Below are 115,343 nucleotides of genomic sequence, written 5' to 3'. Positions count from 1 at the left end.
ATACAGCGAAGAGCCAATCGGTGTCGTCTGTACCGGACAGTTCTTCCCCGTAAATCAGTCCGATACTGGCTAACATAGCCACCGCAGTTAATACATACCCCTTCATCTTGTTCCTTCTTTCTCTCTAACTTCTCTTCAAGCATTTAGCCTGCTGCGATTTTCGGTCACCTGTTAATTATTCTGCAGCACCGGCGAACAATCCTTTAAGTTGTTTAGGTGACTCGCAGCGGCGGAAGACACGCAAACAATTAATCATCGATCAGCCACCACGATATGCACCGCTTCAATCGGTCCATGCACACCAATGACGATATTCATCTCAATATCCGCACTATTGCTTGGTCCTGAAATGAAATTGATGCATGTCGAAAGTTCTTTCCCTTCGCTAATCGATTTATGGATTGTCTGGGAAACCTGCGTCATGCGAGGCACAATCGTCGATTTCGGGACAATGGCAACATAAGCCAAGGGCAGCAAGCTGACCGAACGGGCAATATCCTTATCATTGAATTGCACAACCGTACCCGACTCGGCTAAACTGACATCACTGAAAAACACTCCGATGGCAGCTTGTTTTGCTATTTCGATATTCTCTTCTCCCAATTCCGAATTCCAGACATGGGCGCCGCTGTCAGCCAATACGACATCCAGTCCGTAGTCGCTGAATCGTCCATCTTTTGTGGCCACAATCCGCCCACCTTCATACTTCCTGAAAGTTTCCAGCAGGACTTCCCCAAGCTGCGCGCTATCTGTTTGAATCACATTGGTTGTTTTTTCGATACTGTTCTTAGTGAACACAGCGGCCAATTCTTCAGAAGATGTCTTTTTCAAAATTTCCAGCTGAGGACGATGCTTCCAATCGGGTCTAGTCACCTGTTTGCTTTGCTCTCGTCCAAGCTTGGTTGAAATTGTCGCCAAAAAATCCGTTTTATTGTGAATCATCCCTTCAGCCATCTGTTCCTCCCCCTCTCTTGTGATTGTCGAACCATTTCCGGAAGTTGCTGTTTGCAGGTGCTGGGAAATCCCGTACAGCTGTCCAAAGCTTAATCGGCCCCGGACCACCCGAGATGCTATCGTCTTTGACAAAAGGTTTCATCATGGCCGGCATCCCTTTTACTGCCAGGCGGAATAGCGAAGGGGAACTTGCACCGATGCCGAATGTTTTCATTGCCAATTTTTCACTGGTCTTCGCTTTTTCCTTCACATAAATCTCCCGGTGCCGGATCAATTGCTCGTGAAGGGGAATTTTCACCGGACAAGCTTCACTGCAGGCTGCACAAAGGCTGGAAGCGAAAGGAAGTTCACCATACTCTTCATAACCGCCGAGAATAGGGGACAATACAGCTCCGATCGGCCCTTGATAAATGGAGCCATACGCATGGCCACCTATATGGCGGTAAACCGGACATACATTGACACAAGCCGCACATCGAATACAATGGAGCGCTGATTGAAACTCAGTGCCCAGCGCCTTCGAACGCCCTGCATCCAAAATCACCAAATGAAATTCCTTGGGTGCATCCACACTGTCTTCCTCCAATTGGGGAGTCAGGTTGGTGACATACGTCGTTATTTTTTGCCCGACTGCACTTCTGCTCAGCAGATTGGTCATGACATCGAGTTCTTCCCAGGTCGGCACCAGCCGCTCCATTCCCATAATGCTGATTTGTGTCTCTGGGAACGTCGTGACCATATTGGCGTTTCCTTCATTGGTCACGAGAGAAATCGTTCCTGATTCTGCTACCGCAAAGTTGCAGCCTGTAACTCCAATGTCCGCTTGCATAAAGGTTTCACGCAATTGGCTCCGTGCAAAGGCAGCCAACTGCTTGGGTTCTTCAGTACCCGTATAGTTGGCTTTATCCCGAAATGTATCCCGGATTTGTTCCTTGTTTTTATGCAGAGAAGGAACCACAATATGGGATGGCCGATCATGGTCGTCGATCTGCAGGATGTATTCTGCCAAGTCTGTTTCATACACTTCACAGCCGACTTCTTCCAACGCTTCGTTGAGCCCGATTTCTTCTGTCACCATGGATTTTGCTTTCGTCACTTTTTTGGCGTTTTTCTGTTTGGCAACTTCCTGGATATAGCGGGTGGCGTCTTCCGCTGTCGCGGCAAAATACACATGGCCGCCCCTTTTCGAAAAGTTTTCACTCAATTGGTCCAAATAGAAATCCAAATTATCCAGCGTATGGCGGCGGATCTCTTCACCGGCGCTTCGCCACTCTTCCCAATCCCCCACTAGTTCATCTTCCACAGTCGCCAGCATTTTCTTTCCCCGCAGCCGATCTTGTGCAGAACTCATGGCCTTTCTCATAAACTCGTCTTGCAGGGCTTCATCAACTCGACCAAAAAATGGTTTGCTTCCAATTTTCATCGCCATTGTTAGACACTCCCTTCTACACGCGAATTAAGGATTTGTGCAATATGCTTCACTTCAATCGCTTTGCCTTTTCGATCAATCCGGCCTTTGATATTCATCATGCAGCCATTATCCGCTGCGATCAAAAGAGTTGCTGTTGTTTCCTCTACATGCCGGACTTTTTCATCCACCATCTGCTCTGAAATCGGCGCCATCTTAACGGCGAACGTTCCCCCGAATCCACAGCAATCGTAATTATTCGCGAGCGGCAGCATTTCAAGTCCTTTGACATTCGCCAACAGCTTAAATGGTGCTTCTGTTTCTTTCAGTAATCGCATCATATGGCAGGAGGTATGGTACGTTGCCCTTGCCGGATATACTGCTCCTACATCTTCAATCTTCAACACATTGACGATGAATTGGGTGAACTCATACGTTTTATCCGCCACGGTCTGTGCCCGTTCATGCCACGTTTCGTCATCTTTGAGCAGGTCCGGATATTCTTTGAACATCGCAGCACAAGAACCGGATGGAGTCACGATAAACTCCGAGTTTTCGAAACTGGCGATCATCTGCTTTGCCGCTTTTTGTGCATCTTCCCGGTATCCGCTATTGTAGGCCGGCTGCCCGCAACAGATCTGCCCTTTGGGAAAATCGATATCGCACCCGAGCCGCTCCAAAACTTCCACAACATCTTTTGCGACATTTTGATAAAACATCTCTGAGAGGCAAGTGACAAATAAGGATACTTTCATGTTCATCCACTCTTTCCATAGTTTTTTCATTCTAAGAGGAGAATATGATCCCTGCCCATAAATAGAACAGGTCATCATATGACTAGAGCGCAGAAGTGCGTCCTTTGGAAAATGAAGTGCGTTACTCGATATAGTGCGAAAGAACTTTTTCTACTCCAATTAAATGATTGAGCATGTTTTTTTGAGCTTCTTCTATATTTCGAGCTTTTATCGCTCGATAGATCAATTGATGCTCTTCGACTAAAGAAGCCATCATTTCTTCTGAATACAAAAGAAGCTGCCGTGTTTCCCGCATCGATTCAACCATAATTTCAGACACACTGGACATTAAATTGATCAACATCTTATTGTGTGTTGCATGAGCGATGGCCAAATGGAAATCCAAGTCTGCCTTCTCGCCTATTTCCCCTTGCCCTTTGGCTTCTTTCATCGCGTTTAAAGCTTCTTCCATCAGCAATAGATCTTCATCGTCATGGTTGACTGAAGCAGACGCTACCGCTCCGACCTCCAAAATTTTACGGACTTCTGAAAGTTCTTTAATATCTTCCCGCTTTATGAGAAGTGCAGAAGACAAAGGGAGGGAAAACTTTGAAGCATCGAATGAGGTAATATACGTTCCTTCGCCTTGGCGCATTTCGACTAACCCCATAGCACGCAAACCACTCAAAGCTTCTCGTATCGCCGAGCGTCCAACATTGAAGTTTTTTGCTAATTGCTCAACAGAATCCAGTTTGTCACCTGTCTTAAATTGGCCGCTCTTGATCATTTCCAAAATGGAATCTGTGACTTCTTCGTATATCTTTCTTGTGCGAATTGGTTTAATCTCCATAAACTTTCTCTCCTGACTGATATATTCCTGGCTCCCCTTTAAAAAGAAACAGAGAGAATATAGTGGAACGCTTCAAAGATGCTGACTACCAATACAACAGGTCATCAGATGATTAAAATTAAACTTATCCAATATTCTGAATTTAATCAAGTTTTTAAAATTCTCATTTTAACTATTCACAGATAGTAAGTTTCTCTCTACTTACAAAACTTTATCTCAAAATAATTCATAATGGGTATTCATTATTTGTTCCTCCGTATCCCAGCAAACTTTTTCACTCCAGGAAACGTAATGGAATGGTCTTTTATTCAATTTTATTCATGGCGTTAGCCAAAGGATTCTACTGATTATTCCTCCCTTTAGACCTTTTACTCCACATCCCTCGAAACCTTAGAGGAAATAGCGTTTTAGTTTATTCAGTTTTATTCCATTCACGATTTGAATAGATTGAAGCTGATTTTACAATATGGAAAATCTATGTAGTAAGCAGCCATCCACTATCCATTTCTTTATACAACAATACAATTGATGTGACTGACTGGCGGTCAAGACGGAATCGCCGTACCTGTCTAGATGGACATCGATTCAATTGCAGATCTTAAGCGAAAAGAGTAGAAAAATAGAAAAACCGGACCACTTGTTTCCAAGTGGTCCAGTTTTTACATTATGCGGGTGCCAGGCACGCATACAATTTCAATCGTTTCTTCTTGCGTCTCCTGTCCGTTTATCCGATACATCCTTAGAATATTCTTTCGCATCCTGCATTTCGTCTTTACCATCTTCATAATCAGTGGCTTCGTTATCTTTGTCGAAAGCTTCTTTAGTTTTCTTGACGGCTTTGTCGATTCCCGAATCCGGAGCACCGCTTGCTTGTTCTCCTGGTGATCGTCCTGCTGTACCTTTTCTTGTCATTGCTGATTCCTCCTGTTTGTACATTTTAATGATAGTTTACCCTCCTGTTTCGATCCTAATCCTCTCTTGAAATCTTTATCGCCTGACTTCCCATTCCCCCTTAATATTCGGCTAAGGCTTTTCATCATTGTTCAAACCTCTGCCACCCAAAATTGATATTCAATTTATATTCGCCCCTTATGATGGGTCAGAAATGTTTTTTTGATAGAGAGGAGAAATAACGTAATGAACAAATTCCTGAACCCGATCACGGATTGGGTATCAACAAAAAAAGGCATGTGGATTACCCTCATTGTCTGGCTTGTCCTGATGATTGCACTCAGCATGGGGCCGAGGCTCAACGACTACAAAGTCGCTAATTTCCAGTCGCTGCCCGATGATGCACAATCGATCATTGCGGACCAGAAACTGAAGGAATATTTCCCGAACGACCAAGGGACACCTGGCATTCTCGTTTTCCATAACAGCGAAGGCGATGTCAATCCCGTAACTGTACAAGAAATTCTGACAGGCATTACAGAGGCAAACATTGAAGGCATCGACTCGATTGTCGACATCAGCCAATTGCCTCCTCCTGCTTTAGAAGGTTTTTATTCTGAAGACAATACGACAATGATTATTCCGATGTCACTTGAGGCAGGGCTCGGCAGTGCCGATTTTGCGGAAATCAATGACGAAGCTTCTGAAATCGGCAGCGGCATCGCAGCTGATTCCGGATCGATGGAATTTTACGTCACCGGCCCTGCCGGTATTGCGGGCGATACCGTAAAATTGTTTGAAGAAGCGGATTTTGTCTTATTGATTGCGACTGTACTGATCATCCTCGTACTGTTGATTGTCATTTACCGCTCGCCACTTTTAGCATTTATCCCGCTTTTGGCGACAGTGATCGTCTATCAAGTGGTCAACCAGACACTTGCCTTTATGGGTTCCGGCGGATTGGAACTGACCAGCCAAACGACTTCGATCATGAGCATCTTGCTGTTTGCGGCTGTAATCGATTACTCGCTGTTCGTGTTCTCACGCTTCCGCGAAGAATTGAACCATTATGAAAGCAAACACGAAGCCATGAAATACGCGATGCGGGCAACGGGAGAACCCGTGTTCTTCGCCGGCGGTACTGTTCTGGCAGCCATGCTGGTGCTGTTCTTTGCAGACTTCCGTGACTACGCAAACTTTGCGCCGATTTTTGGTACGGCTGTTTTCGTCATCATGATTGCTTCAATCACGCTGATTCCGGCTTTATTCACGTTATTCGGCCGTAAAGCATTTTGGCCGAAAGTGCCGAAATATGGTCAATCGTCAGAAGTGAAGCATGGCATTTGGGGACCCGTTGCGAAATTCGTCGTCAACAAACCGTTGATTTCCGGCGGACTTGTCGCCGCTCTGATGATCATTTCGGCATTGAATATCGTGAACCTGGAGTTTGAATTCGATACAGTCAAATCATTCCCGGAAGATATGCCCTCCCGTGTTGGCTATGAGATTGTTGAACAGAAATTCGACAAAGGCGAAATCGCGCCTTCCACCCTTTTGGTTGTTGGGGAGGAGCCGATTACAGAAGAAGCCGCAGCTCTTCTTTCTGAAGAACTGACGGCTTATGAGGAAATCGCCTCTGCTCGTTTATCCGGTCAAACGGACGACGGCGAAGCAGTGAAATACAATATTGCCTTATCAATGAATCCGTATTCAACAGAAGCACTGGAATTTATGGAACGGCTGCGGAACGACGGCAGCACTTTGCTGGACCGTACTTCCATTGATGGCGAAACGCATTTCGGTGGCATTACGCCGAAACTTGTCGATGAGCGGGACGTCAACAATAGCGATATCTACAAAATTGTCATACTTGAAACCTTGTTGATCCTGGTGTTGCTGTTCGTATTGACACGGTCATGGAAAATGCCGATCTATATGATGGCAACGATTTTACTTTCTTATCTGTCGGCGCTGGGACTGGGGATTTTCCTTGTTGACGTGCTGTTCGGCTATGAAGCCATCAGTACCCGCGTACCGGTGTATGCGTTCATCTTCCTGGTAGCGCTTGGAATCGACTATAACATCATCCTGGTTTCACGCTTTATCGAAGAACGGAAAGCACGGAAAGTCAAAGACGCGCTTGAAGTCGCGATCAGCCATACAGGCGGTGTCATTTCTTCTGCGGGCATCATTCTGGCAGCGACATTTGCGGCATTGACGACGATGCCGATTGCTGATTTATTCGTCTTCGGCTTTATGGTTTCGATCGGCATTCTGATCGATACCTTCCTTGTGCGTGGCCTGCTGCTCCCGGCTTTGATACTGTTTTTTGAAAAAGACAAGTAAACCCTGCATAATATAGAGAGTTGAAAGCCCGGTCTTCCTTATGCCGGGCTTTCTGAGTGAATGGGAGGAATCCACATGAAAATACTCGTCGTGGACGATGATATCTATATTCAGCAACTCGTGGCAATCCATCTCGGTAAGGAAGGCTATACCGTGTTCAAAGCAAACGATGCGGAACAGGCGTTGCTGCTGCTCGAGGACCAGCTCGTTGATTTGGCCATCGTGGATGTCATGATGCCCGGCATGGATGGTTTTCAACTGACCCGCATCTTGACGCAGGACTTGGACATTCCGGTGATTCTGCTGACGGCGAAAGGCCAGCTGGAGGACAAGGAGAAAGGCTTTCTTTCCGGTACCGAAGATTACATGGTCAAACCTTTTGAGCCGAAGGAATTGCTGTTTCGTGTTGCGGTGGTGCTCCGCCGATCCGAACGCTCTGTCCAGGAAAATTTGCAGGCCGGCAACCTGGCGATCAACCGGCGGAACTTCGAAGTGACCATCGGCAATGAAACCGTCATCTTGCCGCTGAAAGAATTCGAACTGTTGTCGCTGCTGGTATCGCGTGTCAATCTGGCCACTCCCCGCGGACTGCTGATGGACTACGTCTGGGGCGAAGAACATGAAGGCAATGAAATGACCTTGAACACCCACATCAACCGGATTCGCGACCGCCTGAAACGCTATGGCGCTGATGTTGAAATCCATACTTTGCGCGGCATCGGTTATAAGCTTGAGGCACCAAAATGAAAACCTTGTACCGGCAATTCACTGTGGCAACGCTGTTCATTCTGGCCATCAGCATCCTGATTGGTTTCACCATCGCCAATATCTTCTATGTGTCCATCACAAAAGAAGAAACCATCAGGCAGAACGTAGCCATCGCAGAAGAAATCGTCAGTACTGTGGAAAGCATCCCGTATTCCGAGGAAAGTTTCAACAGCTATATGCAGGCCGTCGCGAAGCTCGGCTATCAGATTGCACTCGCCGACAGTTCGGGAAATATGCAATTTTTCGGCGAACCGTTTGATGACATCACATTTCCGGAACCCGCCAACCGGGTCCTGACGGAAAATGAAACCTATACCGGAGTGGACAATCTTACAGACAAAATCTTCATGATCGGCCACTTCACCAATGAACTGCATAACACAGTCGGCGTTCCGTTTGAACGGGACGGCGAACGGTATGGTCTGTTCATCCGTCCCGATACCAAGCTCGTGTCGACCGATATCCATTCTGTGCTGATCGGCTTTGTGGCAGCGATTGCGCTTGTCAGCATCATCGGCATGATTTTTATGGCGCGGCAATTGACGCGGCCGATTGTCCAGTTGACGGAAGCGACCAAACACATTGCGCGCGAAAACTACAGCTATCCGCTTGATATTCGGCGCAATGATGAAATCGGCCAGCTGTCCGAAAGCTTCAACTTGATGCAGAAACAGCTCCAGCATAACGACCTGGCGCGCAAATCCTTCATCAGCAATGTGTCGCATGATTTCCAGTCGCCGCTGATGAACATCCAAGGCTATGCCGACTTGTTGAAGTCGCCGAACCTTGCCGAGCAAGACCGCTTGGCATATACGGCCATCATTGATGAGGAAGCGAAGCGGCTGTCCAGCCTGACACGCCAATTGCTGCTGTTGACATCGCTCGACCAAGGCGCTTATCCGATGAAAGTGAAAGAATTCCAGTTGGATGAGCAATTGAGAAGCGCTGTCCGGAAATACCGCTGGCGCCTCGAGGAAGAGGACATCAATTTGTCTTATCAACTCGCACCCACCCGGTTCCATGGCGATCCCGAGCTGCTCGACAATGTATGGGATAACCTGCTGACCAATGCCATCAAGTACAATAAATCCCGCGGCAGCATTGAAATCACCTTACAGTCGGACGAAACCGGCACCATCGTGGCATTCAAAGACAGCGGCCTGGGCATTCCGAAAGACGCCTTGCCGCAATTGTTCGACCGTTTCTACCGCGTCGATGCAGCACGCAAAAAAGACAGCACCGGGCTCGGGCTGTCCATCGTCCACCAAATCGTCAGCTTGCATCACGGCACCATCCGAGTCAATAGCAAAGAAGATGAGGGCAGTGAATTTATCCTGCACTTCCCTCATCCCTAAACAATAATAAGTTGGAGGTCTACTCATGGAAAAAACTTGGAGTCTTCGTTTAATACGCTTTTCAGCCATTTTCGGCTTATTCGGTACATTTCTTGGTTCACAGATGGCCGGAGAAATGGATTACAGCCTGCGTCCGATCCACGCCCATATCCTGCTCGTCGGCTGGCTATCGGTCTTTGCCTGGGGAATTTTCTACCGGGTCTATACGATCAAATACAAAAAGCTTGTGGCTATCCACAGTGTACTTGGAATGGTCGGTGCCTTTACACTGACCGGCGGCATGTGGCTGTATAACTTGAACCCGTTCAATTGGAACGAAACCTTGGTCATGATCTTGTTCATCGTGGGCGGCAGCTTATTGCTGCTGGCATTCCTGCTGTTTTTGATCATTACATTCTTGACCGAAAAAGAATAGCAACAGAAAATCCACTGGAGCAACGCGTTGCTCCAGTGGATTTTTTTGGTTCATCTGGTTCTTACGTGATTGCGGACTAAGACTTTACTTCATTAGTCAAAAATCGCCTTGCCATCCTCCATGCCGATCGGCAGTGAAGAATGTTCGTGGGTAATACGCCAAGAACCTTCTGTTTTTTCCAGCACAAACGTGAAGCGGTTGCTCATCTTCCGAAGTTCCTTGCCCGTTTCATCAAAAGCTGCGAAACTCATGGAACCATGGACATATGCAAGTTCCCCATTTTCTTTTGTCACTTCATCGTGCAGCTCCGCACGAAGCCGTTCCCCCTCTGCCAATCCCCCAAACCAGTCTTCCACTAAAGTCTTCCATTGCTCAATCCCGTTGTATTGCCATTCTTGCCAGCAGTCGAAAACATGGATGTCCTGCGCATAGCCCGAAAGAAACTGGTCTACATCTTTTTCGTAAACGGCGGCGCTGTAGTTTCTAAACACCTCTTGTACATTCGTGAACATATGACTCCTCCTTTGGGATCGGTTTCTATTGGGTATCTTTCGCCGTGGCTCATCAGGACTCCTTTAACAGCATAAAAAAACCGCCAATCTATGAGAATGGCAGTTTTTCGTTTTCTGTACATGCATGAGTGGTTGTTAAATCCCTAAAAAGTTCTATTTGTTTTATACATCAAGTACCCCTAGAATTCTCCAATCACCTTCAATGCCTTCAAAGCCAGCAGCAGATCAAATTGCTTTTGGGAATCCCGGAGATCTACATTTGCGATGTCGCTGATCCGGTTGATGCGGTATCGCAGGCCGCTGACCGACAGCAGCAGATTGGCGGAAGTCAGCTCCAGGTTTCCGCCATTCATCAGGAATTCGTAGAGGGTCAGCATATAGTCTTTTTGCTGTTCTGAATCTCCGTACAGCCTACCTAACTGCAGTTCAGCGATTTTACGAATGGCTTGTTCTTCTTGCGAATGGATAAGGATTCCAAGAATGCCCAATTCATTGAAAGACATCGTCGGCTGATGTGCCGTGGTAAACCGCGCCGCTGTCATCGCTTCCTTCATTTGATCGACTACAGAACCAAGATCATTACATGTAGAACTAACACCTACATGACAATGTATTTTTGGGTAAGAGCGCTTAATGCGTTCATAGAAAATAGTTGGACCATCTTGCATCAAGGCATGTTCAGCAGCTTCTGGGATAAAGCACAGAATTCCATTTGCCCGCTGGACTTGTAAAACTTCATAGTTGCGTTCCTGAAAAAATTGCACCACTTCTTCATAAATATTTGTGAACGTCGATAGATTATCTTCTTCATTGAAGTCACTGTAGCCAAGCGCCAGATAAGCGACATGATAATCACCGGAAGCATCAATATTCAACAGGTTCAACTCACGGATGATCTGCTCCTTCGATTCGAAACCATCTGTCAGCATCTTCTCGAATAGGATTCCTTTTGTTCGGGCATTCGCTTCCATGATGTTTTTATTGTTCAAGTAAACTAAAGTGCTGATGGACGTCAGCCTGCCAAGTATCATCCGATCAATTTCCTCCGGTGGCTGGTCGTCTTGTTTATAAATGAATGAACAATAGCCGGCAATCTGGTTTTGTATATAAATCGGAGCCGTTAAACGGCTGGTATGTTCAAATTGAAATAAATCCGTTTTTTGAATGGGCCATTCCTTCAGCCGTTTGTGGAAAGAGGCCTGCAGTTTGGCTGCCTCTTCAAGAGTAATGTTCTCACTATCTGTAATTTGGCCTTTCTGGTTTTCAATAATGATCGGGTTTGAAATATACCTCTTTAAAATACCTAAAATATTCTTCAGGCTATTCGAGCGGATAAGCTCTTCAGTCAATTCATTGTGGATATCAATGACCATCTGCAGTCGGTTGCGTTCTTCTTCAAGCTGCAAAAAGCGACTTGCATCTTCTTCCGGATCTGTTCCCATAAAACTGTCATACTCGTCTCGATGCCAATCTTTGAGCAGTTTGCCTTCCCACTGGCAGGCGACATCTCCGCTTGCTTCACAGGCGTGTTCCTTGAAAAAAACATCCTTGCCGATCAAGGTGGAGATATAGCCGCTGGCAAACCCGCAAAGCATGTAGCAAACGGGTTTTACAGCGGCAGTATCTTCTTTAATATAATGTTCCGCTTCAAAAGAATTGGTCCAGCTTCCTTTGAATAGCACAGAGATGACTTCGTTCCCGACAATTTCAACCTTCTTGGCGTCGATGCGGACATGCGCCTGCCCCAATGCTTCATGCATTTCTGCACCTTGAAGCATTTGAGAGATCAAATCCAAATCTTCTCGTCCGCTGACAATTTGCGCCATTTCTGCTCCCTGCGACCAACCAAACTGGAAAAAGTTCTTTTTGACTTTTGCTGGGCCAAGCATCTTGACCAATTGTTTCTGCCAGGCTGAAAAAGCTGCCAATGGCATTGCGACTGAGCCACGTTTTCGAAGTTTTTGAGATGGTTCATTCCCCTCGGTTCCCCACGGTTGCTGTCTAGAAGTCATTTCCTGTCCCATTCACTTTCCCCCTTCAGTTCAAGGCAATGCAGATGTTTTTCGCTTCCGTAAAAAATTCCAGACTGTGGTGTCCGCCCTCACGACCGATTCCACTCTTTTTGAATCCACCGAACGGTGCGCGCAGATCCCGGACAAACCAGCAGTTGACCCAGATTGTGCCAGCTCTCACTCCGTGTGAAATGCGGTGGGCCCGTTTCAGGTTCTCTGTCCAGACAACCCCATTCAATCCATAATCTGTATCATTGGCAATACGCAACGCTTCTTCTTCTGTATCAAAAGGAATGATTGTTACGATCGGCCCAAAAATTTCTTCCTGGCAAATCCGCGCTTTCGGATCCTCGTGCAGATAGACCGTCGGCTGAAGGTAATAGCCCTCTTTAAGATGAGCTGCCAGTTCTGGCGTACCGCCTCCGGTAATCAAAGTCGCCCCCTCTTCTTTGGCAATCTCCAAATAGGACTTTACTTTATTGAAATGCTCTTCACTGACAAGCGGGCCCATTTTGGTTTCCGCTGCCTGTGGATCGCCTACCACTAATGCTTCTGCTGCAGCTTTGTATTTCCCGATGAATGTATCCAATATTGAACGCTGAACCAGAATCCGTGAACCTGCCAGGCATACTTGTCCTGAATTCAGGAAAGCCGCTTGAATCGAGACCGGAATCGCTTTATCCAAATCTGCGTCTTCGAAGATAATATTAGCTGCTTTACCGCCAAGTTCAAACGCAAACTTCTTCAGCGTATCAGCACCATTGCGCATAATCGCTTTCCCGGTCGCTGTTGATCCGGTAAATGAAATCAAATCCACATCAGTATTTTTTGTAATAGCTGTTCCAACAACACTGCCTTTACCGTGGACAATATTGACGACACCATCTGGAATACCTGCTTGTTTCGCAATTTCACCCAGCAAAGAGACCGACAGCGGCGTCATTTCAGCAGGCTTGATGATGGCTGTATTTCCAGCTGCCAGACATGGACCGAGTTTCCACGTAGTAAGCATAAACGGAGCGTTCCATGGGGTGATCAATCCTGCAACCCCTACCGGCTCATGGCGCGTGTAGTTGATGTAGGCATCTTCCATCGGGTAGGTTTCTCCGCCCTGCTGTTCGACAAAATCAGCGAAGAACTTCAAGTTATGCGCTGCACGTGGAACTTCCGCTGCAAATGCGTGGCTATAGGGTTTTCCGACATCCAATGCCTCCAGACGCGCAATTTCTTCTTTACGCTCTAAGATAATATCTGCCATGCGACGGATTTTCGCACAGCGTTCCGCAACTGTCATCGTACGCCAAGGGCCATTTTCAAACGCTTCCCGTGCAGCCGCACAGACTTTTTCCACGTCCTGCTCGGTCGCTTCCGCTACAACGGCGATCACTTCCTGTGTCGCCGGATTTTTAACTTCAAATGTCTGCTGGTCCGAAGAAGCTTCATAATTTCCATTGATGAAGTGCTGAACTTCCCTTACTGTAGTTTCGACTGTAGTCATTGCAATTCCTCTTTTCTTTTTGAAATGGATTGGCCTGCAATTCCCCAATGTGTTTTGGGCACTTCTGTAATCAAGACCCGGACATTTTCTTTTGGAGCATCCAAGACCTCTGATACGGTTGTCGTAATCTCAGAAATCAACTGCTCTACTTTCTCGGGTTCCCGTCCTTCAGCAATCGTGACTTGGATAAACGGCATAGCTTTCACTCTCCTGTCTTAAAACTAGCATTTATGGTTCCGAAGCCGTCAAATGCGGCTGAGAAATGATCACCCGGTTCGATATGAACAGCTTGTGTGATGGCCCCACTCAAGACGACTTGGCCTTTTCGGATGAATTGGCCACGCTTGGCGATTTTATTGGCCATCCAGGCGATGGCGCTTGCCGGGTTGCCCATAACTGCAGCCAGTGTACTGGTTGCCATCACTTCCCCGTTTTTCCGGAAGACGATTCCAGTAAGGCTCATATCTACAGCATCCGGTGGCAGCATCTGATTGCCGAGAATATAGCGGCAGGAAGACGAGTTATCCGCCACTGCATCAAGAAGGGTGAATTTAAATGCTTCAAAACGGCTATCGATCACTTCAAATGCCGGCAGCACATAGGCCGTCGATTGAATGATTTGTGCTGCGGTTATATGAGGGCCTTGAACATCTTCTTTAAAGACGAAAGCCAGTTCTGGTTCCAGCTTGCCGTGGATAAAGCGGTCGATCGAATGCATCTGTCCCTCATCCAAGCTCATGTTTTTCAATAGCACGCCGTAGGAAGGCTCATGGACACCCATCATCTGCTGCTTTGCTTTGCTGGTCAGCCCCAGTTTCCATCCCGAAACTGTTGTCTCTTCTTCGCGGCATTTCTTGTCGATCAAGAGTTCCTGGACGCCATAAGCCTTGTCTTCGTCAAAACCCGGAAATTCCGTCGCAAATTGCGGCAAGGTGCGGACATTCTTTTCCGCCTGGAACAAATCCTCTACTGCTTTTTCCAATGATGCTGTTTTCATTTCATATTCCCTCCATTTGAAAAACTTGCAGATACTGAACCCAAATGAGCAAATTCAGCGGTAAATGTATCTCCATCCCGTATCGCAAGGGCCGCTGTAAAAGCACCCGTCAAAATGACTTCACCGGCAAACAGCGACACATCGTAATCCGATAAGGCATTTGCCAGCCAAGCGATGGCATAGATTGGATTGCCAAGAACTGCGGCACCGGTAGCCGATTCGAGGTATTTTCCATTCTGGTAGAGATTCATTCCCAAACAGCTGAGGTCCAACCCTTCCAGTTTCGTCGGTTTTGTCCCCATCACCACCAAAGCGGAAGAGCCGTTGTCTGAAACCGTGTCTTCAAAACGGATTTTCCAGTCCTCGATGCGGCTGTCGATGATTTCAATCGCAGGCACTATGTAATCCGTCGCTCTAATGACATCAAGTGCTGTAATATTTGGGCCTATTAAGTCTTCTTTCAGGACAAAAGCGATTTCACATTCCACTTTCGGCTGCAGCAGCTTCTCAAGCGGCACCGTATCCCCATCCGCATACATCATTGTGTCGAATAAGTGGCCGTAATCCGGCTGATCGACACCGAACATGGATTGGATTGCCTTGCTCGTTGCGCCTATTTTCTTGCCGACAACCCGCGCACCTTGCGCTTTTTTCTGTTCCACGTAATTCAATTGAATCTGGTAAGCATCCGACAAAGAAATCGCCGAAAAGCGTTCCGTGAAGGGGGCAATCGGTTTTTTCGATTGCTCGGCTTCAATTAATTCATTTGCAAGCTGTTCAACAGCAACCATATCCGCACTCCTTTCTTCTAGGAGAAAAAGCCGTCAACAAAGCTCATCAACGGCATTTTTCTTCATTTAATTAATTCTTTTTGCTGCAATTCAAGCGCTACATCCAAAATCCAGTCTTCCTGTCCGGCAACTGCACCGCGGCGACCTAATTCTTCAATGATCGCTACCGGATTAATATCGAATCTGACAGCTGCTTCTCTGACATGAAGCAGGAAGCTGTTATAGACACCGGCATAGCCGGAAGCCAGATTGTCCCGGTCGATGATGTTCGGATATTTGAATACGGGCGCAACCAGCTCTTCTGCTGTATCCATCAGAATCGTCAAGTTGATGCCTGTATCTAATTTCATTTTATTCAATACAGCAATCAGCACTTCAGTCGGTGCATTGCCTACACCAGCGCCAAGTCCGCGCAGCGTGCCGTCGATTTGATCGGCTCCTGCTTCCAAGGCAGCAACCGTATTGCCGATCGCTAACCCTAAATTATTATGGGCATGAAAGCCGACATTGATGGATAGTGCATCCTTCAATGCTGATACTCGTTCGCGGACGCTTTCCGGAACCAAAGCACCTGCGGAATCCACGACGTAGACGCAGTCTGCACCATAGCTTTCCATCAGTTTTGCCTGCTTAGCCAACACTTCAGCCGGTTGGGTATGGCTCATCATCAGAAATCCAACTGTGCCAAGCCCGCTCTTTTTCGCTTGTTCGAAATATTGCTGAGAGACATCCGCTTCTGTACAATGGACCGCGACACGCAAGACATCGACCCCGTATTCAGCTGCTTTAAGGATTTCCGGGCGCGTACCGATTCCCGGGACAAAAAGTGACGCAATTTTGGAATCTTTTTTATTGGCGACTGCCTGTTCAATCAATAGCCATTCGTCATGAGTCGAGAATCCTTGCTGGATGGTCGAACCGCCAAGACCTGAACCGTGACTGACTTCAATGACAGGCATCTTGGCTTCTGCCAGACGGTTGACGATTTGTCCGACAAACTCCGGAGTAAAGGAATGGCTGACTGCATGGGAGCCATCCCGTAATGTGGTGTCGGTTACGATTGGTGTCTTCATGCAATCACGCCTCCTTTCTTCAATAAATGGCTGGCAAATTGTTCGCCGACCTGTTGGGCAGCTGCGGTCATGATATCCAGGTTCCCCGCATAGTTCGGGAAGAAATCGCCGGCGCCTTCTACTTCATTCATGATAATGACAGTCGGCAGCTCGCCCCACGGTGTATGGCGGACGTCGATATAAGGTTTACCTTTCAACCGGTAGCCCGGCACATAACGCTGAACTTCTGCAACCACTTCATCAATTGAAGCGACTACTGCCGCTTCATCTGTCTCTTCATGAAGTACCGCATAGACCGTATTGTTCATCATGATCGGCGGTTCCGCAGAGTTGATGACCGGAATCGCACGCGCCGTTTCCGCTCCGCCGATTTTCTGGCAGGCATTGGCGGTGGTCATCGTAAATTCATCGAGGTTCTGGCGTGTTCCGGGGCCAACTGAAACACTCGAAATCGTTGCGATGATTTCGCTGTATTTCACAGGCGCTATTCGGTTTACCGCATAGACGAGCGGCGTCGTCGCCTGGCCGCTGCAGGAAATCATGTTGACATTATCCAGCTCCAAATGGTCACCGAGATTGATTGCCGGAACCACGTACGGCCCGACTGCTGCCGGTGTAAGATCGACCGCAATGATGCCTGCATTCTTCAGTAGAGGTGCATGGGCCATATGGGCTTTTGCGCTGGTCGCATCAAAGACGATGCGAATGCCTTCAGTACCCAGAACGCCTTCTATACCTTCAGCAGTTGTCGGGATGTTCAGCTCTTTCGCCCGTTTTAAGCCTTCCGATTCCGGATCGATGCCTGCCATCAAAGCCAGCTCCATGGCACCGTCCGTCTTCAGAATTTTATACATCAAATCTGTTCCGATATTCCCTGATCCCAATATGGCTACTTTGATTTTTTCCATAAGTACCTCCTATTATTCAGCGGCTATTTTTAACGGGACTGTTGCTGGAGCAGGTGTGCCGTATGTCCAGAACGAATCTGGGAACGCCGCTCCAATCCAAGCGTCTCCGTTGCCGGGAACGTCCTGCATCTGCCATGTAAGAGTTTTCCAATCCGGATCGAAAATCAAATACCCGGCATCTCCGAACAATTCGACGCGATTTCCGCTTGGCTCATATACATACATGCAGAAAGCCTGGCTGACCCCGTGTTTATTGGGCGGGATTTCAATGAAATAATCATGATCCTTCAACAGATCCGCTGCATCGTACAGATTCTGGGGAACACCATACCAGTAACAGATATGGTGCAGTTTCCCTTTGACGCCATTCGGTTCCTGCATAAAAGCGATTTCGTGGACCAGATTGGAAACGCTGTTCCACGTGCCGACCACGTAATCATTATCGACAATCTGTTCACGGATTTTAAAGCCCAGTGTTTCCACCAGGAAATTGGTGTCCACAGACGGGTTGCTCGACATCAAATTGATATGGTCCAAACGCCGGACAGGCACACCGTGCTTCGGCCGTTTCTGGCTTCTCGACATTAATTTCGAATGTTTATCTTCATGGCAATCGTAATATTCGACTTCCCAGAACACTTCCATCTTATGGCCATCCGGCGTCGTAAACTGATAGGCCGGACCGTGACCGTATTCTTCGTTTGCCCAGCCGGTGCCTCGGCCGCTTTCTTCCAATGCTTTGACACGGCGATCCAGTGCCTGGGGTGAAGTCGTGCGCCAAGCCACGTGGCCAAGGCCAGCTTCTTCCGCTTCCGTCACAATCAAGGAGTATTTATAGTTGTCTTCATAAGCTCTTAAGTACGTTTTGTGCTCCACTTGATCGACTATTTCCATCCCGAGCATGTCTGTATAAAATGTGATGGTTTCTTTTGGTGTCGGCGACAAGACCTCTACATGGGCAATCTGGGCAACATCAAAAATGGGTTCTTTAAACTGGTTCGTCAATTCACTTGTCATCTTTATTTCCTCCCTTTTTTAAAGGACCGCGTATTGCGGATCCAATTCTGCATATTTGCCGCATGTAAACAGTAATGGTTCGCCATCTTGAGTCACCATTTTCTCGACTTTGCCGATAAAGATGGTATGGTCACCTGCTAAAATTTCCTGTTCTACTTTGCAGACTATCTGGACGAGCGCATCCTTGATCATGGGAAAGCCAGTAGCTACATCAAACCGGAAGGCTTCATCACTTGGAATTTGTCCTGCAAACTGTTTTGAAACATCCAACTGTTCTTTTGACAAGACATTGACGCCGAAGCGTCCGCTCGCTTTGATCAATTGGAGCGTCTGCGCTTTTTCCCCGATGGAGATGGCAACCAGTGCCGGAGCAAGAGAAATCGACATAAAGCCATTGGCTGTCATCCCGTGGAAGACACCTTCCACATCTGTTGATATCACGGTTACCCCGGTAGCGAATTTACCCATTGCGTTACGGAATTCACGACTATCCATTTAGACCCCTCCTCAAGTTGTAGGAACTTTTTCTTTCCAGACAGCATTTGTCCAACCGTTCAAGTCATAATCGCTCATCGCTTCATCGACCAATGTCTTGAACGATTCCGCATTGCCTGAACCAATTGAGTGATACATGGCTTCCACACGGATATTCTCATGGTTTCCAGCATAGTTCACTTCATACAGTTCATGGCGGCCGCCGAATTCCGTACCAATCGAGTCCCAAACCATTTTCAGCAATTTGACGCGATCTTCGGCCGTAGTGTTTGTTCCTTTATAATATTGATCCAAATAAGGGCGGATTTCCGGATTCAGGAAATCTGCAGCACTTGATGGCAACTGAATCAAACCACCTGCAACCACCTGTTCAAATATCTTTTTGACTTTGGTCCATACTTCCGGCGCAAGTACACGATAAGCGTTTGCGGCCACGCCGTTTGGAATGGCCACACCGTTGCGTCCGATATCCGGATTCATCGCCATGGAATCCGACAAACTCCAGATCATATTGCGCATCGCGACAACTTCACCGATATTCGCCTGAACGCCTCGGAATTGATGAGTTCCGGATGCTTCCGTCGCTTTCATCAACAGACCCGTCATGAAATCCAGCTTGACTCCCAAGCGGGCACAGCCATGGAAACTGAAGCGGTTGACGAAATGTGTTTCAGCGACAAAGTTATTGGATACTTCCACATTGTTATAAGCCAGAATGTTTTCCCATGGGATAAAGACATTGTCCAATACGATGACTGCATCGTTTTCGTCAAACCGGCTGGATAGTGGGTAGTCGAACGGTGTGCCGTTTGTCTTGGCCTGCAGTTCATAGGATTGCCGGCTGATCATCTTTAAGCCCGGCGCATTCATCGGTACCAGGAAAATCAATGCATGGCTGATGTCCCCGCCTCCGAGTTCTTTCGGCCCGTAGTTCGCCACAAAGTTATAGTTTGTCAAAGCCGCTGCCGTACCCACCATCTTGGCACCGCTTACAACAATACCGTCTTCACGTTCTTCAACTGCCCTAACGAACACTTCCTTGTTTTCATGCAATGATTTGGAGCGGTCCATCTGGGGATTGATAACCGTGTGATTGACGAAAGGCAGATCTCTCGAAGCTTTTTTATACCAAGCTTTAGCGTTTTCTTCATACCCTACATAATAATCCGAATAGGCTTCAAGATGCCCTAAAAAAGAGGCTTTGTAATCCGGTGTTCTTCCCATAAAGCCAAAATTCAATTTCGACCATTCAACGATTGCATCCCGAGCGCCGACCAGATCTTCTGCTGTATGTGGAGTCTTAAAGAATTTATGTGTGCGGTCGCCATGTTCATTGATCGTTGTCAGCACATCCTGTTTTTCAGGATCGTGCAACGCATCGTACATCCGTGCATATGACAAAGCTGAATTCCGATAAGCCGGGTGAGTTGTTACATCCTCGATCTTTTCTCCATTGAGGTAAACCACTCGCCCATCCCGCAAACTTTCAAGATATTGTTCTCCCGTTAACATCCAATCACTCCATTTCGTTGTTTTCGTAATGTAGGCCATACATTTGTTCAAACTATACAACCCAATGTAAACGCTAACAATGACATGAGTTGCTGATAAAACTTCAGCAGACTAACATTAATTGTCTGAAAAATTAATCTTCTTTAATTATGGACAATATGGAAAAGCAGCCGATTGATTAACCGGCTGCTCTTGCTATTATTTCAGTGTATTGAAAGTGGCTTCTTCAAATTCATAGATAACCTTGCCAATCTCTCCCGTGTAGAAAAATCCCTCCAGTTCTGCATAAGCGGGACTGACTGGGTAAAACAAGTCTTTTCCTATATCCAATCCTTCAAAGGAAGTTTTAAAAGGCAGAGTTTTCATGTCTGCTGCTCCAGCTATTTCACCATTGATCAACAGATTTGCGGTCCCTTGATGATCTCCTGTTTTTTCATAAACAAATTGCACCTTTATTTCTCCGTCAGGCAGTTCTGTTTCAGAGGTAATCTGATAACGCACAACTCCTGTATGATGCTCATACACCAATTTATTGCCTTTAATATAAAACGTATATCCGCTCTTATCATTGCCGAGAGCAAGCAGAACCCCTTCATCGCCTGGAGTATGGTCAATCGGAATGCTTATATCGTATGAACGATTGATGATGAGCGGAGCTGCGGACTCACTTAGGTGGCTCATTTCCGGATGAAATTCAAAGGTTTTTCGCGCCCTTAAATTGTCAGCCGGCAAATTCGCTAAAGCATTCAAAAAGTGATCCGTTAATGGATACACATTATTCGCTTTCGCCTCTTTTTCCCACAGTTTAACAAGTTCCTTTACTTTCTTTGGATGCTTCTCCGCTACATTCGTTAACTCTGTAAAATCATTCTCCATTTCATACAATTCCCAAACATCATCCTCAAACGGCTTGCCTTTCGTATGCACAGCTACCGCTTTCCAACCATCCTGATAAATCATCCGGTTGCCGCTCATCTCAAAATACTGCGTTTTCTTTTTGGTAACTGCTTCAGCATCATTAAATGTATCTGCAAAACTTATTCCTGTTATCGGCAATTGTTTGACTCCTTTTATTGTTTTCGGAGGCGTTATTCTCAACACATCATAAACAGATGCTGTGATATCGCTTATATGAACAAACTGTTCCCGGATCTCACCTTTTGCTGTTATTTCATTCGGCCAATGGACAATCATAGGCGTCCGGATTCCACCGGCATAGGTGCTGTTCTTATACTTTGCAAACGGTGTATTACTGACTTGAGCCCACCCTGCTGGATAGTCACTGCTGGTCGCTTCTCCACCCAACAAGCCTGCTCTTTTTTCAACATCTTCAAAGCTTTCAGACATGGCATTGTAAGCGATCGATTGGTTGGTCGATCCATTTTCTCCACCAATTGAACTGGCTCCATTATCAGAAATCAATACAATCATGGTATTGTCCAATTCATCAGTTCTTTCCAATGTATCCAATAGTTTGCCGATTTGCTCGTCAGTATGAGTCAAAAATCCGGCATATGTTTCCTGGAAGCGTGTGTATACCGCTTTCTTCTCTTCACTCAATTCATCCCATGGAATAATCCCAGGGTTGGAAGGAGCCAGTTTTGCCTCTACCGGAATGATGCCAAGTTCTTTCTGTTTTTCAAAACGCTGTTGCCGGATAACATCCCATCCTTCGTCATAAGCTCCGTCATAATCATCGATATATTCCTGCGGAACTTGATGCGGCATATGCTGCGCGCCAAAAGCCAAGTTCAGGAAAAATGGCTGATCGGGTCTGATTGACACTTGATCCACCACGTATTGCTGGGCTTTTTCTACAATGTCTTCAGAGTAATGATAATCTTCTTCTTCGATCCATGGAAGAAACGTATTGTCCTCTGTCATCTCCGGTCTGTATTGATCTGAAGAATCTTCCAAATTTCCATAATAGCGATGAAAACCTTTTCCAAGAGGCCAGTTTTCGAATGGTCCGGCTGGAGTCAGTTCCGAAGTAGGGGCCAGATGCCATTTCCCAAGCCCGTAATTGATATACTCGTTCTCTCCAAGGACTTCTGCAATCGTTCCCGCTTCGGGTACAATGGCACCTCTTCGGTTTGGATACTCTTCCCCGAAATCAAAATTTGCTACTTGCCCCATTCCCACTGCATGATTATTTCGTCCTGTCAGCATCGATGCTCGCGAAGGTGAACATACAGGTGTTGCATGAAAGTTGTTGTACCTTAACCCATTTGCAGCCAAACGATCGATATTCGGCGTATTTATTTCCGAACCATAGCTTCCAAAATCCGAATAACCTGTATCGTCCATTACAATATAAATTACATTCGTATCCGTATTACTTGCCGAAACAGGCTGCACCTTTTGTCCAGCCGAAGCTGATTGAACTTTGGCTTCCGGAGAACAGCCGGCAAGAGTGAACGCAGAAGCCATTACAGCAACCGTACCAAATATAGAAAGCTTACTGAGATGACTGGAAAAGTTCTTTTTTTCTCCCATTGTATTCCTCCTCAAATCTGTAATTTGCTTCTTTGTACTAGTTATTCCTCTGTTACACATCTGAATCCAATATTTCCAGTCGAACTATCCGGCGTATTCGATGTACGTGCAGCGACCCGGTAGCGGTTGCAGTAAGATTCATGACATAGATAGGAGCCTCCGCGCATCACTTTCTCTGTGCCTCTATCCGGTCCAGTCGGATTGTAGCGCCCTCCTCGCTTGTTGACGTTTTTAACGAACCAATCCGAACACCATTCCCATACGTTTCCTGACATATTAAAAAGCCCGTAGCCATTTGGATAATAAGAGGCGACGGGTGCAGTCCCCGCATAACCATCTTCTTCAGTATTGGATTTCGGAAAATCACCTTGCCAAATATTGCAATGATGCCTGCCTTCGGGTGTCAATTCATCTCCCCAGGCATACTTCTTCTGTTCCATGCCACCCCGGGCAGCAAACTCCCATTCCGCTTCAGACGGGAGGCGTTTGTTCGCCCACTTGCAATAAGCTTTTGCATCATTCCATGAAATATGGATAACAGGATGATCTAATCGATCATCGATGCTTGTCCCAGGTCCTTCTGGACACTTCCAGCTTGCACCTTCAACGACAATCCACCACGGTGTCTGTTGAACTTTTTGTGTTGCTTTTTTCATTGCAGCTTCTGTCAAAAAAAGATGAAAGACGAATGACCAGCCGTACTCTTCTGCTTCGGTAGCATATCCAGTCTCTTCAACAAAGGTCCGGAAGTCTTGGTTGCTGACAGCATACTTATCCATATAGAACGGCTTTACTGATACTTTATGGACCGGCCCTTCACCATCAGCTGGAAAGCCATCCTTGTCTTCAGTGCCCATCAGAAAATGACCTCCCGGTATGTAGACCATATTTTCCTTTGATTCATCCTCTCTTCTAAGTGAATTTATCTCGCCGTTTGTACTCTTTTGACTGGAAGCTACGGATACTGCAGTTCTTTTGCCCGCACAACAGCTTTTTTCCTTTTCTGAATGCATTGGCTCCCCCCCTAATTGATAACGCTTTCATTTATTCGTTTTAAGGCGTTAACTTTCTTCCTCCTCCTCGGCTTCTATAAATTCTGTCGAGTTATTACTAACCATCTTAGTTTTTCATCCTCAAAAAAACACCAACTATATCCGTTAAAAATAATGAAAATTCAGACGACTTAAGCTCTTTAAATTTCCTTGTAAATATGTTTCAGGACTTACTTCTCATTCATTTTTAATTCTAAATGACTAACTGACATCCAAAAAATGAGACAATAAAATCGAACCTACTCAACACTCGCTCACCGTTTATTCATCCCCTTCTTAATTTCAACTGCTTAAACCCATCTCACCCGGGTATACAATCAGTGAAACCATCCACAACAAAAAAGGAGAGATTATTCATGATCAGCTACACAGACAAAGTGGTCATCATTACAGGCGGCGGCTCGGGGCTAGGACGCGCTGCTGCACTATCCATCGCCGAACTGGGTGGTAAATTGGTGCTTGTCGATATGAATAAAGACTCGCTCGAGGAAACAAAAAAACAGATTCTAGAAGCCGCTCCGGAAGCTGAAATAGAGCTTATTGAAGCCAACGTGACGAATGAAGAAGACGTAAGAAATTATGTCCAGATCACGATGGACACCTTCGGTCGAATCGACGGTTTCTTCAATAACGCCGGAATTGAAGGCAAACAGAACCTGACAGAAGAATACGGTTCTGACGAATTCGAAAAAGTGATCAGCGTCAACTTGAACGGTGTTTTCTACGGCATGAAGTATGTACTGAAAGTCATGAAACAACAAGGGTACGGTTCAATCGTCAACACTGCATCCGTCGGCGGTATCCGTGGTGTCGGCAACCAGTCCGGCTACGCAGCCAGCAAACACGGCGTCGTCGGCCTGACACGCAATTCCGGCATCGAATACGGCGAATTCGGTGTCAGCATCAATGCCATTGCACCGGGTGCCATCATGACGCCGATGGTCGAAGGTTCTTTAAAACAAATGGCAGGCGATGACTGGGAAGCAGCCGGCAAAGAATTCGTCAGCGTCAATCCGATGAAACGCTTCGGCAAGCCGGAAGAAGTCGGCAACCTTGTTGCGTTCCTGCTGTCGGATGCAGCTAAATTCATCAACGCTTCCGTGATTCCGATCGACGGTGGACAATCCTATAAATATTGATCGTCAGACTTTGAACTGCAGCACTGTTTTTCCAACACAGCGCTGCAGTTTTTCTATGCCTGAATCCGCAACAAAAAAGCTGTTAAAAGTGGCGAACCCCTTTTAACAGCTTCATCAATTTTCCTGTGATCTGGTTTTTGCCATTGATCAATAGATTAAACTGGCGGTTTCACAAGCAACGAAAGATAGACGGCCATCGCATTGTGGAATTTCCGGATATCGATTCCTGTATTTTCTGCAAAACGATCTAATCGATACTGAAGGCTATTGCGATGAAGGTGGAGCGCTTTCGCTGTCTCCGAGATGTTCAAATTGCATTGCGTAAACACTTCTATCATTCTCAAGGTTTCCTTGTCATCAGCATAATCCTGGAGGATCATTTCACGAATCCCCTGGTACTGGTCTTTTCCGGTTTGGTCGATCAGCAAGTATGGCACTGCATCGCTGAAATTCGCCACGGTCTTATTGGAATAGGCAAAAACCGATTTTGCCGCGGCTATCATAAATGAATGATAACGCGCGGCATGTCCCATCTCTTTTCTGAAAGGCCCTACAAGAAAATGGATCTTTATGTAAAGATCACTCATCAGGATATCGATAATTTCTTCATACCGAATAACGTCTTTCTCTAAAGCCGTATATTCTATCAAAACACCTTCATGTCCATTTTCCCACAGAATCGGAACTTCCCCCGGAAATAATTCATGTATCGCGTCTTTGAATAAGCCGGGACTGATTTGATTTTTTTTAATAGAAAAGTAGACAAACCGAAAAGGACTGATTGCTTCCATACTTTCCATTTCGGCAGGACCATCTGCGTCAATCGCCCTTCTCCATTTCTGTTCTTCTCTGGTCAAAACAGGAAATTCGATATGATAGGGAGTCATGAAAGCAGTCAATACAGACTCCTCTTTCTGTTTCAATTGGCTTTTATGGATGCCGATGATTTCATTGTTCGGTGTCATGAACCATTTATAGCTGAAGTCCAGGTCATGGACACCCTCCTCATAAATGATCAATGAAGAATATATTTTTTTCAGATGATCGATCATAAAAACACTTCTTTCTCCAAAAAGATTCACTGCCCGATGTTCCCTAAATAATTGATCGAATCGCCTTTACACTAGAGCAAAAATATATGTCGTTTGAGACTTGAATTCCTCGCCGGCTTTCAAGATGGAGGACGGCAAATGTGGATGGCGCACGGAATCCGGTGGGCTCTGTGTTTCAAGGCAAAGCCCCAAGTAGTTTTGCGCTTCTACCCCTCTAATGGAATAAGGACCGCCTACTCCGTTTCCTGTGTATAATACCACTGCAGGTTCCGTTGTTTCGACACGCAGCTTCCGCCCACTTTCCTCATCCGTTAATTCGATGCTTGGCTGTTCACTTGTATTCAACAAAAACGGATGATCGTAGCCATTGCCGGCAAGCTTTACCTGTGGATGTTCAGCAGTTGAAGCTTCTCTTATGCTTCTACCGTCGCGAAAATCGAAAAGCGGATCCTCTTCAACTGAAACCAGCTTCCCGGTCGGCAGCAATTCCTCATCCAACTCCAAGTATTGATCGCTTTTCATCGTCAATCCGTGATCCAATATTGTCCGTTTGAAACTTCCGCTTAAATTGAAATACGAATGGTTGGTCATATTCAGTAAAGTGGTCTGATCCGATTTGCCGGAATAGGTAATGACAAGTTGGTTGCTGTCATTCTTGAGAATGTAGCGGACAGTCATGGATAGATTCCCTGGGAAGCCTTCCTCCCCATCAGGGCTTGCATACGTAAATTCGACTATTGCTTCATCTTCGCTTTCGATCACTTTCGAATCCCAAAGTACCGAGTGAAAACCTTTGGGACCTCCATGCAGGTTATGGCCATTGGAGTTTTTAGCCAGTTGATAGTCGGTTCCTTCAATTGTAAATGCACCTTCTTTTATCCGTCCGGCAAAACGTCCGACCACTGCCCCCAAAAAATGCGGATTGTTTTCATATTCTTCAAACGTATCAAAACCGAGGACAATATTCTCCATTTCCCCGTTGCGGTCCGGGGCAATCATTTCGGTGATGATGCAGCCATAATTGATGCAGGATAGTTGAAAACCTTGGTCATTCTCCAATGTATACAATTTGACTGGCTGATTATTTTTATATCCGAATACCTTTTCAGTGACATTCATTTTTCTTCATCCTTTCAGTCTCTAACTTTATTTCAGTTCATATCAAAACCGTTAAGCTCTTTTCTTTATTCAAAAACATCCACCAGCAAAAGTGTGACGGCACCGATCAGCGTTGCGTCGTCTCCCAGCTTGGAGACTTCCACCTTCGTCCGGCTTGCTGCAGGGGTCAGCGCGGAGGCTTCGATTGTTTCACGGATGGCGGGCAAAATGAACCTTTCCGCTTTCGAAACACCGCCTCCGAGGATGATTTTTTCCGGATTTACAATGTGGATCAGGTTTGTCAGACCGACGCCCATCGCTCTTCCAGCCTCTATTAATATCGCTGCAAATTCATCATTACCGCCTATGGCCCCTTCGAATATCTTTTCTGCCGTCAGTGGAGTTTCCGTGGAGCTGTCAGCCACTTTTCTTGCAATGGCTGGACCCGTGACAAATGTCTGCAGGCACCCCCGGTTCCCGCATTCGCATATCTCCCCATGCAAGTCGATTGTCATGTGGCCGATTTCCCCCGCGATGTCAGAAGAACCGTGATAGAGTTTTCCGTCGATGATAAGACCAGCGCCTACACCACTCCCTACATTCACCGCCAGCATGCTTTCCAATTCTCCGTGGTTGCCGAACCAGTATTCGCCCAATGCCATCGCCCGTGCATCGTTCTCCACTTTCACCTCCAGACCAAATGCCTTCTCCAGCTCTTCTTTGATCGGGATATTGCTGAGGCCAAGATTAGGTGCATACAAAGAAGTACCGGCAGCAACATCCACCACACCATGCATGGCAACCCCGATGCCGATGACCGGATCTTTTGTTTCAAGAACTTCTTCAATACAATCCTTTAGTACGTCAATAAATTCCTGGCCAGCAATTGGCAGCTGCAATTTGGTTTCCGACCTTTTCAGCACCTTTCCGGCAAGGTCCGCTACAATGCATTCGATGCTTTCGGGTCCCGCATCCACGCCAATAATGGAGAACGCCTGATTGTTGATGACCAGCATCGTCGGTTTCCGGCCGCCCTGCGACTGTCCGAAATCACTTTCTTCGACTATTTTCTGTTCGATCAATTCTTTGACGCTGCTGCTGACAGTCGGCGGCGTCAAACTTGTCTCCCGTGCAATCTGCGCTCTCGATATCGGTCCTTCTTTTCTTATTTTATTGAGGATAGTCGATTTATTCACCGATTTCATCCATTGAAAGCTGCCTTGACGCATATGAACTCCTCCATTTTTATACTCCTGCTGCTTAATAAACTATTCACTCTATTATTGAATAGTTTAACAAAAACCTCTATACTTATGTTAATTAAATTAATTTACAAAGTATCGGAGGAATAAGATGAACCAGACCGAAATATCCCAAGCTTTCAAGGATTTCTTTCAGAACGATGAAAACCCGCGGTTCTTTTTTGCCCCTGGACGCATTAACCTGATTGGCGAACATACGGATTATAATGGCGGCCATGTGTTTCCTGCCGCTATTTCCTTTGGCACGTATGCTGCGGCCCGTAAGCGTCCGGATCAGAAACTGCGCTTCCACTCCATGAACTTTCAGGAAAAAGGGATAATTGAATGCGACCTTGCCGACTTGTCCTTTAACCCGGACCATGACTGGGCGAACTTTCCAAAAGGCATGATCCATTATTTTGTCAAAAACGGATTTTCAATCTCTCATGGAATGGATATCCTGTTCTACGGAAATATTCCGAACGGAGCCGGCCTCTCTTCTTCTGCTTCCATCGAAATGGTTACAGGCGTCGTTCTTGAAAACCTGTTCGATTTGGAAATCGATCGCCTGCGTATGATTCAGCTGGGACAAAACGTTGAAAATCAATACATCGGCGTCAATAGCGGCATCATGGATCAATTTGCTATCGGCAAAGGCAAAAAAGATTTTGCGATTTTACTTGATTGCCAAACCTTGGCGTATAGCTACGCGCCTGTCGAATTAGTGGATCATGAAATCGTCATCATCAACTCGAACAAACAGCGGACATTGGCGGGTTCAAAATACAATGAGCGCCGCGCTCAATGTGAAGAAGCACTTTCGGACTTACGGAACGAGCTGCATGTCAACAGCCTTGGCGAACTGACAGCTGAAAATTTCGAGCAGTTTAAACACTTGATCAAAAATGACACAAATCGCAAACGGGCCAAGCATGCCGTCTATGAAAACGAAAGGACATTGCTTGCGCTCAAAGAACTCGAACAAGGCAATATTGAAGCGTTTGGCCAATTGATGAATGCGTCCCATGTTTCTCTCCGTGACGATTACGCAGTGACTGGCGCAGAGCTCGACCACATTGCGGCAATGGCTTGGAGGCATCCAGGTGTCGTCGGCGCCCGGATGACCGGTGCCGGGTTCGGCGGATGCGCCATCGCGATTGTCCACCGGGCGCAAATTGAAAGTTTCAAAGAAAACCTGATCGACAGCTATACCAAAGAATTTGGTTTCTCCCCTTCTTTTTATGAAGCCAAAATTTCGGATGGCGCCAAAGAACTAACAGAGGAGTTTTGACCATGAGTGTCTTAGTGTTGGGTGGAGCTGGCTATATTGGATCACATGCTGTTCATCAATTGATTGATCAGGGAGCAGACGTCTTTGTTGTCGATAATTTGGAGACTGGGCACAGGAAAGCCGTGCACCCCCAAGCTGTTTTTTATGAAGGCGATATTCGGGATGCGGATTTTCTGAACTCGGTATTCGAAAAGGAATCGATTGACGAAGTGCTTCATTTTGCGGCCAACTCACTGGTTGGGGAATCGATGGAAAATCCTCTTAAATATTTCGATAATAATGTATACGGCACCCAAGTCTTGCTGAAGGCCATGGTTGATCATGATGTAAAAAAAATTGTCTTTTCTTCTACCGCCGCCACGTATGGCGAACCGGAATCCGTTCCGATTACCGAAACGATGCCAACCAACCCGGCGAGCACTTACGGTGAAACTAAGCTGACCATGGAAAAGCTGATGAAGTGGACAGGATTGGCCCATGGCTTAAAATTCGTTTCCTTGCGCTATTTTAATGTAGCCGGGGCAAGGGAAACGGCAGAGATCGGCGAAGATCACCAACCCGAATCCCATCTCGTGCCGCTCATCCTGCAGACAGCACTTGGACAGCGGAAGGAAATCACCGTGTTCGGCGATGATTACGACACACCCGATGGAACGTGCATCCGCGACTATGTCCATGTCGAAGACCTGATCCGTGCCCATCTCCTGGCACTGGATTATTTGAGAAAAGACGGCGAAAGCGACGTCTTCAACCTCGGAAGCAGCCAAGGATTTTCCGTGACTGAAATGATTTCTGCTGCCCGCTCTGTATCCGGAAAAAGAATACCGGTAAAAGTGGGCCCACGCAGAGCAGGTGATTCGAGTACTTTAATCGCCAGTTCGGATAAAGCAAGACAAGTACTGGGCTGGGTCCCCACCCATACTTCTATTGAAAAAATTATCGAAGATGCATGGAACTGGCATTCTTCGCATCCAAACGGCTACGAAAAGGACGTGTGAAAATGGTCTATGAAACTCTTGAAGGACTACTTGACAAGGCGCTTGAATCGGACTTGATAGAAGCGGCAGATACAGATTACGTCCGCAACCAGGTGCTGAATCTGTTAAGCCTGGAATCCTTCCCTGAAGAACGGATTGAACCCGCCGATGACACCATTCCAAACTTGCTGGAAAACCTGATTGCCTATGCGGTGGAACGAGGGGTCATCATGGATACCTTTGATGACAAGGAAATATTATCGGCCTCTATCATGAATTGCTTTGTCGCCCGCCCTTCTGCCATCAATGCCGCATTCAATGAAAAATATGCCCAGTCGCCGATTGCCGCAACCGATTTTTTTTATGAATTAAGCAAAAACAGCAACTATATCCAAATGAACCGGATTCAAAAAAATATTTCCTATAAAGCGGATACTCCCTATGGTCAGATGGACATTACCATCAATCTGTCAAAACCGGAAAAAGATCCCGAACAAATCAGAAGAGAACGCGAGATGAAGCAAACTTTCAGCTATCCGAAATGCCTGTTATGCAAAGAAAACGAAGGCTATACTGGACGGATTGGCTATCCGGCACGGGCAAACCACCGTGTCGTCAATATTCCACTGACCGGAGAAAACTGGTATTTGCAGTATTCCCCCTATGTCTATTACAACGAGCATAGCATTTTGCTTTCTGAAGAACATCGTGACATGAAGATTGACCGCCATTCTTTTGAGCGGCTGCTCGCTTTTACAGACTTGTTCCCCCACTACTTTATCGGGTCCAATGCCGATTTGCCGATTGTGGGTGGATCGATTTTAAGCCATGACCATTATCAGGCGGGACGTTATGAATTTGCGATGACCAAAGCGGAAGATGCGTATGGATTCAGCTTGAAGACCTATCCTGATATTGTTGCATCCGTCGTCAAATGGCCGATGTCCGTAATCCGGTTGAAAGGGAAAGAAGTCCACAGCCTGGTGAACGCAGCGGATGACATTTTGCAGACGTGGCGAAATTACTCCGATGAATCGGCAGATGTGTTGGCCTTCACTGGCGATACACCGCATAACACCGTCACCCCGATTGCGAGAAAGCGAAATGGGCTCTTTGAAATCGACTTGGTGTTGCGGAACAACCGGACAACGGAGGAACATCCGTCCGGAATTTTTCATCCGCACGCCGACGTTCACCACATCAAAAAAGAAAATATCGGCTTGATTGAAGTGATGGGGCTTGCAGTTTTACCGCCGCGCTTGAAAGAAGAACTTGCTGAAATCCAGGAGTTTCTGCTCGGAAATGCACATAAGGTAGCCCCCTTCCACCTCCAATGGGCTGAACAATTGAGAGCTCAGTACGGAAAGATTTCGTTGCCGGAAGATGCGGAAGCGCTCCTGCAAAAAGAACTCGGAAAAAAATTCGTAAGAGTTCTTGAAGATGCAGGTGTCTTGAAAGAACAAGAAGCATTTAAACGATTTATAGATACCTTGAATAGATGAGGGCAAGTAATTTTTCAGTGTAAATTGAGAATTGGCAATATGCACGAAGACTTCCATTAATTTTGTGCATACTTGCCATTTCTAAATTTTCCACTAAACGGTATGCTTTTATCAGTCAATGAAAGCACTTACATAAACTGGAGGGATTCAAATGGCAGGCTTGAACTTAGTGAATATCAGAAAAGAGTACGATAAAGGTGTTGTATCGGTACAGGATTTCAATCTGGAAATCCGCGACAAAGAGTTTCTCGTATTGGTCGGACCTTCGGGTTGCGGGAAATCTACAACTTTACGGATGATCGCAGGTCTGGAAGATATCACAGAAGGCGACCTGTACATCGGAGACCGCCGAGTAAATGATGTCTCACCGAAAGACCGCGATATTGCCATGGTGTTCCAAAACTATGCGCTTTATCCTCACATGAGTGTCTATGACAATATGGCTTTCAGTTTGAAATTGCGCAAGATGAAAAAAGAAGACATCAAGGTACGTGTAGCGAATGCTTCTAAAATCCTCGGACTTGATGAATATTTGAACCGCAAACCGAAAGCGCTATCCGGTGGTCAACGCCAGCGTGTCGCGTTGGGCCGTGCCATCGTCCGTGATGCTGAAGTATTCTTGATGGATGAGCCTTTGTCCAACTTGGATGCCAAACTGCGTGTACAGATGCGTACAGAAATCCAAAAGTTGCACCGTCGCCTACAGACAACCACTGTCTATGTAACACATGACCAAACTGAAGCGATGACGATGGCGACACGCCTGGTTGTCATGAAGGATGGCTTTATCCAGCAGGTCGGTTCGCCGAAAGAAGTGTACGACCAGCCGGATAATATGTTCGTTGGTGGATTTATCGGTTCGCCTTCCATGAACTTCCTGCGAGGAAAAATTGTCGGAGATTCATTCGTAATGGAAGAATTCAAAGTTCTCGTGCCTGACAGTAAGCTCAAGATGCTGCGTGATCAAGGATATGAAGGCAAGGAAATTATGCTTGGCATCCGTCCGGAAGACATCCACGATGAGCCGTTGTTCCTTGAGCATTCCCCGCATACGAAGCTGAAAGCCTATGTAGAAGTAGCGGAGCTGATGGGATCAGAAATCGTGCTGTATTCAAAAGTGAACGAGCAGGATTTTGTTGCCCGTGTGGATGCCCGCTTTAATGTAGAAGCCGGACAAACCATCGATATGGCTTTTGATATGAATAAAGCCCATTTCTTCGATATCGACTCGGAGCTGCGCATCAAGTAAGGAATTATCGAATATTTTCTTCAACTGATTCGAAAAACCGGACGAGCCATCGTCCGGTTTTTTTCTTGTTTACTCATAATTCCACCTGTTCCTTATAGGAATTTTGGCTGAACGATTGCAAATCTCTCTGAACGATTGCAAATCCAGCTGAGCGAACGCAAATTGGATTGAACGACCATAAATCTAGTTGAACGCCCATAAATCCCGTTGAGCGCCCATAAATTCAGTTAAACGCCCATAAATCTACCGGGTATGCGCCACTGAAGACAGATAAAAGCCTCTGTCTGTAGCAAAATGAAGACTTGAAGACTATTGAACAGCTAAGGGATCGTATTCACTCCGTTTTTTTACTATACTTAAGCCATAACAAGTAACATTCATTTCAAAAAGGAGGAAATCGCATGAGCCCGAAAAACAAGCTGACAGCTGATCAGCGTGAAGAATTACTTGGCACCTTGAAAGCCCGGTTCGAGGAACATATCGACCGACACGAATGGATGAACTGGGATAAAATCCAGGAAAAGCTGGAGGCGAATCCCGACAAGCTGTGGTCCCTCCATGAAATGGAACGGACCGGAGGCGAGCCGGATGTCCTTGAGTTCGACGAAGCGAAAAACGAGTACGTCTTCTACGATTGCGCAGCGGAAAGCCCGAGTGGCCGCAGAAGCGTTTGCTTTGACCAGAAGGCGCTTGATTCACGGAAGAAAAACAAACCTGAAAACAGCGCGATGACGATGGCGAATGACATGGGCATTGAACTATTGTCGGAAGATCATTACCGCGTCTTGCAGCAGCACGGCACATTCGACGTCAAAACATCCAGCTGGGTTCAGACGCCCGAAGACATCAGAGATCGCGGCGGCGCCCTGTTCTGCGATTCCCGCTATGGACACGTCTTCCTTTACCACAACGGCGCAGATTCCTATTACGCAGCAAGAGGATTCCGTGGATTGTTGAGGGTTTAAGCACCGTAATCCGTTTGGCCGTCTATATTATTCAAAAAGAAAAGCATTGTCGATGCCCTTCAAAGGGTTTCGGCAATGCTTTTGTCATCACGCACTTAAATATAGATTTTTTGATAGAGCATCCTATAGCCGATCCTCCATCCACTCAATCACTTCATCGTAGATTTTGTATTTGGATGGTTCATTGAAGATTTCATGCATTAACCCAGCATATATCTTTAAGGTTTTATCTTTCGAGCCAATCTCCCCATAAAAATCCCGCGAGTCTTGTTCGGCAACCAAGCCATCTTCATTGCCATGGAGCACCAGCACCGGGTCGATGAAGCTTTCTGCGTTTTCTTTCAGCCAAGCGATTCCTGGAGCAAATTCATTGATGAGGCCTACAGAAATCTTTTTTTCCACAAGGGGATCTTCCGCATAGGCTTTGACAACTTCCGGATCACTGCAGACTCCTTCTCCCAGCTCATTGTCCAAATACGTGTCTGCCGGCAAATCCATTGGCAGCGGACCGAAAAGTTCATTAGTGTAGCGGGTCAACGCACCCGATAACACGATGCCAGCCGCTTCTTCCGGGTATTTTGTGCCGAATGCTGCAGCCGTAAAGCCGCCCATACTATGGCCGATCAAAAAGACCCGTTGCTCCCTATTCTCTTCTTTCGCCAAATCCATAATCGCTTTCAGGTCATCCGGCATTTCGTTGAAATCCTTGAAGAAAGTCCGCTCTCCTTCCGAACGGGCATGGCCGCGCTGTTCGTAGCGATACACGGTAAAGTTGTGGCGCAGCAGGGTTTCTGCCAAAGCATCGTAACGCCCTAAGTGTTCTGCTAAACCGTGGGCAATCACTACTGCCGCTTTCTGCTCTTCAGCCGTATCTTTGCGGGTGAACAGCTGGGTTCCATCGAAAGACCGAATCATCTTCTCTTCGCTCATCAAACATCCTCCATTCGAGTAGCTCTATTTCCTACTGGTAGTATTCTCCATCAATCAAAAACCACCTTCTTTCCGATAGATATTTTTCTGGCATCTCCTTCGAAGACTTTCGTTTTATAAATAAAATATTTAAAAAAAAGCTATCCTGTGAGAAGGCAGAACCGCCTCTCAGGATAACTTTTGCTTTTATCGCTTATTCAGCTGCTTCATCCAAAATTCCCTGATAGCTGTAATCCGCTGGATCGATAGGGGTAAATCCGCTTGGTGTATAGAATCTCAACAAATCTCCGTTGACCAGCTGATCGGAAAGCTGCAATTCGTAGCTTCCGTGCTGTTGGAACTTCTCCGCTTGCTCCATCAGGCTTTCATCTATCGGCAATCCGGTTTCTGGATCATAGAAAGATTCGCCGATCGAGTAGATTTCTGGACTGACATAATTCCCGTTTCGGAAAGTGACCAGTTCCTCGTGTTCTTCAGACAATAGATCGGTACCGAACTGAATATTATTCTGCGTTTCAACGCCCAGCAAATGCATCACCGTCGGCAACAGATCAATCTGGCCTCCGTAAGTATGATTGGTGCCGCCTTCTACACCCGGTACATGGATGAACAATGGCACACGCTGCAGTTTGGCATTTTCAACCGGTGTGATTTCTTTTGAAAGCACTTGTTCCATTGCCTGGTTGTGGTTGTCGGAAATTCCATAATGATCGCCGTACATGACGATCATGGTGTTGTCGGCTAAACCGGACTCTTCCAGTTGCGTAAAGAACTGCTCGATCGCTTCATCCGCATAGCGGGCAGTTTGGAAATAGTTATCGACACTGGCATCGCCCGTCGTACCTTTTTCAATCGTCGTCAGACTCTGATCGATGTTATAAGGGAAATGATGTGAAACCGTGATGAACTTCGTATAGAAAGGTTCCGGCAGCGACTCCAGGAGAGGAGCTGACTGCTCGAAGAACGGCTTATCCATAACGCCATATTCGGCCATATCCTCTTCTGTCAGATCCGTGTACGATTCAATATCGAAGAAATGATCAAAACCAAAGGATTTATAGATTTCAGAGCGGTTCCAGAACGTTCCGTTATTGCCGTGGAACACGGCAGACGTATAGCCCTTATCCTTCAAAATGGCAGGCGCAGCCTGATAAGTGTTCTGTCCTTTGGTGATGAATGCAGAACCTTTCGGCAAGCCGAACAAGGAATTCTCCAGCATGAACTCTGCATCGGAGGTTTTTCCTTGAGCCGTTTGATGGAAGAAATTATCGAAATACAAGGTGTCCTGATCATCGATCAATGAATTCAGGAACGGCGTAACTTCTTCTCCATTCAATTCGTAATCCATCAGGAATGTCTGGAACGATTCCAGATGCAGGTAAACAACATTCATGCCTTCTGCTGCGCCGAAATAGGCTTCATTGGGACTCGCATAGTTGGACTTGGTGTAGTTCAACACCTCTGTACCGTCATCGCTGTCAGCGAGCACTCGCTGAGAAGAAGATTTCACGGTCTCAACTGTGTCATAAAGCGCGTAATTGTACATACCTAAATATTTGACGATGTAATTCCGGTCAAATCCGCGGGTCAGCAGTTCCGGACGATCCGCTTCCGCTAATGCCAGGTTAAAGAAAGATATGGCCAAGGCAATCGTCACTACCGGAATCGCAGCTTTGGTCTTGAAATTCCGCTGATCTTTTTTGAAGCGTTTTGAAACCACCAAAGCTATCAGCAACAGCACATCCACAAAGAAAAGGGCATCTGTCGGCTGGATCAAAGTTGCTACACTCCCGCCTAAATCACCGAAATTCTGCGTTTGAAACAGGGTCGGCAACGTGATGAAATCACTGAAAAAGCGGTAGTACACCACGTTCGCATACAACAGGACAGACATCCCGACATAGATCAGCAAAAGTGATATGTATTTCCGGGTTCCTTTAAAGAACAGTGACAGGCTTAACAGCAACAATGCGGAACCAAGGGGATTAAGCAACAGCAGGAATTCCTGCAATGGTCCTTCGACATCCAATTTAAACTGCGTTTTTTGGGATACATAGGTCTTCATCCACAGCATAAAAACTGCCAGCAGGAAAATCGGGATAAATTTATTCAACTTTTCATTAGTCATCAAATTTTTCATTTTTATAGTGCACCTTCTCATAATGGGTATTCACGAGGATTTGGGAACATTGAATTTTAAAGACTTGAAACTGTTAAGCTCAAGTAAATTTTACGTAAATAATAGCACAACAAAGTCTATTCTACTCCAATAACCTAGAAAATGACAGTTTAAGGTATTTTCAGAATATTGGCTGGGTTGATTTCAGCGAACAAGAGCAGGCCCATACAGCATAGAAAAAAGCCACACTCCACTTAGGGTTGCGGCAATGCAGGGTCCATATCGTATAGGACGACATGAGTACCCCTTTAAGTTCCCTGGTTAATCCCTTAAAAAGTCATCCATCGCTTCAATAGCCAATTCCATCGACTTAATCCGCCTCTCCAGAAGTGTCCGCTGAGGACTGCCAGGCTCAGCTTTGGTGTGCATGCTTTCTATAGAAGGCAATAATCCTGCCAGCACATCCCGGGCTTCCGTCATTTCTTCCTTGCTATAGGAATTAGGCTTTTCATGCCAAACCGTTTCCAAAACGGCCAATCCGATGTCAAATGCTTGGAGCCGTTTTTCGATTAGTCTTGTACTAGCGCCTTTTTCCTTCATCTGTGCCAATGCTTTTTCGGATTTCCGGATGGTCGATTGGAAAGATTTTATTGATTCCAGTTGAACGGCAGCGGGTACGGACTCCATCGTATTTCTCCTCCTTTCATCCTTAATTTCGTATGCCGGTTTTAAGAGCACAAAATTTTTTTCTTCTATCATAATAAAAAACGAAGCACGGTAATTTCGACTATCACTAAAAATCCTCCTGCTTATGGGCAGGAGGATTCATGGAAGGAATTTTAAAACAGGACTGTGGCCATTAGAGTTGAATTATACCGAAGTACAAAAAAGGTTTCCTTCCATTACCGAATAGCGTAGCAGTCCACCTAGTTTTTCACAATAAAACATGAAAGAACTATACGATTCTTCCCTTATTTAAATTCACGATCCACAGGTCCTCCCCATTTCAGCTCGATGTTCTCGCTTTCCATCTTATATAAATGCGTTAATAACTCATCCATATTCCCAGAACGGATTTGATGGTAGAATTCCTTTTTCATTTCTTTAATGTATTCATTTCTGCTGAGCTTGTCGCTGTCATCGTGCGGTGCAAGATCTTTCTCGTATTTGCTCAGTTTCACCAAATCCTCTTCATCGAAGTGGTAGCTGTCTTTACCAACTTTTTTAATAACAAACGGGAAATCCTTTATAATCTCCTTCTTTTTATTCTTAAACGAAAAATGGTTGTGTTTAATCGAAGATATCTCATGTACGAAAATAGTCTTCTTCACCACATTCACCCTTTCTTTTATCCCTCTCTTTTAATGATAGAATGCATAAAATAAATGTCAATTCTAAATTTTCTGTTCATTAAACGGTTTTTTATCACGTTTCTGCTTTTGAGCACTAGTTCAATATCGATAAAACACAAAAGGAACCCTCCGGCCCTTAAGCCAGTCGGATTCCTTAAACATTCCTTCATGATCAAATCAAAGCCGCTTCCCGCTCTTCCATCACCTTCCGCCATTTCACAACTTCGCGCGCTTCGATCTGTTTCTCCAGCGTTTCATCCCAGCAGCTGTTCAGCGTATTCCAAACACGGGCATAGAAAATGTCCTGCTTTTGGTCGTAGAGTTGAAATTCGATGCATGGAATATGGACCGTGTCCTGCTCGATGCATCCCGTAATGCCGGTGATGAGCGTTTGAAAGCTTTCTTCCCCGAGATTCGATCCTTCCTTGGAAAGAAGCTGATACATGCGGTCCTTGTTCAAGCTGCCTTTGACGGGATAGCGGTAAATCGGAAGCGTGTCTTCTGCCTCTGGAAACATGTCATCTGCCGCCAACCGGTAGTCGTCATGGACGGCGCTGTAAGCAATGACCGTTTCACTTCCCGGCATCTCTTCTTCGAAAATCCCTTTGCCTAGGTAGTCATAGCCTTTGGCTGTCAGCTTATAGCCCTGCTTTTCCAGCCCAATCAAACCCGTACGCTGCATCTTGCCGATCAAGTCACTGATGAACAGTTCCTCCACGAACAGCATATCGGATAGAGTGGCAGCGCGGCGGATATCGGCCTCCTGAAAAGCCAGCAGCAGCATCTTCATCAAAATATCCATCTTCAGCCGTTTGACCCGGTCAAAACTGACGTCGTATAAAACGGCCGGCAGCTTCCATCGTTCTTCGTTGATAATTGCCACATCCGGATCTCCCGCTACAGTCGCCCGCAGCTCTTCCATCTGCTTGTCCAACTCCTCACCCCCTGCTGTTCTCTAAGGTCTTCAACCCATTTTTCTTTTTCACGACTTCTAACACGTGCCGGTACATTTTTCTCGTTTCCGGCTGTTTGGCGCGTTCTGTGAACATCTTGGAACTGCCCACAAGCACCAGCAATTCCTTGGCACGCGACAACGCTACGTTCAACCGCCGGTAATCTTTCGCAAAGCCGATATCGCCATGCTTGTTTTGGTTATTGCGCACCATGCTGAGTACGATGATGTCTCGCTCACTTCCCTGGAAACGGTCGACCGTCCCAGTCCGGACAGTCAGATGCGGCAGGCGCAGTTCCTGGTCGATCATGCGCTGAAGACGCTTGACCTGTTCACCGTAAAAGCTGATGACCCCGATGCTCTTCTGCTGGTCCGGATGGATTCTTCCAGCTTGCTTCGCTTCTCCAGCCGCTTCATTCAAGTCCACCAATAACGAACGGATTTCCTGAAGTTCCCCTGCATTATACAAACTTTTCCCGCCGCTCATCCGCTCTTCAAAATAAGCGGATTCATTCGGCAGGTCCAGCCACATAAGGTGATTGCTGCGTTTCACAGCGCTGGACTCCAGCAGATGATCGCGCTCCCGGTCGGAATCCGCGATGCCGCATTGCAGCTGATCCTTTTCCATTCTATAGAATGGCGCAATGGTTTCCATGATGTCTTCGTGCATCCGGTATTGGATGGCAAGCATCGTCTTGTTGGCAGCCGGCAGGTTTTTGTAGAGCCGTTCAAACAACGACTCTTCCAACAGCTTCTCAAGCTCTTTCTTTTCTTCAAAACCATTGTCTTCATCGATCATTTCCTGCAGTGTTTCTTCCAATGTATCGTTGCCAAGAAGCGGCGGCAATTGATGATGGTCCCCGACCAAAATGATTTTCTTGCCCTTCAGCATCGGCAGCAACAGTTCCGGAGGCGTAGCTTTTGATACTTCATCGATGATGACCACATCAAATTCCGGGTAGTTGTCGATGAAATCCTTGCGTGCTGAAGCGACACAGGTTGTTCCAATGACATTGGCGTGTTTGATATAGAGTTTCCGGATCTCGTCCAAATCGTGTTCGTTCGCCCCTGCCAATAAATCCAGCCATTTTTTCTGTACCGACTGCAGCAACGGCAGGTTCTTCATTTCCTGTTTGAGCGATTCTTTGGTAAACGACAAACTGGCGAGTTCTTTCGCTGCCTGTTCAAATTGCCGTTCCACGTCGGAAGACAGGATGCCGCGTAAGGCAATCAGCTCTTGTTCGCGGTCCGCGACCGCCGCTTCCACTTTCATGATTTCATTGTCGATAGCAGCGATTCTCGCTTCCGTTTGTTCAAGATCTGCAGTCTTTTGGATGCGTTCAGCTTGATGTTCTGCTATCCGCTGTTGTGCCTCATCAAAAGAAGCTTTCTGTTTTTCCAGTTCGGCAAGCTCTGTTTTAAGCCCGCGGATCGCCGCTTCGATATCGTCCGGAAGCTCTGCCGCATCGGGCATTTCCCGGTAGCGCTGTTCAAGCGGAGCCATCTCTTCTTCGTGTTTCTCCTGCTTTTCGAGCCATTTCTCGTCCCACAACCGGTATTGCTTCTGCTGCTTGACGAGCTGTTCACACAAAACCCGCTTCAAATCCTGGAAAGCCCGCTTCGATTCTGCTGCATAGACATCCAAGGATTTAAGCTTGGCGCCTCTGCTCCACAGATTGTTTTGCCGTCTGTACAGACCAGCAAGCGCTTTTTTCAGCACTGCCGCATCCGTCCGCTGCGCGCTTTTCAACAGCGTGCGGAGCTTCTCCAAATACTCGTCGATTTCTGCAGAGGTATAGGCACCATTCTGTGTTAGCGCCTGCTGCTTGAAATCGGCGAAGGAAATGCCGGTGGGCGCCAATAATTTCTCAAGATAGGAAATCGCAGCCGTGACGAGTTCGTTGTATTGATTGAGCTTGCCCCATTCCTCCATGTTTTCGCGGTTCGCTTCCAGCCGGTTGATCAAATAAGTCAAAGAAGGAACTTCCTCGACCCGCTGCTCTTTGATCACTTGAAGCAAGCCGTCGATTTTCTTGATGCTGTCCATGTTTTGGACGGCCTTTTCTTTCTGTTCAATGATGTCCGCCATTTGATCGCGTCTTTCCGTAATCACAGCGAGTTCCTGTCTTTTTACCGACAGGTCCTGCTGAAGCCGGTTCAAACCGAGTGCGCGCTGAAGCATGTTGAGGCGCTGCTGGATAGGCTGCTGCTGTTGCTGGAACCAATCACCGGTTCCTTTGCTGTCAATAAAGGTGGAATCCTCGTCGATCAGATCCGCAAGTTTCTGCAGCTGCTGTTTCGTTTCCTGGCTTTCAGTTCTAGCCTTATCTTTCTCGAGTTCGCATGTCGCCAATTTCATCTGCTCTTTTTCAAGCAGCTTTTGAATGACTTGCTGCTTGCTCTGCGCTGCTTTTTTCTCTTCAACGGCTGTTTCTAAGCGTTCATAGACCGGCTGCAGTTTTAAAGTAGCCTGTTCATTGGCTAGGATTTCGTTCTTCAATTCCGGTTCTCGTTTTTCACGCATTTCGTATTGCTCGGTGATTTCTGCCAGCGTATGGTCTTTCCAGTACTGCCCGACATTTTCTTCGATGAATTTCTTGCCTTCTTCTTCGATGCTTTCGGTGCGGCCGACACGCAAAATCCGAATGTCTTTATTGGCAAGCAGACGGCCGAGTGCGTTATCGACTGCCAGATTCGATTGTGACGCAACCAGCGTCCGTAAGCCTTTCCGGGCATTCTGCAGGCAAATTTCGGAGATGACCGTGGTTTTCCCTGTTCCCGGCGGTCCCTGGATGACATACAGATCCTCAGCGGCCATTGCCCCTGAAACCGCTTTTTGCTGGAATTCGTTCAACCGGTTATGGAAGGATAATTTTTCTAAAGGCTGGAGCGGCTTGACCGGTGGTTTTTCCTCGAACAGGATCCGGTCCAGGTTCGGATTGACCGCAAGCCCTTTTTCCAGATTAGCGAAGCCCTTGCGCAGCCGCCTGATTTGGCTCAAGGCCGCAAAATTGCTGAAGACCACTTCTTTCTTATCAAGTGACAGCCCTTTTTCACGGAGCTGTTTGATGATATAACTTTGAAGTTCCACTTCCACCGTGCGGTTCGTGGCTTTGATGACTGTCCCGATGTCGCCCTGGATTCCAGTGAGCCGTACGGTCAGGTTTTTCAATGACTTCCATTCTGAGTCTTTCAGTTGGCATCCCTTCAACGTGATGCGGCTGAAATCATGGCTAAACGATAGATTGGAATAACCCGTCTTGATGTCCGGGATGTCCATACCGCGTTCCTGGATCTTCAAATAGCCTTCCCAGCTGCCGATCCGCTTTTTGACATAATCCGAACTGTCCTTGGCTGGCGTCATCCGGTTGACGAGGTTGATCAACGAAACCGGAGCGGGATCACGGGAGCGGTCAAATACCATGTATTCCTCGCGCTGCCAATTGGTTCCGAGCGCCTGATAGGATTTCCGGAGTGTCAGATTGGTGATCAGCAAATTGTGATTCGTGAAGACGCCGTGCAGGACAATCGCCCCTTGCAGGTCTTTTCCTGCCAGCCGGACGTTCTCCGCGCTGTCCAAGATCAACGCAACCGAAAGCTCGCCATCCGCGTTGGACGGATAGCGTTCGATAAATACCTTGAATGCTTTGTCCGCAACAAAAAACGAGCGTTCGCTGATTCCGAACCCTCCCATTTTTTCCATAGCCGTCTTGGTCAACCGTATTGAAGTTCTGATTGTTGCTGTTTGTGCTTTAACCATCTAATCACCTGTTCTTTTAAAGCTGAAGAAATTTCAAACCGGTTCATTCCACCTGATCTGTTTTCATCTAATCATATCATCTATTGATGGAAATTAGCTTTAAAAGTTGTGAATTTCTACGAATATATGTTCGTTTTTAATAAAGTGAATTGACGAGCATCGGTTTTAAGAAATCGTTGCAGATGGACGCTTGCTTATCAGTAGTCAAGAATCTTTTTCATCGACCTTTCGTGAGGACAGAAGAACCAATGGCTGCTTTCCGTTTCGGCGCTCGCTTTCCGCGGGCTCGGCTTCTGCCGCTTCCTTCGCGTTGCTATCACAGATATCCAAAAAGATTTTTCATGATTGATAATAACGAGATATATAATGATTTTGGGATACTTCCAGCAATGAAGTAAACTTCTCTTTATTATTTGTTAAAGTTCCGAAAGATTTCGTATGGACTCCTAATCACTAACTACTATAATTCGATGGAATCAACGGATTTCAGTGAAAGAAAAATCTTAATGGATGCTTGAGTGTATATAAGCCTACTGGTTTTGAAAGTATTCCATTAAATCTTCACTTGCTTCTCGGCTTTCTTCGGACAAGTGATGTTCAACTACTATCTTCCGATTAGCTCCCCAAATCATAAATCGGTGACTTCACAGAGCGTTTGTTGCGATTCGCGTTTTAACTCCATAAGATGAGAAGTCTGCGGAGGGGAAACAATGGATACTCGTAAAGTGGGAGAATTAATATATCATTTGCGGAAAGGAAAAGAACTGACGCAGAAACAAATAGTGGTTCAGCTGAATCTGCCGGATCGAACATTTTCAAAATGGGAACGCGGGCATAGCTGTTCGGACGTCGCCCTACTGTCCAGCTTATCTGCGGTATTCAAAGTCAATATCGAAATATTCTCGATGGTGAATTGCCATCGAATGAATTTATAGGAGGAAATATGAAAAAAACAAATTATTTCGTCTGTCCATCATGCACCAATATTGTCCTTACAACCGGAGATGTTACGCTGTCGTGCTGCAGCAGAAATCTGGAGGCGCTGGAAGCGAAGAAAGCAACAACCGAGGAAAACTGACCTTGACTGAAAGCGATCAGAAATGGTTCATCTCAAGCGACCATCCGATGACAAAAGACCATTACATCTGGTTCCTCTCTTTTGCGACGGGCTATCAGGTCCAGCTGTTCAAACCGTTTCCTGAATAGGGCATTCAAACCCGTATCCCGAAACGCAAACATGGGAAGTTGCTGTGGTATGACACGCAGTTCGGGTTATATTACCAGCTCGTGTGACCCAGCGAATAAATAGAACACTTATCCATAGTGAATGACAGGATTTTTTATAAGAATGCCCTTTTAGAAATTAACCGATTTCAAAGAGGGCATTCTACTATATTCTATTCAGGCGAAATTCACTAGTGGATATTGTTATTTTTACAGGGATAAATTAATCGAAAATATTTATTATGCCTAATGGAATATTACTATAAATTGGAATATAATAGCGGTATAAATTAGTTTTATCTTTTTAGTGCTCCAGATGAGCTCCCTACCATTCAATAGCTTCCCGATTCTTTTGTGCCCTGTCTTCATTTGTAAATAGACCATTTTCTTTCTGTTTCATTGATTGGACTCCAACACGTTTATGCTAATCAATTAACTATAAAGGAGGTTATACAAATGGCGTCACCACAAACCATCACCAATCCTCGAAGTGGCCAAAGGATAATTTTCCGAAAAACTGCAGAAGACACGAACGGAGCTTTTCTTGAAATTGAAGGCTTTAACCCACCGTCCGACGAAAAAGAACCGGAACACATTCATCCGAAACAAGAAAGTTCCGCAGAAGTACTTTCCGGATTCTTGCACTTTTCGATTGATGGCAAAATCCAGATCGTCGGTCCAGGTGAAAAAATAACAATTCCAGCAGGCGTGAGACATTTCTTTTGGAATGAAGGCCCCCTCGAAGCTCATTCCATTCAGTACTTTTACCCTGCAGGAACGATGGATCGTTTTTTGAAGTCCTATTTTGCATTAGCCAAAGCCGGAAAGCTGAACAAAAACGGATTACCCCCTCTGTTGGTGGTAGCCCGTCTCGGATTGAAGCATCAAAATGACATCCGTCTTGTCAAACCGCCATGGTTGATGCAAAAAATCCTATACTTGGCCTTGGCGCCCGCAGGAAAAATTCTAGGTGTTCCTACTGAATATGAGTAGCTGCTTTTAGACATCCAACCACTCAGTAATGTGCTCTGAGTGATTAGATGTTTTCATCTCATCATATTATCTATTGGTGGAAATAAGGTCAGAAGTTTTAAACTAAGTAGGAACATTCGTTGATTTTTCCCATTAGCGAATTACAGAAGAGAAGGATTTTTTTCTAAAGTTTTAGTGAAGAAATCCAATTTGAATATTTATTCAGATAATTAATGATAAACTGAAAGAAAACTACGAGGAGTATGCCAAATGGAGACAGATCAATTGATGCTCACCACGAAATGGCAAGGGGATTTTGTTTTCTCGGCAGTCGGGCAAGGCGGCCATACGCTGACGATGGATGCGCATAAAGGAGTCGGCAACGAACAAGGCCTTTTGCCGATGCAGGCGTTGCTTGGCTCACTTGCAGGATGTGTCGGTATGGACGTCGTCATGATTTTGCGGTCGAAGATGGAAGAGATTCGTTCTCTCGAGATCATCACCGAAGGAGAAAAACGGCGCAACCCACCTAAAGAGTTTCTGTCCATTGTAGTGACTTTCCATATTGAAGGCGATATTGCCGCAGAAAAAGTGCTGCATGCCATTGAAGTGAGTGGAGAAAAATATTGTCCCGTCGCCCACTCACTCAAAGCGGATGTCCGCTACCGGCTCATGCTGAATGGTGAAGAAGTCGCCGCTGACTAGCGGCGTTTTTTTATGGCATGGATCAGACTAATTAAGCCCAAGTATCCGGCATAATTTCTAACCCAGATTGGGTATACTATACCAAATGAAATTCAGGAGGTTGTTGAACATGGCGCATCCACCCAGCAACAGAATCGATTCTGCTTCAAGAGTGATTGCAGCAACACCGAAAGCCATCTATCAGGCATTTATGGATCCTGAAGCTTTGCGTTCCTGGCTCCCACCTAAAGGAATGTCCGCTCATCTCGATGTGTTCGATCCTCGTGAAGGCGGAGCTTATAAGCTGGCGCTGACGTACGAAACTGATCATTCAAATCCCGGCAAAACCTCGGACCATACCGACGTCTCCCAAGGGAGATTTCTGGAACTGGTTCCCGACGCGAAAATCGTGTTGGCCGGCCAGTTTGATTCTGAAGATCCAGCGTTTGCCGGCGAGATGATCCAAACCTGGTATTTGGAAGCTGTGTTGGAAGGAACAAAGGTCACCATCGTTTGTGAACATGTTCCTGAAGGAATCCGGAAAGAAGATCATGATGAGGGCCTTGGTTCCACCCTTGAAAATCTTGCTTTGTTTACTGAAAAACAGAAGGGAATTTCTTAAAAAACAGAAGGAAAATAACCGCTTCTCAAGAAATAAATAAATGACTTAAAATGAACGCAAGCAAACCCGGGGCATTTTGTTTTTAGATTCTATAGGAAAGGAGGCCACTCTCTCTTATTCAGCTTACAAATGTCCAGCAGCGACGTTCCTCCAAACGCAAGAAAGTTTACGCAAAAGCATTCAGTAAGTATGGAAGGAGCCTAAGTAAGATGGCTACAGCTTTTATTAAAATAGCGGCTGTCTATCTGTTAATCGGCATCAGTTTAGGGATCCATATGGGAGTAACTGAAAACTTCCAGTATACTCCAGTACACGCTCACGTCAATTTGCTGGGGTGGTCTACAACTGCTTTATTCGGGCTGATCTATCATGTGTTTTCTTGAGCAGGAAATGGGAAATTGGGAAAAGTTCATTTCTGGCTTCACAACATCGGAACCATCATGGTATTAACGGGAATGTACTTTTTTACAATCGGAGAGGAGGGATTCGCTTTTCCGTTCGCCTTAACAGGTGCGCTAATTGTACTTGGGGCGACGGTAGTATTTGTGGTTAATATGTTTATGAACATCAATTACGCAGAAACTTTCGAAAGAAACAAGTAGAAGAGGCGGCTACAATAAAGATCAGTTTACTATCAAAACCCTACCTCGAGTGATGTAAACAAGAAACACAAAAACACCTCCAAGATCGTTTGAAATAACAATCATCCAATGGGAGTGTTTTTGTGTAGAAAAGATTCTGATTAAGTGTATAAGTTCGACACTCGAGCTTCCCTATTTCATTGAAAATTACTGAGCAAGGTTCTTCAATTTTCAAGACTCAACGCAACCAGCTCCCCCTTAAATTTCCGACAACTCTTCCAGCAGTGCTTTGCGTTTCGGATACATGAACTTAATTTCTTTGATTGACCCTTTCGCCGCCTGAGTTCCCATGACGTCTCGGAAAGTTCGGGTCTTTCCACGACTTCTCCGCAAAATTACGCTTAAAATAATCCAAGCCGCAATTATACAAAATAGCCAGTACATAAACAGTCAGATTACTCAACTTCATGTCCATTCCTTCTTCAGTTGATGATAATTTGGGAGCAAGTGAGGTGAATGGCTGTAAATTTGTTTAGGGAGATTAATTTGGCTAATGAAAAACCACACCCGGATTGAGGGTGTGGAAATAGTTCGAGTCTAAATTCCGGTATATTCTAATAAACAATACCGTAAAACTTTTCTGCCCATACTCTAATTTTCAATTGCGGGTTTTCTATCCTTTAAATCTATACGATCTAAATTCACCCTAGATCATTCTGCATCTTCTTTGAATACTTCTTCCAATTGCTTTTCCATATGTGCATCAGAATTTTCAGGTCCATACTTCCGCATTGAAACTTGATAAAGAATGACACCTAATATAATCCATACGATGATAATAGCCCATTCATATGGCCAAATAAGAGCAGATGGCATACCGGGGAAATACAAAATACATATGCCAATCGACATTAGTACTGCAAACCATCCGATTATGCTACCACCACGAAGATAAAAAGGCCTTTTCATCTCTGGGTTTTTCTTTCGAAGTATCAAAAATGAAGCTGCCACCATTGACCAGGCCACCACTAATGACAGTCCACCTGCATCTACTAACCAGACAAGTGCAGGTCTACCAAAGAATGGCGCTATTGTTGAAAGAACTGCTATCAATAAGATCGCTTTATATGGCGTGCGGTATTTAGGATGTAATTCACCCAATGCCTTAGGTAGCATTCCCGCCTTGGCTAAAGCGTAAATTGCTCGACTGCCGCCGATATAGAAACCGATCCAGCTTGTTAAAATCCCACCTACTCCTCCGAGCACCAGTATGTTCCCCATCATTCGACTATCGCCAAAAGCCTTTGCCATTGCATCTGCTGTAACTAAATTCGATTCATTAATCTCTGTTGGAGAAAGCACACGTGAAACACCAAATATAATTGCTATATACCATATGACTGCAAGAAATACGGAAAAGATTAATAATTGACCGATTCTCTTCCTCGGCAGGTTAATCTCTTCCGCCGCTTGCGGAATAACATCGAATCCTACAAACATGAACGGTGTCATGATTAATACTGTTAAAATCCCAACGGTACCTTTTTCGAAAAACGGTTGCATATTCCCAACATTTCCGGCTATTGAGCTACCGGTGATCAGCAAGATTCCAGCTATGATAATCAGTAAAGTAAGAAGAAAAGTAACAAAACTTGCCAGCTTTATTCCACGGAAGTTAATCCAGGAAATTATAACAGAACCTAGTACACCGACTGCCACCCACGTGAAGTTGACATCCCATCCTGCAACAGTGTACATATATCCTGTGCTGTAATTTGGCACTAAAAATTCAAAAACAGTAGGTAGAGCTACCGCTTCAAAAGCTACTACCGAAATATAACCCAGTACGATTGCCCAAGTCGCTATAAATGAAGGAACCCTTCCCATCGCCTTGTAAGTATAAAAAAGTTCACCGCCTGCTATTGGGATAGCAGAGGCAAGTTCTGCATAAGTAAGGCCTACAAATACAACGAGCATTCCCCCTATCAGAAAAGCTATGATTGCCCCTGCGGATCCCGCTTCTGTTATCCAAATTCCAGCGGTTACAACCCACCCCCAGCCAATCATTGCACCGAAAGCTAGAGCTAAAACGTCCCGGTTCCCTAATACTTTTAAAAGCTTCTGATCTTCCATTTACCCTCCTCCTTTATATTGTGGATTCTGACAAGTCTTTTAACTCTTTAGCAACTGTCGAGATAGCGTCATGCAGTTTCTCCAGAAGCTCTTTAATTTGCTCACTAGTGATGATTAAAGGAGGTGAAAAGCAGATAATATTGGTTCCTTCATAAGTCACTGCACGGCAAATCACTCCACGCTCATGCAACGCTTCGATCACGCGTACTGCTACTTTTAAATCCGGAGAAAAACGTTTATTCGTTTCAGGATCTTCAACGAGTTCCACTGCCCCCAAAAGGCCGAGCGCCCGAACATCTCCTACTATGTTGATTTTAGATTTTATCTCCCTAAATCCCTCCAGCAAAAGTTCTCCCATCTCTCGCGCATTATTAACTAATTGTTCACGTTCAATTATTTCAATGTTCTTTAATGCTACTGCTGCTCCTGTCGGATGTCCGCTATAGGTGAACCCATGGAACAAGGTCCCTTCCGACTTTTCCTTTAACACATCATGAATTTCATCAGACACAATGACGCCTCCTAGAGGAAAATAACCGCTCGTCACTCCTTTCGCAAATGTCATCATATCCGGAACTACTCCTGAATGCTCCAATCCGAACATTGTTCCAGTCCGGCCAAATCCAGTGATTACTTCATCAGCGATAAAAATAATTCCGTATTCGGTACAAAGTTTCCGGATTTCTACAAAATAATCATTAGGCGGTATGAGCACTCCACCAGCACCTTGAATAGGTTCTGCTATAAATGCGGCAATCGACTCTGCTCCCTCCGCATCAATCACTTCCCGAATCGACTTGATCGAGCCTTCTGTCCCTTCCCAATAAGGAGTCGCTGCATGGAGGAACCCACCTTGCAATTGCCCCGCCATTTTCCAAAACTCAGGAATACCGGTTGCACTCGTTGCACCAGCTGCGACTCCGTGATATCCCCGTTTTAGAGATATAATTTTATTGCGATTAGGTTTGTTTTGTATTCTCCAATAATGGCGCACTAGTTTAAATGCAGAATCATTCGATTCCGAACCACCAGATGTGAAAAATGTCGCGTTCAGCCCGACCGGTGCTAATTCAGCGATTTTTTTGGCTAATCTAATAACTGGTTCATGGCTAAAAGTTGAGAAGGCTGAACTGTAAGCCAATTGATCCATCTGTAGTTTCGCAGCATCCCCTATCTCCTTTCTGCCATGTCCGATATTCACATTCCATAAAGAAGACATTGCATCGATATATCTTTTCCCATTCACATCTGTTAAATAAATACCTTCACCTTTTTCAAAAATTACTTTTGGTCCATTTTTCTGCTGCTCTTTAATCGATGATGTTGGATGAATAAAGTGATTTCTATCCCATTCGATTAAATTGTCCATGTGAATTCCTCCCAACTTTAGTTTCACTCTAAGTTTTAAGTTTTTTCTCTTTTCACCACTACTTCTTCTTTGTATCCGAACCCGAAAGTAAGCGCTTACTTCTCAAAGGAAGTAACCTATTCATAGGCTATTATCACCCGCTCTATCACCTCTATTTTTGACATTCCTGTTCATAAGGTTAATGTGTGCAAAAACATAAGATTGTAACACGCCCCTTTCGTGACATTTAAAAAGCCAGTTCAAATTGACTACAGCAAGCTGTTAGTCAAGAATGAACTGGCTTTTATCTGTGGCGAAAACCTCCGCAGAGATTATCGGCAGACTAGGCAGTTATGGATTATGCATTTTAAAATTCATCATGCTGATCGTGCGGGACGAACGTGATTACGTTTCGGCACGATTCTTACTTTCATCCTATACTATTAAACTTTAATTGTATACAAAAAAATATAATATTCAGAAAACTAAATGGTGAGTTTTGCAACTCTCCTATTGTTTGTACAAATCCTTTAATGCAGAAATCAGTGCCCCCCTGCTTTTCCTAAGTAGTGGTTTTTTAACTTCTCTACTGGCTCCTCTATTCCATCTAGAAGGCTATGCCCTTTGAGCAATTGATGAACAAATTCTCGGCCGTGTGCCTTAGCTAAAGTACAGCTAGCTATCACAATCAATCCGTATTTTTTATCCACTTCAGCAATCAAAAACCGAGCCGCCCCACCCAGATCATCCTGGATAGAGCGGCTCGGTTCCTGTTATTGATCGACTACTGCTTTTGCATCTTGTGACTTTTTCAAAATGATTTCAAGTTCTTCCAGTGACTTGCCTTTTGTTTCGGGAATGAACTTCCAGACAAACAAGGCGGAAAGGATGCTCATCACGCCGTAGATTCCGTAAGTCATCGCGCCGCTTACTTCCATCATCGCTGGGTAAGTTGATGAAACAAAATAATTGGCTGCCCATTGGAATGCAACGGCAATCGCCAATGCCTGCCCTCTGATTTTGTTCGGGAAGATTTCAGACAGCAAGACCCAGACGACCGGACCCCACGACATCATGAACGAAGCCGTGTAGATGATGATGAAGACCAAAGTGGCGGTGCCAATCTGCTCAAAGTATGCAAGACCTGCCACACCGAACATCCCGATGGTCATCCCGATGGAACCGATGATCAATAGCGGCTTGCGGCCGACTTTGTCTACAGTGACAATCGCGATGATCGTGAAGATGACATTGACCAAGCCCATGACGATGGTTTGGAAGAGTGAAGCATCGCGCCCAGCGCCCATGCTTTCAAAGATGCGCGGTGCATAATACAGCGCTACGTTGATGCCGACAAACTGCTGGAACACCGAAAGCAGGATGCCGATGACGATAATTCCTCTACCGTAGGCAAAGAGTTTTTCCTTCTTGTCGTCGAAGGAATTTTTTATTTCATATAAAGTGGCTTTTGCCATAGTGGTATCGTACGTTTTCAGTAAAACACCCATTGCTTTGTCGTCTTTGTGCTGAGACACGAGATATCTCGGTGTTTCCGGAACGAAAAACAACAACAGGAGAAACAGAAACGCGGGAATCGTTTCAGAAGCGAACATGTATCTCCAGCCGAGATCATTGATCCATTCCAAGGTCTGGCCTCGAGCGATTCCCCAGTTGACGAAGTAGACAACCAGCATGCCGAAAATGATGGCGAATTGGTTTAAAGAAACAAGGCGGCCCCTCAATTTCGGAGGAGCGATTTCCCCGATGTACATGGGAGCGACTGCCGAAGCCAGGCCGACGCCGATTCCACCGATGATCCGGTAAAAGTTGAACGTTGCCAGCAAAGCGATAGACGGCTCACCTGGTGTGAAGAACAAAAACTCAGGATACGCAGAGCCAAGCGCGGAAACCAAAAATAAAAATGCGGCCACAATCAATGTGTATTTCCGGCCAATGCCTGCAGAAAAATATCCTGATAAAACTCCCCCGATGATACAGCCAATCAATGCACTGGATACCGTCAACCCGTGGATAAAGGAACTGAGCCCCAGGCTATCGGTGAAATAGGCCTGCAGCGAGCTTTCTGCACCAGAGATAACGGCCGTGTCATAACCGAACAAAAGACCTCCCAGTGTTGCTACTAAGGTAATACCAATGATGTACAAAAGCTTAGAATTCTTCATTTGGCTAGCAAGAGCAGCATCACTTCCTGCTCTCTCCTCCTCTCAATCTGTAAGCGTTATCAGTATTGTAGCAATACTCCAATACTTAGTGCAATGATTAAACTAAGTTTTCTTTAAATTTTTATTATTTTGGAATAAATTTTTCTGAGATCTCGTTAGCCCGCTCAGTTTTTACAGCTTTTATGTCAGCGATGTAATATCCGCAACTGATCATGAAGCTCCTAGTTTAACGCGGATGCTTACAGGTAATAGGGAAACAAAGGCTGTTTCTGCGAAACAGGGCAGCCGGAAGCTGGGGGGCTTCGCATGCCGAAAACAAAATGGTTTTTGTTCCTGTACAGCGTTGTTCTTATTCTGATCATTCTGTATCTGGCTGCCCGTATGCCGTTTCTTCTTTATCCGTTCCGTGTCATTTTTTCGACTATCGCTCCAACTGTCATCGTTGGGGGCATCCTCTATTATATTTTCCGTCCGCTCGTCGGGTTGCTGGAAAAGCGGATGGGCCGTGTAACGGCTATCCTGTCGATTTTCTTTTTCTTCACCCTTGCCGTCTTCCTTCTTGGCAGTTGGCTTGGCCCTTTATTGTTAAGCCAAGTCATGACTTTAATCGATAATTTCCCCTTCATTGTCGGGCGTGTACAAAGCTGGATCAATTGGGCGCTGCAAAGTGACTGGTGGCAATATATTGAAGAACAAAGCGTCATGCCGGCGCTTCAGCCATCCACATTGACCGAGAATTTCTCTACTACCTTTTCTGATCTCGGATCTGGAATCCTTAGCTTTCTCGCCAGCTTTATCAGCATATTAGCCAAACTGGTCATCGTCCCCTTCATCTTGTTTTTCCTGTTGAAAGACGGTGAGCGTCTGCCAGACCGTTTCCTCAAGATCCTTCCTCAGGATTCACGTGACGAAGGGCGGAAAATTCTCCAGGATATGGACGAAAACTTAAGCGCCTATATTCAGGGACAAGCGATTGTCAGCTTGTTTGTCGGTGTGCTTAGTTTGATTGCTTATATGCTGCTCGGCTTGGAATATGCCGTCATCCTTGCCCTTGTTTCCATGTTCACTAACCTGATTCCGTTTCTCGGACCGTTCATCGGTGCGATACCGGTATTGATCGTGGCTTTTTTCCAGGAGCCGCTGCTCGCCTTCTGGACGGCCGTCGCCATCTTGGTCATCCAGCAATTGGAGAGCAATCTCATATCTCCGAATGTCATGGGTCATAAACTTGAAGTGCATCCCGTCACCATCATTTTCCTTCTCTATATCGGAGGAAGTTTTGCCGGAATCATCGGGATGATCCTCGTCATTCCTGTCTATGCGGTCGGCAAAGCCATCGTACAGAATCTATACCGCCTCATCCGGTTGAAGTACCCGGCGCTCCGTTGAAAACCAGACTGCTTGTTTATATGTGTTTGTTCAACACAAAAAAGCTCTCTTTGAAATCCATTGATTTCAAAGAGAGCCTTTTTTAGTTATCCTTTGCTCGCCTGATCGCGCTTCACGATCTTATCGCTCACCTGCTGGCCGCTGAGCGTCACCATCGGCATGCCGCCGCCAGGATTGACGGTCCCTCCGACGAAATAAAGATTGTCGTAGAGTTCGCTTTGTTTTTTATGCTTGAAGCCGCCGTTCCTCTTTTTATCGGAAACGGTTCCGTAGATGGCTCCGCGGTCCGAGCCATAGGTGCGTTCAATATCATGCGGTGTCCAGACGTCGCGTGTCACAATATTTTCGCGCAATCCGTGCAAGCCCATGCGTTCCAGCTTGTCGAGCACGACTTCTTCAAACTCCCGGTATTCTTCGGGTGTAAACGGCTTGTCCTGAATATAAGGAATATGCGGCAAGATCTTGATATTCTCATGCCCAGGTGGTGCCTGCGTCGGATCGGTTTTATTGACATTGACCAGATAAATCGTCGGATCGTCCGGCAGCTCGTGCTTTTCGAACACTTTGTCCATCTGTTCACGCAAGTTCTCCGAAAAGAAGAAGTTATGGTGATTCAGCAACGGATAGGTTTTCTTGACACCCAGATGAAGGACGAGACCCGAACTTGAAGGCTCATACTTCTCCACGAGTTTCGTGACAAACTTCTCATCCGCGTCCACCATTTTCTTGTAGAACGGGATAACTTCCATATTCGATACATAATAGTCGGCGGTCTTGAACGATCCATCTTCCAGTTCAATGCCCGCGATCTGCTTATCCTGATTGGTATGCGCCCGCACCACGCCCATACCCGTATGAATTTGAACACTTTCTTCTTGCGCCAGCTTCTCCAATCCTTCCGCCAATTTATGCGTCCCGCCCTGCACGTACCAACAGCCTTGCGCATGCTGCATGTAGATCATCATATTGAGGACTGCAGGTGCGCTATAAGGAGAAGAACCGACGTACTTGACGTAATAAGACAGCATATCCCGCAGATGCGGATTGCTGATGCGTTTTGAAATCGCGCTGTACATCGTCGAAGTCAAATCGAATCCGATCAAGGTCGCAAGGATCCCATTTTGCGCAACCGCTTCTTTCGGCGACTCAAAGCCTTCTTTCAAATAGCTTCGTTCAGTCGTCTTGTAAATCCGCTGCGCGTATTTCAATAAAGAGAAATACTCTTTCATATCCCCGTGGGACAACGCAGGATTCGCCCGCTCCATCAAATAGAGGTCATGGTACAGATCCAACACCGTACCGTCTGGAAAGAACGAACGCCATTCCAGATCAAGTCGCTTAAGCGAAATGTAATCCGCCATCCGCTTGCCGCTTCCCTGGAACAATTTATCGAAAATATGCGGCATCGTTAAAATCGACGGGCCCAAGTCGAAACCGAAACCATCCTGCTCGAGACGATTCACTTTTCCGCCGATGTGACCATTCTTTTCATATAAAGAAACCGCGTACCCTTTTTGCGCAAGGGAAATAGCCGCGGATAACCCACCGAGTCCTCCCCCGATCACGATTACGGATTTTTTAGGATTCACCATGTATGTACCGCCTTTCTTCTCCAAAGTGATTTTTCATGATGTATGCAAAAAGCACCAAAAGATCTGCATCCCATTTATAATTCCCTAGCCAACCGCTTTAAAAACTTTTTTTATATAGTTTTTGTATAATTTTTATACATACTTTATTATAGAAGCAGAATTGTCTGAATGTCCACATTGAAAGACTTGATTTGGCAATGTTGATAGTACTTTTTAAAATAAAAACCACCCTTCCGGCAATCAGCATGCACTTCAATAAAATAAGCCTAAAGAAAAATTCCATACAGGAATTTTCAACCTGCCAGCGAATACTATCCAGTAGACCAATCGAACTGGAGGAATGGCGGATCATGAAAATGAAGACAAAGCTGAAATCGAAACTGTCGCGGACGTTTTCCAGCAATTTCACGAAGGCCTACCAGAAATTCACCATGAGCCATATGGAAGAAAACAAAAACTTGCCCGAGGCCTTTTTGCAACATCCCTTGTCCAAATGTAAAGTGGCCCTGGTTTCGACAGCCGGTGTTCACTTGAAATCGGACAAACCGTTTGATGTGGACAATCCTGCCGGAGATCCTTCGTTTCGGATCATCCCGTCAGATATTACAGAACAGGAGCTGACAGTCACACATATCTATTTCGATACCAAGTTCGCCAAAACCGATCCGTCCATCGTCTTCCCGCTCCAGCAGCTGAAAAAGGCAGCAGCGGACGGGAAGGTTGGAACGGTTTCCGAAATCAATATCGGACTGAACGGCGGAATCCTCGACACGGCTATCGCGGAAAAAGACTTTATCCCGAAAGTCGTGGAACTCTTCGATAACCAAGGCATTGATGCAGCGCTCCTGGTGCCTGGCTGAGGATCCTGCCATAACGTGCTTGGGCTGTATGCCCGGGCTTTAGAAGCTTCACATATCCCAACAGCCATGATCACCTTGTTTCCGGAAATCACGGACAAAGTCGGTGCTCCGCGAACACTTGAGGTGCCTTTCAAAATGGGCCGTCCGTGCGGTGAACCGTTCGATTTTGAAACGAGGAAAAGAGTACTGGACCAATTGCTCGAACTGCTCACGCTTCCATCCGGTACAAGGGCAATCTATCAGGACAAGTCATAAGGAAGAGGGAACGAGGCTTAAGTTGACGCTCCCAACAAAAAAGGCGGTGCCAACAACTCACTGAGTCGCTGGCACCGCCTTTTCTATTTATTACTGAAGAATTAATGGCCGAAAAGAGACAACAGACAAACCGTTTAACTCGAACACTTGCCTGTTGGGAGATCCAGTATTACAATCTCCTCTCTCTTATCGAACTCTTACTTCTTTTTTGGTTTCTTTCTTTTTAATCAGACCCATTCCCATTTCTCTCGCTTCCAGGTTGACCGCTTTGATCAAACTGAAAGTCATTAAAACAATAACCATGGAAAACGGAAATGCCACGATAATCATGGTATTCTGCAATGCCTGCAGACCACCTGAATAGAGAAGGACAAGCGCTGTAGTAGATAGGAAAAAGCCCCAAATCATTTTAATCCGAACGCTCGGGAAAAGTGATCCATTCGATGTCATCATTCCAAGAACGTACGTACCTGAATCAGCAGATGTAACAAAGAAAGTGACGATGATCATAATGGTCAAAATCGACAAAGCCAGACTGAATGGATACTGCTCCAGCAAGCCAAAGAGCGAAGCTTCTGTCGGTAATGAGGAAAGTGCCACAGCACCTGTGTTTTCTCCTGAAATCGCCGCAGTCCCGAATGTCGAGAACCAAATGAATCCGATAAGCGAAGGAATCAACAAGACGTAAACGACAAATTCCCGGATGGTTCTGCCTCTTGAAACCCGGGCAATGAAAATGCCGACAAACGGCGACCAGGCAATCCACCAAGACCAGTAAAAGATGGTCCAGCCATTGATCCATTCGCGGCCTTGCTCATTAAATGGAGCCAAGCGGAAACTCATATTGACGAATGTCTGGACATAAGCGCCAAGAGTGTCCGTGAACAAATTCATGATCAACAAAGTCGGCCCGAAGATCAGTACACAAATGAACAGGACAGCCGTCAATCCCATATTGGCGTTGCTTAAAATCTTGATCCCTTTGCTCAGGCCGGTTGATGCTGAAACTAAAAACAAAACCGTCAGCACAAGAACGATGACAAGCTGCATCAAGAAACTTGCTGGAACGCCAAACAGGTAGGTCAAGCCGCCGTTGATTTGGGCGGTACCGAATCCAAGGGTAGTCGCTACTCCAATAACTGTTGAAACAACCGCTATGACATCGATCGCTTTTCCGATGAATCCGTCAACGCGGTCGCCCAATAGCGGACGCAATGTCTTGCTGATTAATCCGAGCTCCCCTTTTCTGAACGTAAAGTAAGCGACGGTCAGTCCGACAATTCCATAAATAGCCCATGCGTGGATCCCCCAATGGAAAAACGTGTACCGCATGGCGTCTTTTGCTGCCTCGTCGGTTCCCGTGATCCCAGTTGGTGAACTGATTGCAAAATGGCTGAGTGGTTCAGCGGTTCCGTAAAAAATCAAGCCAATGCCGACACCGGCACTGAAAATCATCGCAACCCAGGTTGGGCGTGAAAACTCAGGCTTTTCATCCTGTTTTCCAAGTCTAATCTTACCAACCGGGCTGAATAAGAAATACGCACAAACTGCTACAAAAAACGTAACAACCAATAAATAATACCAGCCAAAATGCGTGGTGATGAACGCCTGCATATTGCCGGTCATTTTTTCCAGCGTATCTGGCATGGTGATGCCGAACAAGACAAGCACCAGCATGATCGCCACTGAACTAAAAAATACTCCTGAAACTTTTTTCATCTTAATGTATAGCTCCCGTCTAAAATTATTTGCGGCGGGTTTACTTCTATTGGACAACACATATGTACCATGCAAAACCAATACAACTTATTTTTTATGAAGCAATCGCATTTAACCCATTAAACTGTTCAGGTCTGCTAACTGACCTGTACCGTCTTCCACTTAACTAGTTGTTTTAAAACCTTTTCGAACCGGCCTATTCCTAAGCTTATTCATGCTGGGAACGAGCGGTATTTTGTCAGCCAAAACCGTCCTTTTCCGCTTCCGTGTCACTTTTTTTTCTGAGTCAACAATCAATTATACACGATTTTCATCAAAATTTCAGCTGAACTAGAAAAGTGAAGCTTCATGCACCGAATGGTTCTGACAAAAAAAGAAGGTAAAACCCCTTGTGCCTTTGGGTTTCCGTTCCTTCCTCACCGAACCAAATAAATCATTAAAAAAATTATTAGTTCCGGATATCTTGGGAAGTTGTGGTCGCCGAACTCCCCTCATACCGATTCATCCACCCGGAGCTAAAAACTATTAAAGATGTTTTCAACGGACTATAATTCAAGTAGTCAGACAATTACAGAAATGAGGAGGATATTTGTGGACAAAACAGCGGTTGAGACATTATTCGTTAATCATTTTGTAGACGGCATTTTGGATCCCGGAAAAGAAATGCTGGGACCCGTGAAAGATGGCGGAACGATTATCGCCAATACGGCTCCGGGTTGCTGGGGACCCATGATCACCCCAAGCATCAAAGGCGGCCATGAAGTGACGAAACCGGTTTATGTGGAAGGGGCAGAACCCGGAGATGCCATCGCCATCCGGATCCAATCCGTTACCGTAACTTCACAGGCCACCGCTTCCGGCAACGATAAAATGATTGAAGACCGCGCAGACGGTGACGGCTACGTAGCAGCCAAATGTCCCGAATGCGGCACAAAGAATCCCGAAACCGTCATTAAAGGCATCGGAATGGAAGCCATACGCTGTGCGAATTGCGGAGCGGACGCCACTCCGTTTGTCTTCACCAACGGCTATACCATCTTCTTTGGAGAAAAAGGCGATGTTGGCTTGACCTTGCCGCAGGAATCTGCCGAAACCATTGCTCGTGACGGACGTACATTTATGAAAACACCAGAAGCTTCTGTACAGAATCCAGTGGTCACATTTGCGCCGCACGACCTGGTCGGCACAATGGCCCGCATGCGTCCGTTCCTCGGCCAATTGGGGACGACGCCATCACGTCCGACACCGGATTCCCATAATGCGGGTGACTTTGGTTCGTTCCTGGTCGGTGCCCCCCATGATTTCAAGAGCACGCAGGAAGAATTGGAGACCCACCGGACAGACGGACATCTGGACGTCAACCGGGTGCGTGCCGGTGCTGTGCTGATTTGTCCCGTGAAAGTTGCCGGGGGCGGCGTTTACCTCGGCGATATGCACGCCATGCAAGGCGATGGGGAAATCGCTGGGCACACAGCCGACGTTTCCGGCATTGCCCATCTTCAGGTCCACGTTTTGAAAGGCTTGAATATCCAAGGGCCGATCCTGTTGCCGAATGTGGATGACCTGCCTTATACAGCGAAACCTTTCACTGCGGAAGAAAAACAATCCGCACAGCAGATCGCCGACACGTGGAACGTCACAAAAATCGAGAAGTCCTATCCCGTTTCCTTTATCGGCTCCGGACCGAATTTGAACGATGCCACGGAAAACGGTCTGGAACGTGCCGCAGATTTCTTCGGTGTGACCGTACCCGAAATCATGAACCGCTCGACCATCACCGGCGCCATTGAAATCGGCCGCCACCCGGGCGTCGTCACCGTCACTTTCCTGGCGCCTGAGCAGTATTTGAAGAAAACCGATTTGCTGGAGTTGGTAACAACCCAATACGGAGAATGAAAACAACCGCCATTCCGGAAAAGGAATGGCGGTTATCTTTGTATTGGGTTGTGCTGCTGCAGTCAACTTCCACCTAGCAGTGCGCTGATAGTGCTTGGATTGCTTGGAGTGATGGATGATTGCAGCATCCCCGATTAAAATGCTGGACGATAAGCCGTAAGCGGAATCTCTTCGTAAGCTTCCGGATCCAACTGTTCGACGGAATCGTCTGCGACCCCTTCAATGATTCCGGAAAGGCCGCGTTCAACCGATTTGACCAATTGCCCTTTTTCTTTTTGCCCCAGGCTCTGTGTCTGCCCTCTTACTTCAAACAAGACGGTGCCGCTGCCATTCAAAGCGTAGCTTCCGAGTGCTGTTCCGGGAAGGTCAAGCCCTTGCGAATAGAGTGAGATGTTGGTGAATTTCGACTCGCCGTAGGACTGAAGTTCGTTGTATGCCAACAAGTTCAATTGTCTCGAGAAATCGTAATCGTAGTTGTCGGCATACTCGGCATACTTCGCGCCTTCAGGAGTGGATGGATCCGGAACAAATTGTGCCGACAGGGAAAGCGTTACAGGATCAGCTGTGCCATCGACATAGTAAAGGCCCTGGTGGTGCAAGTCGACAAAGACGTCCACATTGCCGAACTCTTCCTGCAGCGAGGTGTAGACGTCACGGGAAGTCTGCGCTTCCGGTGTGATGAACCATCCCGGCTGGTTTGAAGCTCCTGGGAAGTCCTGTGCTTGCGGCACATACTCAAGATCCGGATTGAAATCGCGGTTCACGTCAAACCCGGGATTGGCGCCGTAATCATAGTTTTGGCTGATGCCGCGGTCCAAGTAGTTCCACGAAGGCGTTGCGCCTGCCAATTGAGGGAAGCTTTCCAGCGTCTCACTCCACGTTAGGCTGTTGCGGCGCTTATCCGCTTCCGAAGCATCGGGATTCATCATCGGCATGAAAACGACCGTCACTTCTTCACGGATAGCACGTGATTCCTTTGAATTATTGGATAAGGTTTTCAATAGATTGAGAATCGCGACCGTTCCTGTTTTTTCGTTGCCATGGATTTCACTTTGGACAAGAAGCACCTTGTCTCCCGTACCGACCCGTGCAGTATAGATATCCAAACCTTCATGAGACTGCCCGGCCACATCCAATTGAACTGTTCCTTTGCTGGTGGCTGCAATTTGCTTCAGACTTTTTTGCAGCTCCTGGTAATCGATAAATCCGGAAATGCCATTATCATGATGATGCTGCGCTGGTTTCGTTTCATTTTCCACCGCATATACCGGCATTGCCAATGCTGTACACAAACTTAATACCCCAACTGTACCCGCCCATTTTCTTTTCAAAAATCCCCACTCCTTCTGTTTTTTTACTTGTAGCTAACACGCTCTTTTGAGGGCCTTTCGATTCTCCTTTTTTCAAGTCTTTTACTTTGCTCAAAAACAGCTTAGCAATAAAATAAAAAATAGTAAATATATTTAGAATATTCAATTCTTTAGTAATGGACGCTCTTAATTTCGTTAGAATTTCTTATACCAATAGACATGTATTGACCTGTATATTTCGACCCACCAAATACCTTACGCAAATAAAACCACCTTTCCGAAGAAAGATGGTTTCCGACTGGTGAAGCAACTTCAATTCCCTGCGAACTACAATAATTAGCCGCAATTAGGTATGGTGACGATTCAGAGATGATGGCTGCGGCGCAAAATAATGCACAGTCGCATAGTTAAACGATTCCATCAAAAAGTCCCTCGCCGCTTTGCTGATGTCCGCGTTCGGGTTGATGATGTCAAAGCCGTGGTAAGCGCCTTTATAGATCCTGAAGTCGACCGGAATGCCTATAGCTCTTAAATTCTCCACATAGCGGATCGTCTCATCCCGGAACGGTTCGAGGTCTCCGACGAACGTGACAGCCGGCGGCAAATTTCGGCAATCGACCGCGCGTCCTGGAGCTGCATAACTCGGCACATTCCGTCCATATAGATCACCAAGATACAGTTTCCAGCCCCAGCGATTGGTAGCTGAATTCCAGACATAAGCGTTATTTTCTCTGGCAGATTCCGATAGCATCCGGTCATCAAGCATTGGATAAAGCGGCATGTGAAACGCCAAGTGAACATCTCCTCTATCACGCGCAAGCAACGCCACTGCCACCGTCAATCCACCACCAGCACTTTCACCTCCCGCCATCAACTGATCTTCGCAGATGCCTAATTCCTCTGCATGGTTTTTCATCCACACCAGGACCTTGTAGCAATCGTCCAGCGCCGCCGGGTAAGGTGCGTCGATCGACAGGCGATAATCCGGTGCCACAATGACGCAATCGCTCGTATCGATCAAACGTTTATACATATCCCCGCTCATCTCCGGAACGCCCTGTGCATAGCCGCCGCCATGCATCCACAGCACTCCCGGCAACTCTTTTACAGCGGCACGCGGTTTGTAGATCCGTACACGAATTGAAGACCCGTCCCCGCGGCTCACCCATTCTTCACTGCAATCCAAGCCCTCCACATCTTTTCCTTTAAAGCGCTTGTCCATCTGCTCTTTCGAGTTGTGCATCGACTGGATAAATTTTTCTTCCGACGATTTCGTCACCAGCCGGTCCAGCAGCATCCCCCTGAACCTCAATTGCTTATTGACCATTTTGCGCGTTACTTTCATTGCGAATCCCCCTTTCAGTTCTGCAATAGCGAAAACTCAATTCCTTCTATTTCATGAAACTATAAAAATAACCTACTTCTCACTATCAACTTTGAGAAAGTAGGTTTTGATTATAGAAATTATATGCAATAGACAATCATTGTTCGGCATCAGTCTCTCTACTTCTATTATACCGCTAACAACACCTTATTTACAGACTATTCTTGCTCTAATCTCTGCCTTATACTAGTAGACAAAGCTACAGAACAGGAGGCAGATCCGTATGGATGAAAAAAAAGATATCTTAGACCTTGGCCCTTTCTTTCACGGAACAAAAGCGGAATTGGAGATTGGGGAGCTATTGGAGGCGCAGCACGCATCCAACTACCAGGATAGGAAATCCAATTACATCTATTTCACGGCCACCTTGGAGGCTGCTAAATGGGGAGCAGAATTAGCAGCCTCCAATTCCAAAGAAAGAATTTATCTCGTAGAGCCGTTGGGTGATTTTGAGAATGACCCGAATTTGACCGACAAGCGGTTTCCTGGAAATCCAACACGCTCTTACAGATCTAAGTCGCCTCTCAAAGTCATCGCCGAATTAGGTGCTTGGGAAAGACATTCCGAAGAAGAAATCAATCATATGCTTACATCCTTAAAGGCTTTGCGCGAGCAGGGCAAGGCAATCATAATTGATTGACCTTTTCAAAAGGACCAATTATGAAGCCAGCCGCCATTCCAAAAAGGTCTGGCGACCGGCTTTTTTTAGTGGAAAGACTTTTACAATAGTTGACCGTTCTTGGCCTATAGCGCCCGCTCTTTTCTTTTGAACAGAAGCTTGAAATCAGGTTTCCAGTCGACCCCATCTTCAGACTGTTCCCACACACTCTCTATCACATTTCCGCTTTCATCAATTTCTCCGATAAAACGCTGAAGAAAATCGAGTGGCGAAAAGTCAGCCGCCTCTCTCCACAGCTTCCAAACGCCCCCCTCAAAACTCATCTGATACAAACGCGTTACGCCACGCGTGTCAAAATAATGCTGCACGTAATTGCCCGAAGCCAAATCCCAGTCATAGATGACCGTACTGCTCGGAAATTCTGCTTTATCTATGTGCGTACGCTGGATGATATACGTTTCATCCAGCCATTCAAATTTTGTTTCACCGACAATCGGATTCGGCTGAAGATGCGGATGGGTCACTTCTACTTTCCACGTGCCGATGAAAAAGCCAAGCCGCTCCATCATCTCTGTGCGAGTTCCTGGTTTCATAAATGACACCCTTTCACTTTTTTTAAAAAGCAGCAAAAGCATATTCTTTATATATGTTCTCTGCGTGTGGTCTATTTCCTACAAAAAAGCTTATTTTTAATTTTAAATCGATCTAGTTTTTCTAATTTTCGTTTCGTTGATGTGAGTATTTTTAACGCCTGGGATGGCGAAGTGATAGCAGATACTTGAATTTCTGTTAGCGAAAAAAGCTGCCATTCCAAAAAGGAATAGCAGCTTTTTTTATTCAGAAGATCCTCTTAGTCCAGTTCAGCCAACTTCAAAACACTCGCTAATAGCACATTCGCACCAGTCTCGATGTCAGCTGGTTCAGCGAATTCTTTCGGGTTGTGGCTGACACCATGCAGGCAAGGAATAAAGATAAGCCCAGAATCCATGACGGCAGCCAGTGAATTGGCGTCGTGGTTCGCGCCACTCATCATGACCCGGTATTCCAGTCCAGCTTCCTTGCATACCCGCTTTACAGTCGCAACTATCTTTTCGGATAAATCGGATGGATACTTTTCGATATTCGGCTTGATGCTCACTCTGTGGTGAGTCGTTGCATAAGCCGTAAACCGGTCCGCTATTTCGCGCATGAATTTTATATTCGTCCCCCTGATTTCAAGGGTGAAGTCCACTCGTCCCGGTACGACGTTCGCTAAATTCGGATGGACATACAGTTCACCGACTGTTCCGACATTCGGTTCGTCAAACGACTTGACGATATGCTCAAATTCCAGCAGGATTTTCGCCGTACTGATTAATGCGTCTTTTCGTTCTTTCATCCCGGTGGTTCCGGAATGCGCAGCTTCTCCATAGACTGTGACATCCAGCCGCTTGATGCCGGCAATCGCATGGACAATTCCGATAGGTGCACTTTCAGCCTCCAGTTTTCTTCCCTGCTCGATGTGGAGTTCCAAATAATCGCTGTAGCGTTCTGCCCCATATGACTCTTCGATTTGCTGAACGCTGAAAGGCGTACTTTTCAACCGTTCGTTAAAATCATCGTCAATCTGGATGGTTCCGCAAAACGCGCGGCTGCCGAACGTACCGCCCAAAATATTCGATTCTTCACCGCGGAATGAAGCGGCTGTCACAGGTCTCTTTAACGGCGTGCTATTTTCAGCAAGCGTAATCAACAACTCCAATCCCGCAACGACACCAAGCGCCCCGTCATATTTCCCGCCGTGTTTGACCGTATCCAGATGCGATCCGATCAGAATGCCGTTTTCACTTTCGGGACCCACAGTTCCGAATACATTGCCGATGGCATCGCGGTGCGTTCGAATCGAATGCTGCTGACATTTTTCGACGAACCAGTCCAATGCCGCTTGTTCCTGCTCCGTATAAGCCAGGCGTGTGATCCCTTCACCTTCTGAAGTGATTTGGTTCACTTCCTCCAGCATTGCCAGTAACCGTTCATTGTTCACTTCCACCTCGAATTACCTCCCCACTCATTCATTTGGTTTTACAAATCGGCCGAAAGTCCATACTTCTACTCCCATCAAATGCCAATACACCGATTGCAATCTGACAAATCCTTAAGTGATAAAGTTTTCAACGCACGACCACTTTCACATTGGAGAAATTCATTATTCAAAACTAAAAGCCGGTCTCAATTCCCGATCTTCAAAGCCCCATCCTTATTCTGCAAGACAGCCAAAATACTCAATGCAGCCAGAAGGCTCGTCTTCGGATTGCTCGGCATCGGATGGTTTTCAACCTGCAGCTGCAGCTTGCCGAAATCCCCTTCCGCTTCGATGGTATGGGTATTCTGTTCAACGGCCGGATCGACGATGATGCGCACCGAAGTTTTCTCGATGCCGATCCCTGCCAATGCGAGTGTCATTGCCACATTGACGTTCTTCGGGAATTGTTCGACGGCGTCGCGTGCAGAGCCTTCGAATATCACCTTTTCTTTGTCTGCATCCATTCCGAGCGACGCCGGTGATTTCCTTGTCGTAAGCTGAACCTGCTCCAGGCCGCCAGCTGCTTTCGCCGATTGAAGGACGTCGAGTCCACCGATGGCACCGGACGGCAGATAGATTTGCGTCTCCAAAGACTCAGCCAAGGCTTTAAGTTCATCCAGGAAGCCGGCATCTTTAAAGACGCCAATGCTGCTGACGACGAGGTCTTTTTTATGGGTGACGACGTCTTTCACATAGAGCCGAGCCGCTTCCACAGTCGTGGCTTCTACGACGATATCGAGCGGCAACTTCAAAAACGCTTGAAGATCCGTGTAGAAATCGGCGCTGAACTGCTCACTCAATTGGTGGCCCATTTCCTGGTTGCGTCCGAAAACCGCAATTATTCTTCCATGAGCTTTCTGTTTACCGTTCACCTGTTCCAATAAATACGTAGCGATATTCCCTGTTCCGATAATTCCGATGTTCATGATCGGCCTCCTCCTCTGGTTAGACGAACCTCTGTATACACTCTCTTTCTGTATTCCTACTTATTCTTTACCCGTAAATGGATAAAGGACATCTCCAAAATCAAAGGAATATTACTCTCTAGTAAGTATGAAGCCTTATTTAACACTATTGCTAATCCAGCTAAATAAACTGATTTTTATGATAATTATTTGCTATTTGAATAAAAATTCTTTATAATAGAAGTGCCTTATTGAAGGAAGTAAAATTTCATGTGAGTAAATTGCAGAACGTTCATTAGATATCCAACCGCTGAAAGCGGCGATTGCCAGGAGAAATTATAACAAGAAGGTCTTCTTTTTACTTTATGTACTATTGACGATTGTATTACGAATCTCATCAGTTGAAGAGAAAGTCACCCCCTGTTCCATTCATGTCCCAAAGAGCCGAAGTTTTCGCATTGCAGCTGAACCGTAAGCCAAGGAGCGATAGTTGAATATCAGACTCCCGGACCCGGATCAAAACCAATTCGTTCACCCACTGAGGAGGAACATGGCATGTGGAATATCAAAAAAGGGATTTACATTGATCGGCCGATTGACGAGGTTTATCAATACGCAATCGACCCGACCCATTGGTTCCAATGGTACGTCGGCCTTTCAGAGCCCGAAAATTTAGTCGGCAAAGGGGAAACCGGAACGACAATGGACATGAAATACACCATGCTGGGAATGCATATGCCAATTAAGGTTGAAGTGCTGGAAACATCCAAAAACGGCGACAGCTATTCATGGAAAGGCACGGTCAAAGGAGCCGTAACTTCCCAACAGTTTTGGACATATGTTCCCGAAGGAGAAGGCACGGAAATAACGCTCGACATGGACTATGAACTGCCCGGAAAGCTGATTGGGAAAGTAGCCAATACGCTCATCATCAAAAAACTGATGGACAATTCCGTGGAGCAAACCTTAAGCAACCTGAAAGCCATTTGTGAAACATCCGACACTTACAGCATGCAGGGTGATTGACCCAAGACCATCTGAAAAACCAACTGATGACCATACTCACAATCGTCAATTTTAAACAGCTGCTCTGATGGATTTCATCTTAAAGTGCAGCTGTTTTTTTGAAGCCCCATTTTCCAAGAGTGTTGCAAAATCAAGTTCGCGCCAAAGATGTCTGCACTGTGAAAGGAGCGGAATTCTCCAATGTTGAAACTTGAGAAAATGCTTGCACCGAATAACAGGGAGTTTTCTTATATAGAAGCCGGTGATCCGCTCGGCATCCCGCTCATTTTACTCCACGACCTCGGTGATTCCTGCCGGACATTTGAGCTGCTGCTTGAGCAGTTGCCGGACCGCATCCGCGCCATCGCTTTTACCCAGCGCGGCCACGACGGCATCGATGCACCTGGAGCGTCTTACAGAACCCAGGATTTCGAAGCTGATTTACTGTTGTTCATGAACCATGCTGCCATCGAGCAAGCCTTCATCCTAGGTGCATCAAGCGGCGGTTTTGCCGCAAGGAACTTCGCGGTCCACCACCCGAAACGAGTACTCGGACTCATCCTGGTCGGTGCCCCTTCCGCGCTCGGCGACAAGCCGGAAATCGTCAAAATACAGGAATCCACTTTGTCCCGGTTAACGGATCCCGTCAGCCCGGCATTTATCAAAAGTTTCACGGAAGGTATTTTCGCTAATCCAGTCCCTTCTGACTTTCTTGAGATGGTGAACAGTGAATCACAAAAAGTGCCAGCACGTGTTTGGAAAGAAACGAGCGAGGCTGCGCTGAAAGAAAAATTTCCTGATCGCTTGGACCAGGTGAAAGCTGCCACGCTCATAATCTGCGGAGGCCAGGACAGGATCGCATCACCAAAAGACCAGGAAAAACTCACCGATGCCATCACTGGCGCAAGCCTCAAAATCCTTCCAAAGCTTGGCCATATGCTGTACTGGGAAAATCCCGAAAAAGTCGCTGAAGAAATCACCGCTTTTATCGATGACTTTGAATAGGATTGCATTCAGCGGCATTCAAATACGAATAAAATCGACCTAACCGCGATTCCGTAAAGGAATCGCGGTTAGGTCGGCAGGCACATAAGGCCTTTGTATAATTGGAATCGTTTAGATAATTTTTTTTGCACAGTTTACCTCTTCCTTCTATAATCCCGCGGTCAATCCCCCATCAATGACAAATTCAGCCCCCGTAACATAACCCGATTCATCTGAAGCTAAGTAGACAAGCAAGTCGCTCACTTCTTCCGGCTGGGCTGTGCGCTGCAACGGAATCGCCTTTGCCATCTTACTGACTCGGCTTTTCCTGACCATCGGCGTTTCAATAATCCCCGGATGAACGGAATTGACGCGGATTCCTTCTCTTCCAAACTCGATTGCGGCACTTTTCGTCATGCCTCTTACCGCGAATTTTGAAGCACTGTAAGCTATGGAGTCGGTGTTTCCGCTTAACCCGCTAATAGAAGAAATATTGATGATGGACCCATTCTCCGCTTTGCTCATTGAGGGATGCACGTACTTCATCCCCAGAAATACCGAGACTTGGTTGACGTCAATGACTTTCCGGTACTGGGCTTCTGTCATTTTGCCGATGGGTTTGAGCAACGCAATCCCCGCATTATTGACCAGCACATTGACCGCTCCGAATACGGTTTCTGTCTCCATGACCACCCTTTCCCATTCCGAAGCTTTTGTGACGTCATGCTTTATGAACTTGATGTCGTTTCCGAGATCTGTTGTCGCCGCTTCGCCTTCTTCTGTCAGGATGTCCGTAATTACGACCTTTGCTCCTTCTTCTAAAAACCGTTTGGCATGCGCTGCTCCCATCCCTCTGGCGCCACCGGTTATAATGGCTACTTTGCCATCTAATCTGCCCACTACCAACCCTCTCCTTCTATTTCAGACAATGAATAACACTCTATCAGCTCACTGCTGCTCTGTTTAACCTTTAAAAAAAGACTGCAGCCCCACTCGATTGAACGAAAATGGTCTACAGTCTATAGTTTCAAAGGAGTGCCTCTTCTTTTTCGGTATGCAAAGCCATTTCAATGAAGAATTGGATCTGTTCATCGAATTGCTGCATATGCTGCTTTTCAACCCGGAAGTTGGTGGCGTACTTTATTTTATTGCGCTGCTCTTCAGGAAGCAGGTTGTTGATCCACAGCTCTGATACTGTCGTTGGCTGCTTCGGTGTCAGGGAAGATAATTCGGCCAGTATTTTTTCACCTTGCCCGGTCCGGCCGCTGCATAAGGTGATAAAGGAATAATTCGTAAGTTTATCCTTTTCCCTATTGATGAATGTCCGCATCGGAGCGGCAATCTTTCCTGCCCAAATAGGTGCCACCAAAATGATCGGCCCATAGTCGCTTATCTCAAAATCAAGCGGAGCCAGACGTGAGTTGCGCTTCACCAAGAAATCGGCAAAGATGGAAAGGTTTTTCCGTTTCTTTTTTTCCTTCACTTCGTACATATCACAGCCGATTCTATCACGGAGTTCGAGAGCCAATTTTTCGTTGTTTCCTGAGTGGGAATAGTAGACGACCAACGGTTTCATGGTAGTTCCTCCTAAGAATTTGGCGTTTGGTATTTTGGATTGGCCATGGGCTGTTTAAGGCTACAAAAGGAGCAAGCATTTATTAAATTCAAGGTCATAATAGTACAATGTCAAAATATTGTCAATATGGCGAATTCGAAACATTTATTTAATAAGCATCTTCAGAAAGGGATTTAATTTTTGAAGGTTTCTCATGATTACGGAACGATGCATTTATACGAATAAAAAAGGAATATCCCCCATCTTCAGGCCTCGCATATGCACTATAAATGTTCTTATTCGATCCTCTTCAAAATTCACTCTACTAAAATAACAATAAAAGGATTATATTTAATAGTTAGAGTGAAAAAATACCACCATGAAACGACAGAGAAGAGGAATAGAATGACTGCACCAAACACAAAACGAAAAGCCAATAAAGGGAAATTGATGTTACGGGCACTGCCCATTATCATCGGCGCGTTTATCACCGCCTATGGCCTCGAAGCCGTACTGATCCCGAACAATGTATCAGACGGAGGAGTCACAGGCATCAGCATCGTCGGCTCCCAATTATTCGGCTTGCCGCTTGGCTTGCTGATTGCTGTCCTCAACATTCCATTCGTCTATTTAGGCTATAAGCAAATCGGGAAAAGCTTTGCCATCTACTCCATCATCGGCATCGCTTCCCTTGCTTATGCTACAACGCTTATGCATCATATCCCGGCCATCATTGAAGGCGATACCTTATTGGTCACCGTTATTGGGGGCATCATCATCGGTTTTGGAATGGGACTTGCACTCCGCAACGGGGGTGCGCTCGATGGCATCGACATGCTGGCCGTGCTGCTTTCACGCAAACTGCCTTTCGGAACAAGTGATATGATTTTATTCCTTAACGTATTTGTCTTTATCATCGTTTCTTTCGTCTTCGGCCTGCAGGGCGCTTTCCTATCAGGAATTGCTTACTTCATCGCCTCAAAAGTAATCCATCTGGTCGAAGAAGGATTCAGCGGCTCCAAAACCTACAAAATCATTTCGCGTGAACCAGAGCTGCTCGTCCAGACCATTTACGACCGGCTCGGACGCAACGCCACCTACAATATCGTCAACGGTGCCTATACAAACGAGCAATACAAAGAAATCACGTGCATCATCAACCGGCTCGAAGACAGCAAAATGAAGGAAATCATCTTCGAAATCGACAGCAACGCGTTCGTCGCTGTCTACGATGTAGCCGAAGTAAGGGGCGGGAGTTTCAGGAAACGGGATATTCATTGATTGTCAGAAACAAAAACAGACACAAAACTCTTTAAAAGAGCTTTTGTGTCTGTTTTTACGTGGAGAACTTTCTTACTCCGAATGTTTCAGGAAAAGAGAATTTCCATTTTTGATAAATCTCCAGATCGCCGCAATCAGGAAGATCACGATACCGGCAATCAAGAATCCTTGGATGGCTGTTGCTAACTCCGGATTGACCCGACCGCTCGCATACGAACTGTAGATTCCGAAGAATGCCCATGCTAAAGGCAGTGGGTAGGCAGCGTTCTTGTACTGCGTCAAGTAAATGAGGACAAATGCGATGGCAACCGTCAAGATGATCAGAGTCCAGACCGAATAGGAAATGCCGAAACCGTTCCACTCCAGCTGTACCAAAAGCAACGAGACGTTGACGACGGTTGCGATGGTCACCCATGCACAGTAGAGGGTGAAGCTGAGTCCTGCCAGCGTCGACGGAACTTCAAAGCGATGTGTATAGATTTTCCCGATGATGACGAGCAAGGAGAACAACATGCCTATTATTAAAATCGTGGAAATGCCCAATCGCTCATAAGAGAATGTAACGATCCAGCTCATATTGCACAGAGAGAGAACGATAAACCATGGTGTGATCAACAAGACCAGCTTGCTGACTCTCGCATCTTTCCGTTTGATAAACAAATAGATCAGCGTAATCAACAGCAGACTATAAATGACGCCCCAAATCGAAAACGTAAAAGGCGCCGGGGAAATAAGCGTCAAGTATTGGTCGGAGATGTCCCCTTGGCTCTGCCCATTGAAAAACCCGGAAGATCCGAGGTAATTGACACCGAGCGTCAAAAAGTATAAAACCAAATTCAAAATCGTGAACAGCTTTGTTTTCTTCAGTGTACTTTCGTCCACAATGACTCATCCTTTCATTAGTTATTTTTTTTATCGTTCCGTGAATACTGCACTGCACAGTAAAATCCAAACAGCACAAAATAATTCCTATACAAGCTTTCTCCATTATCTCTTCCCTGATTAGTTAAATTGTAAAACTGTTCTCTGCAGCAGAAACGAAAATCTGTCTGCACATTGGGAAGTAGGCTGTTGTCTGCTCAAAAAATCTAATTTTTTTACCTAGATTTGATTTCTTCATTTATTAATAGATCTCCAAACATTTTTAAAAACTAAAAGTCATGCTATCATAAAAGCAAAATAGTATCCGCACCTTAAATTAACGTTATTTTTATCATATTTCCTCTAAATAAACTTATATGTCTTTAACGATGTTTCTGTGCTTTAATCTGAAACGAAAGGCGGCGTTGAGGATGTTCGAGGAAAAGAGAACCCGTTTTGTACATGGCTGGATGGCGGCCGCGATCATCGTAGCGGTTTTCATCCTGCTGCAGGCCACTCAAAATGTACTCATCACCAGTGTGATGATGCAATTGATTTTCTATACCGTCCTGCCGATATGGCTGCTGAGCTACCAGTTCAAAAAACGTAGTGTAAAACTGCGCCACGTCGTGTTCTTCCGCGGCACCGCGCGTTGGCTATTGCCGTTATCCGGACTCACCGTGCTGGTGCTGCTGTTTTCCATGAGCATCTATTGGCTGCTGTTGCGGGCGCTCATGCCCATCGCCCCAGCTGTAGTCGATTTTGCGCTCACGCCGCAGCCGTTCCCCGACGCGCTTTGGTACATGGTGGCGACCAGTTTCATCTTAGCGATCATCGCGCCGATTGCAGAAGAGTTCGTGTTCCGCGGGTTGCTCCTGAACCGGCTGATCGCAACATTCGGCTTCTGGAATGGGCTCGGCTTGTCGAGTCTGATTTTCGGCATCTTCCACGTCAACTTTTTCGGTGCCTTCCTGTTCGCAGTGGTGGCATCGCTCCTGTACCTGAAGACCGGCAATTTACTTGTCCCAATTCTGCTGCACATCGCCAATAACCTGATCGCCGTTTACCAAAGTTTCGTCAATCCGTCTTTTCCACAATGGCTGATGGTATCGAGCATCAACGACCTGTATACGAAAAGCGTGCCGAACCTTGTTGTGTTGCTTGCCAGTCTGGCATTGCTGCTGCTCATCATTGCGCGGATGGCTCGGGGGTTGGAGAATAAGGTGAAAGAAACGCGTGTTTTCTGGACTTGAATTCTAAAGGAATGCTGACGGGAACATTCCCTGCATTAAAATGATAATCCAGGAGCTGTTCCAAAAGAACAATTTCCCACTCTATCCCTGTATGCCACAGAATTCACTTAGAATTTTTACACTGGGAAGCGATTTTAAAGCCTTCTACCCAGCGCTGTCCCGCTTGCTTAGCAGAACTGAAACTGCAGAAAATAAAAAGAAGCAACCGCCCACTTTCCTCCTCGGATAGTAGGTGATTACTCTTAAGTAATTGAATTCAAAAGTTTTTTCCATGAGCAACTTAACATAGTACACACATTCATCGAGAAAATCTTCTGTCACAGGAGTATCTTTATACTCTAAATCCCGTTTCGTATAATCCACGCTCTTCATCTGATGAGGAAGAGCAAAACCGGATACGTTAAGACCGGATGGCACTTCGACTTCCATAGGATGGCCCATAGATTTAGAAGTGATTGGACAGACGAAAATGAACGTTGATTTTTCATTGTACTCAGTGTTGCTTAATACAATAGCTGGTCTTCGTTTTTGTATTTCCATGTCTGTGCTTGGGTCAAAGTTCAAGTAGATCAAATCTCCTTGTGCCGGCATATAAGTACCCATTATAACTCTTCTCCGACTGTATCTTTAATCAGCTCTTCACCCTGATTATCACTTGTCAGACCCTTAATAATTTCATTGAGTGACTTGCGTTTTTTCAAAGGCTTAATCATGATTGTCCCATTATCCAACACGGAAATTTCTACTTTTGTATCGACTTCTATTATCGTTTTATTGATGATGGACGCATTGAATCGAACCCCCAGATTATTCCCCCATTTTTTTTACTGTGGCTTGCTGGTGATCAACGACTTTTGCCATGATTTCCACCTTCCTTCATGCTATCATTTTGTCACGCCCAAAAAGTTTAAACAATGTTTATACACCCTTCATCCTTACATTCAAGCGTGTTTCTAATTTACATCTCCCTTTCTTAGAAATCCTTTTCTAAACCACTTCTGCCGTTCTTTTTAACTGCGTTTCCATATCATCCAGCCACTTGATGCATTTGTTCTTCAGCCAAGGAAATGGATGATAGTACAGCGTGTGCGTTTTATAGGCGAGGCCCTTGATGTCTGCCACCTCCCATAAAAGGGGATACGCATTTTCCGCAGCTGGAATAATCGGCGCTTTAGTGCCCCATCCCGCGATAACCGCATCTGCCCGCTCCACGCAATCCAAAAGTTCAACGTACCGATCCATTGAAAAGATCGTATGGCGGCTATCGCCGCATTTTTTCATGAACCTCTGCCCTTCTTTATACTCGTCAAATTTCCTCGTCCTTAGGTCAGTAAGGTTGATGACCTGGACTGAATTCCAGTTCATCCGCTCCATGAGGCGCATCAATTGGTACAGCGTATTATCGGGAGTGGCGGGTGTGAGCGGCAAGTCTGCAACTTCACCTGAAAGCAAAAGAATCGAATCTTCTCCAGCCAACGGAAGACATTGCCCTGGATTCAAGAGCACGAATAACGCATCGACTCCTTCACTTTTTGCGCCTATTCGGCTGATGACAACGAGACTTCGGCAAGTCTGAATTTCCCTGTGCGTCTGCAGTTTATAGAAAGCTGCCTGTGTGTAAAAAAGATTTTCCAATTCCTTGCCTGATTGAAACATACTTTTCCTCCTTCAATTTTTTACTGTCTTTATTGAAGAGGCATCCGTTGAATGCGCGGCAAAACAACCCGCCATTCCATTTTTATGTAATTTCGCCTTAATAAAATAGAACGTATGTTTGCAATAGGCAATTCAATTGTTCGGGAAATAAATTTCCAGAATTCCTCACATGCTTCTGTTTCATAAAAACTTAAGGTTGTTTATTGTAATAAATAAAAATGCATGAAGAATCCGTTCCATTTCTGGATATGTCGGTTTCTTCATGCATTTACTTTGTATAGATGAAATTTTTTCTGAAGCAAAGACTCTTATTAACTTTCGTTTAACACACTGGCACTATTCAGTTCCCCAAAGCAATCTTGATATGTTCCAAATGATGCTCTTCGTGCCAGCATAGTTTCGCCAGTTTGGTCGCAACGCTGATTTCACCATTCGTTTCGTGGGTGAAAACGCGGTCCAATTGCTCTTCAGTCACATGCTGGCCAAGTGCGACGATCCGCTCGTTCAGCCCCTCCAGAATTCGGATTGAACTTTCCACCGGCAGCTCGTTGTCCGGAAGTGCCACCCATTTTTCCTGGTCAAAAGCAGGAATTGTTGGATTGTCGTCCGTCAAAGCCAGCTTCAGGCGCTGATACATATTCAATTGCGAATCCGCAATATGATGCACAAGCTGACGAACTGTCCAACTGCCTTCTCTGTACTTCTTGCCCAATTGCTCTTCATCCAATAGATCGACAGCTTCTCTCAACCGTGTGGTGTATGTTTCGATTTTTCCGAGCCATTCCTGGAGATGTTCAGTTTTCACGTTATCAGGAACCTGTAATTGTCCAATCGGAAATTTTACATCCATTTTCACAACCTCTTTTCCTTATCCGTATTTGTGTACCATTGCATTAACGCTCAATATACCAATGAGGCCGGATTTTGTAAACCGGAAGGCTGTGGCGCAAACTCCGGCAGGACTTAATTTCACCTCGTCAGCAGTTGAGCTTACAGTTTGAAGAATTTGCCTTATGGGAAATGTAGCAAATATAATGAGCTCAATAAACCAATTTTGCGAGGGAGTGGTCCAGTTGATCAACAAGCTTGGGCAAGTGATGGTGTATGTGGAGGATCAGGACAAAGCAGTGAAGTTCTGGACGGAAAAAGCAGGGTTTACTGTGGTCGCCGATGAAGGCTCGAAAGAACAGGGCTTGAGGTGGATCGAAATCGCCCCTACCGAAGACGCGGAGACGACAATCGTGTTGCACGACAAAGAAGTGGTTTCGAAACTGTCACCCGAATTGGAACTCGGTACGCCTTCCCTCATGTTCTATACCGACGGTGTGGAAGAGCTGTACGCTGATTTCAAGAAAAGAGGCGTTATGACCGGCGACCTAGTGAACATGGGAACCGGCAGAAGCTTCAACTTTGCGGATGACGAAGGAAATTATTTTGCGGTGATGGAGAGAGTCCAAAGTTGATATAGCTGGGACAGCATCCTGGATTTCGCCTTCCAGCAAGGAATTTGGCTTTTCAAGTCTAAATGCCAAAACCGTATCCTGAAACCTTTATGGTTCCCGAATACGGTTTTCTTTGCATGCAATTACAGGAAATGAATTTAATTGCCTTTGGAAAATAAAAAGCGATTTATTAATTTAAATAATTTTCAATCAGATAATAAGTTCTATCTTTCGTTTCAAATGCTAAATAGTCCATCCCTGCAGCTCTTTCATATGCCCGTTCTTTTGGCATCTCAGCAAAATTTTGTTCTTTCATTTTGATCCAATCATTTTGATCACTCTTCAGGTTTTCAAATTCTGCTTGTGAAATTGTGGACTTAAGTTCGCCCCATACTTCGTTTAATAAGTCATCCCAGTCACTATAATACTGGCCATAAAAACCCGATTCTAAATCATGTGCAAACAATTTCTTTGCTTCATCCATTATCTCTTCATCAAGATTATCTGCCTTCTGCAAATAACCATTCGAACCATTCGTTTGGACAGCGGATTGCGTAGCGGCCTCTGCTGTTGCCACTTCTTTCTGCTCTTCTTCATCTGCTGCTGCTTGTTCTTCTTCACTTGCTCGCGCTCGCTCATCTTCCAACATTTTTAGCGCTTCTTCTTTAGCTAATGCTTTCTGCTCTTTGTCCTCTTCTGCTCGCAGCTTTTCTGCTTCTTTACTTGCCATCTCTTGTTCTTTTTCAGCTTTTGCTTGCTCTTCTTCCTCTATTTCTTGTAATATTACCTCATCTTTTTCCATTTCCTCTGTTATGCTATCCACTCTGACTAATTGGCGATCTCCATCTGGATTATTTGAGTTTGTTAAAAGTTTTATCGTGTTTTTATTTTCAAAGAACCCTTCAAACACAAATTCATTAACGCCACTTTCTGGATTAACCACTTCTACCATAAAGTTATCGTCTTGAGTTTCAGTTAAGATGTATTCAATAGTCATCGGTTCTTCATCTTGTTCCCTTGTTAGTATTCTTTCTTCGCTTATCTCCAGGTAAGATGCTTCGTTGTCGCCTAAAACTAATTTCCAACTGCCGATTATCTTACTTTCAGGCGATCCGCCGCAAGCGGACAACAGCAGCAGGACACCCAGTACCATCAAAAAACTCAGCCATTTTTTCTTTATCGCCATTTCTTCATCTCCTATTTTCTTTCTTTTTTACTACCCAGCCCAGCATTGAACCCCGTACTCCCATAGAATTACATTTTTTTATAAATTCCAAATACTTCTCCACAGTATATTCAGCATTACCGGAGCATGCTCCCTTCCTATCAACAAAACTATTGGACTACTACAAACACTGAATAAATAGTACCATAAAACTATTAACTTAAATACATAAAATTCCCATTTTGTAATGTATGAATGTAGCTCATAATAATCAAATCGATTAATTTACCGTTTATATAAACCTAGTATTGTTCACTATAGAAATCATGATCAACTTGATCGATGGAGAAATCGTCAATAACGTCCAAAAGATTTCAGAAGAAATCGGCGCGGAAACGGTTTGCACCAAAAATGAACTCTTTGGAATAGATGAACTCAAGAATGAAGTATTATTGGGTGTCATACATAGGGCGCAATTTAATTTTGCGGTGATGAAGAGAGTTGATCTAGACAGTAAAATCCGTGAAGTAAAGCATTCCTCGCTTTTACTTCACGGATTTTTTTAGTCGACATCGCGGTATCTGTACAAAGATTCATAGGACTGGACTCGTCGATCCGTTTCAAAAGAAGAGCGGCTCCAGATGCTCGCTTCATCAAAGGATTCCTCCGTCTCGACCAACTTCAATTCCCCCGCTTCCAGCGTCATGATATCCGACTCGATTACCTTCAGTTCTTGTTGTTCGGAACCCAGCGCTCGAATACGCAATTGGACTTCTTTTTGTGTATCTAAATTGTTTTTGAGGAAAAATGAGTTTTGGTACGGTTCGGAATGGCAGTTTGATGTATGCGTCCGGAAGCATTTCCTTTCGGAACTCATAAACAGCACGGTGATTTCCTCAGGGGCTTGTTGCTGTTCAGATAGAGCCAGCGCATTTTCAACTTTATGGATATACGATGCTTTCTCCGCTAATGGATACACCCACATGATGAAAAATAGAATAGTGGTACAAAACACCGCTGTGAAAACCCAAACTGCCTTAGGGTTATGGAATGATTTGGGTGCACCTTTAAACATGTGGCTGACAATCAGATTAATGATGACAATCACCAGCAGAAATGCGGCACAAACAATAAGTGCAACTATGCTTTCAGATCCATTCTGAAAAAAAGAAAGCTGATATGCGTCGGAGAAATAATAATTTAAACCAACGCTGGTAAAGATCACTGCAATGAGAGTGGCTAGAGATATTTTCCAGTGTGTGTTTTTCTTTTTGCCCCTTTTCAAACTCATGGTGGTCCAGAAAAACCAGGCACATGGAAGAATTAAGAGAAAGATGACAAGTGAAACGGTGCCCATTAAATCATGCCTTTCTTGAAAAAAAGTGAGAAACGAACCGTTAAAAGTGAGTGAATAAGGTGAGGTTTTTAAAGAACTGCTTTAATTATACAGAAGCCATGCTTAAAAAGATTCAACTATATAACGGAAAGCTGGAAGAAGGATTTTTCTGCAAGTAATTTCTCCATGTTCTTATAGCTCTATATAAAAAAACCGTATCCCGAAAACTTTACGGTTCCCGGATACGGCTTTCATTGCTTGCAATTTTACTCAGTAATATAGAAGTGGCATTGGAACAAAGAAGTGATTTAGCGGTGTTGTTTGTTCTTTTTGGAGGAAGCAGCATAGACGCCTAAAAAGATAACCAACAATGCTGGAATAATTGCAGCCATGAAATTACCTCCTGGTTTCATTGGACTTGTTGATTCTAATACGTAGTTGAAATTAAAAAGTTTCATCAGCTCGTCAAGAGCACCCATTATGAATGGCTTTCTTCTTTACTGTAAAATTCATAAGCAAAATAGCCGACCAACATGCCAATTCCTGATCCTAATACAATGGCGTTGCCCAATGAAATACTGAAAATGATACCAACAACTACACCGAGTGCGCTTCCGAAAATCATGCCAAGCGGAATCAAACTGTCCAACAGTGTTTGAGCTTCGGTGGTGTCTTTCTTTCCGAGCGTTCCCTTCTTTTGTTTGGCTTTAAGCCGGGTAATGACAAATATAGCAATCGCCCCAACAAACGCAATTGGCAAAACAATGAGGATGATGTCCATCAACGGCTCCATTTGAAGAACTCCCTTCCCAAGCCTGTGAACTTAAGCGTAACAAAAGAGAAGGAAATATCAACTCTCTTCCTTTACGAGTTGATTCAACGAAACCTTTGCCACTCTAAACCCATAATGTAAACTGAAGCATTTTGCGGTCAGTGACGCAATTTTTACATTACCACTTAAATAATCTGAATATTGACATAAATTAAGAAAAAGGTGTTATTATGAAGATGTTTATATACATTCAAAAATGTTGCCGGCCATTGGATGCACGTCTTTATCTAGTTGAAAGGAGGAAAAGCAGTGACTATGTTTGAAGAAAAGCAACCCGCAGTATCTATGGAGAAGATGGAATGGATGTACGAACAGATGGTGAAGATCCGTTACTACGAAGACCAGATGGCGGAAGCGTACATGGAAGGGAAAACGCCGGTATTCAATATCGGAGCCGGGACTGTGCCGGGTGAAATGCACTTAGCCACCGGGCAGGAACCAGCCGCAGTGGGCATCTGTGTGCACTTGACGAAAGACGACACGGTGACGGCTCCTCACCGTCCCCATCACCATGCTATTGCCAAAGGGGTCGATTTGAAGAAAATGACCGCTGAGATTTTCGGGAAGGAAACGGGGCTTGGCAAAGGGAAAGGCGGACATATGCACCTGTTCGACCCCGAAGTGAAATTTTCTTGCGGAGGCATTGTCGGGGCCGGCATCCCCCATGCAGTCGGCGCAGCGATGACCAGCAAAATGAAAGGCAAAGACTGGGTAGCTGTCGCTTTCATCGGAGAAGGTGCAGCGAACGCCGGGGCTTTCCACGAATCACTGAATCTGGCAGCCGTTTGGAATCTGCCGCTCATTGTCGTCGTAGAAGACAATTCGTACGGCATTTCTGTGGCGAAAAAAGCGTCCACGTCCGTTGAGTCGAATGATTTACGGGCGTCTGCTTATGGCATTGCCGGTGCCTACGTAAAAGACAACGACCCGATCGCCATGTATAAAGCAGCTGAGGAAGCGGTGGCCAGAGCGCGCAACGGTCAAGGACCGACCATCATTGAAATCGAAACCTACCGCTACCTGGGCCATTTCCAGGGAGATCCAGAACTGTACCGGGATCAAACGGAAGTGCCGGGGCTTCGCCAACTGGATCCGCTCAATAAACTGAGAAAGATGTTGGCCGAATCCGAGAACATCAGCGAAGCTGATTTGGAAACCATGGAAAAGCGCGCCAAACAAGAAGTGGATGAAGCCTACCAGTTTGCAAGAGACAGCAGCTATCCCGATCCGGAATCTGCATTGAAAGATGTCTTCCATCCATAAAACAGAAAAGGAGCCGATCTATTGTGGAAACAGCAAAAAAACGGATGTTGACCGGCAATAAAGCGATGGCTGAAGCCATTTCACAGGAAATGGAACGCGATTCGAATGTCTTTGTCTTGGGAGAGGATATCGGGAAATATGGAGGCATCTTTGGTTCGACACAAGGATTGATCGAGAAATTTGGACCGGAACGGGTGCTGGATACCCCGATTTCCGAAACCGCTTTTATCGGTGCAGCCATTGGCGCTGCCGCTGAAGGCATGAGGCCGATTGCCGAATTGATGTTCGTCGACTTTTTTGGCGTCTGCATGGACCAGATCTATAACCACATGGCGAAAATCCCGTATATGTCAGGCGGCAACGTCAAACTGCCGATGGTGCTGATGACTGCTGTCGGCGGCGGCTACCGGGATGCGGGTCAACATTCGCAGACACTTTATGCGGCCTTTGCCCATATGCCGGGCATGAAAGTGGTCGCACCATCCAATCCGTACGACTTGAAAGGGATGATGGTGTCAGCGATCCGCGATGACAATCCGGTTGTCTTCATGTTCCATAAATCACTCCAGGGGTTGGGCTGGATGGAGCAGTTGGATGTCGCCGTCGACAATGTGCCGGAAGAATCCTATACCGTTCCGTTGAATAAAGCAAAAGTCGTCCGGGAAGGCAAAGACGTGACGATCGTCGGCATTCAAATGATGACCCATTACGCGGTCGAAGCGGCGGAGCGCCTTGCCAAAGACGGCATCGAAGCGGAAGTCATCGATTTGCGGTCACTGGCACCGATCGATAAAGGCACCATCATCGAGTCCGTGAAGAAAACCCATCGCCTGCTTGTAGTCGATGAAGATTACCTGTCCTACGGTATGACAGCAGAAGTTTCAGCGATTGTCGCGGAAGAAGCCTTCTTCGAAATGGAAGCGCCGATCAGCCGGCTGGCCATTCCCGATGTGCCGATTCCGTACAGCGGCGTCTTGGAAGACTTCGTCATTCCAGGGCCGAATAAAATCTATGAGCAAGTGAAAAAGATGATGGACGAAGCATAGTGACTCTGGAGGTGGTGGAATGATTGAAGTCCGATTGCCGCAATTGGATGAGGATGTAGAGGAGAGTTTAATGGTCCTCTGGTTTGTATCAGTTGGCGATTTCGTGGAAAAAGGACAGCCATTAGTGGAAGTCCAGACGGAAAAAGCCGTTTCCGAAATAATCGCTGAAAGCAGCGGAACCATACAGGAAATTGCGGTCAAAAGAGGCGATTCTGCAAAAGTCGGAGATGTGCTGGCAACCATCGATCCTGAAGGGACTGCCGGAAAAGGAACAGCCCAAGATGAACCGCCTGCACAGGAAGCGAAAGCCGAAACAAACGCTGATAGCCAGGCATCCAGCAGCTTCGTGCGAGTCTCGCCGAGGCTAAGGCGGCTGGCAAAAGATCTCGGAGTCAATCTGGAGACGGTTAAAGGAACAGGAAAAAACGGCAGCATCACGGAAGAAGATATCCGGGACGAGTCGGGGCTTTGAAACAACGGGACTTGCACTCTAGGAATCCCCTGGCAAGCATACCAAAAAGGAGACGGCCCCAAATGAGACCGCCTCCTTTTTGTGCTGCCTGCCATGAACGAAGAACCCTTTGAAGCCATAAGCAACGTCGTTTTTGCCATTTCTTCCGATTTTCGAGACACTGCATCGGTGTCATGGACCTCAACTTTACTGTGCTTTCTTCCGGAATGATCGGCTTATCGATGAAGCCCGGTGTCAGTGAGATCAATGGGAATGGATTGACAAAGTAATTACAAGTTGACGGCTAACCATCTGCAGAAGAAAAACAGCCTGCTTTTCCTCTAAAACGCTGCAAGCTGTCGTATTTATATTATGAAGATCATCCACGGTAAAGCGGAAAATAGTCAGGATTCTCAATAGCGCCTCTGCTCAACTGATAATCCGACAGAAGCTTGTAGGCCATTTCGTTGCGGATTTTCTTGCCGGTCAGGATGTCCAGCGGTGTGGTTTTCGTGAACCCGCGCTTGAAGCGGTATAGCTCGTCGCTTGTAGCTCCGCCAAGATGCAGTTGTTTTTTGTTATGCTCGACTCCCCAGCGGCAGCCTTCGTTCAGCACCAGGCTATTGCCCGCGACGCAGAAAAATTCAGGGTCATTCGCCGCCAGATGGTAATGCAGGAACTCCCTGTGATGCACATACAATGATCCCGAAATATAGTGGCCTTCGTATTTCGCGTAGACGATGAATTGTTTGCCTTTCAGCAAAGTGAACGATTCCGCCAGCAACTCTTTCGAGAACCGGTAATGATTCGGAATGTTATTCCGATTCGCCATGATTTCATAGAGCCGGTGAAACTCCTCGACCGTGGAACCCGTATAGTCATACTCAATTTCCACGTTATTTTTCAAAGCCCGGCGGACTTGTTGGCGCGTGCTGGATTTGAATTCTTCCATAAAATAATCGTCCACGGTCAAGTCGATGTACATCGATATTCCACGGTTGTCGATGCTATAGATTTCCTCAAAGTCTTTGGCATTCTTCACCCATGAATTGAAGCGGACGTACTCCGAAACGATGTGATGGTCCATGCAGTATTCTTGGAATGCGGCATCGAATGCTGCCGCAAGCTCTTTTTTTCTGCCTGCTGCACAGCTGATGATCAACGGTCCACCTGGGCCAAAAGGGGTGATGGTATCGTAGTATGTGATGCCCACTACTTCAATTGGGATCGGCCGCACAACAAATTGGTAATGGACACGACCGAAGTCCGTCACAAACTCAAAAACCTCATTTTTCCCTTTCTCCTGTTTCGCGTATGCACTGCCCCATTCCGGTAAGAAAAAGATGTCAGGCAATAAAGAGGGCGTCTTAACTGTCATTTCATATTTCCTCCTTTGGATAGCTGCAAGCTAAAGCTCAGAATTTCATATCGAGTCTAAATTGATGATAATCAAAGAGGGTTAAAACTAAGTTAAAGCCGGGTTTAATGTAAGTTTGGATAAGCTCTGGATCAAAACGTTTATAGATTACTCTTTTTCTCTCACGTATATCAGAGCTTACTCGGCGTACCAGCCGTTTTATCTCCCAGTCTTACTTTTCAACAAGGACCTCTTGCCTGCTGAAAATCGATTTTGGGCAAAAAAAAAAAAAAATACAGGACATTGCGATGATCCATTGCAATGTCCTGCAGTTGATATTTATATGTTTTTTGAATTTAGGGCTCTGTAAGTGAAAATCCATCACACCATTTGCCTAGTTGTTTCGTTTATCCAAAGCTTTCACCAATTCTTCAGCCAATGCTTCAGAAGAAAACGGGTCACGCCCGGTCACCAATTGGTCATTGCCCCAAACCACTTTTTGCTCAGCGGAATAATTAGCCACTTTGCTCATTTCACCTTCCAAGCTGAATGGCAGAATCGCCGGAAGCCCTTCCGGTTCGACCGCTTCCGGATAGCCTGTTACGTCCAAGCCGGAAATGATGCTTTTGCCATCCGGACGTTTTGTCCAAAGCAATGGAGCCGGGCCGTGGCATACGGCTGAAACAATGTTTCCATTGTCGTAAACGGCATTGATGATTTTATGCAAGGTTTCGTTTTCAGCCAGGTCATACATTGCTCCGTGGCCACCCACGATGAACACCGCGTCATACTCTTCTGGAATTACTTCCGAAAGCTTTTTGGTGTTGTCCGCTAATCCCGATTCATACATTTTTTTGTATTTGCCTTCCGGGTCATAGTCTTCGCTGATACTGGCTTGGTCGAGTGTCGGTTTTCCACCTTTTGGTGAAGCCAGGTCCATTTGATGCCCTGCTTTCTCCACTATCTCCATCGGCGCAAACAATTCTTCGGCCCACCAGCCGGTTTCGTAATTATTTTCTGTATCTTTATGTCCACTTGATAACACTGCTAATACGTTAGCCATTTTAAGTTTCCTCCTTTAAATCATCCTGACACTAAGTTTTCCCGAATATTTTCCCGCTTAAACAAACTGACAACTCCTGTGAATTAAGATTACTCCTCCACACCTTTTCTCAGCCACTTCGCCGTCAAGGTGTCCGACTGGAGCATCTTTTCCGGTGTTCCTTCAAACAACACTTCGCCGCCTTTTTTGCCTCCGCCTGGACCCATTTCGATGACCCAGTCGCTCGCCGCGATAAAGTTTAAATTGTGTTCAACGAGGATGACCGAATTCCCTTTGTTTACGAGGCTTTGGAAAACTTCCAATAGATGATCATTGTCTTTTGTGTGCAGGCCTAATGAAGGTTCATCCAACAAATAGATTTGCCCTTCTTTTTTCAGGTGGCTGGCAAGTTTGAGGCGCTGCACTTCTCCACCGCTCAACGAACTGGTTGTCTGTCCGAGTGTCAGGTATCCCAATCCGACATCTTTTAAGGTATCTACTTTTTTGACGATTTTCGGCATTTTCAAATACCGATTGGTTTCGTCGATCGACAGTTCCAATATCTCCACAATATTTTTTCCTAAGTGTCGATACGACAGCGCTTCATCCGAATACCGCGTGCCTCTGCAGGCTTCACACGTGACGGTCACGGGATCCGCAAAAGCTACGTCCGGCGTGGTGACGCCTTTGCCCTCGCAGACCGGACAGGCTCCTGTCGAATTAAAGCTGAACAAGCCCACTGGCTGTCCCGTTTCTTTGGCCAGAATCGACCGGATGTCGTCCATGATTCCCATGTAAGTCGCAAGTGTCGAACGGCTGGAAGTGCCGATGCTGCCTTGGCTGACCGCGATGGTTTCGGGATAGTTCTCCATAAATGCGCCGAACAGCAACGAACTCTTGCCGGATCCTGAAACGCCGCATACCGACACGAGGACGTTTTTCGGAATGTCCACACAGACATTTTTTAAGTTGTTGGCCGAAGCATTTTTGATTGAAAAACTGTTTTCTGCCTGTCGCGGGGTTTTATTCACACTGACCTTATGATCCAAATCGGTGATGGCTGAAGCTTTCTTTAACCCTGCCTGTGCACCTTGATACACCACTTCGCCGCCGCTCACTCCAGCTCCAGGACCCATTTCGATGATTTCATCTGCCGTTTTAATGACTGCTAAATTATGTTCGATCACGACGACGGTATTGTGATTGTCTCTTAAATTTTTCAACATATGCGTCAACATGTCGATTTCTTCCGGATGCAGCCCTGCGCTGGGTTCATCGAAAATATACGTGATGTTGTTTAAACTGCTTCCTAAATGGCGGGCAATTTTCACGCGCTGCGCTTCCCCGCCCGACAAGGTTCCCATTTTCCGTGCCAGACTCAAATAACCCAGCCCCAAGTCGACCAGCTGCTTTACATTCGGAAACGCTTGCTGTGCAATTGATGTTCCGACAGGGTCGTGTATTTCCGCCAGTTCACCCAGCAATTCTGTCAGCTCCAGATGGTCGTATTGTGCGATATTCAAGCCGTTGATTTTGCATTCCAGCACTTTCGGATTCAATCCCGAACCTTCGCAGGTAGGGCACGGGGTGTGCGTCGTCATCGCTAAGACATCTTCCTGGGACGTTCTCTTCAACTTCGTGAGATCGCGATTAATGTACAGGCGAATAAAGCGCGGAAGGATGCCGTCCCATTCGATTTCCGTAGTGCCATCTTTGTAATAATAAGTTCCAAATGCCCGCTCGCCTTCCGGCGGTCCGTAGACTAGAAGATTGTATTTTTCTTCCGGGAAATCTTTTATGGGGAGATCGGGATCGAATAATCCGCCGTCCACCATCCATCTGCCCTGCCAGCCGGGCGGCGCCAGCGGCTTGAATCGCACTGCAGAGTCCCGGAGCGATTTCGTGTGATCGATGATTTTGTTGATATCGGGTACAACGATTTCCCCGAAGCCGTTGCATGCCGGACAATTGCCGAAAGAACTTTCACGCGAAAATTCGGTGGCTGATCCGATCGGCGGACTGCCGATCCGTGAAAACAACAGCCGGATTAAAGGATCAATATCCATATAAGTCCCAACAGTCGAGCGGGAATTGCCTCTGATGGGTTTCTGTTCCACGACGACAACCGGGCTTAAGTGCTGCATCAAGTCGGCATGCGGCCTTTCGTACCTCGGCATCAGATGCCGGATATACAGTGGATAATTCAACGTCATTTGTCTTCTGCTTTCTGTTGCTAAGGTATCAAAAACGACGGAGCTTTTTCCTGAACCCGACAAGCCGGTAAACACATTTATTTTTTCTTTCGGGATATTTAAATCGATATTCTTCAAGTTATTTTCTTGAAGACCTCTCAAAATGATTTCATCTCTTTTATCTGCCATCTTAACATTCTCCTTTTCCAATCAATCAAGGAATTACCCTACTTTTAAAAGGTTTCCCTATTTTAGCTTGGCTTACACCATTCTCTGTTAAAGCACGATATCACGTTTGGTCCTTGCATACCGCATAATTTGATTCACAAAAAATCCTTAAAAAGAAAAAGACACACCCGCAATCGTGTTGCAGCGGGTGTGTTCTCGTATGGAATACAAATTGTCATGTAGGGTCTGAGGTGAGTATGCAAGTATACCGAAAGTGAATCCCAACATTCCAAAAACAAACCCTATAATTCCGAAAGTATCCATCGAATCCCTCCTATCCTATTCATTAAGCCGTAAATTTATTTTCTTAATGGGCTGAATTGTCGTTTCGTTTAAAAATAGACTGGGTACATAGGAGGCAAATACAAATTCTGGAGGAATCAGCCGTGAAGAAGAAATCGATTCCCGTGTTATTGGCATTCGGGTTATGGGTCGCATCCCCCTTCTCCTTTCATCCGGTGGAAGCCACAAGCCATGCATCTGCAGCTAATGAAGACCAGCTGCCAGCCCGCCTTGCGAACTTAATGAATATTGCCCCGGAACATCAATTTATTTTGCGCAATGGAAGTGCACGCATTGAAGTGGAACTTCTCCAATGGACTTTAGATCATTACGGACTGGAAACAGCGGTTGACGGCATCTTTGGCCCTGAGACAGAAAGAAATGTCCGGCAATACCAGGCAGATAAAGGATTGAAAGTCGACGGCATTGTCGGTACGTATACGTGGGCGGCGTTATACGGGGAACATGAAGAACCTGTAGACCCAGAAGGGAAATTGCCCGCCGAGCTCAGAAACTTAATGGATATTGCACCGGAGCATCAGTTTATCCTGCGTCAAGGAAGTGTGCGCATTGAAGTGGAACTTCTCCAATGGACATTAAATGAGTATGGTCTAGAAACAGCGGTTGATGGGATCTTCGGACCTGAAACCGACAGAAATGTCCGGCAATACCAAGCAGACAAAGGCTTGAAAGTCGATGGCATTGTCGGCACGAATACGTGGACGGCCATATACGGAGAATATTAGAAAACTTCATTTCCGTAGTGTTGTTCGTGAAGGAAACTCATTTAAGCTTTGTGCAAAGTTCACCAACATAAGAAATGCCCATCCGGAAAATCGGTTGGGCATTTTCATTTCCAATTAAACAAAACCGCTTCCCAGGGAAACTAGTTAATCTTAGATTAAAAAACAGACGAAGACAGATGAAATGATTTCAGTATGCCGGACTGCTATACTCCTCTATATGCAAACCTGCAGTTAATGAAAGGAAGTTATATAGATGAAATTAAGCGTATTGGACCAAGCACCCGTCACGACAGGAAATACGGCAGAAGATGCGATGCAAAAAGCGGTGGAACTTGCGGTTCTCGCCGATAACTTAGGCTACAGCCGGATGTGGATGGCTGAACATCATGGCTCCGGCGCATTTTCCAGCTCAGCCCCCGAAGTTACGGCTGCCTACTTAAGCGCCAAAACAGAGAGGATTCGAATCGGCACTGGCGGCGTAATGATGATGCACTACTCACCTTTGAAGCTGGCTGAAGTGTTCAAGACATTGAGCGCATTGGCGCCGGGCCGCATCGACTTCGGTGTCGGACGTGCCCCGGGCGGCGACCACAGTTCCATCTACGCCTTGTCTCAAGGACGACGAACGATGACCGATGATATGTACGGGAAATTCGACACGGCGCTGAAACTGATCAACGACGAAACGCCCGAAGACACTATGTACAATAAAACCATCGCTTCCCCAACAAATATCAAACTGCCGGAAGCCTGGCTGCTCGGCTCAAGCGGCAACAGCGCACTAGAAGCTGGACGAATGGGTGTCGGCTATTCGTTCGCCCAGTTTTTCAACGGCGGCATGACGAAAGACATTTTAGATTCCTACCGGGCACATTTCTCGCCTTCCGCTTTTATGGAAAAGCCCGAGATTTCGGTATCGTATTTAGTGACAACGGCTGAAACGGCCGAAGAAGCGGAATACGAAGCATTGCCGCAGGACATTGCGCGTCTGATGTTGATGAAAGGCCGCATTATGCCGCTCATGACACCCGAGCAAGCACAAAACTCTGCGCTATCGGAAATGGACCGCATGCAGATCCAGGAAAGCCGCAAAATCCATTTAGTCGGTTCCGCTACAGACGTGGCAGATCAATTGCAGCGGGAACAAATCGAGTACGGTTTTGAAGAAGCAATGATCTGTAGCATCCCGCATTCCCAGGAAAAACGATTGGATGTCTACCGGTTATTGGCACAGCAATTAATTTAATGGACTGATGTAGAAAACGGCCGTGCCAGAAACTGAATAGTTTCCCGCACGGCCGTTTTAATTATCAGACAGAGTTTCTTCTATCAGAGTTTCTTCTATATAAGATATTTCTTAATATGTGTCTTTTATTCCAATCAAAGTTAGTTTTTTGTCGCATGTGAATGAATAAAGAAATTTATATAACTAAATATTTCCAAACATAAATTTACTACACTCTAGTATTTACCTTTCATCTCATGTTATAGTCATCTGTGGAAAATAGCAGGAAAGATTTAGAATATGGGAATTCAGGGGGAGCGATTAAATGGATGTCGTATTTGTTTTAGTGATGCTGGTTGCCTTATTGGCTTTCGCTGCGAGCATTGTCATGTTGCTCGTCAGTGCTTTGTTCAAAAAGGGGCTGTCTGTTAAGCAAGCTGGTCTTGCGGCTGGGCTTTCATTCGCAGTACTAACCGGTTCCGGTATTGGCGTCGGCTCTACAGCAGAAGATGTCGAACCTACAGCTGGCGTCGATAGTGAACAGTTGGAAGCGCAGAAAGAAAAAGAAGATGAAAAACAGCGTATCGCCCTGGAAGAAGCCGAGATCCAGGCTGCAGAAGAAAAGGAAAAAGAAGAAGCACGCTTGGCAGCTGAGAAAGAAGCCGAAGAAAAAGCGGCGGCTGAGGAGCTTGCGAAAGAGAAAGAAGCCCAACTCCAAAATGAGCAGTTCGCAGGATACAAACTGATTGAAGTGGATGGCGGCGATTTGTCGGGAACGCGTGAAGCCAAAATCGTCGCTGACATTGGGTATGGGGACCGTGAATATTGGGCCTTTACGAATGAACACGGACAGCTGGAGCGTGTCGTTGCGGACGAAATCATTGTACAGGATGACAGCAGCGAAACTGTCTTATCGTCCGGCAGGTATTACTCGGATGAGGCAAAGGTTCCGGGCGTCGAAAGTGATGTATTAGATGAAGGGCATGTCATTGCAGATTCTCTCGGAGGTGTGGCGAACGCCTATAATATCACCCCGCAAGAAAGTACACTCAACCGGCACGGTGATCAAGCCTATATGGAAGACGCAATCCGTGACGCAGGTGGAGCGACGAATTTTGAAGCCATCATCACCTATCCGGATACGGAAACGCAGATCCCTTCAAGTTACCAGTATACCTATACGGTAATGGGCAACGAAGTCGTTGATGCTTTTGATAACATAAACCCCGATGAAGTGAACGCGTCTCTTGGTTTGACGGACAGTGAGCCGGCTGCTTCAAGCAGTTCAACCACAGACACTGTTCCTGCCGAGTTACCCACTGCAAACACAAGCGGTGATGTATCCAGTGTCGATACGAACGGCAATGGACAGGTGACGATCAAAGAAGCAAAAGCAGCGGGTTTCAGTATGCCCATCACGAGTGATCATTGGTTATATCCCTATATGCGGGATAATGATAACGATGGAATGGTCGGAGAGTAAGTTCATGTAAGACTAATGCAAGGTTCAACAAATTAAGAAATGCCCATCCGGAAAATCGGATGGGCATTGTCGTGTTCTATTAAGGGCCGAACAACCAGCCGTGAATCAGTTTGTCGAACGGCTGCTGGTGCTTTGACCATTACCGCTGTTACAAGACGATCGGCGCTTTTTTTGCTTCTTGTTTAAATGTTCTTGTAGCTTTTACTGCTTGTTTCCAGCCGTCGTATAAGTGTTCACTTTGTTCGGCAGGCATTTCGCTGGTAAACGTTTGATCGATTTGCCATTGCTTGGCGATCTCTTCTTTGTCTTTCCAGAATCCAACTGCGAGTCCTGCCAGGTAAGCTGCACCCAGTGCTGTCGTTTCCTGGATCATTGGGCGTTCCACCGGAACATCCAGAATGTCGCTTTGGAATTGCATCAGGAAATCATTCGATACCGCACCGCCATCTACACGCAAGGTTTTCAATTCAATGCCTGCATCTTTGATCATGACGTCCACCACATCTTTTGTCTGGTAAGCGAGTGATTCAAGTGTCGCCCGGATAAAATGTGCTTTCGTCGTGCCGCGTGTCAATCCGAAAATTGCGCCTCGGGCATCTGTGTCCCAATAAGGTGTCCCAAGGCCGACAAATGCCGGCACCATGTAGACGCCGTCCGTTGATTCGACCGATGTGGCGTACGCTTCACTTTCCGGTGCCTGATCCAGAATCTTCAAACCGTCACGCAGCCATTGAATGGCGGAACCGGCAACGAAGATACTGCCTTCTAACGCATATTCCACTTTGCCGTCAACGCCCCAAGCCAACGTGGTCAATAGGCCATGCTCAGAAACCACCCCTTCTTCGCCGGTGTTCATCAGCATGAAACAGCCTGTTCCGTACGTATTTTTTGCCATCCCTTTTTCGAAGCATGCCTGCCCGAACAAAGCAGCCTGCTGATCGCCGGCCATGCCGGCAATCGGAACTTCATGGCCGAAGAAATGATAATCAACTGTATGGGCGTAGACTTCAGATGACTGGCGAACTTCCGGCAGCATGCTTTTCGGTACGGTCAGAATGTCCAAAAGCTCCTGATCCCATTCCAAATCGTAGATATTGTACATTAAGGTACGCGAAGCGTTGCTGTAATCCGTGACATGGGTTTTTCCGCCTGACAACTTGTAAACAAGCCAGGAATCAACCGTTCCGAACATCAAATCGCCGTTGTCCGCTTTTTCGCGCGCCCCTTCCACATTGTCCAAAATCCATTTGACTTTCGTACCGGAAAAATAAGCATCAATGAGAAGACCTGTTTTCTTGCGGAAGAGTTCTTCATGTCCTTGTTCTTTCAGCTCTTTGCAGATGTCGCCTGTCTGGCGCGACTGCCAGACAATCGCTTTGTAAATCGGCTTCCCGGTGTTGCGATCCCAAACGACAGCGGTCTCGCGCTGGTTCGTGATCCCAATCCCTGCAATCTGGTCTGGGTCGACATCCGCTTTCCGCAATACGCCCGCCATACAAGCTAAAACAGAAGTCCAGATTTCATTGGCGTCATGCTCCACCCAACCCGGTTTCGGGAAAAATTGTTCAAACTCCTGCTGCGCTGTTTCAACAATTTCCCCTTTATGGTTAAACAATACCGCACGTGAACTTGTTGTTCCTTGGTCGATCGACAGGATATAATCTTTGCTCATTTTCTATTCCTCCTCGTATGTGTTTTATGGACGTACTTTTGTCATTTCGCTGTTTTCTACTAAGGTATCTTCAATTTCATTGGCCACTGTGTAGCCTTTCTTCAGTTCGGCGTTCGCCGCTCCGAATAAAATTAACGCCATGATTGCACTGAGTCCCCAGAAGAGCAGGCTAAAGTCGCCTGTAAACATGGCCTTGTAGAAAACGGCTCCATAGATACCGCCGAAAATCGGCCCGACTACAGGAACCCAGGCATAACTCCAATCTGAACTGCCTTTGCCTGGAATCGGCAGCAACGCATGTGCAATCCGGGGGCCGAGGTCACGCGCCGGGTTGATGGCGTATCCTGTAGGACCGCCGAGCGACATACCGATGGCAATGATCAATGCACCGACAATCAATGGATTCAAACCTTCCGTGAATTGGTTGGCACCGATGAACAATAAGCCCATCACAAGAACAGCGGTTCCGATGATTTCACTCACCAAGTTCGAAAATGGGCTACGTACAGCAGGTATCGTAGCGAACACACCCAGTTTTGCACCTTGGTCTTCTGTGCGCTTCCAATGCGGCAAGTAATTTAAAAAGACGATAGCTGCCCCGATGATAGCCCCCAAAATCTGTGCTGCTATGTAAACCGGCACTTGCGCCCAAGGGAAATCGCCTACTGCGGCAAACCCAAGCGTCACCGCCGGATTTAAATGCGCTCCCGAAAAACCGCCTACTGCATAAACCCCCATCGTCACTGCCAATCCCCAAGCAATCGTAATGACTATCCAGCCACTGTTTTCGGCTTTGGAATCTTTTAATACCACCCCAGCGACTACACCCGCCCCAAAAATAATCAGAATCATGGTACCGATCACTTCTGCTAAAAACTCCGACATCCACTATCACTCCTTTTCTTTTTTAAAGTAAAAACCGTGCAACTGGCCAATAAAAAAATTCGCACTCAATGAAAGTCCTCCTTGGCAGAAGTACTCATTGATGTGCGAATCTCTAGGCTCCAACACAGCTCTTAACTTGTTATCTATAAGGTATACTTAAAAGAAAGCGCTGTCAATACCAATTTTAGAATTTTCAGGGAAATAGTAAGAAGTTGATTTCCGAGTTGTTTTTCGAACTTCTGCTAATTTTACTTTTTTTCTGCATGAATTGATTCGTCTAGAAACTCATCCTATACCCGGGGCTCTTCACTTCTGCTGATTGTTAGTTGATCTACTCGTATTTTTATAATCTGTTGAAGAAGGATTAAAAACACACACCTGCAAGGTGATGCTACAGGTGTGGCCATAAATATAATATAAATTTGTCATACCGGGTCAGAAAGGCTGTCTACACTAGAATGTCACTTACCTGAAATGATGTTCAGTCCCTACTTAAATTAAAATTCTTCATGCGTAGCCGGGTCCATATCAAACAGTCTGCCATCTGGACGGGTTAGTTGTGCGATCGCGCTCATTTCGGTTTCGCTTAAGGCAAAATCAAAAATGGCCAGGTTTTCCCGCTGCCGCTGAGGAGAAGTGGAGCGCGGAATCGAAACAGAACCGATCTGGTATTGCCAGCGCAGCACAATTTGTGGGATGGTCTTGTTGTGCGTATCGGCAATTTTGCGCATCGTTTCGTTCGACAGGATATCTGCCGCCCTGGCAATTGGACTCCACGATTGCGTTTGGATGCCGTGCTCTGCATGTACGCGCCGCTGCTCTTCCTGATTAAAGAACGGATGCAATTCCACTTGGTTTATACTCGGCGTCACCTCAGTCTCCTGGATAATGCGCTCCAGGTGCTCAGGCAGGAAGTTGCTGACGCCGATTGACCGGACAAGCCCCCATTTCTTTGCGTCAATCAAGGCCTGCCATGCTTCAACGTAGAGGTCTTGATTCGGAAGCGGCCAGTGAATCACATAGAGGTCGAAATAATCCAGTTTGGAACGGTACAGCGATTCCTGAATCGCCACCAACGCTTTTTCATAACTATGGTACCGTCCTGGCAGCTTGGAAGTAATCCACAAATCTTCACGGGAAACGCCGCTGCGTTTGATGCCTTCTCCCACCGCTCCTTCGTTCTCATAATTATACGCCGTGTCAATCAGGCGATAACCGGCATTGATCCCACTGCTGACTGCGTTCGCCCCTGCATTGCCCCACAGTCCATATGTACCGAGTCCCGTAACAGGTAAAGTCGTTCCGTCGTTCAATGCCACTTCTGGTATTGCTTTTTCCATCTGCTTTCACTCCTCTCATTTCTATTTTCAGATTACGCTTACATCACTGCAAACTCAAACTTTTCGACCCTCGCTACCCATGCCGCAGTCTCCACTAAAACACAATTGGCTCTGAATGAAATGCAGTTGAAAGCCAAACTTTCTCTACTATTATGAATTGGTGTACACTTAACTACATTCCCATAAAAAGTTAGGAGCCCTCAGATGGAGACAACCTCTTTTAAATTAATTGAAGCGACAATCAAAGAAATTCAACAGGCCTTTCAGGAAGACAGGCTGACTTCCGTGGAATTGGTGCAGGCTTACCTCGACCGCATCGAGACATTCGACCGAAATGGGCCGAAGATCAATTCCGTCTTAACCATCAATCCAGACGCACTGAAAATCGCAGCCCAGCTGGATGAGTTGCGCGGGCAGGATGGTCAAGAACCGCTATACGGCATTCCCGTGTTGCTGAAAGACAATATCGAAACAGCGGACCCGATGCCGACGACAGCCGGTGCCATCGCTCTGGAGCGGAATTTTGCCAAGCAGGATTCCTTTGTCGCTGCGCAGCTTCGGAACGCAGGCGCCATCATTCTCGGCAAAGTGAACCTGAGCGAATGGGCTTTTTTCATGTCGAAAGAAGGTGTGAGCGGCTACAGTTCACTTGGCGGACAAGTGCTGAACCCTTATGGCGTCGATACCTTTAAAGCTGAGGATGTCGGCGGGTCGAGTTCAGGGACCGGCGCTGCCATCGCGTCGAATTTCGCTGTTGTCGGCGTCGGTACCGAAACTTCGGGATCGATTTTGAGTCCGGCGAGTGCCAATTCCATCGTCGGTATCAAGCCGACAGTCGGACTGGTCAGCCGCTCCCGCATCATCCCGATTTCCGAAAGCCAGGATACCGCAGGACCGATGGCGCGCACGGTCGCGGACGCCGCAATCCTGCTCGGCGCCATGACCGGCGTCGACGAACAGGACCCGGCGACACAGGCAAGTGCCGGGCGAGCTTTGGCCGATTACACCCCACACTTGAAAACAGATGGCTTGGAAGGTGCCCGCATCGGCGTCGATTTAACCTTTCTGAACAATGAAGAACCGGAAGAACTGGCCATCATGATGGAGGCGATCGACCAAATGAAATCGCTCGGCGCGATCGTCGAAGAAGTGACGATTCCCCAGCAGTCATTCGAATCGGACGTCTTGTGGTATGAATTCAAGCGAGGCGTCAACGCGTATCTTGAAACCGCGCCGGAAGAGGTGCCGGTCAAATCACTGGCGGATGTCATCGCGTTCAATAAACAAGATCCCGAGCGCCGCATGAAATTCGGCCAAGAGGAACTGGAAAAGTCGCAGTCCTTAAGCGACGATCCGACTGACCCAACGTACGTGGAACACCGCGAAATCGATTTGCGCTCCTCCACGCTAGATGGGCTGGATCTCGTCATGGACGAACACCAACTGGATGCGCTGTTATTCCAAAACAACCGCGGCGCCGCGAAGCCGGCAAGAGCGGGCTATCCGTCCATCACCGTCCCTGCCGGCTACACGAGCAGCGGGCATCCCGTCGGTGTCACATTCAGCGCCCAGGCTTTCAGCGAACCGCGCCTGATTGAACTCGCCTACTCTTATGAACAGGCGACCCAAAAACGGCTGGCACCCGATCTTCAAAAATTTGTTTCTTCCGTGCTGCACAATTCACAAAGCTGAATAAATGCAAAAAGACACATCCGCAGTCATTCTCTTGCGGATGTGTCTTCGTATGGAATACAAATTGTCTTGCAGTCTATCCAGAGATGGATGATATACTGAATTACAGCAAAAATACTACATAAAAGATGGTGGTTAACATATGAAACGATCCTTCCAGGGCAGTCGAATTTTAAAAACAGGTATAGCGATCTTTTTGACAGCCACTATTTGTTTATGGTTCAACTGGCCTCCTGTCTTTGCGGTCATCACGGCCATTGTGTCGATTGAGCCGACTGTCAGCGATTCGATTAAAAAGGGACTTGTACGATTCCCGGCATCTGCGATCGGTTCGGCATTCGCTGTTCTTTTTATTACACTCTTCGGCAATGCCCCGATCACTTATACACTCGCTGCTGTTTTCACTATTTTAGTCTGTTACAGACTAAATCTGCACGCCGGCCTGCTCGTTGCCACATTGACATCTGTCGCAATGGTCGAAGTCATCCACGATCATGTACTGATCTCTTTCTTCATTCGACTCGGTACAACGACTGTTGGTTTGCTTGTGTCCGTCGTGGTAAACATGCTCGTTTTCCCGCCAAACTACCGGACAGAAATTCTAAAAAGCATTCAAACCATCAGTGAACGTGCAGGAACGATGCTGGAACATACCTTCCATACGATTCTCTTCGAGGGGGACGCAAATCTTCAACAAGATAAGGAACTTGTGAAACGGTTGACGACAGAAATCAGAAAAACAGAGAAATTAATCCATTACCACCGGGATGATTTCAGTCTATACCCCCGGATCCGTGACCGGGAAGCCGAGCTTCGCATGGCGGAAAGGCAATTGCTCTTTTTACATAACCTGGAATTCCATTTGAACGCGCTGCTCCGCATTCCGTTGCATAGCATCAAGTGGTCACCAGCTGAGCGGAATATCATCATGCGTGCCGTCGCAGAGCTCGCGGACGACTTGCAGCATTCCAATGAATACGATCACGAAACGCATCAGCAGCAACTAAAAATCATCACCGACTTCTTTTGGGAAGACAGCAAAGGCATCTCGACAAGCGACGCCATGCACCCGATCCTGTTCCCGCCGGAATTCAAGATTCTTTACGAACTCATCACCATTTATGATTTGGTCGATAATTTCTTTGACCCGAATAGTGTGAAGGCTGCGAGGGAAGCAGAGAAGTGATTGATTTAAAAAAGGCCGTGCCGGAAACTGAATTGTTTCCGGTACGGCCTTTTTATATTGGGGAAATAGTCTTGAACCTAGTTCAACACAGGAGCAATTTTAATGATATAACAGTTTTCAGAATCCCTATGTATAGTCTTAATAGACGTGGATGACGATTTACGAGGTGGACTTGCATAAAAGCATTTTCTTTGGATATCCAAAGATAATGGATTTAATCGAATGGTTAGATGAAACACTCGATCCATATTGGGATTATTACCAACTTGAAGGGCAAGACGGAATCTTTTCTGCCGAAATTTATCATTACATGCAGCAACTAGTGGAACTCCAGGAGACGATCCGCAACTGGGAACCGGATCATCGAAAGTATGAAAAATAGTTAAAGACAGTCCATGCTAAAAAGAAGTAACCGCCCTCCCTGCAGGATTGTAGGGGTTACTCTTAGAACATCTCCAATTTGGCCAGCTGTTCTTATACGGATTGCCCTGCATCGGCGAGTATTAACGCACTCGGTTTTTTGCAGGTCTGAATTATAGCCCATTAAGTTTTAGGCTCGATTATTTATAATCAATTCGGCCCTGCTTCTCCAGGGAGCGACACAATTAAAAGAAAACCCCTTAACCGTTTAGAAATGATTCTTTACCAGGGATAAGATTTTCATTTCTCCCCTTCAATACTTCCTCACGCTGTAGACTTTTCGGCTCGGCAACTCAAGACAATTCAACTGTCCGCCATAAACCGCGCCTCCATCAATGCCGATAATCCGATTGTCGCCAAAATAGACATCATTATTTCTTGTCCCGCGCATTAAAAACGCCGGTGTATGGCCAAATACTACGGTCTTCTCTCCCGAATAGACTTTATAAAATTCATCGCGGATCCACATCAAGATCGCCGGGTCTGTCTGCCCAATCGGCGTATCCGGCTGAACGCCCGCATGCACAAAAATGAAGTCATCCGTTTCATGGTAATAGTCCGTTTCCTTAATAAAATCGATGTGCTCCCAAAAAACAGCTGCCGTTGGAAGTGTCATGTCTTTTATGGATGGATCATAGCTTTGCAATGTCGCAAGTGCCCCATTCCTTGCCCAGATCTGCTTCGCACCGGGTTCATCGTTTACAGCGTCCAGCATCATTTGATCATGATTGCCCCTTAAGACAATAGCACCCCGCTTTTTCAATTCGATGACCCGCTCCAAAACCCCTTTTGAATCCGGGCCGCGGTCCCCGTAATCCCCCAGTAAAATCAGCTGATCTCCGACGGCGTCATATTCCGCCTTCTGCAGCAGCTCATCAAAAAGTTCAAGCTCTCCGTGAATATCGCTGATGGCCAAGATTCTTTTCATCGTCTGCACCCCTCTGCACTTGTTACTCCTTATATTCCTTTTTGCCGGATAAAAATGTCTCTCGGACCAGATTTTAATTTCCTGCGGAGCGACACAGCAAGAGTCGTTTAGAACTTTCTATTTGTGTAGGGCATGATTCTTTGAATGTTCAGTAGTCCCTTGACTCCCCTTATGTTCAACCTAATTCTCACACATTTTTTTCCGAATGTATAAAAAAACACACCCGCAATTGGAATCCAGCGGGCGCGTTTGTGTATGGAATCTAGTTTATGATTTGAATCCTTTTTCAGAGGGGCGTGATTTCGCATATGCGTCTTCCTTCATTGAATCCTCTGGAATGACTAGGTTCAATACAATAGCAACAAAACAGGCGATTGTTATTCCAGATCCGCCAAACAACAACTTAATAACTTCTGGGAATGCGTTCATCGCATCGGGTACTTGACTTAATCCGAGTCCAAATACTAAAGACAATCCAATGATGATCTTTGCTCTTTCATTTAAAGGTTCTGACGTCAATATGTCTATGCCTGTTAACGTAATCTGAGAAAAGATAATGACTGTGGCGCCTCCAATAACTGCTGGTGGCATTGTAGATACAAGAGCTCCAATCTTAGGGATAAGACCAGCCAATATTAAAAACGCAGCGCCAACAGCTACGACATATCTACTCATTACTTTTGTAAATGCGATCATTCCTACATTTTGACTAAAAGATGTATTTGGCAAAGAATTAAAAATCGCTCCCAGAGAAGATGTAAAACCATTTGCTATGACTGAGCCGGAAAGCTCATTTTCTGTGGGTTCTCTGCCTGCTCCCCCAGTAGTCATTGCTGTAACATCTCCAACTGTCTCAACAGATGTCACGATAAACATAATTAACATAGGGAGTATAGCTCCCCAGTAAAATTCCATGGGGAAATAAAAGGGTTGTGGAACTGAAAACCAGCTAGCTTCTCTTATTGCTGTAAATTCCACCATCCCCAGTGGCAAAGCCACCATATAGCCAATGACAATTCCTATTAAAACGGTTTTGTTCATTTTGCTACCCCATCCCTTTCAATTCAGCTATCATCCATCTACTACTGATTTCTTCTTTTTTCTTATGCAGTATTATTATATATCTTGAATTAAGTTCAACATAGGGAAGCAGTTTTATTATTCACTTTAAGAAAAATTAAAATAGACTTTGTCAACTTTCAAGTAAAGAATATTTGTGAGTTGCTCCGCCATATATTGTGGGGAATGAAGAAACTCACCCTCAATCCATTGCTTGATCATCCCGAGCACGGCATAGGCCTGGTAACTGGTAAAAATGTTTTGATCAATTAAAGAATCACCAGTTTCTTTATAAATATTTGTAGTTGCATTTTCCAAAAATCCTTTAAGAATTTTGGTGAATTCGTTTTGGAAATTTAAACTGTTTTCATTAGTTAATAATACTTGATAATAGTATTGGTGTTGATGGACATGTTCAAACAGTGTCAGAGTAGATGGTAAAACTGACTCGTCAATTTGGAATTCAGAGCCACTCTGGTAAGGAGCTTTCATAGCGGCAAGCAAATCATAGGCTGACCTTTTAACCACTTCTTCAAGAATTTCTTCTTTTTTATAATAATGATAATAGTAAGTACTGCGATTAACACGCGCCTGAAGCGTGATATCCGATATGGTGATCGTTTCAAATGGCTTTCTAAGCATCAAAGTAACCAGCGCTTTTCGGATTTTCGACTTTGCACTAATATGTCGGCTTTGCATTCATCTATCCACCTGCCCTTTCTTTTCTTTTAGCACTGACCAACAATTCCATACTAATTTGTTGGTTGAGTCTTTCTTTCATTATATTAGACTGAGGGATAAGAGCGATATTAAAGCGCTTTCATAATTTCGAAAATTTCATCATAGGAGGAATTATTATGTCGAGATTGGATGGTAAAGTAGCAATTATTACAGGAGCTGCAAGCGGTATGGGATTGGCTGGCGCACAATTGTTTGCAAAAGAAGGAGCAAAAATCGTTGCCACAGATGTGGTAACTGATGCTTTAGAAGAAAAAGTGAATGAAATCAAATTGAATGGCGGAGAAGCAATTGCCCTTCGTTTAGACGTATCACAACCTGATTCATGGAAAGAAGTTATCGAAAAAACTATAGAGACCTATGGCAAAATTGATATCCTCGTGAATAATGCAGGAATTCATATTGCCAAGGGCATTTTAGAAGCCGAAATGGATGATTGGAATAAAGTAATGGCCATCAACTCTACTGGCGTATGGTTAGGGATGCAGGCAGTTATTCCTCATATGCAAAAAAATGGAGGAGGTTCAATTGTCAATACATCTTCAATTGCAGCAATCCTTGGCGGTATGGGCGATGGGCACGGCGCAGCGTACAGCGCCTCTAAAGGAGCAGTCCGCGCATTGACTAAACATGCAGCCCAGTGGTTTGGAAAAGATAATATCCGTGTGAATTCAGTTCATCCGGGCGCAATCTATACAGGCATGGTTGAAAAGGCAGGCATTAAATCTAGAGAAGAAATGGGCACAAATTATGAAGGCCGATCAGCTTTACCACCTTATGCTGGAGAAGCTTTAGACATTGCGAACGCTTATCTATACTTAGCCTCTGACGAATCTAAATATGTGACAGGTTTAGAAATGGTCGTGGACGGCGGATGGATTTCCCGTTCGTAACAACTTTTAACTAAACGCAGTGCATGGTCAAACTCGGTTAAACCTATTTCCTTCTTTGGACTCCTACCTAAAGGAGAAGATCTATTATTGCTTCCAAAATTAAAAATGAAGGAGGAGAAATTTAAATGAACAGATTAGAAGGTAAAGTTATTTTGATCACTGGCGGTGCTCGCGGTATGGGAGAAACAGGTGTACGCAGATTGGCAGCTGAAGGGGCAAAAGTGGTATTCACGGATATTTCGGAAGAAGCAGGTAAACAACTTGAAAGTCAATTCAGCGAAAACGTTAGCTTCTTCAAACAGGATGTATCAAACGAACAGGACTGGAAAGATGTAATCCAACATACTGAAGAAACATTCGGTCCATTGGATGTATTGGTCAACAACGCTGGGATCGACTTGCCGGCCGAAGAAATTGAAAAAGTGGAAACCGCTTCTTATCAAAAAGTTATCGATGTCAACCAACTTTCGGTCTTCTTGGGCATGAAGCATGCTACAACTTCCATGCGAAAAAATGGCGGTGGCTCAATCGTCAATATTTCTTCGTTGGCTGGCATCATTGGAGCTCAGCAGAAAATTGCTTACACCGCTTCAAAATTCGCTGTACGCGGAATGACAAAAGCAGCTGCTTTGGAACTTGGACAATATGGCATCCGCGTTAACTCGGTACATCCCGGCTTTATCAAAACAGCTATGACAGAGGGGCTTGTCACACCGGAACTCGAAGCGAGCTTCCCGCTTCGTCGTGCGGGTGAACCCGATGAAGTAACGAATATCGTCGTCTATCTTGCTTCAGATGAATCCAGTTATTCCACTGGTGCCGAGTTCGTCATAGATGGAGGACTGGGGGCACAATAACAAACCAGATGAAGTTAAATAAAGCTATGTCGAAGGGTCATGAAAATGACTTTTCAGCATAGCTCTTTTTCTTTTTTAAAAGAAGTGATACTTACATACGGGACATTTTTTACAATCAGGTCTTTAGAGGAAACGCTGATTTGGTTCTAGGAGTTCCCTCAGTGGGCTATGTCATCAATCATTTATGAACAGCCGTAATCTCTTCCATCAACCGTACCCATTCTTCTCTCTTGAAATCATACAATTCCAGTTCTGTTTTTCTCAGAACCAGGTGGATGCTGTCGAATTTCTCGTCCGATCGGAATCTCCACCAGCTTTTCACTGTGGATGTCTTGGTGCCTGGCTCATAATAAGTCAATGTAAATTCGGGATCGATGATGTCGTCTACTCGATCGATCTCTATATGATTATGCGGGAAATCAATATACAGTCCGAGCGCCGCTTTATGAGGCGTAATGGACCCAATTTTATACGCCGAGTGCGCGTCCTTCTTCTCAAGTGCGCCACTCCAAGGAACCGGGTTATCGCTCAAGATCAATATCCGGCCGGCCTCATCGGTTTCAATCCGGCAATTCGGCAACCTGTTAAACACTTCTGTCATCTCGTTCATTTTTTGTTCTACGGTTTTGTTCATTTTGTTATCCCATTCCTTTCAACTCATCTATCAACCATGAATGCTGCACTTTCTGCCAGGCAAGGTCATACTGTATTTTCTAATCCACTACCTGTTATTCTATCACGTCCCGCTGATTGCTTCGTGTTTAACTTGGAGTGTATGGTCAGAATCGCTTAAAATTGTTTCTTGCACGGGACACTTTTTTTGCTTGAAATGGGTCGATTAAGGATATAGTAGCTGTACAAGATCTTTTCGATTCGGTATCACCTGCTTTTTTCTTATAAGAACTTTTCCTATACTCGATTTTTTAGCTTTACACGACACTTGAAACTGAAGCGATCAGCAGGCGTGTTAATCATTAGGAGGTCTCTAGGATGAACCCACAAATCTTAATCGTCGGAGCTGGCCCCACTGGACTGGCTCTTGCCTATAGCCTGGCGCGTCAAGGCGTGCCGTTTCGGATCATCGATAAAAACGCAGGAACCGGCACAGCGTCACGGGCGCTCGCCGTGCATGCGCGCATATTGGAACAGTACGAGCAACTGGGCCTGGCCGAACGCAACATCAAGCGGGGCCATCCGATTTTGTCGCTGGATGTCAGCGACGGCAAACGAGTGAGAGCCACAGTGAAATTCCATGAGTTGGGCAAAGGGCTGAGTCCGTTTCCGTTTATCCTGAGTTTGCCGCAGGACGAACACGAAGAAATTCTCGTCGACGAATTAAGTAAAATCGGCATCGAAGTCGAATGGAACACTTCTTTGCTTTCTTTTGAAGACACAGGAGTTGGCGTGAACGCCGTGATGCAGCAACAAGGACAGCCAGCAGAAACAGCGGAATTTGCCTATTTATGCGGATGCGACGGGGCCGGCAGCATGGTCCGAAAAGGACTGGGATTCGACTTTCCCGGCGGTACGTACAAGCAATTATTCTTTGTCGCTGATATCGAAACGGAGCAGCCGGTAGACGATATGGAAAAGATGGACATGTACATGGACAATGACGGCTTTATGCTGTATATGAACGTCCGCAACGCCAACACTAAACGAATCCTTGGCATTGTGCCCGAGGAATTCAACGAGCACACCGATGTCGAGTACCATGAAATCACCAATTACATTGAAAACAAAATCCGCGTGAGCGCGGCCAAGGTCAATTGGTTTTCGACCTATCGCGTCCATAACCGCGTCAGCGAGCGATTTGCCAAAGGGCGCATCTTTATCCTGGGTGACGCCGGCCACCTGCACAGCCCGACCGGCGGACAAGGCATGAACACCGGCATTGGGGACGCCATCAATTTGGGGTGGAAACTCGCAGCGGTGGTTCAAGGAAAAGCCGCTCCTAAAATATTGAGCACCTACGAACAAGAGCGCATCGCCTTTGCGCGCCGGTTGATTGCGACGACCGACAAAGCGTTCCAAACGATTGTCAATCAAAAACTGCCCGGCACGTTGCTGCGGGAGTATGCCGTACCTTACGTCTTGCCGTCGGTATTCAAATTTTCCTTCCCCTCAAAAAATGCATTTAAGTTCTTGTCTCAAATCCACATCAATTATCGCAACAGCCACTTGAGCAAAGGCAAAGCCGGCAAAGTCTACGGCGGCATGCGCTTGCCGTGGATCGAAACTGACAAAGGCGATAATTTTTCGCCGCTGCGCTCCGTCGATTGGCAAATTCATATATACGGCAAAGCGCAGCCCGAGCTCATCGACTTTGCCCGCTCGCAGTCGCTCCAGCTCCATGAGTTTGCCTGGGAAGCTAGAATGAAAGACGCAGGATTCAAGCAAGATGCGCTGTACCTGATTCGACCGGACGGGCATGTGGGGCTTGCGACTGAAAAGCAGTGGCTACGTGTGTTGAAAATGTATTTGGAGACTTATGGGATTGTGGCTTTTGGAGCGGAGTGAAACAGAAATAAAAAAGGAGGCTGGAGGCATGAACCCATGATGGGATCATTCCTCTAGCCTCTTCTTACAAATATATATTAAGCATTTAATTTATAGTGCGCTGCCTTACCATACATGCCGTTTTCAGCTGTTACATCATTCAATTCAGCAATAATGACCTTAGGTCTGGAAGGACCGACTATTGTAGAAATATAGCTAACTTTAAATGTGTAAGTAGCTTTTTTGCGGAAGTTTCGATATTCAAGCGAATCTTCTGTAGTTGTCCAATAAAAAACATGGCCATCTCTATCTATTAAAGCGATTACTCGATATTCGTCGTTTTCAAAGCAAGAAACAAACTCAAGTTCCTTCGTATATTTCTTTCCTTTTTCAAATCCGTTCACTTCTTTGATTGCAAGCACCATCGAAATACACCTCATTCCATAGTGGTATGCATTTAATATAACAGAACCTACGTTCGATTTCTAGTCAAAAGATTAAAAATATTAGAATATTTAGTTCATTTAATAAATTTTGTTGGGACTTCGTTCTATACGCGATGAGTTTGAAGGTATGAAAGAATTAGGTATAGTTAATCCACGATTGAATAATGTCTATCTTGTTTATATGAGTCGGCGGAAACCTGATCGATGGTCCCAGATATACTGCTTATGGAAGTCTGAACAGCATTAAGTGCTTCATCAAAGTCAATTACTTCTTAGATCAACATACGAAAGCCGTATCCGTTAACCTTTGAGGCTGCGAGATACGGCTTATTCTTCATGCAGTTGTAGTTAATGAACTCAATCCTTTTTGACACAGGGGCGCGTTTTTATTCACCTGCTGCCGTAATCTTATAAATCGCACCGCCATCAGTGCTTGCAATAAGCGCGCCATCCTCAGTTACAAGAATATCACGGAAACGTTCGCCTTTATCAGTTAATAGACGTTCTTCTCCAACGATGGTGTCACCTTCAATAACGACACGTGCAATATAGCTCGACACTAAACCACCGATGAACAAGTTGTTCTCCCATTCAGGAATGGCGTCGTTATCATAGAATGAACTACCACTTGGCGCACTTGTTGGATCCCAATAATATCTTGGTTCAATAAAGCCTTGTGCTTCGTGTTCTGAAATTCCATCATTGATTAATTCACCCGTGTACTCGATACCATAAGATACAATCGGCCATCCATAATTATTGCCTGGTTCAACAATATTCAGTTCATCCCCAGCTTGTGGACCGAATTCAACAATCCATAAGTCTCCTGTTTCAGGGTGGAAGTCTATACCTTGAATATTACGGTGACCGTAGCTGTAAATACCATCCAGTGCATCTTCATCTTCGATAAATGGATTCGACTCTACTGGTTCTCCATCTTGTGTAATGTGAATGACTTTACCCAAGTAAGCATCCAAGTCTTGTGCACGTTCGCGAATTGGATCATCTGAACGTTCACCAGTTGTTAAGAACAGGTTGCCGTCTTCATCAAAGATAATACGTCCACCATAGTGTAAGTCACCTTCATATGCTGGTGTTGCTTGGAAGATTACTTCAAAATCTTCAAGTGAGGCTTCATCTTCTGATAACACACCTTTACCGACAGCAGTTACAGTACCACCTTCAACATCTTGAGAAAAAGTCAAAAATACTAATCTTGAATCGTCAAAATCAGGTGCAACGGCTACATCAAGTAAGCCACCCTGACCTGAGTTATTTACTTCTGGTGTCCCTTCGATTGGTTCTGAAACAGCGAACTCATTAAGGTTTACAATAAGAAGTTCTGCTGTATCTCTTTGCGTAACAAGTAAGCGGTTTGGCTCAAACTCTGCCATCCCCCATAATACGCCTAGACCATCAACAACAATTTCTTCATTAAGTTCTGTTTCAGTCTCTACTGCAGGTGCTCTTGTTTGTTCTGGAAATGCTGGTTCAAACTCAGTAACTTTTGGTTCAGTTTCTGCAGGTTCTCCATCTGTACTTTCCCCAGCGCCCTCGTCAGCAGGTTCTTCTGTTTCAGCATCCTCTTCCGCAGGTTCTTCTGTTGTAACATCCGGCTCATCCGTTACTTCTTCGTCTGAAGCTTCATCATTGCCACATGCTGCCAAAGCCAATACAAAGATCAGCATTATAAAGAACAGTAATCTTGACCACGAAACTTTTGTCATCGTTTTCCCTCCCCTTTCTAAAATAGTAATCTGAATGTATATTGAAGTTCATTCCCCCTGAAATCCAGTAAAAAAATGGTTAAGACTTTCAAGTCCTAACTAAAAATATGAAACTCCTAAAATAATGCTATCACAATTTTCTGAAAAACAATAATAATATTACTTTTATATGACATTTACTAAATTCTTGTAATAATATCTTAATAAAAGGGAACAATCGGAGTTGCCGCCTTTTGTGAGGTATTCAGCCTGTCTTTGTCTCGCATCCCCTGCACAGCGTAATGTTCGCCGATGTTACGTACACATAGATCCTCAATGCTGCCGGCAGCCATACCCACCATCTGTGCTTCAGTGTCTGGGTCTGAATCGCATAAGAAAGCAATGTTCTAAGAGACGGGTAGTCTTCAGGGAAATCGAAGCCGAGGAAAGGCAGCCCTGACTCTATGCCAATATTTGCAGCGAGTGATCATGTTCCGTTTACGATGATGATACCCACCAAGTTCGGCATCATCTGTGAAAATATGATTTTGATCGGGTGACTCCCCAGGGTTCTTGAAGCATTGATCCAATCAAGCTCTTTCTCCTGCAGTGCCAGCTTTTTTTCCTCCACCTGCCCAACCCTTGTATTCATTATTTATGTAATAATTCCTACACTATACCTTTTTTGTAAGGGGGCTAATCAGTGTGTGTCGCCACCAATATTGTTATCTGTCTCAAATTGTGTCCAACACAAGGAAATAATTTAAAGATAATAAAAAATTCCGGATATTTTACTGCGTTAATTAGTTTTAACTACTCTTTACAAATTTATTACAAAAATACCCACAAACACTTGTAATAGCTTTTTTTTGCAATTACAATTAAATTATTACAATTATTACAAGGAGGGTTCTTATGCTAAGTAAAAACAAATTTATTATGTTAGCTATCATGGCTAGTTTGTTATTATCAGCTTGTGGAGAAACGACGGACGAAAGTGCAGAACAAACTAGTGAAGAAGCTACACCAGCTGAACAAGTTTCTAAAAATGCGGAAGAACCTACTGAAAAATCTGAGGTTTCAGAACCTAAAACTGACGAAAGTGGAAATACTATTTTAGATGAAGTGGGCCAAACAGCCACTTCTGAAGTAGGCACGGTCGAATTAAAGAAGATTATTAATGTAAATGAAACTGTCGATATAGCTCCTTTAAAAGTTACTGTTCAAGGTATCAAAGTACTTGAAATGACTGATGTACACCCTGATTTTGCTGAATCATTAACTTGGCAAGCTGATGCAGATATTAGTCAAGTGAAAGATGGATTTACTTATGTACAAGTGACATATCAAGCTGAGAACACTGCCGATCAAAATATTCAATGGTACGACTTAATGAATATAACAACCGATCAAGGCGAACAAATCGATGGTCAAATGAAGGATATTTTAATAGATGACGCAGATATGGATTCCGAATTTATAGGTGAGGTAAAGAAAGATTATGTAGATGGTTTTATTTTAAAAAACCCTGATATCAATAGCATAAAATTAATCTATGGTTACACTATGAACGGAGATACTTATGAGGATATTACTGGTGAACAAACGGTTGAATATTCTTTTGAGTAACAAAAAAACTGGCCTCTTAATGGTCAGTTTTTTTGATTTGAATTTTAAATATGGCATCAAAACACTTTCTAATTAGCTACTCTAATTTTCTTATTAATTATATTAAACCCAACTCCTGTTAAAATTGCTGTAATCGAACCTATAGCCGCCGCAATTCCAATATCTCCAAACATAAAAGAAGATAGTAAAAGTCCAATAACCCCAATTGTTATTAATGATATCGATATTGCTTTCATAAATTGTCCTCCTCTTTCTTATATATTAAATTCGATATAGTTTTCCTTATAAAGTTTGAAATGCTTAGACTTTTCTACGGACAAATACCGCTTTTGAAAAAACAAATCCGATTTATTGAAGATAAACTATTCCAGTCTTATTGCCCCAAAGATCATTTTGTATGTGTAATTCTAAATTTTTAAGATCAGCCGGAACATCAAAGACGATATTGCCAGTCAACGCAACTCCAGGATTGATTTCAGTATAGAAGAAATCATAATCCTTATTTGCATATATTCCTGCAGATCCACTAGCTTCATAAGTACGTTCGCCTGATACAAGTTGAAATTGATCGCTATCCACTTTAATAGCCTCATTTTGTTCATTCTGCACTGTTAAATTAACAATAGTGAACTGAGATATTGCTTCTTTGCCATATTCTCCCCCTACATTATTGGCATTTGTCACTTCATTAATTACATAATGTACATCGTCGATCACAATTGCATCTCCAATTCCGATAACGTCCTCGACAGGTTCTTCTTTTTCATCCGTTGTCTCTCTACTAACTTCTTCTGTTTCTTCAATTATCTCTTCAGAAACTACTTCTTCAGCTTTATCGACTTTTTCTTGCGCTTCAACTGACTCTACGGTAGTTTCTTCTGTATCATTAGTTGTCTCAGGAGATGTTGAAACAGCCCCAAAAAAGCTAATGAAACCTATTACAATAACAATAATTGAGTTTTTCACTGGTTTTTCGCGTGCTAAATATATAATTAACATTAAGAAGCCAACTACTATTGCCCAAAAACCAAATACTCCGTATAAAGAACCTTTAGGAAAATTGCTCAGGTTAATAAATACGAACCCAATGACTGCAACAATTCCTCCAAGCTTTTTAGGAATTTCAGTAAAAATTGATGATATAAATAATATTAATCCTGTTAGTAAACCTAGGAAACCCATCGCCCCTAATAAATAACTCATTTTCTGCTCCTCTTTTGTTGTTGAATCATAAATTACTTCAAAACATTTCTTAATACCTACTTAGTATACGGCAATGATGATATATTGCCTATTTATTTTATATGTATTAATTTAGACTCTCCTTGAAGGAGTCTTTTAAATTTAAATAAAGCCACATACTCCATTACTAGGTTCCATTAATGATTTGCGTATCACCCATAGTATTTGATAAGGCTTTAATTTTTTCCATCCAAGCTCCTAGCTTGATTAAACAGATACAAATTACTACCCAGTATCACTTTCTCCCAGTTCAGAGTAATTTACAATACTCATTAACCAGAGAGTACAAGTTATAACAAGGTCTCCATCGTATCCAGCCAAATGACTTTGTTTACTGAAGTAGCAGGTTTCGGATGTCTAGGGAAACCCCTTTCAGAATGGATCCATGCTTTCATATGGCTGTAATCAATAGTGGCTTTGCCGTCTTTAAAAAGTCCAAATTGCTCAGACAGTCTTTTCGCAGTCGTCGATTCACCCCAAGCAAATATCACATATTTCGCACTAGAAAGTAAGGTCTGACAATCTTGCACATTTTCATCTTGAAAAATGGAGTGAGTTTGATTAGCTTCTTGGAACTTTCTTTCGATGTTGCGGAAATTGCTCATATTGCCCTCACAAATATCAGACAGGTTAACAATGACCAAGACATTCCAAGCTTTCCGCTCCATCAGGTTCATTAATTGGTACTGGGTTTGATCGGGTTTAGCGGCCATCAAAGTTGCTTCTTTTGCACTCGAACTTGTCACTGCACCAGCGGGTTTACAGCTTCCCGGATTAATCATGACAACCACCGAATCGATTTCTTCCTGTTCATGGCCGATCCGCACGATTTTTGCTTCCCGTCGCATAAGGAACTTCTCCCCATTCACCTCAGAATAGTAGAATTTAGCACTTACCTCAAACGTCTTTATCAATTCATTTGCAAGAATCAATGTCATATTCCTCACTCCTTTTTAATTACCTTCCAATCACAAGCTATCAAAAACCTTCGTTTCCTCCTTAAGGAAACGAAGAAATTTTATTTCTTCCCACGCGAATTATAATCCTTCTCAATATCCTTCTTCCACTCACGATCAATCTTCTTCCCCCTCCGGAAAGAGGCAACCGCTTCACTCACCACTTTATAATTCAGCTCGGTACCTTCCGCGTCTGCATGGTAGTTGACCGCGAATTCCTCCTCGACTCCGAATTGTCGTGCAGTGGCGACCGCATCGATATTCGCGCCGAGGAATATGAATTCCCAATTAGCTTCGGCTTTCTTCTGCGCAATCATTTCATGGATTTTTTTGTAATTGTATTCGCAGCTAGAGTTTTCCATGCCGTCCGTGGTGATGACAAAAATCACTTTGTCTGCTTGCTGGTCCTGCAATGTTCCTTTTTGTACGTTGCTTATTTTCTGGATCGTTGAACCAATCGCATCGAGCAGCGCCGTCATGCCGCCCACTTCGTAATCCGTCTCAGTCAGCGGAGAAATGCCTTCCAACGAAATCCGGTCGTGCAACAGGTCATACCCCTGATTGAACAACACCGTTGTGACGCGGACCTCACCGAGAAGCTTGCGTTGTTTTTCAAGCATGGCGTTAAAGCCCCCGATTGTGTCCTTTTCGAGCCCTGCCATCGAACCGCTTTTGTCGAGAATAAAGACCAGTTCTGTCGTTTGCGTTTTCATATCGTGTTCCTCCTAAAGTTTTTTTACCAACTTAAGGATACGATTTTCTAGAGGTGAAAAGGTCGCTTTAGAAGCGACAGTTCAAGAACCCAGGAGCGTTTGGTCAAACGCAAATAACGCGTTGTTGATCTCATGAATATTGTACATCTTCCGCTCAATGAAATAGATGATGATCAGATCGAAGTGTTGGCTGCGCGATAACCTGTACCCTGCTTTTTCAAGTAGATCATCCGTTTCGTGAAGATCCAGTTCAAGCGCTATTGCAAAAGCCACAATGGTCTTTTTCATCGGCGTGTATCCAGGAGAATTGCGAATCTTGGAAAACAGTCTCCGGTCGATATTCGCCTTTCTATAGGTCGCTGTGTCGGTCATGCCTTTTTCGTCAATAAAACGGAGCAGCCGTTCTGAAAATGATTCATCCATATCTTCAAAGAAATCTTCCAGACTGATATCAATTGGTGCTTCTATTCTGTTTTCTTCAAGGATGGGGATGGGATACAAGTCGAGCTTTGGTTCCCTTACCCTCCGATAACGGCTATCCTTTTTCTCTAGTGCCGTTACTTCATTTTCATCAATAAAGGCGGCAATCGACTGGTAGAGCTTTTCACTGATTCTGAAAGACTGTTTGTCGAATACGACCAGATAAACATGCATTTCATAATTGATCAGAAAAGCTTCAATTTCAAAAATAGCAATCCGCAAAGCCGCTTCTTTCGGATAACCGAAGATTCCGGTAGAGATAAGCGGAAAGGCGATCGATTCACATTCGAGGCGATGTGCCAGTTCCAAGGAGTTGCGGTAACAGTTTTGTAGTAGGACTTCTTTATTATTGGCCTCATCTTCCCATACCGGTCCGACCGTGTGGATGATGAAATCAGCATCCAGCGAAAAAGCCCCCGTATACACTGCCTCTCCCACAGCACACTGGCCGATGTGGTCACACGCCTGTTGCAATGCTTGAGGCCCCGCTGCATGGAATATGGCACCGCAGACACCGCCACCCATTTTCAGGCCGGAGTTTGCGGCATTGACGATCGCATCGGTTTTCATTTTTGTGATATCATTTCGTACGATTTCCAGTGGCATGTGGCTCTCCCCTTTTCGTTGGTTTTGATTTTGTATGAATCCTTCATTGTTTGACTGAAGAAGGACAAACTTGAGAACCACTCGTGCCATAAAAAAGAACCAGTAGGGACAAGTTTTAGAACCATAGGACAGCAGAGAACCACTCATAAGAATAAAAAACCGCTTGAGGAAAGTTGATTTTCTCAGAGCGGCGATGCGTACAGTATAAATTATTTTGTACGATAAAAATTGTTTAGGATCGTGCCTTCTCTCGGAATACAGTCTTTTTCATTTTCAGAGAAAGGGGTTTCATACTTTTTTCATAATTTAACACGTATAAGACGTTATGGCTTTTTCTTTAATTCTTTTCTCATTTTCAGAAAGCAGCTAACAAGATACCAAGAAAGAGTTATTGATAGACAACTAATATATAGAATTACTGACAAAATAATATCGTAATGTGCAAAGGCATTATACGAATGCATATATAGAATGACTAAGCTTTCCCAGACAATGTCTACAAATAACGGAAGTATAATAAAAGTTAGCACTAATGAAGCTACCAGCAACGGGGCGACTTTATACCTCTGTGTAGTCGTTACAAAATCGATATCTTGAGCTTTATCCGGATTATATTTGGTTTTGGAGGCTTTACTTATATCAGGAAACCACTGTAAAAATATTGCGAATAATATACCAAAAACTATACTAAGAGCACTTAGAATATCTCCCACTTTTTTCTCCCGTCAGTCATTATCAAAATAAATTTTTAACTTATCATATGAAGTAGGCTTGATAACATAAGTAGAAAATGTTCCTCTTTCTTTCACAATCATTGGAGCTGCGCCGTCTAGATGACCTAATATTTTATTTAATTCAATTAAAATATTGTGAGTTTTTATATCTACTTTGTAAACATCTAAAGTACCTTGGTCAGTCTGGATTGCTTCAGCACTTCCCAACGTTTCTTTTAAACTTAACTTAATCATATCTGACATCTCATATTGATATTTCGACATAACAGATCTAATCAATGATTTGCTTTCTGAATGAGTTAATTGAAATAATTTACTAACACTATCTTCAGAAGGTACTTTTCCATCAAACATGTATTTAGTCATTAAGAATAATCTATACTCTTTAATATCGGAGCCTCGCGTAAAAACTTTTTGGCCAACTATTAGTTTTAAGTATTCTTCAAATGCAGCTTTTGCTATACCATTTAAGCTTTCAAGGTTGTTTCCATTTTCCCCCTTACCTAAACTTGCTTTAATTATTGCTAG

Annotated in this window: 107 protein-coding genes and 1 pseudogene (2 of these 108 only partly in view); 41 read left to right on the top strand and 67 right to left on the bottom strand. The window is 45.4% G+C overall.

The window, feature by feature from the left end:
* From K8U60_RS05565 to K8U60_RS05540, 6 genes are all read right to left on the bottom strand, one after another.
* Positions 1 to 106: the beginning of a hypothetical protein gene (locus K8U60_RS05565; protein ID WP_223635553.1), read on the bottom strand. The gene continues 272 nt to the left of window position 1, outside the view; only the first 106 of its 378 coding nucleotides appear in the window; its start codon is at positions 104 to 106; its stop codon lies off the left edge, out of view.
* Positions 107 to 252: 146 nt separating this feature from the next.
* Entirely contained in the window at positions 253 to 954 is a 702-nt protein-coding gene (locus tag K8U60_RS05560) for a LutC/YkgG family protein (protein WP_223635551.1), read from the bottom strand.
* Positions 947 to 2,383 carry a LutB/LldF family L-lactate oxidation iron-sulfur protein gene (locus tag K8U60_RS05555; protein WP_223635549.1) on the bottom strand — a complete coding sequence of 479 codons (1,437 nt, stop codon included), beginning with the start codon at positions 2,381 to 2,383 and terminating at the stop codon, positions 947 to 949. The genes K8U60_RS05560 and K8U60_RS05555 overlap by 8 nt, the downstream gene beginning before the upstream one ends.
* Positions 2,384 to 2,385: 2 nt before the next feature.
* Positions 2,386 to 3,117 (bottom strand): (Fe-S)-binding protein, encoded by a 732-nt coding sequence (locus K8U60_RS05550; RefSeq protein ID WP_223635547.1) that lies wholly within the window; start codon positions 3,115 to 3,117, stop codon positions 2,386 to 2,388.
* 121 nt (positions 3,118 to 3,238) lie between these two features.
* Entirely contained in the window at positions 3,239 to 3,946 is a 708-nt protein-coding gene (locus tag K8U60_RS05545) for a FadR/GntR family transcriptional regulator (RefSeq protein WP_223635545.1), read from the bottom strand.
* 693 nt (positions 3,947 to 4,639) lie between these two features.
* Complete coding sequence (locus K8U60_RS05540; protein ID WP_223635543.1) at positions 4,640 to 4,858, bottom strand: hypothetical protein; 219 nt, start codon at positions 4,856 to 4,858, stop codon at positions 4,640 to 4,642.
* A 225-nt stretch (positions 4,859 to 5,083) separates the two neighbouring features.
* Here K8U60_RS05540 and K8U60_RS05535 point away from each other — a divergent pair, with 225 nt between their 5' ends.
* The 4 genes from K8U60_RS05535 (at position 5,084) to K8U60_RS05520 (ending at position 9,721) form a co-directional block, all read left to right on the top strand.
* Positions 5,084 to 7,183 carry an MMPL family transporter gene (locus tag K8U60_RS05535; RefSeq protein ID WP_223635541.1) on the top strand — a complete coding sequence of 700 codons (2,100 nt, stop codon included), beginning with the start codon at positions 5,084 to 5,086 and terminating at the stop codon, positions 7,181 to 7,183.
* 75 nt (positions 7,184 to 7,258) lie between these two features.
* Positions 7,259 to 7,930: a response regulator transcription factor gene (locus K8U60_RS05530; RefSeq protein ID WP_223635538.1), complete on the top strand. Its 672-nt coding sequence runs from the start codon at positions 7,259 to 7,261 to the stop codon at positions 7,928 to 7,930.
* Entirely contained in the window at positions 7,927 to 9,306 is a 1,380-nt protein-coding gene (locus K8U60_RS05525; protein ID WP_223635535.1) for a sensor histidine kinase, read from the top strand. Before K8U60_RS05530 ends, K8U60_RS05525 begins: the two co-directional genes overlap by 4 nt.
* A 25-nt stretch (positions 9,307 to 9,331) precedes the next feature.
* Positions 9,332 to 9,721: a hypothetical protein gene (locus K8U60_RS05520; protein ID WP_223635531.1), complete on the top strand. Its 390-nt coding sequence runs from the start codon at positions 9,332 to 9,334 to the stop codon at positions 9,719 to 9,721.
* A gap of 92 nt (positions 9,722 to 9,813) precedes the next feature.
* Here the strand turns inward: K8U60_RS05520 and K8U60_RS05515 are convergent, their stop codons facing one another.
* The 13 genes from K8U60_RS05515 to K8U60_RS05455 all read right to left on the bottom strand — a co-directional run bounded on the left by K8U60_RS05515 (position 9,814) and on the right by K8U60_RS05455 (position 24,045).
* Entirely contained in the window at positions 9,814 to 10,233 is a 420-nt protein-coding gene (locus K8U60_RS05515; RefSeq protein ID WP_223635527.1) for a YybH family protein, read from the bottom strand.
* A gap of 179 nt (positions 10,234 to 10,412) precedes the next feature.
* The gene (locus K8U60_RS05510) at positions 10,413 to 12,257 is read right to left on the bottom strand and encodes a helix-turn-helix domain-containing protein (RefSeq protein WP_223635524.1); all 1,845 of its coding nucleotides are present in this window, start codon (positions 12,255 to 12,257) and stop codon (positions 10,413 to 10,415) included.
* A 13-nt stretch (positions 12,258 to 12,270) separates the two neighbouring features.
* On the bottom strand, positions 12,271 to 13,743 hold the full coding sequence (locus K8U60_RS05505) for an aldehyde dehydrogenase (protein WP_223635521.1): 1,473 nt from the start codon (positions 13,741 to 13,743) through the stop codon (positions 12,271 to 12,273).
* Positions 13,740 to 13,940, bottom strand: coding sequence for a 4-oxalocrotonate tautomerase (locus tag K8U60_RS05500; RefSeq protein ID WP_223635519.1), 201 nt, complete (start codon positions 13,938 to 13,940; stop codon positions 13,740 to 13,742). The genes K8U60_RS05505 and K8U60_RS05500 overlap by 4 nt, the downstream gene beginning before the upstream one ends.
* A 5-nt stretch (positions 13,941 to 13,945) precedes the next feature.
* Complete coding sequence (locus K8U60_RS05495; RefSeq protein WP_223635517.1) at positions 13,946 to 14,740, bottom strand: 2-keto-4-pentenoate hydratase; 795 nt, start codon at positions 14,738 to 14,740, stop codon at positions 13,946 to 13,948.
* The gene (locus K8U60_RS05490) at positions 14,737 to 15,531 is read right to left on the bottom strand and encodes a 2-keto-4-pentenoate hydratase (RefSeq protein ID WP_223635514.1); all 795 of its coding nucleotides are present in this window, start codon (positions 15,529 to 15,531) and stop codon (positions 14,737 to 14,739) included. Before K8U60_RS05490 ends, K8U60_RS05495 begins: the two co-directional genes overlap by 4 nt.
* A 62-nt stretch (positions 15,532 to 15,593) precedes the next feature.
* On the bottom strand, positions 15,594 to 16,604 hold the full coding sequence (dmpG, locus tag K8U60_RS05485) for a 4-hydroxy-2-oxovalerate aldolase (protein ID WP_223635512.1): 1,011 nt from the start codon (positions 16,602 to 16,604) through the stop codon (positions 15,594 to 15,596).
* The gene (locus K8U60_RS05480) at positions 16,601 to 17,512 is read right to left on the bottom strand and encodes an acetaldehyde dehydrogenase (acetylating) (RefSeq protein WP_223635510.1); all 912 of its coding nucleotides are present in this window, start codon (positions 17,510 to 17,512) and stop codon (positions 16,601 to 16,603) included. Before K8U60_RS05480 ends, dmpG begins: the two co-directional genes overlap by 4 nt.
* 12 nt (positions 17,513 to 17,524) lie before the next feature.
* Positions 17,525 to 18,529, bottom strand: a complete 1,005-nt coding sequence (locus K8U60_RS05475; RefSeq protein ID WP_223635508.1) for a catechol 2,3-dioxygenase — start codon at positions 18,527 to 18,529, stop codon at positions 17,525 to 17,527.
* 18 nt (positions 18,530 to 18,547) lie between these two features.
* Positions 18,548 to 19,024 carry a flavin reductase family protein gene (locus K8U60_RS05470; RefSeq protein ID WP_223635506.1) on the bottom strand — a complete coding sequence of 159 codons (477 nt, stop codon included), beginning with the start codon at positions 19,022 to 19,024 and terminating at the stop codon, positions 18,548 to 18,550.
* A gap of 12 nt (positions 19,025 to 19,036) precedes the next feature.
* Positions 19,037 to 20,536, bottom strand: coding sequence for a 4-hydroxyphenylacetate 3-hydroxylase family protein (locus K8U60_RS05465; RefSeq protein WP_223635504.1), 1,500 nt, complete (start codon positions 20,534 to 20,536; stop codon positions 19,037 to 19,039).
* Between the two features lie 198 nt (positions 20,537 to 20,734).
* Positions 20,735 to 23,032 (bottom strand): arylsulfatase, encoded by a 2,298-nt coding sequence (locus tag K8U60_RS05460; RefSeq protein WP_223635501.1) that lies wholly within the window; start codon positions 23,030 to 23,032, stop codon positions 20,735 to 20,737.
* A 41-nt stretch (positions 23,033 to 23,073) separates the two neighbouring features.
* Positions 23,074 to 24,045, bottom strand: coding sequence for a formylglycine-generating enzyme family protein (locus K8U60_RS05455; RefSeq protein WP_223635498.1), 972 nt, complete (start codon positions 24,043 to 24,045; stop codon positions 23,074 to 23,076).
* A gap of 395 nt (positions 24,046 to 24,440) precedes the next feature.
* On the opposite strand from K8U60_RS05455, the gene K8U60_RS05450 reads away from it, so the two are divergent.
* Complete coding sequence (locus K8U60_RS05450; protein WP_223635495.1) at positions 24,441 to 25,223, top strand: SDR family oxidoreductase; 783 nt, start codon at positions 24,441 to 24,443, stop codon at positions 25,221 to 25,223.
* A gap of 155 nt (positions 25,224 to 25,378) precedes the next feature.
* Here the strand turns inward: K8U60_RS05450 and K8U60_RS05445 are convergent, their stop codons facing one another.
* The 3 genes from K8U60_RS05445 to K8U60_RS05435 all read right to left on the bottom strand — a co-directional run bounded on the left by K8U60_RS05445 (position 25,379) and on the right by K8U60_RS05435 (position 28,602).
* Positions 25,379 to 26,275, bottom strand: a complete 897-nt coding sequence (locus K8U60_RS05445; RefSeq protein ID WP_223635492.1) for a PucR family transcriptional regulator — start codon at positions 26,273 to 26,275, stop codon at positions 25,379 to 25,381.
* A gap of 66 nt (positions 26,276 to 26,341) precedes the next feature.
* Positions 26,342 to 27,394 (bottom strand): aldose epimerase family protein, encoded by a 1,053-nt coding sequence (locus K8U60_RS05440; RefSeq protein ID WP_223635490.1) that lies wholly within the window; start codon positions 27,392 to 27,394, stop codon positions 26,342 to 26,344.
* Positions 27,395 to 27,459: 65 nt separating this feature from the next.
* Positions 27,460 to 28,602 (bottom strand): ROK family transcriptional regulator, encoded by a 1,143-nt coding sequence (locus K8U60_RS05435; RefSeq protein WP_223635487.1) that lies wholly within the window; start codon positions 28,600 to 28,602, stop codon positions 27,460 to 27,462.
* 124 nt (positions 28,603 to 28,726) lie between these two features.
* Between K8U60_RS05435 and K8U60_RS05430 the strand changes: the two genes are divergently transcribed.
* From K8U60_RS05430 to K8U60_RS05410, 5 genes are all read left to right on the top strand, one after another.
* Positions 28,727 to 29,905: a galactokinase gene (locus K8U60_RS05430; protein WP_223635484.1), complete on the top strand. Its 1,179-nt coding sequence runs from the start codon at positions 28,727 to 28,729 to the stop codon at positions 29,903 to 29,905.
* Between the two features lie 2 nt (positions 29,906 to 29,907).
* Positions 29,908 to 30,903, top strand: coding sequence for a UDP-glucose 4-epimerase GalE (galE, locus tag K8U60_RS05425; RefSeq protein ID WP_223635481.1), 996 nt, complete (start codon positions 29,908 to 29,910; stop codon positions 30,901 to 30,903).
* A 2-nt stretch (positions 30,904 to 30,905) separates the two neighbouring features.
* The gene (gene galT, locus K8U60_RS05420; protein WP_223635478.1) at positions 30,906 to 32,384 is read left to right on the top strand and encodes a UDP-glucose--hexose-1-phosphate uridylyltransferase; all 1,479 of its coding nucleotides are present in this window, start codon (positions 30,906 to 30,908) and stop codon (positions 32,382 to 32,384) included.
* A 151-nt stretch (positions 32,385 to 32,535) separates the two neighbouring features.
* The gene (locus tag K8U60_RS05415) at positions 32,536 to 33,633 is read left to right on the top strand and encodes an ABC transporter ATP-binding protein (RefSeq protein ID WP_223635476.1); all 1,098 of its coding nucleotides are present in this window, start codon (positions 32,536 to 32,538) and stop codon (positions 33,631 to 33,633) included.
* A 401-nt stretch (positions 33,634 to 34,034) separates the two neighbouring features.
* Entirely contained in the window at positions 34,035 to 34,598 is a 564-nt protein-coding gene (locus tag K8U60_RS05410) for a DUF4256 domain-containing protein (RefSeq protein ID WP_223635474.1), read from the top strand.
* Between the two features lie 123 nt (positions 34,599 to 34,721).
* Here K8U60_RS05410 and K8U60_RS05405 read toward each other — a convergent pair whose 3' ends face one another.
* The 6 genes from K8U60_RS05405 to K8U60_RS05380 form a co-directional block, all read right to left on the bottom strand.
* Positions 34,722 to 35,528, bottom strand: coding sequence for an alpha/beta hydrolase (locus K8U60_RS05405; RefSeq protein WP_223635472.1), 807 nt, complete (start codon positions 35,526 to 35,528; stop codon positions 34,722 to 34,724).
* A gap of 193 nt (positions 35,529 to 35,721) precedes the next feature.
* Positions 35,722 to 37,668 (bottom strand): LTA synthase family protein, encoded by a 1,947-nt coding sequence (locus K8U60_RS05400; RefSeq protein ID WP_223635470.1) that lies wholly within the window; start codon positions 37,666 to 37,668, stop codon positions 35,722 to 35,724.
* Positions 37,669 to 37,968: 300 nt separating this feature from the next.
* Positions 37,969 to 38,334 carry a hypothetical protein gene (locus tag K8U60_RS05395; protein WP_223635467.1) on the bottom strand — a complete coding sequence of 122 codons (366 nt, stop codon included), beginning with the start codon at positions 38,332 to 38,334 and terminating at the stop codon, positions 37,969 to 37,971.
* Positions 38,335 to 38,618: 284 nt separating this feature from the next.
* The gene (locus tag K8U60_RS05390; RefSeq protein WP_223635464.1) at positions 38,619 to 38,978 is read right to left on the bottom strand and encodes a hypothetical protein; all 360 of its coding nucleotides are present in this window, start codon (positions 38,976 to 38,978) and stop codon (positions 38,619 to 38,621) included.
* Positions 38,979 to 39,171: 193 nt separating this feature from the next.
* On the bottom strand, positions 39,172 to 39,933 hold the full coding sequence (locus tag K8U60_RS05385; protein ID WP_223635461.1) for a hypothetical protein: 762 nt from the start codon (positions 39,931 to 39,933) through the stop codon (positions 39,172 to 39,174).
* A 4-nt stretch (positions 39,934 to 39,937) separates the two neighbouring features.
* On the bottom strand, positions 39,938 to 43,711 hold the full coding sequence (locus K8U60_RS05380) for an AAA domain-containing protein (RefSeq protein ID WP_223635458.1): 3,774 nt from the start codon (positions 43,709 to 43,711) through the stop codon (positions 39,938 to 39,940).
* Between the two features lie 710 nt (positions 43,712 to 44,421).
* Here K8U60_RS05380 and K8U60_RS05375 point away from each other — a divergent pair.
* The 8 genes from K8U60_RS05375 to K8U60_RS05350 all read left to right on the top strand — a co-directional run bounded on the left by K8U60_RS05375 (position 44,422) and on the right by K8U60_RS05350 (position 47,815).
* On the top strand, positions 44,422 to 44,646 hold the full coding sequence (locus tag K8U60_RS05375; protein ID WP_223635455.1) for a helix-turn-helix domain-containing protein: 225 nt from the start codon (positions 44,422 to 44,424) through the stop codon (positions 44,644 to 44,646).
* Between the two features lie 8 nt (positions 44,647 to 44,654).
* On the top strand, positions 44,655 to 44,789 hold the full coding sequence (locus K8U60_RS19025) for a hypothetical protein (protein WP_263298576.1): 135 nt from the start codon (positions 44,655 to 44,657) through the stop codon (positions 44,787 to 44,789).
* Positions 44,790 to 44,791: 2 nt separating this feature from the next.
* Positions 44,792 to 44,917, top strand: a complete 126-nt coding sequence (locus tag K8U60_RS19020; RefSeq protein ID WP_263298575.1) for a hypothetical protein — start codon at positions 44,792 to 44,794, stop codon at positions 44,915 to 44,917.
* 474 nt (positions 44,918 to 45,391) lie between these two features.
* On the top strand, positions 45,392 to 45,928 hold the full coding sequence (locus K8U60_RS05370) for a cupin domain-containing protein (protein WP_223635452.1): 537 nt from the start codon (positions 45,392 to 45,394) through the stop codon (positions 45,926 to 45,928).
* A 249-nt stretch (positions 45,929 to 46,177) separates the two neighbouring features.
* Positions 46,178 to 46,612 (top strand): OsmC family protein, encoded by a 435-nt coding sequence (locus K8U60_RS05365; protein ID WP_223635449.1) that lies wholly within the window; start codon positions 46,178 to 46,180, stop codon positions 46,610 to 46,612.
* Between the two features lie 109 nt (positions 46,613 to 46,721).
* Positions 46,722 to 47,213: an SRPBCC domain-containing protein gene (locus tag K8U60_RS05360; RefSeq protein ID WP_223635447.1), complete on the top strand. Its 492-nt coding sequence runs from the start codon at positions 46,722 to 46,724 to the stop codon at positions 47,211 to 47,213.
* A gap of 209 nt (positions 47,214 to 47,422) precedes the next feature.
* A complete protein-coding gene (locus K8U60_RS05355) occupies positions 47,423 to 47,596 on the top strand; it encodes a hypothetical protein (protein WP_223635445.1) in 174 nt (57 codons plus the stop codon).
* A 15-nt stretch (positions 47,597 to 47,611) separates the two neighbouring features.
* Positions 47,612 to 47,815, top strand: coding sequence for a hypothetical protein (locus K8U60_RS05350; RefSeq protein WP_223635443.1), 204 nt, complete (start codon positions 47,612 to 47,614; stop codon positions 47,813 to 47,815).
* A 690-nt stretch (positions 47,816 to 48,505) separates the two neighbouring features.
* Here K8U60_RS05350 and K8U60_RS05345 read toward each other — a convergent pair.
* The 4 genes from K8U60_RS05345 to xylE form a co-directional block, all read right to left on the bottom strand.
* On the bottom strand, positions 48,506 to 49,927 hold the full coding sequence (locus tag K8U60_RS05345) for an APC family permease (protein ID WP_223635441.1): 1,422 nt from the start codon (positions 49,925 to 49,927) through the stop codon (positions 48,506 to 48,508).
* 13 nt (positions 49,928 to 49,940) lie between these two features.
* Positions 49,941 to 51,296, bottom strand: coding sequence for an aminotransferase family protein (locus K8U60_RS05340; RefSeq protein WP_223635439.1), 1,356 nt, complete (start codon positions 51,294 to 51,296; stop codon positions 49,941 to 49,943).
* A 521-nt stretch (positions 51,297 to 51,817) separates the two neighbouring features.
* Positions 51,818 to 51,997: a DUF3870 domain-containing protein gene (locus tag K8U60_RS05335; RefSeq protein ID WP_411730344.1), complete on the bottom strand. Its 180-nt coding sequence runs from the start codon at positions 51,995 to 51,997 to the stop codon at positions 51,818 to 51,820.
* Positions 51,998 to 52,048: 51 nt separating this feature from the next.
* A complete protein-coding gene (gene xylE / locus K8U60_RS05330; protein ID WP_223635437.1) occupies positions 52,049 to 53,458 on the bottom strand; it encodes a D-xylose transporter XylE in 1,410 nt (469 codons plus the stop codon).
* A 306-nt stretch (positions 53,459 to 53,764) separates the two neighbouring features.
* Between xylE and K8U60_RS05325 the strand changes: the two genes are divergently transcribed.
* Entirely contained in the window at positions 53,765 to 54,847 is a 1,083-nt protein-coding gene (locus tag K8U60_RS05325) for an AI-2E family transporter (RefSeq protein ID WP_223635434.1), read from the top strand.
* A gap of 86 nt (positions 54,848 to 54,933) precedes the next feature.
* On the opposite strand, the gene K8U60_RS05320 is transcribed toward K8U60_RS05325, so the two are convergent.
* A complete protein-coding gene (locus tag K8U60_RS05320; protein ID WP_223635431.1) occupies positions 54,934 to 56,439 on the bottom strand; it encodes a phytoene desaturase family protein in 1,506 nt (501 codons plus the stop codon).
* Positions 56,440 to 56,789: 350 nt separating this feature from the next.
* On the opposite strand from K8U60_RS05320, the gene K8U60_RS05315 reads away from it, so the two are divergent.
* Positions 56,790 to 57,299 carry a glycine/sarcosine/betaine reductase selenoprotein B family protein gene (locus K8U60_RS05315; protein WP_223635429.1) on the top strand — a complete coding sequence of 170 codons (510 nt, stop codon included), beginning with the start codon at positions 56,790 to 56,792 and terminating at the stop codon, positions 57,297 to 57,299.
* A 15-nt stretch (positions 57,300 to 57,314) separates the two neighbouring features.
* A complete protein-coding gene (locus K8U60_RS05310) occupies positions 57,315 to 57,554 on the top strand; it encodes a hypothetical protein (protein ID WP_223635426.1) in 240 nt (79 codons plus the stop codon).
* Between the two features lie 186 nt (positions 57,555 to 57,740).
* Here K8U60_RS05310 and K8U60_RS05305 read toward each other — a convergent pair whose 3' ends face one another.
* The gene (locus K8U60_RS05305) at positions 57,741 to 59,273 is read right to left on the bottom strand and encodes a BCCT family transporter (RefSeq protein ID WP_223635423.1); all 1,533 of its coding nucleotides are present in this window, start codon (positions 59,271 to 59,273) and stop codon (positions 57,741 to 57,743) included.
* A gap of 591 nt (positions 59,274 to 59,864) precedes the next feature.
* On the opposite strand from K8U60_RS05305, the gene K8U60_RS05300 reads away from it, so the two are divergent.
* Positions 59,865 to 61,169 carry an acetamidase/formamidase family protein gene (locus K8U60_RS05300; protein ID WP_223635420.1) on the top strand — a complete coding sequence of 435 codons (1,305 nt, stop codon included), beginning with the start codon at positions 59,865 to 59,867 and terminating at the stop codon, positions 61,167 to 61,169.
* 134 nt (positions 61,170 to 61,303) lie between these two features.
* Here the strand turns inward: K8U60_RS05300 and K8U60_RS05295 are convergent, their stop codons facing one another.
* A complete protein-coding gene (locus K8U60_RS05295; protein WP_411730343.1) occupies positions 61,304 to 62,500 on the bottom strand; it encodes a M14 family zinc carboxypeptidase in 1,197 nt (398 codons plus the stop codon).
* 325 nt (positions 62,501 to 62,825) lie between these two features.
* Positions 62,826 to 63,824: an alpha/beta hydrolase gene (locus K8U60_RS05290; RefSeq protein ID WP_223635418.1), complete on the bottom strand. Its 999-nt coding sequence runs from the start codon at positions 63,822 to 63,824 to the stop codon at positions 62,826 to 62,828.
* 262 nt (positions 63,825 to 64,086) lie between these two features.
* On the opposite strand from K8U60_RS05290, the gene arr reads away from it, so the two are divergent.
* Positions 64,087 to 64,503: an NAD(+)--rifampin ADP-ribosyltransferase gene (gene arr, locus K8U60_RS05285; RefSeq protein WP_223635416.1), complete on the top strand. Its 417-nt coding sequence runs from the start codon at positions 64,087 to 64,089 to the stop codon at positions 64,501 to 64,503.
* A 104-nt stretch (positions 64,504 to 64,607) separates the two neighbouring features.
* Here arr and K8U60_RS05280 read toward each other — a convergent pair whose 3' ends face one another.
* From K8U60_RS05280 to nadX, 3 genes are all read right to left on the bottom strand, one after another.
* A complete protein-coding gene (locus K8U60_RS05280) occupies positions 64,608 to 65,075 on the bottom strand; it encodes a hypothetical protein (RefSeq protein WP_223635414.1) in 468 nt (155 codons plus the stop codon).
* 257 nt (positions 65,076 to 65,332) lie between these two features.
* Positions 65,333 to 66,511, bottom strand: a complete 1,179-nt coding sequence (locus tag K8U60_RS05275; protein ID WP_223635412.1) for a Zn-dependent hydrolase — start codon at positions 66,509 to 66,511, stop codon at positions 65,333 to 65,335.
* Between the two features lie 179 nt (positions 66,512 to 66,690).
* Positions 66,691 to 67,470 (bottom strand): aspartate dehydrogenase, encoded by a 780-nt coding sequence (gene nadX / locus K8U60_RS05270; protein WP_223635410.1) that lies wholly within the window; start codon positions 67,468 to 67,470, stop codon positions 66,691 to 66,693.
* A 534-nt stretch (positions 67,471 to 68,004) separates the two neighbouring features.
* Between nadX and K8U60_RS05265 the strand changes: the two genes are divergently transcribed.
* Together K8U60_RS05265 and K8U60_RS05260 are read left to right on the top strand one after the other, a co-directional pair.
* Entirely contained in the window at positions 68,005 to 68,475 is a 471-nt protein-coding gene (locus K8U60_RS05265) for an SRPBCC family protein (RefSeq protein ID WP_223635408.1), read from the top strand.
* Positions 68,476 to 68,655: 180 nt separating this feature from the next.
* Positions 68,656 to 69,459 carry an alpha/beta fold hydrolase gene (locus K8U60_RS05260; RefSeq protein ID WP_223635406.1) on the top strand — a complete coding sequence of 268 codons (804 nt, stop codon included), beginning with the start codon at positions 68,656 to 68,658 and terminating at the stop codon, positions 69,457 to 69,459.
* Positions 69,460 to 69,606: 147 nt separating this feature from the next.
* On the opposite strand, the gene K8U60_RS05255 is transcribed toward K8U60_RS05260, so the two are convergent.
* A complete protein-coding gene (locus K8U60_RS05255; protein ID WP_223635403.1) occupies positions 69,607 to 70,338 on the bottom strand; it encodes a glucose 1-dehydrogenase in 732 nt (243 codons plus the stop codon).
* Between the two features lie 127 nt (positions 70,339 to 70,465).
* Positions 70,466 to 71,014 (bottom strand): flavodoxin family protein, encoded by a 549-nt coding sequence (locus K8U60_RS05250; protein WP_223635400.1) that lies wholly within the window; start codon positions 71,012 to 71,014, stop codon positions 70,466 to 70,468.
* 384 nt (positions 71,015 to 71,398) lie between these two features.
* On the opposite strand from K8U60_RS05250, the gene K8U60_RS05245 reads away from it, so the two are divergent.
* On the top strand, positions 71,399 to 72,274 hold the full coding sequence (locus tag K8U60_RS05245) for a YitT family protein (RefSeq protein WP_223635396.1): 876 nt from the start codon (positions 71,399 to 71,401) through the stop codon (positions 72,272 to 72,274).
* Between the two features lie 72 nt (positions 72,275 to 72,346).
* Here the strand turns inward: K8U60_RS05245 and K8U60_RS05240 are convergent, their stop codons facing one another.
* Positions 72,347 to 73,156, bottom strand: a complete 810-nt coding sequence (locus K8U60_RS05240; RefSeq protein ID WP_223635394.1) for a TspO/MBR family protein — start codon at positions 73,154 to 73,156, stop codon at positions 72,347 to 72,349.
* A gap of 410 nt (positions 73,157 to 73,566) precedes the next feature.
* On the opposite strand from K8U60_RS05240, the gene K8U60_RS05235 reads away from it, so the two are divergent.
* Positions 73,567 to 74,388 (top strand): CPBP family intramembrane glutamic endopeptidase, encoded by an 822-nt coding sequence (locus tag K8U60_RS05235; protein WP_223635391.1) that lies wholly within the window; start codon positions 73,567 to 73,569, stop codon positions 74,386 to 74,388.
* A gap of 144 nt (positions 74,389 to 74,532) precedes the next feature.
* Here the strand turns inward: K8U60_RS05235 and K8U60_RS05230 are convergent, their stop codons facing one another.
* The 3 genes from K8U60_RS05230 to K8U60_RS05220 form a co-directional block, all read right to left on the bottom strand.
* Positions 74,533 to 74,991, bottom strand: a complete 459-nt coding sequence (locus tag K8U60_RS05230; RefSeq protein ID WP_223635387.1) for a type II toxin-antitoxin system PemK/MazF family toxin — start codon at positions 74,989 to 74,991, stop codon at positions 74,533 to 74,535.
* Positions 74,992 to 75,375: 384 nt separating this feature from the next.
* On the bottom strand, positions 75,376 to 76,044 hold the full coding sequence (locus tag K8U60_RS05225) for a DUF1643 domain-containing protein (RefSeq protein WP_223635385.1): 669 nt from the start codon (positions 76,042 to 76,044) through the stop codon (positions 75,376 to 75,378).
* Between the two features lie 340 nt (positions 76,045 to 76,384).
* Complete coding sequence (locus tag K8U60_RS05220) at positions 76,385 to 76,894, bottom strand: YfiT family bacillithiol transferase (RefSeq protein WP_223635382.1); 510 nt, start codon at positions 76,892 to 76,894, stop codon at positions 76,385 to 76,387.
* Between the two features lie 223 nt (positions 76,895 to 77,117).
* Here K8U60_RS05220 and K8U60_RS05215 point away from each other — a divergent pair, with 223 nt between their 5' ends.
* Positions 77,118 to 77,507, top strand: a complete 390-nt coding sequence (locus tag K8U60_RS05215; protein WP_223635379.1) for a VOC family protein — start codon at positions 77,118 to 77,120, stop codon at positions 77,505 to 77,507.
* Between the two features lie 169 nt (positions 77,508 to 77,676).
* Here the strand turns inward: K8U60_RS05215 and K8U60_RS05210 are convergent, their stop codons facing one another.
* From K8U60_RS05210 to K8U60_RS05200, 3 genes are all read right to left on the bottom strand, one after another.
* Positions 77,677 to 78,672: a lysozyme inhibitor LprI family protein gene (locus K8U60_RS05210; protein WP_223635377.1), complete on the bottom strand. Its 996-nt coding sequence runs from the start codon at positions 78,670 to 78,672 to the stop codon at positions 77,677 to 77,679.
* A gap of 541 nt (positions 78,673 to 79,213) precedes the next feature.
* Positions 79,214 to 79,759, bottom strand: coding sequence for a hypothetical protein (locus K8U60_RS05205; protein WP_223635374.1), 546 nt, complete (start codon positions 79,757 to 79,759; stop codon positions 79,214 to 79,216).
* Between the two features lie 706 nt (positions 79,760 to 80,465).
* Positions 80,466 to 80,768 (bottom strand): hypothetical protein, encoded by a 303-nt coding sequence (locus tag K8U60_RS05200; protein ID WP_223636014.1) that lies wholly within the window; start codon positions 80,766 to 80,768, stop codon positions 80,466 to 80,468.
* A gap of 306 nt (positions 80,769 to 81,074) precedes the next feature.
* On the opposite strand from K8U60_RS05200, the gene K8U60_RS05195 reads away from it, so the two are divergent.
* Genes K8U60_RS05195 through K8U60_RS05185 form a run of 3 tightly spaced genes read left to right on the top strand, consistent with a single transcriptional unit; the run spans position 81,075 to position 83,600 of the window.
* Positions 81,075 to 82,082: a thiamine pyrophosphate-dependent dehydrogenase E1 component subunit alpha gene (locus K8U60_RS05195; RefSeq protein WP_223636011.1), complete on the top strand. Its 1,008-nt coding sequence runs from the start codon at positions 81,075 to 81,077 to the stop codon at positions 82,080 to 82,082.
* 44 nt (positions 82,083 to 82,126) lie between these two features.
* Positions 82,127 to 83,128, top strand: coding sequence for an alpha-ketoacid dehydrogenase subunit beta (locus tag K8U60_RS05190; RefSeq protein ID WP_263298588.1), 1,002 nt, complete (start codon positions 82,127 to 82,129; stop codon positions 83,126 to 83,128).
* Positions 83,129 to 83,147: 19 nt separating this feature from the next.
* A complete protein-coding gene (locus K8U60_RS05185) occupies positions 83,148 to 83,600 on the top strand; it encodes a biotin/lipoyl-containing protein (RefSeq protein ID WP_223635368.1) in 453 nt (150 codons plus the stop codon).
* Positions 83,601 to 83,958: 358 nt separating this feature from the next.
* Here K8U60_RS05185 and K8U60_RS05180 read toward each other — a convergent pair whose 3' ends face one another.
* The 3 genes from K8U60_RS05180 to K8U60_RS05170 form a co-directional block, all read right to left on the bottom strand.
* Positions 83,959 to 84,957, bottom strand: coding sequence for a GNAT family N-acetyltransferase (locus tag K8U60_RS05180; protein ID WP_223635364.1), 999 nt, complete (start codon positions 84,955 to 84,957; stop codon positions 83,959 to 83,961).
* 373 nt (positions 84,958 to 85,330) lie between these two features.
* Positions 85,331 to 85,999 (bottom strand): type 1 glutamine amidotransferase domain-containing protein, encoded by a 669-nt coding sequence (locus K8U60_RS05175; RefSeq protein WP_223635361.1) that lies wholly within the window; start codon positions 85,997 to 85,999, stop codon positions 85,331 to 85,333.
* A gap of 89 nt (positions 86,000 to 86,088) precedes the next feature.
* Positions 86,089 to 88,359, bottom strand: coding sequence for an excinuclease ABC subunit UvrA (locus K8U60_RS05170; RefSeq protein WP_223635359.1), 2,271 nt, complete (start codon positions 88,357 to 88,359; stop codon positions 86,089 to 86,091).
* 425 nt (positions 88,360 to 88,784) lie between these two features.
* Here K8U60_RS05170 and K8U60_RS05165 point away from each other — a divergent pair, with 425 nt between their 5' ends.
* The 3 genes from K8U60_RS05165 to K8U60_RS05155 all read left to right on the top strand — a co-directional run bounded on the left by K8U60_RS05165 (position 88,785) and on the right by K8U60_RS05155 (position 92,134).
* Entirely contained in the window at positions 88,785 to 89,426 is a 642-nt protein-coding gene (locus K8U60_RS05165; protein WP_223635356.1) for a peptidoglycan-binding domain-containing protein, read from the top strand.
* 253 nt (positions 89,427 to 89,679) lie between these two features.
* Positions 89,680 to 90,672, top strand: a complete 993-nt coding sequence (locus tag K8U60_RS05160; RefSeq protein ID WP_223635353.1) for an MsnO8 family LLM class oxidoreductase — start codon at positions 89,680 to 89,682, stop codon at positions 90,670 to 90,672.
* A 304-nt stretch (positions 90,673 to 90,976) separates the two neighbouring features.
* Positions 90,977 to 92,134: a DNA/RNA non-specific endonuclease gene (locus tag K8U60_RS05155; RefSeq protein ID WP_223635350.1), complete on the top strand. Its 1,158-nt coding sequence runs from the start codon at positions 90,977 to 90,979 to the stop codon at positions 92,132 to 92,134.
* Positions 92,135 to 92,282: 148 nt separating this feature from the next.
* On the opposite strand, the gene glpK is transcribed toward K8U60_RS05155, so the two are convergent.
* The 3 genes from glpK to K8U60_RS05140 form a co-directional block, all read right to left on the bottom strand.
* Positions 92,283 to 93,806 carry a glycerol kinase GlpK gene (gene glpK / locus K8U60_RS05150; protein WP_223635347.1) on the bottom strand — a complete coding sequence of 508 codons (1,524 nt, stop codon included), beginning with the start codon at positions 93,804 to 93,806 and terminating at the stop codon, positions 92,283 to 92,285.
* A gap of 24 nt (positions 93,807 to 93,830) precedes the next feature.
* On the bottom strand, positions 93,831 to 94,691 hold the full coding sequence (locus K8U60_RS05145; protein ID WP_223635345.1) for an MIP/aquaporin family protein: 861 nt from the start codon (positions 94,689 to 94,691) through the stop codon (positions 93,831 to 93,833).
* Between the two features lie 497 nt (positions 94,692 to 95,188).
* Entirely contained in the window at positions 95,189 to 96,031 is an 843-nt protein-coding gene (locus tag K8U60_RS05140; protein ID WP_223635343.1) for an aldo/keto reductase, read from the bottom strand.
* Between the two features lie 204 nt (positions 96,032 to 96,235).
* Here K8U60_RS05140 and K8U60_RS05135 point away from each other — a divergent pair, with 204 nt between their 5' ends.
* From K8U60_RS05135 to K8U60_RS05125, 3 genes are all read left to right on the top strand, one after another.
* Positions 96,236 to 97,723, top strand: a complete 1,488-nt coding sequence (locus K8U60_RS05135) for an amidase family protein (RefSeq protein WP_223635341.1) — start codon at positions 96,236 to 96,238, stop codon at positions 97,721 to 97,723.
* A 142-nt stretch (positions 97,724 to 97,865) separates the two neighbouring features.
* The gene (locus K8U60_RS05130) at positions 97,866 to 98,909 is read left to right on the top strand and encodes an FUSC family protein (RefSeq protein ID WP_223635339.1); all 1,044 of its coding nucleotides are present in this window, start codon (positions 97,866 to 97,868) and stop codon (positions 98,907 to 98,909) included.
* A 208-nt stretch (positions 98,910 to 99,117) separates the two neighbouring features.
* A complete protein-coding gene (locus K8U60_RS05125) occupies positions 99,118 to 99,291 on the top strand; it encodes a hypothetical protein (protein ID WP_223635337.1) in 174 nt (57 codons plus the stop codon).
* 291 nt (positions 99,292 to 99,582) lie between these two features.
* Here K8U60_RS05125 and K8U60_RS05120 read toward each other — a convergent pair whose 3' ends face one another.
* The 3 genes from K8U60_RS05120 to K8U60_RS05110 form a co-directional block, all read right to left on the bottom strand.
* Positions 99,583 to 100,257 carry a metallophosphoesterase family protein gene (locus K8U60_RS05120; RefSeq protein ID WP_223635335.1) on the bottom strand — a complete coding sequence of 225 codons (675 nt, stop codon included), beginning with the start codon at positions 100,255 to 100,257 and terminating at the stop codon, positions 99,583 to 99,585.
* 267 nt (positions 100,258 to 100,524) lie between these two features.
* On the bottom strand, positions 100,525 to 101,298 hold the full coding sequence (locus K8U60_RS05115) for a uracil-xanthine permease family protein (protein WP_223635332.1): 774 nt from the start codon (positions 101,296 to 101,298) through the stop codon (positions 100,525 to 100,527).
* A gap of 126 nt (positions 101,299 to 101,424) precedes the next feature.
* Positions 101,425 to 102,015, bottom strand: a complete 591-nt coding sequence (locus K8U60_RS05110; protein ID WP_223635329.1) for a TetR/AcrR family transcriptional regulator — start codon at positions 102,013 to 102,015, stop codon at positions 101,425 to 101,427.
* 158 nt (positions 102,016 to 102,173) lie between these two features.
* On the opposite strand from K8U60_RS05110, the gene K8U60_RS05105 reads away from it, so the two are divergent.
* Positions 102,174 to 102,947: an SDR family NAD(P)-dependent oxidoreductase gene (locus tag K8U60_RS05105; protein ID WP_223635325.1), complete on the top strand. Its 774-nt coding sequence runs from the start codon at positions 102,174 to 102,176 to the stop codon at positions 102,945 to 102,947.
* Between the two features lie 125 nt (positions 102,948 to 103,072).
* Positions 103,073 to 103,804, top strand: a complete 732-nt coding sequence (locus tag K8U60_RS05100; protein WP_223635322.1) for a glucose 1-dehydrogenase — start codon at positions 103,073 to 103,075, stop codon at positions 103,802 to 103,804.
* 178 nt (positions 103,805 to 103,982) lie between these two features.
* On the opposite strand, the gene K8U60_RS05095 is transcribed toward K8U60_RS05100, so the two are convergent.
* On the bottom strand, positions 103,983 to 104,438 hold the full coding sequence (locus K8U60_RS05095) for a hypothetical protein (RefSeq protein ID WP_223635320.1): 456 nt from the start codon (positions 104,436 to 104,438) through the stop codon (positions 103,983 to 103,985).
* 356 nt (positions 104,439 to 104,794) lie between these two features.
* Between K8U60_RS05095 and K8U60_RS05090 the strand changes: the two genes are divergently transcribed.
* Positions 104,795 to 106,324 (top strand): FAD-dependent monooxygenase, encoded by a 1,530-nt coding sequence (locus K8U60_RS05090; RefSeq protein WP_223635317.1) that lies wholly within the window; start codon positions 104,795 to 104,797, stop codon positions 106,322 to 106,324.
* A gap of 77 nt (positions 106,325 to 106,401) precedes the next feature.
* Here K8U60_RS05090 and K8U60_RS05085 read toward each other — a convergent pair whose 3' ends face one another.
* The 3 genes and pseudogenes from K8U60_RS05085 to K8U60_RS19150 form a co-directional block, all read right to left on the bottom strand.
* Complete coding sequence (locus K8U60_RS05085; protein WP_223635315.1) at positions 106,402 to 106,728, bottom strand: hypothetical protein; 327 nt, start codon at positions 106,726 to 106,728, stop codon at positions 106,402 to 106,404.
* A 407-nt stretch (positions 106,729 to 107,135) separates the two neighbouring features.
* Positions 107,136 to 108,476: a PQQ-dependent sugar dehydrogenase gene (locus K8U60_RS05080; protein WP_223635312.1), complete on the bottom strand. Its 1,341-nt coding sequence runs from the start codon at positions 108,474 to 108,476 to the stop codon at positions 107,136 to 107,138.
* A gap of 244 nt (positions 108,477 to 108,720) precedes the next feature.
* Positions 108,721 to 109,068 (bottom strand): annotated as a pseudogene (locus K8U60_RS19150) (hypothetical protein); the annotation flags it as partial.
* 302 nt (positions 109,069 to 109,370) lie between these two features.
* Between K8U60_RS19150 and K8U60_RS05070 the strand changes: the two are divergent.
* Positions 109,371 to 110,084: a hypothetical protein gene (locus K8U60_RS05070; protein WP_223635309.1), complete on the top strand. Its 714-nt coding sequence runs from the start codon at positions 109,371 to 109,373 to the stop codon at positions 110,082 to 110,084.
* Between the two features lie 68 nt (positions 110,085 to 110,152).
* Here the strand turns inward: K8U60_RS05070 and K8U60_RS05065 are convergent, their stop codons facing one another.
* From K8U60_RS05065 to K8U60_RS05040, 6 genes are all read right to left on the bottom strand, one after another.
* The gene (locus K8U60_RS05065) at positions 110,153 to 110,320 is read right to left on the bottom strand and encodes a hypothetical protein (RefSeq protein WP_223635306.1); all 168 of its coding nucleotides are present in this window, start codon (positions 110,318 to 110,320) and stop codon (positions 110,153 to 110,155) included.
* A 112-nt stretch (positions 110,321 to 110,432) separates the two neighbouring features.
* Positions 110,433 to 111,287 (bottom strand): DUF4352 domain-containing protein, encoded by an 855-nt coding sequence (locus K8U60_RS05060; RefSeq protein ID WP_223635303.1) that lies wholly within the window; start codon positions 111,285 to 111,287, stop codon positions 110,433 to 110,435.
* 329 nt (positions 111,288 to 111,616) lie between these two features.
* Entirely contained in the window at positions 111,617 to 112,264 is a 648-nt protein-coding gene (locus tag K8U60_RS05055) for a DUF1643 domain-containing protein (RefSeq protein WP_223635299.1), read from the bottom strand.
* A gap of 80 nt (positions 112,265 to 112,344) precedes the next feature.
* Positions 112,345 to 112,995, bottom strand: a complete 651-nt coding sequence (locus K8U60_RS05050; RefSeq protein WP_223635296.1) for a vWA domain-containing protein — start codon at positions 112,993 to 112,995, stop codon at positions 112,345 to 112,347.
* An 81-nt stretch (positions 112,996 to 113,076) separates the two neighbouring features.
* Positions 113,077 to 114,081 (bottom strand): macro domain-containing protein, encoded by a 1,005-nt coding sequence (locus K8U60_RS05045; protein ID WP_223635293.1) that lies wholly within the window; start codon positions 114,079 to 114,081, stop codon positions 113,077 to 113,079.
* Between the two features lie 725 nt (positions 114,082 to 114,806).
* Positions 114,807 to 115,343, bottom strand: the 3' portion of a protein-coding gene (locus K8U60_RS05040) for a hypothetical protein (protein ID WP_223635291.1). It continues 48 nt past the right edge of the window; 537 of the gene's 585 nt are visible here — the last part of the coding sequence; its start codon lies off the right edge, out of view — the gene reads right to left on this strand; its stop codon occupies positions 114,807 to 114,809.

The organism is Planococcus circulans (genome assembly GCF_020023385.1).
GTDB lineage: Bacteria > Bacillota > Bacilli > Bacillales_A > Planococcaceae > Planococcus.
The sequence above is the reverse complement of the archived record's forward strand: the minus strand, read 5'-3'. Positions and strand labels throughout refer to the sequence as shown.

Excerpts from the sequence above, each read along its gene's own strand:
- K8U60_RS05130 (WP_223635339.1), top strand. The coding sequence starts at position 97,866 with ATGAAACGATCCTTCCAGGGCAGTCGAATTTTAAAAACAGGTATAGCG.
- K8U60_RS05380 (WP_223635458.1), bottom strand. The coding sequence starts at position 43,711 with ATGGTTAAAGCACAAACAGCAACAATCAGAACTTCAATACGGTTGACC.
- K8U60_RS05180 (WP_223635364.1), bottom strand. The coding sequence starts at position 84,957 with ATGACAGTTAAGACGCCCTCTTTATTGCCTGACATCTTTTTCTTACCG.
- K8U60_RS05065 (WP_223635306.1), bottom strand. The coding sequence starts at position 110,320 with ATGAAAGCAATATCGATATCATTAATAACAATTGGGGTTATTGGACTT.
- K8U60_RS05550 (WP_223635547.1), bottom strand. The coding sequence starts at position 3,117 with ATGAAAGTATCCTTATTTGTCACTTGCCTCTCAGAGATGTTTTATCAA.
- K8U60_RS05245 (WP_223635396.1), top strand. The coding sequence starts at position 71,399 with ATGACTGCACCAAACACAAAACGAAAAGCCAATAAAGGGAAATTGATG.
- galT (WP_223635478.1), top strand. The coding sequence starts at position 30,906 with ATGGTCTATGAAACTCTTGAAGGACTACTTGACAAGGCGCTTGAATCG.
- K8U60_RS05220 (WP_223635382.1), bottom strand. The coding sequence starts at position 76,894 with ATGGATGTAAAATTTCCGATTGGACAATTACAGGTTCCTGATAACGTG.
- K8U60_RS05070 (WP_223635309.1), top strand. The coding sequence starts at position 109,371 with ATGCTAAGTAAAAACAAATTTATTATGTTAGCTATCATGGCTAGTTTG.
- K8U60_RS05280 (WP_223635414.1), bottom strand. The coding sequence starts at position 65,075 with ATGAAACCAGGAACTCGCACAGAGATGATGGAGCGGCTTGGCTTTTTC.
- K8U60_RS05535 (WP_223635541.1), top strand. The coding sequence starts at position 5,084 with ATGAACAAATTCCTGAACCCGATCACGGATTGGGTATCAACAAAAAAA.
- K8U60_RS05175 (WP_223635361.1), bottom strand. The coding sequence starts at position 85,999 with ATGGCTAACGTATTAGCAGTGTTATCAAGTGGACATAAAGATACAGAA.
- K8U60_RS05480 (WP_223635510.1), bottom strand. The coding sequence starts at position 17,512 with ATGGAAAAAATCAAAGTAGCCATATTGGGATCAGGGAATATCGGAACA.
- K8U60_RS05315 (WP_223635429.1), top strand. The coding sequence starts at position 56,790 with ATGAAAATGAAGACAAAGCTGAAATCGAAACTGTCGCGGACGTTTTCC.
- K8U60_RS05135 (WP_223635341.1), top strand. The coding sequence starts at position 96,236 with ATGGAGACAACCTCTTTTAAATTAATTGAAGCGACAATCAAAGAAATT.
- K8U60_RS05490 (WP_223635514.1), bottom strand. The coding sequence starts at position 15,531 with ATGGTTGCTGTTGAACAGCTTGCAAATGAATTAATTGAAGCCGAGCAA.
- K8U60_RS05050 (WP_223635296.1), bottom strand. The coding sequence starts at position 112,995 with ATGAAAACGCAAACGACAGAACTGGTCTTTATTCTCGACAAAAGCGGT.
- K8U60_RS05530 (WP_223635538.1), top strand. The coding sequence starts at position 7,259 with ATGAAAATACTCGTCGTGGACGATGATATCTATATTCAGCAACTCGTG.
- K8U60_RS05340 (WP_223635439.1), bottom strand. The coding sequence starts at position 51,296 with ATGGACAATTTAATCGAATGGGATAGAAATCACTTTATTCATCCAACA.
- K8U60_RS05210 (WP_223635377.1), bottom strand. The coding sequence starts at position 78,672 with ATGGCGATAAAGAAAAAATGGCTGAGTTTTTTGATGGTACTGGGTGTC.
- K8U60_RS05440 (WP_223635490.1), bottom strand. The coding sequence starts at position 27,394 with ATGAATGTCACTGAAAAGGTATTCGGATATAAAAATAATCAGCCAGTC.
- K8U60_RS05435 (WP_223635487.1), bottom strand. The coding sequence starts at position 28,602 with ATGCGTCAAGGCAGCTTTCAATGGATGAAATCGGTGAATAAATCGACT.
- glpK (WP_223635347.1), bottom strand. The coding sequence starts at position 93,806 with ATGAGCAAAGATTATATCCTGTCGATCGACCAAGGAACAACAAGTTCA.
- K8U60_RS05100 (WP_223635322.1), top strand. The coding sequence starts at position 103,073 with ATGAACAGATTAGAAGGTAAAGTTATTTTGATCACTGGCGGTGCTCGC.
- dmpG (WP_223635512.1), bottom strand. The coding sequence starts at position 16,604 with ATGAAGACACCAATCGTAACCGACACCACATTACGGGATGGCTCCCAT.
- K8U60_RS05190 (WP_263298588.1), top strand. The coding sequence starts at position 82,127 with ATGTTGACCGGCAATAAAGCGATGGCTGAAGCCATTTCACAGGAAATG.
- K8U60_RS05460 (WP_223635501.1), bottom strand. The coding sequence starts at position 23,032 with ATGGGAGAAAAAAAGAACTTTTCCAGTCATCTCAGTAAGCTTTCTATA.
- K8U60_RS19025 (WP_263298576.1), top strand. The coding sequence starts at position 44,655 with ATGAAAAAAACAAATTATTTCGTCTGTCCATCATGCACCAATATTGTC.
- K8U60_RS05525 (WP_223635535.1), top strand. The coding sequence starts at position 7,927 with ATGAAAACCTTGTACCGGCAATTCACTGTGGCAACGCTGTTCATTCTG.
- K8U60_RS05290 (WP_223635418.1), bottom strand. The coding sequence starts at position 63,824 with ATGAAAGTAACGCGCAAAATGGTCAATAAGCAATTGAGGTTCAGGGGG.
- K8U60_RS05370 (WP_223635452.1), top strand. The coding sequence starts at position 45,392 with ATGGCGTCACCACAAACCATCACCAATCCTCGAAGTGGCCAAAGGATA.
- K8U60_RS05345 (WP_223635441.1), bottom strand. The coding sequence starts at position 49,927 with ATGGAAGATCAGAAGCTTTTAAAAGTATTAGGGAACCGGGACGTTTTA.
- K8U60_RS05455 (WP_223635498.1), bottom strand. The coding sequence starts at position 24,045 with ATGCATTCAGAAAAGGAAAAAAGCTGTTGTGCGGGCAAAAGAACTGCA.
- K8U60_RS05320 (WP_223635431.1), bottom strand. The coding sequence starts at position 56,439 with ATGGTGAATCCTAAAAAATCCGTAATCGTGATCGGGGGAGGACTCGGT.
- K8U60_RS05475 (WP_223635508.1), bottom strand. The coding sequence starts at position 18,529 with ATGACAAGTGAATTGACGAACCAGTTTAAAGAACCCATTTTTGATGTT.
- K8U60_RS05060 (WP_223635303.1), bottom strand. The coding sequence starts at position 111,287 with ATGAGTTATTTATTAGGGGCGATGGGTTTCCTAGGTTTACTAACAGGA.
- K8U60_RS05105 (WP_223635325.1), top strand. The coding sequence starts at position 102,174 with ATGTCGAGATTGGATGGTAAAGTAGCAATTATTACAGGAGCTGCAAGC.
- K8U60_RS05395 (WP_223635467.1), bottom strand. The coding sequence starts at position 38,334 with ATGGAGTCCGTACCCGCTGCCGTTCAACTGGAATCAATAAAATCTTTC.
- K8U60_RS05110 (WP_223635329.1), bottom strand. The coding sequence starts at position 102,015 with ATGCAAAGCCGACATATTAGTGCAAAGTCGAAAATCCGAAAAGCGCTG.
- K8U60_RS05545 (WP_223635545.1), bottom strand. The coding sequence starts at position 3,946 with ATGGAGATTAAACCAATTCGCACAAGAAAGATATACGAAGAAGTCACA.
- arr (WP_223635416.1), top strand. The coding sequence starts at position 64,087 with ATGGATGAAAAAAAAGATATCTTAGACCTTGGCCCTTTCTTTCACGGA.
- K8U60_RS05470 (WP_223635506.1), bottom strand. The coding sequence starts at position 19,024 with ATGGATAGTCGTGAATTCCGTAACGCAATGGGTAAATTCGCTACCGGG.
- K8U60_RS05360 (WP_223635447.1), top strand. The coding sequence starts at position 46,722 with ATGGCGCATCCACCCAGCAACAGAATCGATTCTGCTTCAAGAGTGATT.
- K8U60_RS05195 (WP_223636011.1), top strand. The coding sequence starts at position 81,075 with ATGTTTGAAGAAAAGCAACCCGCAGTATCTATGGAGAAGATGGAATGG.
- K8U60_RS05400 (WP_223635470.1), bottom strand. The coding sequence starts at position 37,668 with ATGAAAAATTTGATGACTAATGAAAAGTTGAATAAATTTATCCCGATT.
- galE (WP_223635481.1), top strand. The coding sequence starts at position 29,908 with ATGAGTGTCTTAGTGTTGGGTGGAGCTGGCTATATTGGATCACATGCT.
- K8U60_RS05160 (WP_223635353.1), top strand. The coding sequence starts at position 89,680 with ATGAAATTAAGCGTATTGGACCAAGCACCCGTCACGACAGGAAATACG.
- K8U60_RS05055 (WP_223635299.1), bottom strand. The coding sequence starts at position 112,264 with ATGACATTGATTCTTGCAAATGAATTGATAAAGACGTTTGAGGTAAGT.
- K8U60_RS05410 (WP_223635474.1), top strand. The coding sequence starts at position 34,035 with ATGAGCCCGAAAAACAAGCTGACAGCTGATCAGCGTGAAGAATTACTT.
- K8U60_RS05260 (WP_223635406.1), top strand. The coding sequence starts at position 68,656 with ATGTTGAAACTTGAGAAAATGCTTGCACCGAATAACAGGGAGTTTTCT.
- K8U60_RS05365 (WP_223635449.1), top strand. The coding sequence starts at position 46,178 with ATGGAGACAGATCAATTGATGCTCACCACGAAATGGCAAGGGGATTTT.
- K8U60_RS05145 (WP_223635345.1), bottom strand. The coding sequence starts at position 94,691 with ATGTCGGAGTTTTTAGCAGAAGTGATCGGTACCATGATTCTGATTATT.
- K8U60_RS05140 (WP_223635343.1), bottom strand. The coding sequence starts at position 96,031 with ATGGAAAAAGCAATACCAGAAGTGGCATTGAACGACGGAACGACTTTA.
- K8U60_RS05080 (WP_223635312.1), bottom strand. The coding sequence starts at position 108,476 with ATGACAAAAGTTTCGTGGTCAAGATTACTGTTCTTTATAATGCTGATC.
- K8U60_RS05520 (WP_223635531.1), top strand. The coding sequence starts at position 9,332 with ATGGAAAAAACTTGGAGTCTTCGTTTAATACGCTTTTCAGCCATTTTC.
- K8U60_RS05355 (WP_223635445.1), top strand. The coding sequence starts at position 47,423 with ATGGCTACAGCTTTTATTAAAATAGCGGCTGTCTATCTGTTAATCGGC.
- K8U60_RS05045 (WP_223635293.1), bottom strand. The coding sequence starts at position 114,081 with ATGCCACTGGAAATCGTACGAAATGATATCACAAAAATGAAAACCGAT.
- K8U60_RS05200 (WP_223636014.1), bottom strand. The coding sequence starts at position 80,768 with ATGGACATCATCCTCATTGTTTTGCCAATTGCGTTTGTTGGGGCGATT.
- K8U60_RS05125 (WP_223635337.1), top strand. The coding sequence starts at position 99,118 with ATGGATTTAATCGAATGGTTAGATGAAACACTCGATCCATATTGGGAT.
- K8U60_RS05560 (WP_223635551.1), bottom strand. The coding sequence starts at position 954 with ATGGCTGAAGGGATGATTCACAATAAAACGGATTTTTTGGCGACAATT.
- K8U60_RS05225 (WP_223635385.1), bottom strand. The coding sequence starts at position 76,044 with ATGTTTCAATCAGGCAAGGAATTGGAAAATCTTTTTTACACACAGGCA.
- xylE (WP_223635437.1), bottom strand. The coding sequence starts at position 53,458 with ATGAAGAATTCTAAGCTTTTGTACATCATTGGTATTACCTTAGTAGCA.
- K8U60_RS05405 (WP_223635472.1), bottom strand. The coding sequence starts at position 35,528 with ATGAGCGAAGAGAAGATGATTCGGTCTTTCGATGGAACCCAGCTGTTC.
- K8U60_RS05505 (WP_223635521.1), bottom strand. The coding sequence starts at position 13,743 with ATGACTACAGTCGAAACTACAGTAAGGGAAGTTCAGCACTTCATCAAT.
- K8U60_RS05120 (WP_223635335.1), bottom strand. The coding sequence starts at position 100,257 with ATGAAAAGAATCTTGGCCATCAGCGATATTCACGGAGAGCTTGAACTT.
- K8U60_RS05155 (WP_223635350.1), top strand. The coding sequence starts at position 90,977 with ATGGATGTCGTATTTGTTTTAGTGATGCTGGTTGCCTTATTGGCTTTC.
- K8U60_RS05115 (WP_223635332.1), bottom strand. The coding sequence starts at position 101,298 with ATGAACAAAACCGTTTTAATAGGAATTGTCATTGGCTATATGGTGGCT.
- K8U60_RS05495 (WP_223635517.1), bottom strand. The coding sequence starts at position 14,740 with ATGAAAACAGCATCATTGGAAAAAGCAGTAGAGGATTTGTTCCAGGCG.
- K8U60_RS05450 (WP_223635495.1), top strand. The coding sequence starts at position 24,441 with ATGATCAGCTACACAGACAAAGTGGTCATCATTACAGGCGGCGGCTCG.
- nadX (WP_223635410.1), bottom strand. The coding sequence starts at position 67,470 with ATGAACATCGGAATTATCGGAACAGGGAATATCGCTACGTATTTATTG.
- K8U60_RS05555 (WP_223635549.1), bottom strand. The coding sequence starts at position 2,383 with ATGGCGATGAAAATTGGAAGCAAACCATTTTTTGGTCGAGTTGATGAA.
- K8U60_RS05230 (WP_223635387.1), bottom strand. The coding sequence starts at position 74,991 with ATGGGTACTTATATGCCGGCACAAGGAGATTTGATCTACTTGAACTTT.
- K8U60_RS05090 (WP_223635317.1), top strand. The coding sequence starts at position 104,795 with ATGAACCCACAAATCTTAATCGTCGGAGCTGGCCCCACTGGACTGGCT.
- K8U60_RS05235 (WP_223635391.1), top strand. The coding sequence starts at position 73,567 with ATGTTCGAGGAAAAGAGAACCCGTTTTGTACATGGCTGGATGGCGGCC.
- K8U60_RS05250 (WP_223635400.1), bottom strand. The coding sequence starts at position 71,014 with ATGAAACCGTTGGTCGTCTACTATTCCCACTCAGGAAACAACGAAAAA.
- K8U60_RS05465 (WP_223635504.1), bottom strand. The coding sequence starts at position 20,536 with ATGTTAACGGGAGAACAATATCTTGAAAGTTTGCGGGATGGGCGAGTG.
- K8U60_RS05445 (WP_223635492.1), bottom strand. The coding sequence starts at position 26,275 with ATGATCGATCATCTGAAAAAAATATATTCTTCATTGATCATTTATGAG.
- K8U60_RS05415 (WP_223635476.1), top strand. The coding sequence starts at position 32,536 with ATGGCAGGCTTGAACTTAGTGAATATCAGAAAAGAGTACGATAAAGGT.
- K8U60_RS05095 (WP_223635320.1), bottom strand. The coding sequence starts at position 104,438 with ATGAACAAAACCGTAGAACAAAAAATGAACGAGATGACAGAAGTGTTT.
- K8U60_RS05085 (WP_223635315.1), bottom strand. The coding sequence starts at position 106,728 with ATGGTGCTTGCAATCAAAGAAGTGAACGGATTTGAAAAAGGAAAGAAA.
- K8U60_RS05185 (WP_223635368.1), top strand. The coding sequence starts at position 83,148 with ATGATTGAAGTCCGATTGCCGCAATTGGATGAGGATGTAGAGGAGAGT.
- K8U60_RS05515 (WP_223635527.1), bottom strand. The coding sequence starts at position 10,233 with ATGTTCACGAATGTACAAGAGGTGTTTAGAAACTACAGCGCCGCCGTT.
- K8U60_RS05170 (WP_223635359.1), bottom strand. The coding sequence starts at position 88,359 with ATGGCAGATAAAAGAGATGAAATCATTTTGAGAGGTCTTCAAGAAAAT.
- K8U60_RS05265 (WP_223635408.1), top strand. The coding sequence starts at position 68,005 with ATGTGGAATATCAAAAAAGGGATTTACATTGATCGGCCGATTGACGAG.
- K8U60_RS05540 (WP_223635543.1), bottom strand. The coding sequence starts at position 4,858 with ATGACAAGAAAAGGTACAGCAGGACGATCACCAGGAGAACAAGCAAGC.
- K8U60_RS05510 (WP_223635524.1), bottom strand. The coding sequence starts at position 12,257 with ATGGGACAGGAAATGACTTCTAGACAGCAACCGTGGGGAACCGAGGGG.
- K8U60_RS05500 (WP_223635519.1), bottom strand. The coding sequence starts at position 13,940 with ATGCCGTTTATCCAAGTCACGATTGCTGAAGGACGGGAACCCGAGAAA.
- K8U60_RS05325 (WP_223635434.1), top strand. The coding sequence starts at position 53,765 with ATGCCGAAAACAAAATGGTTTTTGTTCCTGTACAGCGTTGTTCTTATT.
- K8U60_RS05430 (WP_223635484.1), top strand. The coding sequence starts at position 28,727 with ATGAACCAGACCGAAATATCCCAAGCTTTCAAGGATTTCTTTCAGAAC.
- K8U60_RS05375 (WP_223635455.1), top strand. The coding sequence starts at position 44,422 with ATGGATACTCGTAAAGTGGGAGAATTAATATATCATTTGCGGAAAGGA.
- K8U60_RS05305 (WP_223635423.1), bottom strand. The coding sequence starts at position 59,273 with ATGAAAAAAGTTTCAGGAGTATTTTTTAGTTCAGTGGCGATCATGCTG.